Raw genomic sequence first — 111,697 nt, 5'->3', positions numbered from 1 at the left:
CCGACGAGGCCGTCGACCGCGCCGCGACCATCGCGACCGCGGTCCACACGGTTCGGGATCTCGTCAACATGCCGCCGTCGGACCTCTTTCCCGACTCGTTCGCCGACGAGGCGCGGCGGCTCGCGACCGACCTGCCGCTCACCGTCGAGGTGCTCGACGAAGCCGACCTCGCCGCGGGCGGGTTCGGAGGGATCCTCGGGGTCGGCCAGGGGTCGACGCGTGGGCCCCGTCTCGTCAAGGTGAGCTACTCCCCCGACCTCGCACCGGCGCACCTCGCCCTCGTCGGCAAGGGCATCACGTTCGACTCGGGCGGACTGTCGCTCAAGCCCGCGGCATCGATGGTCGGGATGAAATACGACATGACGGGAGCGGCGACCGCCCTCGCCGTCATCGTCGCGGCCGCCGAGCTCGCTCTTCCCGTGCGCCTCACGGCGTGGCTGTGCCTCGCCGAGAACATGCCGTCCGGCTCGGCGATCCGTCCGAACGATGTGCTCCGCATCCGTGGCGGCAAGACCGTCGAGGTGCTCAACACCGACGCCGAGGGTCGACTCGTGCTCGCCGACGGTCTCGTCGCGGCGCTCGAGGAGCAGCCAGACGCCGTCATCGATATCGCGACCCTCACGGGTGCGGCAATCGTCGCGATGGGAAACCGCACGATCCCCGTCATGGGCGATTCCGACCTCGTGGGCCGCGTCGTCGCCGCGGGAGAGCGAGTCGACGAGACGATGTGGGCGATGCCGATCCCCGAGGAGCTCCGGCCTCTCCTCGACTCCGACGTGGCCGACATCGCCAACGCGAAGATCGGGAACACCGCGGGAGGAATGCTGCTCGCGGCGGCGTTCCTGCGCGAGTTCGCGCCGGCACCCACTCCGGAGGGGGGTTCGGGTGTTCCCTGGGCCCACATCGACATCGCGGGAGCGGCGAGCAACGCGGGTGCGGGTTACGGCTTCATCGGCAAGGGGCCGACGGGCGCGACCGTGCGCGCACTCATCGAACTGGCAGGGGAGTTTTCGCGAGGGTAGTAGGGTTTTTGTTGGCCTGAAAGAACAGCCCCGGCCTGCAGCCCAGAAGGCGAGCAGGCCTCCGCACGAGTCGTGAACACAAGGAGCCGCCGAATGTCCGAGAACGATTTCGACATTGTCATCCTCGGAGCGGGAAGCGGCGGATACGCAGCCGCGCTCCGCGCCACCCAGCTCGGCATGACGGTGGGACTCATCGAGAAGAACAAGCTCGGCGGGACCTGCCTCCACGTCGGGTGCATTCCGACGAAAGCGCTCCTGCACTCCGGCGAGGTCGCCGACGTCACGCGCGAGTCTGCGAAGTACGGCGTGAACGCCGACTTCCAGGGAGTCGACATCGCCGCGGTCACGAAGTACCGCGAGGACATCGTCACGAGCAAGTTCAAGGGACTCACGGGCCTCATCAAGCAGCGCGGCATCACCGTCATCGAGGGCGAGGGAAAGCTCACCTCCTCCACAACGGTGCAGGTCGGTGACCGCACCATCACGGGCAAGAACATCGTCCTCGCCTCGGGTTCGTACTCGCGCTCGCTCCCCGGCCTCGAGATCGGTGGACGGGTCATCACCTCCGAGCAGGCGCTCGAGCTCGACTTCATCCCCAAGAAGGTCGCGATCCTCGGCGGCGGGGTCATCGGTGTCGAGTTCGCGAGCGTCTGGAAGTCGTTCGGGGCCGACGTGTCGATCATCGAGGCGCTCCCCCACCTCGTGCCCAACGAAGACGAGTCGATCAGCAAGCAGTTCGAGCGCGCATACCGCAAGCGGGGAATCGAGTTCTCGCTCGGTGTGCGTTTCCAGGGCGTCGAGCAGAACGACCAGGGCGTCGTCGTGACGCTCGAAGACGGCAAGACCATCGAGGCGGACATCCTCCTTGTCGCGGTCGGACGCGGACCGTCGACGACGGGGCTCGGGTACGACGAGGTCGGCGTGACGATGGACCGCGGTTTCGTCATCACCGACGAGCGCCTCGCCACCAACATCCCCGGTGTCTACGCTGTCGGAGACATCGTGCCGGGTCTCCAGCTCGCGCACCGCGGCTTCCAGCACGGCATCTTCGTCGCCGAGGAGATCGCGGGCCTCAAGCCCGTCGTCATCGACGACGTCAATGTGCCGAAGGTCACCTACTCGCACCCCGAGGTCGCGTCGGTCGGCTACAGCGAGGCGAAGGCGAAAGAGAAGTTCGGCGACGACAAGGTCAGCACCTACGACTACAACCTCGCAGGCAACGGCAAGAGCCACATCATCGGCACCGCCGGATCGGTCAAGGTCGTGCGTGTCAACGACGGCCCCGTCGTCGGCGTGCACATGATCGGCGATCGCGTCGGCGAGCTCATCGGTGAAGCACAGCTCGCGGTCAACTGGGAGGCCTACCCCGAGGACATCGCGCCGCTCGTGCACGCGCACCCCACGCAAGACGAGGCGCTGGGCGAGGCCTTCCTCGCTCTCGCGGGCAAGCCGCTCCACGCCATCTGATCGATCCGGCACCCGCCGAACTAAGCTGACTGAACAATCTGTCTAAGGAGCACCACCCATGAGCGAATCCGTCAACCTCCCGGCACTCGGAGAGAGTGTCACCGAGGGCACGGTCACCCGCTGGCTGAAGAACGTCGGGGACACCGTCGAGGTAGACGAACCGCTCCTCGAGGTCTCGACCGACAAGGTCGACACCGAGATCCCGTCGCCCGTCGCGGGTGTCGTCGAGGAGATCCTCGTCGCCGAGGACGAGACCGTCGAGGTGGGAACCCCTCTCGTGCGCATCGGTGACGGTTCCGGCGGTGGCGACGCTCCCGCAGCGGATGCTCCGGCCGAGGCCGAGCCTGAGGCCGAGTCGAACGACTCCGCACCCGTCGAGGCGCAGGAGGGTTCGTCGAGCGACGACCCCGCCGTGTCGACCGACGACGCTCCCGTCGACGAGGTCCCCTCGACCGACGCCGAAGCCGCGCCCGCTTCGTCGGAGGACAACAGTGCCCCCGCTCCCGCCGAGGCAGCCGACCCCGCACCCGCGCAGAAGGATGAGCCGGCACCCGCCCCGGCCGCCGCAGCGGAGCCCGTGACTGCTCAGCCCGTCGCGTCGTCGTCGCCCGCTCCGGCCACCCCGGGAACGTCGGCAGAGGACGCGCCTGCGGCCTCCGCCCCGGCAGCCCAGCCCGCCGCGCCTGCGCCGGCAGCGCCCGCACCCGCGACGCCCGCGGGATCCAACGCCGGGTACGTCACTCCCCTCGTGCGCAAGCTCGCGAACGAACTCGGTGTCGACCTCGCGTCGGTCTCGGGAACCGGCGTCGGTGGCCGCATCCGCAAAGAAGACGTCGTCGCAGCGTCGACCCCGGCCGAGGCGCCTACGGCAGCTCCCGCCGCAGCGTCCGCAGCCCCGCTCGAGACCTCACCCCTGCGCGGCACCACCGTGCCGATGTCGCGGTTGCGCAAAGTCATCGCCGAGCGTGCCGTCGCCTCGATGGGCGCCTCCGCGCAGCTCACCTCGGTCGTCGAGGTCGATGTCACGAAGGTCGCGGCGTTCCGCGACCGCGTGAAGGGCTCGTTCCAAGAGAAGGCGGGCGTCAAGCTCTCGTTCCTCCCCTTCTTCGCCCTCGCCGCGTCAGAAGCGCTCAAAGCGTTCCCGGTCATCAATGCGACCATCGAAGACGGCTCGATCGTCTACCCGCCCCACGAGAACCTGAGCATCGCGGTCGACACCGAGCGCGGCCTGCTCACTCCGGTCATCCGCGACGCGTCGTCGTTGAGCCTCGCCGAGTTCGCCCAGCAGATCGCAGACCTCGCAACCCGCACGCGCGACAACAAGCTCAAGCCCGACGAGCTCGCGGGGGGCACGTTCACGCTCACGAACACGGGATCGCGCGGCGCACTGTTCGACACCCCCATCGTGTTCCTGCCGCAATCGGCGATCCTCGGCACGGGAATCGTCGCGAAGAAGGCCGTGGTCGTGAGCCAGGACGGCACCGACGCCATTGCGATCCGCTCGATGGTCTACCTCGCGCTCTCCTACGACCACCGCATCGTCGACGGCGCCGACGCCGCCCGGTTCCTCGTCGCGGTCAAGAACCGCCTCGAGGCCGGCGACTTCGAGGGCAACCTCGGCGTCTGACCGTCGTCGGGGTGAGCCTCGACGCGAGATCGCTGGACATCTCGTCTGAATCCGCCCGCCGCTTCCCCAGCGGCGGGCGGATTTCTGTACTCCGTCTAGAATCGGAGTGTGGTCGACATCGTCGTCACGGGGCTAAGCGCCAACTCCGTGCCGTATCTCGACGCTCTCACGCTGCAGCGGACTATTCACGCCGATGTCGCCTCGGGGCGGGCGCCTGACACCGTCCTGCTCCTCGAGCACCCGGCGGTCTACACGGCGGGCAAGCGCACGCTCGACTCGGAGCGCCCCGCCGACGGGACGCCCGTGATCGATGTCGACCGGGGCGGCAAGATCACCTGGCACGGACCGGGGCAACTCGTCGGATACCCGATCCTCCGCCTCCCCGACCCTCTCGACGTCGTGGCCTACGTGCGCCGACTCGAGGGTGTGCTCATCGAGGTCCTCGCCGAGCTCGGCGTCGCGGGCGATCGCGTCGACGGGCGCTCGGGTGTCTGGCTGCGAGGTCGCGACAAGATCGCGGCGATCGGCATCCGGGTCTCCGAGGGCGTGACCATGCACGGATTCAGCCTCAACTGTTCGAACACGTTCGAGGCGTACGACCGGATCGTCGCGTGCGGACTCGCCGACGCCGGTGTCACGAGCGTCTCGCGCGAACTCGGGCGCACGGTGACCCCGACCGACCTCGTTCCCCTCATCTCCCACCGATTCTCCCGACTATTCGAGGTAGCCCGATGACCCACCATTCCGACGGCCGCAAACTCCTCCGACTCGAGGTGCGCAACGCCGAGACACCGATCGAGCGCAAGCCCGAGTGGATCAAGACGAAGGCCCGCATGGGCCCGGAGTACCTGCAGCTGCAGGCGCTCGTGAAGGATGAGAGCCTCCACACGGTGTGCCAGGAGGCCGCGTGCCCCAACATCTTCGAGTGCTGGGAGGACCGCGAGGCGACATTCCTCATCGGCGGTTCGCAGTGCACGCGACGCTGCGACTTCTGCCAGATCGACACGGGCAAGCCCGCGGACTACGACACCGACGAGCCGCGTCGGGTCGCCGAGTCGGTGCGCGCGATGAACCTGAGGTACGCGACCGTCACGGGGGTCGCACGAGACGACCTCCCCGACGAGGGGGCCTGGTTGCACGCTGAGACGGTGCGTCGCATTCATGCCGAGAACCCCGGAACAGGAGTCGAGATCCTCGCGACCGACTTCTCGGGCAACCCCGATCTGCTCGCGGTCGTCTTCGAATCGCGGCCCGAGGTGTTCGCCCACAACGTCGAGACGGTGCCGCGCATCTTCCGACGCATCCGGCCCGCGTTCGAGTACGGCAGGTCGCTCGGAGTGCTCACTCTCGCGAGAGACGCGGGGCTCATCACGAAGTCGAACCTCATCCTCGGAATGGGTGAGACCCGCGGAGAGGTGACCCAGGCGCTCCGTGACCTGCACGAGGCGGGAACCGACATCATCACGGTGACGCAGTACCTGCGCCCGACCCCACGCCACCTCCCGGTCGCGCGGTGGGTGCGCCCCGAGGAGTTCGTGGAGATCAAAGCGGAGGCCGAGGAGATCGGATTCCTCGGGGTGCTCGCCGGTCCTCTCGTGCGGTCGAGCTACCGGGCCGGCCGGCTCTGGGCTCAGTCGATGGTGGCGAAGGGGCGGGACATCCCCGAGAACCTGCGACCGCTCGCCGACGCGGGGCTCGGATTCGCTCAAGCCGTGTGACTCGCGCTCGGCGCGTGTCGCCCGGCCTGTCACCCGACGATGATGTCGCGCAAGCGCCAACCCGCGGCCGTCTCGATGAGGTGCACGCTCACGGCGGCACTCCCCTCGGGCCAGGATCGGTCGGTCACGCTCACGAGAGCCGACGCGCCGGTTCGATCGACGAGTGACGGGTCGGCGTCGCTCAGGTCGGGCAGACCGGTCGCGACTCCCCCGCTGCGGCCGTCGCGCACGAGATGAGCGTCGGCGGCGGCGAGAGCCGACCCCGCGTGCACGACCCGTTCGACGCACGACAGCGAACCCTCGGCGAGACAGGACTCGCGCAGCACGAGAAGCGCTCGGGCGGCGGCGACCGGATCGTCACCGCCGATGGCGTCGGCTCCGCCTGCTGGCCCGCCTGCTGGCCCGCCTGCTGGCTCGCTCAGCCGCGCCGACGGCTCGGTGCCGCCCGACGGGGCGGGCGGCTCGGCACTGCCCGAGGGGCGACTCGACGGCCCGACGGCCGCGGGCCGCTCGGCCGCGTCGCTCGCCGATTCGACGGCGGGCAACGCCGCGAAGCACACGGTCACGATCGTCGCGGCGGCGGCCCCGGCGATCCACACTCGCCGGCGCACCCGACCGAGCTCGAATCGCACGCGATCCCGTGCTGTCGCGATCCGCTCGAGCGCGGTGCTCACGACCGGTTCGAGCCACTCGGGAACGTGCAGCGAACGGATGACGATGAGGGCGCGCTCCGCAGTCTCGTCCAGTTCGCGCGCGTCGTCGGCAAACTCGATTCCGGCAGCGACGAGCCGCGCGTGCGCCTCGATCGTGAACCGCACCGGGGTGGGGCTCGCGAGGTCGAAAAGGGCGCTCTCGAGGGCGTGGAGCGAGGTCGAGGGTGCCGCGGCATCCGTGGCTTCCCGCCACTGTGCGGCCGAAAGGGAGTCGGCGAGCGTGGAGCTCCGGATGACAGCCGCGACGAGGGTGTCGAGAGCCGCGAGGTCGGCGACGACTTCCGCCGAGTCGGCGAGTGCCGCTTCGGTCGGAGGGGTGGCGCCGTCGGTGATGACCGTCGATGCGGCGAACCCCGTCAGCACGGGGGCTCCCGACGCGTCGAAGAGCACGGAGGAGCACGCGAGCCCGCCGTGGCTGATGCCCCTCGAGTGCAGGTGGCGCACCGCCGAGACAACGGGAGCGCACAGCGTCACGACCTCCCCCGCGCTCAACGGCTCCCCCCGCTCGAACAGCCGGTGCAGAGGCGCGGGTCGGAGTCTCTGCAGAACGGCCACGGGGTGGACGCCCTCGTGTGATGCGAGGTCGAGCACGCGCACGACGTGCCGGTGGTCGACGCGCGTGAGCGTGTCGATCTCGCTCTCGACCCGTTCTGCCGGGGCTGTGGACCGATAGACCTTGAGTGCGACACCGTCGGGGTGAGCGCCGACCAGGGACGTGCCCAGGTAGACATCGGCGTCATCGCTCGCGCCGAGCAATCGGATGACGCGGAAGCCGGCGACGTTCTGCACTCGCACAGCGTGCTCGCGCGCGGGAGTGTCGGGAGCCCGCCGAGGAAGCCCGTCGAGCGGCCCGTGTTCGCTGAGGGCGGGGAGGAGAGGTTCCTCGCGCCCTCGATACCCGGCTGCGGCAAGTATCCTGGTGCCATGGCACGCGACAAAGCACCGAAAGCACCGAAGCCCCCGAAGGAACCCGGTCGGCTGAAGCAGATGTACCAGGTCTTCAAGATGACCAAGCGGTACGACCCGAGCTCCGTGTGGTGGATGCTGCTGGCCTTCCTGCTCCCCATCGTCATCAGTGTCGTGCTCGCGCTGCTGCTCTCCGGCAACGTCTTCGGTAGCATCCTCTACGTCGTCGCGGGTGTCATGGCGGGAATGCTCGCCTTCCTCATCGTGTTGGGGCGCCGCGCCGAGCGCGCCGCCTACGGGCAGATCGAGGGCCAGCCGGGAGCTGTCGGCGCCGTGCTCAAGAGTTCACTGCGTCGCGGGTGGATCGCGAGCGAGATGCCCGTCACGGTCAGCCCCAAGACGCAGGATGCCGTCTACCGCGCGGTGGGGCGCGGGGGTGTCGTGCTCATCGGCGAGGGTCCCAAGTCGCGCACGACCAAGATGCTCGAAGACGAGCGCCGCAAGATCGCCCGCGTGCTCCCGAGCGTGCCGATCAACTTCGTGAACGTCGGACCGGATTCCGATTCCGTCGCGCTGCACAACATCCCGAGGCGACTCAACAAGTTCCCCCGCTCGCTCAACAAGGCGGAGATCTACGCCGTGAGCAACCGCGTGAGCTCGCTCGGCAAGAACGGCCTGCCGATTCCCAAGGGAGTCGACCCGATGCGGGTGCGCGCTGGCCGACCGCGCTGATCTTCCGTCGCTCGCGGTTCCCGTCAGCGACGGACGAGCACGGTTCCGGCGATCCTGTCGTGGAGTCCGCGCTGATTGCTGTCGAAGATGACGGCGGGGATGACGATCGCGAGGAGCAGGGACCTCACGACCGGTCGCCAGAAGCCGATCCACCCGCCGCTCATCGGCACGACCCTCATGCCGAGGAAGAGGTGGCCCGGTGCGCCCGCTGCCGTGATGAGGAACACGATCTGCAGAGCGACGAAGATCGCGGAGATCGAGAAGCCGTCGACTATCCCCTGGTCGTCCTGGAAGAACGACCAGGCGAGGAAGTAGGCGATGCCCCAGTCGATCGTGACTCCCGCGAGTCGGCGCCCGAGGCGCGCGATCGATCTCGGCCCCGATTCGGGGAGTCCGAGTCGCTCGCCCGGGTATCGTGGCCCGTCGTCCGGAGTTGCTGACGGTGTTGTTCCGGGCGCAGGCATGATCTGATTGTAGGTGGGACACGCGGACGTAACCTCGGCGAAACATTAGTGACACCGAAGTGAAATCGCCCGCCCCTAGCGTCATCTGAGGGTGCATCCCTGCACTCGTACCAACCACGCCCATAGGAGTTGTTCACATGTTCAGTGATTCTTCCGAGGTGCTCAAGTTCATCAAGGACACCGACGTCAAGTTCCTTGATATTCGTTTCACCGACCTCCCCGGTGTTCAGCAGCATTTCAACATTCCCGCATCGACTGTCGACGAGGAGTTCTTCTCCGTCGGGCAGCTGTTCGACGGTTCCTCCATCCGAGGGTTCGCGTCGATCCACGAATCCGACATGCAGCTCATCCCCGACGTGACGACGGCGTACGTCGACCCCTTCCGCGTCGAGCGCACGCTCATCATGGTCTTCGACATCTACAACCCGCGTAACGGCGAGATCTACCACCGCGACCCCCGCCAGGTCGCCAAGAAGGCCGAGAAGTACCTCGCCTCGACCGGCATCGCCGACACCGCGTTCTTCGCCCCCGAGGCCGAGTTCTACATCTTCGACGACGTGCGCTACGACGTGAAGCAGAACTCGAGCTTCTACTCGGTCGACTCCGACGAGGGTGCCTGGAACACGGGCCGCGTCGAAGAGGGCGGCAACCTCGGAAACAAGACGCCGTTCAAGGGCGGCTACTTCCCCGTGAGCCCCGTCGACAAGCAGGCCGACCTGCGTGACGACATCTCGCTCAAGCTCATCGACGCCGGCCTCATCCTCGAGCGCGCACACCACGAGGTGGGCTCGGGAGGACAAGCGGAGATCAACTACCGCTTCGACACGATGGTGCACGCGGCCGACGACATCCTCAAGTTCAAGTACATCGTCAAGAACACGGCGCAGGAGTGGGGCAAGACGGCCACGTTCATGCCGAAGCCCCTCTTCGGCGACAACGGGTCGGGCATGCACACCCACCAGTCGCTCTGGAACGACGGCGAGCCGCTGTTCTATGACGAGAGCGGCTACGGCGGGCTCAGCGACGTCGCGCGCTGGTACATCGGTGGTCTGCTCAAGCACGCTCCCGCGGTGCTCGCGTTCACGAACCCGACGCTCAACTCGTACCGCCGGCTCATCCCCGGTTTCGAGGCGCCCGTCAACCTCGTGTACTCGGCCGGCAACCGTTCGGCGTCGATCCGCATCCCCATCACGGGAACCAACCCGAAGGCGAAGCGCATCGAGTTCCGCGCTCCGGATGCGTCGGGCAACCCGTACCTCGCCTTCGCGGCACAGCTCATGGCGGGCATCGACGGCATCAAGAACCGCATCGAGCCGCACGAGCCCGTCGACAAGGACCTCTACGAGCTGCCCCCGGAGGAAGCCAAGAGCATCCCCCAGGTTCCCGGTTCACTCGCCGAGGCCCTCGACGCCCTCGAGGCCGACCACGACTTCTTGACCGCGGGCAACGTCTTCACGCCCGACCTCATCGAGAACTGGATCGCCTACAAGCGCGAGAAGGAGATCATCCCGGCCGCGCAGCGTCCGCACCCCTTCGAGTACGAGCTGTACTTCGGAGTCTGATCGGTTCGTTCGAACCACGAAGGCCGCGCCCCTCGGGGCGCGGCCTTCGTCGTTCCGGGGCTCAGCCGGCTTCCGTCAGCCCGCTACTGTCAGCAGTTCGCGACGGTCGATCGATGCACCGGTCTCCGAGGGGAACACGGATGCCGCGGGCGTCGTGCCGAGGCCCGACACCGTCCAGCCCGCTTCGCGCCAGGCCGCGGCGTCGATGCAATTGCGTGCGTCGATGATGACCGGCCGCGCGACGAGGTCGCGGAGCACAACCGGGTCGGCGTTCTGGAACTCGGTCCACTCGGTGAGGAGGAGCACCGCGTCGGAACCGGAGATCGCCTCGGCCGTCGACTCCGCGTATGTCAGGGTCGGGAACATCCGCTGCGCCGTGCCGGATGCCTCGGGATCGTAGACGACGACCTGGGCGCCGCGGAGGTGCAGGGCAGCGGCGACATTGAGGGCGGGCGAATCGCGCACATCGTCGGTGAGCGGCTTGAACGCCGCCCCGAGGATGCCGATGCGCCGGTTGAGCACCGAGCCGCCGCACGCGCTGATCGCCATGTCGATGACGCGCTGCCGCTGAGCCATGTTGATCTCGTCGACCTGCTGCAGGAGCGACGCCGCGCGCACGGCCCCGAGCTCGCTCGACCGGTGCATGAGGGCGCGGATGTCTTTCGGGAGGCACCCGCCCCCGAAGCCCAGTCCGGCACCGAGGAACTGGCGCCCGATGCGGACGTCGTGCCCGAGGGCGTCGGCCAGGACGGTGACGTCCGCCCCGGCCAACTCGCACACCTCGGCGATCGCGTTGATGAACGAGATCTTGGTCGCGAGGAAGGCGTTCGCGCTCACCTTCACGAGTTCGGCCGTCGGCAGATCGCACACGATCACCGGGGTGCCCGTCGCGATCGGCGCGGCGTACACGGTGCGCAAGAGGGCTTCGGCGTGCGCGCTCGTGCCACCCATGACGATTCGATCGGGAGTGAGCGTGTCGGCGACGGCCTTGCCCTCGCGCAAGAACTCGGGGTTCCAGACGAGCTCGGCACTCACTCCCGCGGGCACCTCGGCTTCGACGATCGCGCGGAGGCGGGCCCCCGTGCCGACGGGCACGGTCGACTTGCCGACGATGAGACCGTCGTGGGTGAGGCTCGCGGCGACCTGCCTCGTCGCATTCTCGACGTAGTCGAGATTGGCTGCGTTGCTGCCGCGCTGCTGCGGGGTCCCGACGCAGATGAAGTGCACGTCGGAGAGCGCGGTCGCCTCGGAGAGGTCGGTCGTGAATCGCAAGCGCCCGCTCGCGACGTGCTTCGTGATGAGCTCGGGCAGTCCGGGTTCGAAGAACGGAACCCTCCCGTCGCTCAGCGCGGCCGCTTTGGCGGGATCGTTGTCGACGCCGATGACCTCGAAGCCCATCTCGGCCATGGCTGCGGCATGGGTGGCGCCGAGATACCCGGTTCCCACGACGCTGATGCGGGGGCGGGGGTCGGTCGACGATTCGTCGGTCGTCGTGTCGCTCGTCTTGTCGGTCATGCTCGTCTCCCTGAGATGTAGGTCGTCATCAATCGGTGAATTTGTCTGTAGCGCGGGCGAAACCCTCGCGGAAGGCCGTGAGCGACTCGGGGCGGGAGTCCACGCGCCAGTCGTTGGTCGCGAGCTCACCCTGCACATACGTCGTCACGGCCAGGTTGAACCAGGCGACGCCGAGGATGTCGTCGTTCTCCGGCTTGACGAGGTTGTCGAACAGACTCGAGATCCAGTCAGCCTTGTGCCCTCCGACTTCGCTCGCGCCGATCTCGGCGAGGAAGATCGGTTTGTCCGACACCCGGCGCAACTCGCCGAGTGTCGCCGAGAACGTCTCGTCGAAGTCGTAGCCGTCCGGATTGTCGAACGGGGGGCGGAGGTAGGCCGACATCGCCACCCAGTCGACGTAGTCGTCGCCGGGGTAGAGCGAGTCGAGGTGCTCGCTGTCGCGGAGCGATGCTGGCAGCCGGTCGATGCGGTTGGGAGACCAGATCCAGAACACGAGATCGTTGGCGCCCTCGGCTTCGAAGATGTCGTGCACGTGCTGCCACGTCTTGACGTAGTCTCCCGGGCGATTCCCGTTGATGGAATTGCCGCTGCTGTCCGACTCCGACCAGGGGTACCAGGTGCCGTTCATCTCGTGGTTGAGGCGGATCCCCATCGGTAGTCCCGTCGCCACGATGTCTTGCGCGTACTGTCGCAGATAGTCGTCGAATGCTCCCGGAACCCCGGCGTCAGGGTCTCCGAGAATTCTGGGGAGTGAGTACTCGGGCTCGATCGTGACGCTGTTCGGCGAGCCGATAGGTCGCGATTCCCACGTGAGGATCGGCAGACGGTCCTGCTCCCAGGCCCGGGTGACCGCGTTGGCGCGGAAGTCCTCATCCCATCCGCCGAAGTATCCGACGACGTCGGGTTCGGCCCCGATCCTGTCGGCCGCCCGGTCGAACGTCGCCCAGTTGAACGGCGCCTGCTCGGTGTACAGACCGAGGTAGGCCGAACTCGGGTCGACGAGTTGCGCTTTCGTGAGGTTGGTGAGGGGCGCGGTGGGGATCTGTGGCGAACCCGGAGTCGTGGGAGACGGCGTCGGAGTCGCGGGATCAGAGGGCGATGGCGATGGGGAGGGTGAAGGGTTCGCGAAGGGTGGCCGGGTCGAGGGGGGCGACTGACCCGACTCGGGGTCTGTCGACCTCGACCGTTCCATGGCGGCGATCAGTCCCTCTGCAGACCAGAGTTCCTGCTGAATCTCGTCGAAACGGTCTTCTGCCGCCGCGAGGTCTTCGTCGCTGCGCGCGAGATCCATGTTGAGCGTCGCGACCTCGGCGAGCAGTTCCTCGCGCTCCGTCTCGAGGCGGTCGACGACACTGACACCGGAGATGGTCGCAGTGATGACGTCGGCGACCGGGTTCGACGGGGAGTTCCAGACGATGACACTCGTGGTCACGAGCCCCCCGACGAGGATGATGGCGCCGACCGTGGTGAGTCTCGCGCGCGTGCTCGTGGGCGCCCACCAGTGGGCTGCTTTCTCAGAAGTTGACAATGAGGATCGCCTCCAGTGCGAAGATCGTGAAGCCGATGACGTAGGGCCAGGCTGCTTTGGGGTTGAGTCGTCTGCGGGGTGCCGGCTGAGGTGCGGCGACTCGCGTCTGTGCGGCGCGTCGGGGTGACGCTTCGAGGAGGGCTCCCGCGTGCGGTGTCGACCGGCGATCGGAGAAGCCGAGATCGGTCAGGATGTCGTCGGCCGAGGTGTCGCCCGCCGGAGCATCGTCGACACTCCGGAGCGAGTCGCTCGCGTGCTCCGACACCGCGGAGTCGTTGGCGGCGCCTCCACCGTATGCACCGGCTCGCGTGCCCCAGCCGCTCGCGTGGCCCATGCGGAAGAAGCCGATGAGACGGATCGGCATGAGGAACGCCGTCGAGACGATGATGAAGATCGGCAAGCGGAAGAAGTCGGTGGGCTTCTCGGAGAGATGCCGCAATTGGCGGATCGCCATGCTCAGCACCGACGACACGATCATGAGGCCGAGCACGAGGAGCACTCCGCTACTGACGCCGTATTCGGTGAGGATGCCGCTGTAGAAGTTGTATCCCTGGCCTGTCGCCGCGCGGTAGACCCACCCGGCGATGACTCCCGCGAGGAGGAACGGCAAGACGATGTCCATGATGAAGAAGATCGCGAGCACGGGAGCGTGGCCGAGCATCCACGGCAGCATCCGGAGCGTGTTGTACTGGCTCCCCCGCGCCCACCGGAGTTGCTGCTTGTAGAGCTTCTTGAGCTGCAGGGGCGCGTCGGTGAACACGAGCGAGGTGTGCTGGTACACCGTGCGGAAGCCCTCCTTGAGTGTGAGGTTCGTCAGGGTGCGGTCGTCGCTCACCTCGAGGAAGACGCCCATGAAGCGCTCGGTCATGAAGCGGTCCATGACGCGCATCATGATCGATCTGCGGAAGGCGATGGTTCGCCCGGGAAGGCATCCGACCTGGCCGACGACGCTCTGAGCGGGCATCGAGTAGAGGGCCCGCGAGTTCTCGAGCCAATCGGCCCACCGGGTGATCCAGCTGCGCTCGGGCTCGAGGATGCGCTGTCTCGTCGTGACCCCGCCGACACTCGGGTCGGCGAACGGCCGCACGAGCTCACTCAGGGTGTCGTCGGTCCACACGGTGTCGGAGTCGACGAGCACGGTGATCTCGCCGTTCGAGAGCTCGGTGCCGATCATGACGGCGTTGCGCTTGCCGGGAATGGGCGTGTGCACCCAGCGCACGAGGGGGGCGAACTCGTCGCACACCTCTTGCAGGGTCGTATTGACGGCTCCGTTGATGACGACGATGATCTCGCCCGGTTTCTGCTCGACCATGCGCTGGATGACGTCTCGGAACAGGTCGACGGGCTCGTCGACCACGGGGACGATGACGCTCGTCGTGCCGGAGAACTCCCCGGTGAAGGGACGGTAGCGCGCCGAGAGGAACATCTTGAGCAGCCAGAGCGCCCAGATGAGAGCCGAGTACACCGCGAACATGTAGATCTCGGGGTGACCCTCGATCATGTGCCTGAGTTGGAGGATGAAGATGAACATGTGCCCCTCGGTGGTTGCGGTGGTGACCAATCCGCGACGCTGGGGAAGGTGCTCGTGCTGTGAGTCGAGTGATTATGAGCACGCCGACGAGCCCGGCGCAACGAGGCGGCCGACCGGTCTGTTCACCCCCGCACGAGGGTCATGACGAATGCTCGTTACAACGGGGCTTCGCGCGTCCACCCTTCAGTGGACAGCGGGCGAGTCGGCCGTTTGGGGGGCACGGACGGGCGAGGAGAATCGACTGCTCGAATAGACGGATGCGCGGCCTCTCCGACACGGATTGCCCGATGAGAGGTGCTATTGACCACCCGTGAGAGATCTGGTCACTGCCGCGGGATGCCCGGAGCGGCAGGCTCGCCGCCCGCGCCGGACCGCCGGGGCGATGAGCCGACCGGGGTACACGATTGATCGAACGGGGGACGGATTCCGGCCGTTCTCCGCGAGCCATGGAACGGCGAAAGTTCATCCGATAGAAACATCGGAACGGCCCACAGCTCGGCGCTCGAGCGGATCCGACTAGCCGTAGAAGCGCTTCTCGAACACGGCGCGAGCGAGTCGAGTCGTGCGCAGATAGTCGTCTTCGAGTGTCGAGGCCGACCCGGGGGGATACTCCATGAGCCGCGCGATGCCCTCGAGCTGCGGCCGGTCGACGGGGAGCACGTCGGTCGTCCGCACCATCCACAGGGTCATCGCCGACCGCGCTCTCGAGGCGAACAACCACGCGGCCTTGAGCTTCTCCGCTTCGGGCGGGGTCAGGAATCCCTCGGCCGTCGCGACCTCGAGGGCGTCGAGAGTGGATGTCGTGCGCAAAGCGGGGATCCGCACCGCGTGTTGCAGCTGGACGAGTTGCACGAGCCACTCGACGTCGCTCAGCGAGCCGCGCCCGAGCTTGAGGTGGCGAGCGGGGTCTGCCGCTTGGGGCAGCCGCTCGGACTCGACCCTGGCCTTGATGCGCTTGACCTCGCGCACATCGTGGTCGGCGATCTGCTCGGGGTAGCGCACGCCGTCGGCGAGGGTCTCGAAGTCCTGCAGGAGCGCATCGTCTCCGACCGCGCCGCGGGCCCGGAGGAGAGCCTGGGCCTCCCACGTGAGCGACCACCGCTCGTAGTACGAGCGATAGGACTCGAGCGAGCGCACGAGAGGCCCGTTCTTCCCCTCGGGGCGCAGATCCGTGTCGAGATCGAGAGGCAACCGCAGGTCTTCGGTGAGAGCCGAGATGCGGGAGACGATCGTCGTGGCGGTCGACCTCGCGGCGTCGGGTGTCGCCGTCGTCGCGCGATAGACGTAGAGGATGTCGGCGTCTGAACCGAACCCGACTTCGCGGCCGCCGTAGCGCCCCATCGCGATGATGCCGAACTCGATGCCGTCGTCGCTCGAGTGCACGAGCGCCAGGACGGCGGTGAGGAGCGTGGTCGTGACGTCGGACAGCGCTCTTCCGAGAGACTCGACGTCGATGAGGCCGAGGATGGCGGCGATCGCGAGCCTGAGCACTTCGCGCCGTCGCGCCGTGCGCAAGACCGCGGCGGCGGCCTCGGGATCGGTGTGACGCGCGATCGTGGCCCGCGCCTCCTCGAGGAGGGAGTCGAGCGACCTCGGGGCGAGCTCGCCGTCGTTCTCGAACCACGCGGCGGCCTCGGGGATGCGCTCGAGGAGCACACCGATGTATCTGGCAGACGACAGCGCGATCGTGAGCCTCTCGGCGGCGCCCGACGAGTCGCGGAGCATGCGCAGAAACCAGTACGACTCCCCCAGGTCTTCGCTCAGCCGGCGGAATGCGAGCAGTCCGTAGTCGGGGTCTGCCCCGTCGGCGAACCACTGCAGCATGACCGGGAGAAGGTGTCGCTGGATCGCGGACCTCCTCGACACCCCGGCCGTGAGGGCCGCGATGTGCTTGAGCGCCCCTTTCGGGTCGGTGAAGCCGATGGCCGCGAGTCGCGCGGCCGCCTGGTCGCTGCTGAGCGAGATCTCGTCATCGCGGAGAGCCGCGACAGCGCTCAGCAGCGGGCGGTAGAACAAGCGCTCGTGCAGGGTCCGCACGGCGACCTTCGTCGTCGACCAGAGATCACGCAACTGGGTCGCGCTCGAGGCGAGACCCGTCGCCCTCGCGAGCGTGCGCATCGACTCGTCGTCGGCCGGCATGAGGTGCGTCCTGCGCAGCCGCGACAGCTGCAAGCGGTGTTCGAGGAGACGGAGGAACCGGTAGTCCCGCGAGAACTCGGCCGACTCGACTCGGCCGATGTACCCGCGATCTGCGAGAGCCGCGAGAGCGAGGAGGGTGCCCTGCTGCCTCACGGATTCGTCGGACTGACCGTGCACGAGCTCGAGCAGCTGAACGGTGAACTCGATGTCGCGCAGACCGCCGGGACCGAGTTTGAGCTGGTAGTCGAGTTCGGCAGCGGGGATGTTCGCGGTCACGCGCTCGCGCATCCTCTGCACCGACTCGACGAAGTTCGCCCTCGACGCGCTGCTCCACACGAGGGGGGCGACGACGCCGACGTAGCGGGCGCCGAGCTCGACGTCTCCCGCGAGAGGCCGAGCCTTGAGCAGTGCCTGGAACTCCCAGCTCTTCGCCCACCGCTCGTAATAGGCGCGATGCGAGTCGAGAGTGCGCACGATCGCGCCGTCTTTGCCCTCGGGGCGCAGATTGGCGTCGACCTCCCACAGTGGCGGTTCGATGCCGTAGTCGTGGATGACGCGCATGAGGTCCATCGAGAGCGCTGTCGCGACATCGATTGCGCGCGCGTTCGAGGTCTCCCCCGCGCCCTCGGCCACGAAGATGACGTCGACGTCGCTCACGTAGTTGAGCTCGCGGGCACCGGCCTTGCCCATGCCGATGACGGCGAACCGGGTGCCTTCGACGTCGTCGCGCGAGAATCGGCTCTCCGCTCGGGCGACCGCGAGAGCAGCCTCAAGTGCAGCCCCCGCGAGGTCGGCGAGGGCTTCCGACACCACCTCGACGGCGGCGAGGGGATCGGGGTGCAGGAGGTCCCACGCGGCGAGCCGCACGAGGTGGCGCCGATATCGCACCCGCAACGCGTTCCGGCCGGCATCACCGGCTGCTGCCGCGAATCCCCCGGTCGCGCCGACGACGTCGAGCAGGTCGGCTGTGTACTCCTCGGCCGAGAGCGGAACGCGATATGTCTCGGCGAGCTGGGTCACCTCGTCGATCTCGCGCTCGAAGAAGTCGGCGAAACCGGATGACGCACCGAGCACGGCGATGAGACGCCGTGTGCTCGTCTCGTCGTCGAGGAGCGCGTCGATGTGGCCCGGAGCCCTCTCGATGAGGCTCGTCAGCCGCGCGAGGGCGAGGTCGGGGTCGGCGCTCGACGCGAACATCCCGAGCAGGTGCTCGACCGTGCGACGGCGCTCGAGCGCACCGAGCGTCTCGTGGGCGAGCTGGAGATCGGTGAACCCGAGCCTCGCGAGGTCGGTGAGGGTGTTGCGATGCCGGGTCATCGGGTGACGCGCCCCCGGTCAGAGCATTTCGAGGTTGCTCTTCAACTCGAACGGCGTCACCTGCGCGCGATACTCGCGCCACTCCTGACGCTTGTTGAGGAGGACGTAGTTGAAGACCTGCTCGCCGAGGGTCTCGGCGACGAGCTCCGAGCCCTCCATGATCGAGACGGCGTGATCGAGGCTCGCGGGGAGCTGGTTGTAGCCGAGGGCGCGGCGTTCGGAGTCGGAGAGACTCCAGACGTTGTCTTCGGCCTCTGCCGGAAGCTCGTAGCCGTTCTCGATGCCCTTGAGCCCGGCGGCGAGCATGAGGGAGAAGGCCAGATAGGGGTTCGCCGCCGAATCGATCGCGCGGTACTCGACGCGGGCGCTCTGACCTTTGTTGGGCTTGTAGAGCGGAACCCGCACGAGCGCCGACCGGTTGTTGTGACCCCACGTGACGAAGCTCGGAGCCTCATCGCCTCCCCAGAGCCGCTTGTAGGAGTTGACGAACTGGTTGGTCACGGCGGTGATCTCGGGCGCGTGGCGGAGGAGCCCCGCGATGAACTGACGACCGATCGTGGAGAGCTGGTACTGCCCACCCGACTCGTAGAACGCGTTCGAGTCGCCCTCGAAGAGCGACATGTGGGTGTGCATGCCCGACCCGGGCTCGCCCGCGAGGGGCTTGGGCATGAACGTCGCGTAGACGCCCTGCTCGATCGCGACCTCTTTGATCACGGTGCGGAACGTCATGATGTTGTCGGCGGTCGTAAGCGCGTCGGCGTATCGCAAGTCGATCTCGTTCTGGCCCGGACCCGCCTCGTGGTGGCTGAACTCCACCGAGATCCCGAGGTCTTCGAGCATGCGGACGGAGCGCCGACGGAAGTCGTGGGCCGTGCCGCCGGGAACGTTGTCGAAGTAGCCCGCGCGGTCGACGGGTTCGGGGCCCTCGGGCCCGTACTGCGAATTCTTGAGCAGGTAGAACTCGACCTCGGGGTGCGTGTAGAACGTGAACCCGCGGTCGGCAGCCTTGGCGAGAGTGCGCTTGAGCACGTTGCGCGGGTCGGCGACGGCCGGCTGGCCGTCGGGAGTCGTGATGTCGCAGAACATCCGCGCTGTCGGGTCGATCTCGCCTCGCCACGGGAGGATCTGGAACGTCGTGGGGTCGGGGTGCGCGAGGACGTCGGCTTCGTAGGAGCGCGTGAGGCCCTCGATCGCCGAGCCATCGAACCCGAGTCCCTCGGCGAAAGCTCCTTCGACCTCGGCGGGAGCGATCGCGACCGATTTGAGTGTTCCGACGACGTCGGTGAACCACAGGCGAACGAACTTGATGCCCCGTTCTTCGATAGTGCGAAGAACGAAGTCACGCTGCTTGTCCATGGGCTCCTCATCGGTGGTGCTGGCAGGGTCGCCCGCCCTCCCAGGCTAGCGGGTCGACTCCTCCCCCGCGCCTAGACTCGGGGGATGGCCGACGACACGCCCAAGAGGGTCCGCACGCGACATTTCGCCCGAGCGAAGCAGTCGGGGATCAAGATCACCGGACTGACGAGCTACGACCAGCTGACCGCATCCATCTTCGACGGGGCCGGTATCGACTTCCTGCTCGTCGGCGACTCGGCCGGCAACACGGTTTTCGGGTATGACACGACGCTCCCCGTGACGGTCGACCACCTCATCCCCCTCACTCGCGCCGTCGCCGGTGCGGTGAAGCGCGCGCTCGTGGTCGCGGACATGCCGTTCGGGTCGTACGAGATCGGGCCGGACGACGCGCTCCGCACGGCCTTCCGATTCATGAAGGAGGCCGGCGCCCACGCCGTCAAACTCGAGGGCGGTGTGCGCAGCGCCCCGCAGATCGAACGCATCGTCTCGGCGGGCATCCCCGTGATGGGCCACATCGGGTTCACCCCGCAGAGCGAGCACGGCCTCGGCGGACACATCATCCAGGGCCGCGGCGAGGGCGCGCAGGCCCTCGTCGACGACGCCCTCGCCGTACAACAGGCGGGCGCGTTCGCGGTCGTTCTCGAGATGGTGCCGTCGGCGATCGCCGAGCGCGTGACGGCGGCACTCGACATCCCGACCATCGGCATCGGCGCGGGCCCCCACGTCGACGGCCAGATTCTCGTGTGGACCGACTGGGCGGGGCTCACGACCGGGCGCATCCCGAAGTTCGTCAAGAAGTACGCCGACCTGCACTCGACACTGACGAGCGCGGCGACGGAGTACATCGCCGACATCGGTTCGGGAAGCTACCCGGCTCCCGAGCACGAGTACGGCGACTGACCCGCATCTCGGAGCCCGCATCGAGTCATCGGCGGGCCGAAGCGGCAGCGAGTGACGGCGGTCAGCGCTCGTTCTCGGCGTCCTCCTCGGCCCACGCCTTCGCTCGTGCGGCGACGATCTCGGGGGCGCGGGCCGCCTCGTCGCGCGAATCGAACGGGCCGTAACGTTCCGTCGCGATGGACTGCGGGCCCTCTTCGACCTCACCCGTGCTGCGGTTGTAGTACCACTCGGTCATGGTTTGCTCCCTTGCTCGACTTAGAATCGAGCCTATGCCTCGCGATTCCCACGGTCATCTGATCCCGGGGCGTATCGGGCCCCACCGCGCGGTGCCCTCGTCGATCGAGCGGCCAGAATATGTCGGCAAGCTTGAACCCGCCGAGTTCACGGGATCGGATGTCTACGAGCCCGCCGCGATCGACCGCATCCGCGCCGCGGGCCTCATCGCCGCCGACGCGATCGCCCTCGTCGGAGAGAGCATCCGGCCCGGTGTCACGACCGACGAGCTCGACCGGATCGCCCACGACTTCGTCGTGTCGAAGGGGGCCTACCCCTCGACGCTCGACTACCGAGGCTTTCCGAAGTCGATCTGCAGCTCGATCAACGAGGTGGTGTGCCACGGCATCCCCGACGACACCGAGCTCGTCGACGGCGACATCGTCAACATCGACATCACCGCGTTCCTCGACGGTGTGCACGGCGACACCAACCGCACCTTCGTCGTCGGCACGCCTCACCCGGCAGTGGCCGACCTCGTGACGCGCACCGAGGAGGCTCTGCGTCGCGGCATCAAGGCTGTCGCGCCCGGGCGTCAGGTCAACGTGATCGGTCGCGCCATCGAGTCGTACGCCAAGCGTTTCGGCTACGGGGTGGTGCGCGACTTCACGGGGCACGGCGTCGGGACCGCGTTCCACTCCGGGCTCATCATCCCGCACTACGACACCGACGACTTCTCGACCGTCATGGAGCCCGGGATGGTCTTCACTATCGAACCGATGCTCACGCTCGGGTCGATCGAGTGGGATCTGTGGCGAGACGACTGGACGGTGACGACGCGGGACAAGAGCATGACAGCACAGTTCGAGCACACGCTCGTGGTGACCGAGCGTGGCGCCGAGGTGCTGACACTCCCCACGGCGTGAGCCGCGGCATCCGTCAGCGCAACTGACCGAAAGCCTCGACCTTGGCCATGTTGCCCGCGATGAGGATGACGTCGCCGTCGGCGAGCACGGTGTCGAGCGTCGTGTAGCTCCATCCCGCACCGGGGCGGAAGAACGCGGTGACGGTGACCCCGTAGACACCTCGGACCTTCGACTGCCCGAGCGGCACGCCGATGAGGGCTTGCGGCGGAGCCATCTTGACGAGGGCGAAGTCGTCACCGACCTCGAGGTAGTCCTGCATGGCTCCGCGCACGAGGTGGGCGACGCGCCTGCCCATGTCTTTCTCCGGGTAGATCACGTGCCCGATCCCGAGCTGCTCGAGGATGGCACCGTGCTGATCGCTCACGGCCTTGGCCCAGATGTTGGGGATCTCGAGTTTGAGCAGAAGTGAAGCGGTCAGGATACTCGCCGTCACGTCGCCGCCGATCGCCAGCACGACGCGGTCGAAATCGGGCACCGAGAGTTGCCGCAGGGTCGCCTCCTTCGTCGAGTCGGCACGCACCACGTGGGTGAGGAGCCCGTTGTGGTTCTGCACGATCTCCTCGTTGCCGTCGATGCCGAGGACCTCGGTGCCGTTGGCCATGAGTTCGACCGCGAGCGAGCTGCCGAACCGGCCGAGCCCGATGACGACGACCGAGTCGGCTTCGGCGATGCGGTTCGGCTGTTCGTGGCCGAAGAGCGAGAATTTAGCCAAGGATGGGCCTCTCTTTAGGGAACTCGTATGGCACGGGGCGCTCGCGGAGCGCGAGAGCGGATGCGAGCGTGATGGGGCCGAGCCGGCCGATGAACATGAGCAGGATGAGGATGATCTGTCCGGCGATCGGCAATTGCGCGGTGATACCTGTCGAGAGGCCCACGGTCGCGAAGGCCGAGACGACCTCGAAGAGGAGTCTGTCCATTGAGATGTCGGTCATGAGCATGAGGGCGACGGTCGAGATCGTGACGACCCCGACGGCGAGGAGGATGATCGTGATCGCCTGGCGGTGCACCGCGCGGGAGAGTCGCTTGCCGAAGACGTTGACGGCGACTTCGCCGCGGATCTCGGTCACGAGAATGAAGAACAGCACCGCGAACGTCGTGATCTTGATGCCCCCGGCTGTGCCGGCCGGGCCCCCGCCGATGAACATGAGCACGTCGGTGCCGAGCCAGCTCGCGGGGTCCATCATGCTCGTGTCGATGCTGTTGAACCCGGCGGTGCGCGCTTGAACCGATTGCGTGAAACCCGCGAGCAGTTTGGCCGGCCACGTGAGTGCGCCGAGGGTCGCGGGGTTGTTCCACTCGACGGCGGTCAGGTAGACCGTGCCCGAGACGAGGAGGGTGATCGTGCCGACCACGACGATGCGCGTGTTCATCGACCACGAGATCGGGGAGGTGAAGTGTTTGCGCAACTGCATGATGACCGGGAATCCGAGCCCACCGAGGATCGTGGCGGCACAGATCGGCAGGCAGATGAAGGGGTCGTCGACGAACGGGATGAGGCTGTTGCTGAACAGCGCGAACCCCGCGTTGTTGAACGACGACACCGAGTGGAACACTCCGAGCCAGATGGCGCGAGCGAGCGGCTCTTCGTAGCCGAGAGCGAATCGTGCGGCGAGGAGCACGGCGACGACGAGTTCGACGACGAGTGAGATGCGCACGACCCCGAGCACGAGTCCCTTGACGTCGGACAGACCCATGCTCTTGATCTCGGCTGCCGCGGTGAGCTTGGAACGAAGAGACATCTTGCGCACGACCGCGAGCCCGATGACCGAGGCGAACGTCATGATGCCGAACCCGCCGATCTGGATGAGCAGGAGGATGACGATCTGGCCGAAGAGCGACCAGTATTCGGGGGTGTCGACGATGATGAGCCCCGTGACGCACACGGCCGACGTCGCGGTGAAGAGAGCCTCGAAGAACGACGCTCCCCCGGGCCCGAGCCTCGCGTTCGGGAGCATGAGCACGGCCGTGCCGATGAGGATGGTGCCGGCGAACCCGGCTACGACGATCTGCGCCGGGTGAAGTCGTGATCCCCGGCGGACGACTCCGCCGACGCGACGAGACCCTTGCTGCACGACATCACTGTACGCGCCGCGGAGCGCGCGGCGAGGCCGCGGGCCCACGGCGATTAGATTGGACGGATGACGACGACAGCAGTGGGCATCGACATCGGCGGAACCGGCATCAAGGGTGCGGTGGTCGACGCGAAGTCCGGCGAGTTGTTGACCGACCGTATCAAGGTGCCGACTCCCGAGGGCGGCGAGCCCGACGCGATCGTCGAGACGGTCGTGCAGCTCGTCGACAAGCTCGGCGGACTCGAGAAGGACACCCCCGTCGGCGTGTGCTTCCCCGCGGCGATCGTCGGCGGCGTGACGATGTCGGCGGCGAACGTCTCGAACTCGTGGATCGGGCTCGAGGCGGAGCGGTTGTTCGAGCGGGCGCTCTCTCGCGACATCCACTTCATCAACGACGCCGACGCCGCGGGTGTCGCCGAACAGAAGTTCGGAGCGGCGAAGAAGGTCAAGGGTCTCGTCATCCTCACGACTCTCGGCACCGGCATCGGCACGGCTCTCGTGCACCGCGGCCACCTCGTGCCGAACGCCGAGCTCGGACACCTCGAGATCGACGGCATCGACTGGGAGACCCGCGCCGCCTACTCGGCGAAGGAGCGCGAAGACCTCTCGTGGGCGGACTGGGCTGCCCGACTGCAGCGCTACTACGAGCGGCTCGAGGCGTATCTCTACCCCGAGCTCTTCATCGTCGGCGGCGGAGTGTCGAAGCACGCCGAGAAGTTCCTGCCTCTGCTGCGGCTCCGAACACCCATCGTTCCCGCGGAACTGCGCAACAATGCGGGCATCATGGGGGCGGCCGCGCTCGCTGCCGGCAAATAGGCCGCGAGGGCCGGCGAGCCGACGTCGAGGAGATCATCGGGCGAGAAGGCGAATGGGCCGACTGTTACGCCGGGTTCTGTCCCCGCCCCGACCAATCGGTCGATGCGGGTGACGGCCATCTATCTCGGAGCTACGTTGCCGCAGCTCTCTAGCGGTCTACCCGAAGACTCGGCGAGCAGCCTCGGCGTCTTCTGTATGACCTTGCTCCGGGCGAGGTTTACCTAGCCGACCCGATCACGCGGGCCGCTGGTGGTCTCTTACACCACCGTTTCACCCTTACCTCGGCACGGATGCCGCGGCGGTCTGCTTTCTGTTGCACTTTCTCGCGGGTTACCCCGGGTGGGTGTTACCCACCGCCCTGCTCTGTGGAGCCCGGACGTTCCTCGGCACCGGTTTGCCCTCGAGAGGGAATCGCGGCGACGCGACCGTCTTGTCGACCCATTCGCAGAGTCAGCCTAGCGCGCGGCTCACAGGCCTGATTCGCCCGTGCGCACGAGGATGGCCTGGCTGTCGGGGCAGATGAGCACGGCGTCGGGGGCTGCGGCACGCACTTCGGCGAGCTCGTTCTCGAGCAGGCGCACACCGCTCGCGCCCGAGACTCCGCCCTGGAGGTGCGACGCGCCGAAGCCGTAGCGGGAGCGCTGACGCTCGTAGAGGGCCATGAGGTCGGCGGGCAATCGCTGCACGAGGGTGGAGCGATTGGCCTGCGCGTGCTGCTGCTCGGACTCGAGTGCCGCGAGGGCGGCGTCGCGCTCAGCTGTGACCGTCGTCACTCTCGAGAGACCATCGGCGTGCTCCGCCGTCGTGAGTTCGAGGGACTTCTCGAGCTGTTCGACCCTCTCCATGACCTGCAGTTCGATGTCCTCGAGCTCTCCGCGTCGCCGCTCGAGCCCCTCGATCTCGTGTTCGAGCCCGGCGACGTCCTTGACCGACGACGACGTCGCGAGGCGCTCCCGGTCTCGCGTGATCCTCGCGGCGACGACGGCCACGTCGGATTCGATGCGGGCGAGCTCGGTGCGTGCATCCTCGAGGTTTCCGGCTTCGTTCCCCCGCTGCTGACGCAGTGTCTCGGCTTCGGCCGCGAGTCGTGCCAGTTCGGCGATCTCGGGGAGGTTCTTCGCTCGGTGTCCGAGCTGCTGCAGTTTCGTGTCGATCGCTTGCACGGTCAACAGCTGCGCTTGGTCGTCGGGGCTCGCGGTGAGGGCCATGGTGTCTCGTTCTTTCGCTAGGGGGTCGAGGAGCGTGCGCCGGAGGCTGTGCGGCTATTGCACGACGACGAAGTCCCACGGGTCGGTGCGGATGTCGCTCACGGTCACTTCGAGCTCGGGGAGGGCCTCGCGCAGTTCGCGAGCCGCGGCCGTGAGCCACAGCCACTCGCTCGCCCAGTGCGAGATGTCGATGAGGGCGGGGCCCTCGGACAGCAGCGCGGTCTCGACGAACTCGGAGGCCGGGTGGTGCCGCAGGTCGGAGGTGATGTAGACGTCCGACGACAGCACATCAGGGTTGCTCAGGAGCGAGTCTCCGGCACCCCCGCACAGGCTCACGGTCTCGACGGCGCGATCGAAAGAGCCTGCCACGCGCACACCCGACGCCGTCGCGGGAAGGATGTCGGCGAGCCGACGCGCGAGCGCGCCCAGCGTGAGGGGGGTCTCGAGCCTGCCGACCCGGCCGAGCCCGCGACTGGCCGGTTCCCCGGCGACGAGGGGGCGGGCGTCGAGGAGCCCGAGGAGCGCGGCGAGCGTCGCCGAGGTGCCGGTCTCGACGACATCCGCGTTCGTGTGGGCCGCGACGACGGCGCACTCCGCCCGGATGAGTCGACTGAGCAACGCACCCTTGTAGGTGTCGCTTGCGACGGTCGTGACGCCGCGGAGCAGGAGGGGATGGTGCACGAGGAGGAGGTCGGCACCCGCATCGATGGCTTCGTCGACGGTCGCGGCGGTCGCGTCGACCGCGAGGTGCACGGTCGAGACCGGCGAGTCGGCGTCACCCGTGACGAGGCCCGGATTGTCCCAGGATTCCGCGCCGGACAGGGGCCAGAGCGACTCGATGACGGCGTTGACGGAAGCGACGGTCGAGGGCATCCGGCGAGTCTATCGAGGGCGCGCGGAGGTCGTGTCCGACGAGGACGGTCGTCGCGCCGCGACGGTGGCGATGCCCGTGACGATCGCGAGCCCGGCCGCGGCGATGCTCGTCGCGATCGCACGAGCCTGACGCTCCCCCCTCCACTCGGGCGGGATCGACGCGGCGACGCGGTCACGGGCGTCTCTCGCGCGCGAGGGCACGTCGAGGTCGTACTTGACCTTGGCGACGGTCGCGACGAGTTCGGCGCGCGTGACCTCGACCGAGCGCCGGATCTCCTCCGGGGTGCGCGTGTCTTTCTGCTTCGGTTCGGGCTCGGGGGTCTCGACCCCGTCGAGCTCGCGGGCCTTGTTGAGGGATCGCTGCCTCGCGACACTCCGCGCGACCGTCGTCACGAGTCCGGTCACCGAGAGACGGTCTTTCTTGCGCTTTGCCATGGGTCCATTCTCCGGGGTCGTGGCGCCCTCTCGCGCCGGGTCGATCGGGGTTCAGAGGGGATTGATGAGCGAAGGGTCGTTGCCGCTGCCGAGTGGCGCGATCCGCCGGATCTCGAGCTCGTCGAGCGCGTCGGCCGACGCCGCGACGACTCCGTCGACGAAGGGCTGGTCTCCGACGATCGTCGGGTCGAGCCAGTCGTCCCAGAGCTCGCGATCGAGTACGACCGGGGTGCGGTCGTGGATGTCGGCGAGCGCGCCGGTCGCCGCGGTCGTGAGGATCGTGGCCGTGAGAACCCAGCGAGCGGGGTCGTCGTCGGCTCGCGAGCGGTCCCGCCACCACGAGTAGAGGCCCGCGAACGCGAGGGGTCCGGTGGGGTCGGAGATGTAGTGAGGGGTCTTGACGGTTCCGACCGTCTTCCACTCGTAGTACCCCGACGCGGGCAGGATCGCGCGCCGTGACACGACGGAAGGGGCGAAGACGCGCTTCTCGGCGACGGTCTCCGAGCGCGCGTTGAAGGTCGGGTACGGCAGCTTGAGGCTGTCGGAGAACGACGGGACGAGAGACCAGCGCGCGCCCTCGAGGCGCCGTGTCGGCATCCCTCCGTCGGCGAGCGACTCGACGACGATGGGAACGCGGTCGGTCGGTCGCACGTTCCACGACGGCTCAGGCAGGTCGTTCCCTTCGATCTCGATCTCGAAGAGCCCGAGAAGGTCGCGGTGCTCTCCCGCGACGACGAATCGACCGCACACGGTGACTCAGCTCTCCGCAGACGCGTCGAGCGCGACATCGTCGGGGTGGGAGACGATCGCGACCGGGCACGGGAGACTGATGAGCAGGTCGTGTCCGACCGACCCGAGGATGAGCCCCGGGAGCATGCCGCGCCGGTGGGTGCCGACGACGAGGAGGTCAGCTCCCCGCGCGGCGTCGGTGAGGACGGCGGCCGCGGGTCCTTCCCGCGTGACCGCCGACACCTCGACGTTGGGTCGATGCTCCGTGATCTTCGCGACCGCGCGGTCGATCACCTCGCTCTCGGCGGCCTCGAACCCCGTGATGACGTCGGTGCCGGTGCCGGCGAACTCCGCCGCCACGAGGGGCGGGATGTGCCACGCGTGCACGGCGTGGAGCGTGCGACCGAGACGCTCGGCTTCGGCCGCGGCGAACTCGAGAGCGACATCCGACGTGTCGTCGTCGTCGACGCCGACCACCACGTGCCCGCCGCTCGGTGTCCAATCGGCGGGGATGACGATCACGGGGCAGTGCGCGCCCACCGCGACCTGTTGGCGCAGTGTTCCGGAGAAGTAGCCGGTCGACTCGCGGGTTCCGATGACGAAGAGGTCGACCCCCGCCGACGCGAGGATGAGCTGGTGTCGCGTCGACCCGCGACGGAGCGTCGTCTGCACTTTCGTGCCCGGAGAGTTCTCGCTCACGAGCGCCGCGGCGGTCGCGAGCATCCGCTCGTAGGCCGGGATCTCTCGCTCCTCGGTGAACGACGACGTCCACGGGCCCGTCTCGACCACGGTCGTGATCTCGAGCGACATCGGCACCTCGTGGGAGCGGGCGATCACCCACTCGAGGGCGGCCCGACTGCCCGGACCGCCGTTGACCGCGACGACGACTTTCTCGACCATGATGTGCTCCCGCTCGTTCTCTCGGCGACGTTCCCCTCCGAGACTGTCACGTCCGCGGTCCGCGCGTCACCTCCGCCGCACGGCCGGACATCGCCTAGCGTCGTGGTGTCGCCGACGGCGGCGAACTCCACCTCGACGAGGAGGCCCCGTGGCTGCATCCTTCCCCCCTTTCGACGACTCCGTCCGGCATCGCGTCGTCGACGCGACCGTCACCGTCGTCTCCCCCGACGGCACACCGCTCGCCGACACGGATGTCGTCGTCGAGCAGTCGGGCCACGCGTTCGCCTTCGGCAACATCGCGTTCGATTTCATCCCGCTCGCGAACGGCGAAACCGAGCCCGTGCCCGGCCGCGTGATCGACGCCGACATCGCTCTTCTCCCGAGGCTCGCCGACCTGTGGCTCGACGTGTTCAACACCGCGACGCTGCCGTTCTACTGGGGCCGTTTCGAGCCCGACCGCGGAAAGCCCGACACCGCGAGGCTCCTCGCGACGGCGCAGTGGTTCGCCGACCGCGGTGTCGCGCTCAAGGGGCACCCTCTCGTGTGGCACACCGTGACGGCTCCCTGGTTGCTCGAGCTCGAACCCGACGAGATCGAGCGAGTGCAGCGCGAGCGCATCCGTCGTGAGGTCGGCGATTTCCGCGGTCTCGTCGACACGTGGGACGCCATCAACGAGGTCGTGATCATGCCCGTCTTCGAGGCTGAGGACAACGGCATCACGAAGCTCGCGAAGCACCTGGGCCGCATCCCGATGATCCGCCTGGCATTCGAGGAGGCGCGGGCGGCGAACCCCTCGGTGACGCTCCTGCTCAACGATTTCGATCTCTCGGAGCGCTACGAGGACCTCCTCGACGAGGTGCTCGGCGCCGGCATCCAGATCGACGCGATCGGCCTCCAGACGCACATGCACCAGGGCTACTGGGGCGAAGACACGATGCTCGCGACCGTCGACAAATTCGCTCGCTTCGGGCTCCCGTTGCACATGACCGAGTCGACGATCCTCTCGGGCGACCTCATGCCTCCCGAGATCGTCGACCTCAACGACTACCAGGTCGACCACTGGCCCTCCACTCCGGAGGGTGAGGAGCGCCAGGCCGACGAGATCGTGCGCCACTACCGCTCACTCATGACGCACCCCGCGGTCGAGGCGATCACCTACTGGGGCTTGAGCGACAGCGGGTCGTGGCTCGGCGCTCCCGTCGGCTTCGTGCGGGCGGACGGCTCGACGAAGCCCTCGTACGACGCCCTCCGCTCGCTCGTCAAGGAGGAGTGGTGGATGCCGCAGACGACCCTGCGAACGGATGCCGACGGTCGCGTCCCCGTGCGCGGTTTCGCCGGCGACTATCGGGTGAGCGCGCGCGGCGCCGAGACGACGGTGCCGCTCTCCGGCGGTGTGGACGCGAGGGTGACGGCGACGCTCGGGCGCGCATCGTGACCCGCGTGAGAGTGGGCCCTACCGGGCTCGAACCGATGACATCCACGGTGTAAACGTGGCGCTCTACCAACTGAGCTAAAGGCCCGTGACTGCGGCGGCGGAGCGCTGCGGTGACGTTGGCGAAACAATACCAGTCGGGGCAACGCCCCTCGCGACAGACCGCTGACAGCGGAACGGGGATGGCGCTCAGACTCGTGCAACTAGAATCGACGAGGCTTTGACGCGCGACCGGACAATCCCGGCGGTCGTCGAAGTGCTCCAACAATCACGAAGAACACGCGAACAGAGCGAGGTCAAGGGTGACGGTCAACGACCAGGATCCGTATTCGGTCAACAACATCGATTCCGATCCGGAAGAGACTGCCGAGTGGCAGGAATCCTTGGACGCCCTCGTGGCGGTTCAGGGGCACGAGCGCGGACGCGAGATCATGCTGTCGCTGCTCAAGCGGTCGAAGGAGCTGCACCTCGGTGTTCCGATGGTGCCGACGACCGACTACCTCAACACGATCGCGGCCGACGACGAGCCCGACTTCCCCGGTGACGAGGATGTCGAACGGCGCTACCGCGCGTGGATCCGCTGGAACGCGGCGATCACGGTGCACCGCGCGCAGCGCCCCGGCATCGGTGTCGGTGGCCACATCTCGACGTACGCGTCGTCTGCCGCCCTCTACGAGGTCGGCCACAACCACTTCTTCCGCGGCCAGCACCACGCCGGCGGTGGAGACCAGATTTTCTACCAGGGTCACGCCTCCCCCGGCATGTACGCCCGCGCGTTCCTCGAGGGACGCCTGAGCACCGACCAGCTCGACGGCTTCCGCCAGGAGAAGTCGCACGACGCCGGTGGGCTGTCGTCGTACCCGCACCCGCGCCTCATGAAGGACTTCTGGCAGTTTCCGACGGTGTCGATGGGTCTCGGCCCGATCAACGCGATCTACCAGGCGCAGTCGAACAAGTACCTCACCGACCGCGGCATCGCCGACGCGAGCGACCAGCAGGTCTGGGCGTTCCTCGGCGACGGCGAGATGGACGAGGTCGAGAGCCGCGGTGCGCTCCAGCTCGCGGCGAACGACAGTCTCGACAACCTCAACTTCGTCATCAACTGCAACCTCCAGCGCCTCGACGGCCCGGTTCGCGGTAACGGCAAGATCATCCAGGAGCTCGAGAGCTTCTTCCGCGGCGCCGGCTGGAACGTCATCAAGGTCATCTGGGGCCGCGAGTGGGACGACCTGCTCGCTCGCGACAGCGAGGGTGCACTGCGCGACCTCATGAACCGCACCCCCGATGGCGACTACCAGACCTACAAGGCCGAGAGCGGCGCCTACGTGCGCGAGAACTTCTTCGGTCGTGACCCGCGCGCGCTCGAGCTCGTCAAGGACTACTCCGACGACGACGTGTGGAACCTCAAGCGCGGAGGACACGACTACCGCAAGGTCTACGCGGCGTTCAAGGCCGCCCAGGAGCACAAGGGCCAGCCGACCGTGATCCTCGCGAAGACGGTCAAGGGGTACGGCCTCGGACCGTCGTTCGAGGGACGCAACGCGACCCACCAGATGAAGAAGCTCACTCTCGACAACCTCAAGCAGTTCCGCGACGAGATGCGCATCCCCATCACCGACGCGAAGCTCGAAGAAGACCCGTACCTGCCTCCGTACTACCACCCGGGCAACGACGACGAAGCGATCCAGTACCTCCACGAGCGCCGCCAGGCCCTCGGTGGCTACGTGCCGGAGCGACGCTCGAAGTACACGCAGGTCAACCTCCCCGAGCACTCGACGTACGACGTCGTCAAGAAGGGTTCCGGCAAGCAGGAGATCGCCACGACGATGGCGTTCGCCCGACTGCTCAAAGACCTGCTGCGATCGAAGGACTTCGGACACCGCATCGTGCCGATCATCCCCGACGAGGCGCGCACCTTCGGTATGGACGCGTACTTCCCGACGTCGAAGATCTACAACCCGCAGGGACAGCAGTACACCTCGGTCGACCGTCAGCAGTTGCTCGCCTACAAGGAGAGCCCGCAGGGTCAGATCCTCCACGTGGGCATCAACGAGGCGGGCGCCTTCGCGGCGTTCACCGCGGCCGGCACGTCGTACTCGACCCACGGCGAAGCGCTCGTGCCCGTCTACGTCTTCTACTCGATGTTCGGCTTCCAGCGCACGGGCGACGCCATGTGGGCTGCGGGCGATCAGATGGCGCGCGGTTTCATCATCGGCGCGACCGCGGGCCGCACGACCCTCACGGGTGAAGGCCTGCAGCACGCCGACGGGCACTCTCTCGTGCTCGCCGCGACGAACCCCGCGGTCGTCTCGTACGACCCCGCATACGGCTACGAAATCGGCCACATCATGAAGGCCGGGCTCGAGCGGATGTACGGCGGCGAGCACGCCGATCCGAACGTCATGTACTACCTCACGGTGTACAACGAGCCGATCGTGCAGCCGGCGGAACCCGAGAACCTCGATGTCGAAGGCGTGCTCGGCGGCATCTACCGCCTCAAGACGTCCGACCGCGAGGGCACGAAGGCCCAGTTGCTCGCATCCGGTGTCGCCGTTCCGTGGGCTCTCGAGGCGCAGCAGCTGCTCGCCGACGACTGGGGCATCTCGGCGGATGTCTGGTCGGTCACCTCGTGGACCGAGCTGCGTCGCGACGGCATCGCCGCCAACGAGCACAACTTCTTGAACCCCGACGAGGAGAAGCACGTTCCGTTCGTCACGCGCAAGCTCGCCGACGCGCACGGTCCGTTCGTCGCCGTGACGGACTTCATGCACGCCGTTCCCGACATGATCCGCGAGTTCGTTCCGGGTGACTACGCGACGCTCGGAGCCGACAACTTCGGCTTCTCCGACACGCGTGCCGCCGCCCGGCGCTATTTCAAGATCGACGGTCCGTCGCTCGTCGTCCGCACCCTCGAGTCGCTCGTCGCCCGCGGCGAGATGGACCCGAGCGTGCCGCAGCAGGCGATCGACAAGTACCGCCTCCACGATGTGAAGGCGGGCACGTCGGGTAACACCGGCGGCGAGAGCTGACACCCGACCGAGGTCTCGGCGCGTGACGACGGCGAAGAAGGCTCCCTCCAAGGAGCAGACACTCGCGTGGCTCAAGACGATCTCGGGTGAGCTCGCGAGCGCGACACTCAAACGACTCGACGACACGCTTCCCTGGTATGGCGACATGCCGCCAGGGAGGCGGTCGGCGGTCGGGCTCGTGGCGCAAGCCGGTATCACGTCGTTCATCCACTGGTTCGACGACCCCACGTCGACCCCGTGGATCGCCGCGGACGTCTTCGGCGCCGCGCCACGCGAGCTGCTGCGGTCGGTGAGCCTCACCCAGACCCTGCAGCTCATCAAAGTCACGGTCGAGGTCGTCGAAGACCGGATCAAGGCGAGGGACGAGTCGCTTCGCGAGGCGATCCTTCTCTACTCACGGGAGATCGCCTTCGCCGCCGCGGACGTCTACGCCCGGGCGGCCGAAGCGCGGGGCCTGTGGGATGCGCGGCTCGAAGCGCTCGTCGTCGACTCGATCCTCTCGGGCGAATACGACGACGAGTTGCCGTCGAGGATCGCCGCCCTCGGGTGGCACGGCCACGGCGAGGTCTCGGTGCTCGTCGGCACGGCACCGGTCATGCTCGACGTCGACATGCTGAGGCGGACCGCGCGTCACCTCGACGCCGACGTGCTCATCGGAGTGCAGGGCAACAGGCTCGTTCTCGTGATCGGCCGAGCACACCCGACCCCCGGCGAGGGGGAAGTGTCGACCGAGACGCCCCTCGTGCCCTTCGTCGACATCGCGAAAGCGCTCGAGCCCGGCTTCGGCGAAGGTCACCTCGTGCTCGGCCACGAGGTGTCGAGCCTCGTCGACGCGTCCCGCAGCGCCAAGGCTGCTCTTGCGGGGTTCGCCGTCGCCCGGTCGTGGCGCAACGCACCGCGACCCGCCCTCGCCGACGACTTGCTGCCCGAACGGGCACTCGCGGGCGACGCGCTCGCGCGGTCGACCCTCATCAACAAGATCTACCGGCCCCTGCAGGCACACTCGACCGAATTGCTCGCGACGCTGTGGTGCTATCTCGACAATGGTCGCTCGCTGGAAGCGACGGCGCGCGAGATGTTCGTGCACCCGAACACGGTGCGCTATCGCCTCAAGCGTGTCTCGGAGGTGATCGGGTGGGATGCCACGGGCGCGCGCGAGTCGCTCATCCTGCAAGCCGCACTCATCCTGGGCTCCATAGCGGAACCCGACACCGCACCGCGACGGCGTCGCCGGTGACCGTGTCGATGCGGGCTCCGCTGCGGATTCAGACAACGCTTCTCGAGGTTTCTGGTGGAGTCGCTACAGGCCTCGAGCGACGATCCTTGCGAGGATAGTCGGATGATCGTCGTTCTCTGCCCCGGCCAAGGCTCGCAGACCCCCGGGTTTCTGAGCCCCTGGCTCACCGAAACCGTCTTCCGTGATCAGCTCGAGGGGATGTCCGACGCGATCGGGGTCGACCTCGTGGCCCATGGCACGGTGTCCGACGCCGACACCATCCGCGACACGGCAGTCGCTCAGCCCCTCATCGTCGCGGCGGGGCTGCTCGCCTCAAGCGTCCTCCTCGCCGACGGACGGCGCGAGCGCGTGTCGGGTGCCGCCGGTCACTCGGTCGGAGAAGTGACCGCTGCGGCCGTGTCGGGTGTGCTCAGCCTCACCGATGCCATGACGCTCGTGCACACCCGTGGCACGGCGATGGCCGACGCGGCCGCTGTCACGTCGACCGGCATGAGCGCGGTCGTCGGAGCAGACGAAGGCGAGTTGCTCGCCGCGCTCGACCGCCACGGGCTCCACCCCGCCAACTTCAATGGCGGGGGCCAGATCGTGGTCGCGGGCGCGACCGACGCCCTCGAGGCGTTGCGCTCCGAGCCGCCCACGGGAGCGCGAGTGATTCCCCTGCAGGTCGCAGGAGCGTTCCACACCGACTACATGCTCCCTGCTGTCGACCGACTCGCCGCCGTCGCGTCGACGCTCGACGCTCATGATCCGATCATGACCCTCTGGTCGAACAGCGACGGGTCCGCCGTCTCGAGTGGAGCTCGCTTCGTCGACCTCCTCGTCGGTCAGGTGAGCTCGCCCGTGCGGTGGGACCGCACCATGGAATCGCTCTCGGCGGCGGGCGTGACCGGGCTCATCGAACTCGCCCCGGCCGGCGCGCTCACGGGACTCGCGAAGCGCGGTCTGCGCGGAGTCCCCGCGGTCGCGGTCAAGACGCCGGACGATCTCCCCGCAGCATTCGACCTCATCGACAGGAACTCGTGATCATGGCGACTCTCACCCAGTCCTCCGGGGCGCAATTCACCCGTATCTACAGCTACGGCGCCGCGCGCGGCGACGTCGTCGTCGACAACGCGGCCCTCATCGGCCCGATCGATTCGAGCGACGAGTGGATCCAGCAGCGCACGGGGATCATCACGCGCACGCGTGCCTCAGCCGAGGTGAGCGCGACCGACCTCGCGACCGACGCGGCCCTCGAAGCGATCGAGAAATCGGGCATCGAGGCGAGTGCGATCGACCTCGTCATCGTCGCGACCATCAGCAACGTGCGACAGACCCCGTCGATGGCCGCGGTCGTGGCCGATCGGGTCGGGGCGAACCCGGCCGCGGCCTACGACACGAATGCCGCGTGCGCCGGGTTCAGCTACGCCGTGACCCAAGCAGACGCGCTCATCCGCTCCGGCGCGGCACACAATGCTCTCGTCATCGGTGCCGAGAAGCTCTCCGACATCGTCGATCCCACCGACAGGTCGATCTCGTTCCTGCTCGCCGACGGCGCGGGAGCCGTCGTCATCGGCCCGAGCGACAGCCCGGGGATCGCGGCGCCCGTGTGGGGTTCCGACGGCTCGAAAGCGGACGCCGTCGGCATGAACGCGACGCTCACCGAGTTCCGAGACGGCGAGGCCGAGTGGCCCACCCTGCGTCAAGAGGGTCAGACGGTCTTCCGCTGGGCGGTCTGGGACATGGCGAAAGTCGCTGCCCGCGCGCTCGAGGCCGCGGGCATCACCGCCGACGACCTCGCCGCGTTCATCCCCCACCAGGCGAACATGCGCATCATCGACGAGTTCGCCAAGCAGCTCGGCCTGCCCGAGAGCGTCATGATCGCGCGCGACATCGCGACGACCGGAAACACCTCGGCCGCGTCGATCCCCCTCGCGACCCACCGGCTCCTCGACGAGCACCCCGAGCTCAGCGGCGGCCTCGCCCTGCAGATCGGTTTCGGCGCGGGCCTCGTCTTCGGCGCCCAGGTGATCGTTCTTCCCTAGACTTGACCCCGGTCACACGACACCCCACCAAGGAGATAACACAATGGCACTGTCCACCGAAGAAGTTCTGTCCGGCCTCGCCGAGCTCATCAACGACGAAACCGGCATTGCGACGGACTCGGTCGAACTCGACAAGTCGTTCACCGACGACCTCGACATCGACTCGATCTCGATGATGACCATTGTCGTCAACGCCGAAGAGAAGTTCGACGTCAAGATCCCCGACGAAGAGGTCAAGAACCTCAAGACCGTCGGCGATGCCGTGACGTTCATCACCAACGCCCAGGGCTGACACCTCCGCGCACAGGACCACCGCCTGTGTGGCCGGGGAGGGAACATCCGCTCACCTCGGCCGCACGAGCACAGCACCACCGAAGGAAACCAGACATGAGCCCCAAGAAGATCGTCGTCACCGGCCTCGGCACGACCTCCCCCCTCGGTGGCTCGGTCGCCGACACTTGGACCGCCCTTCTCGCGGGCGAGTCGGGTGCACGCCCGCTCGAGCAGGAGTGGGTGTCGAAGTACGACCTCCCCATCACCTTCGCGGCGCAAGCGAAGGTGCCGGCCGCAGACATCCTGACGCGGCAGGAGACCAAGAGGCTCGATCCCGGCAGCCAGTTCGCCGTGATCGCGGCTCGCGAGGCGTGGGCCGACGCGGGGGCCCCGGATGTCGACCCCGAACGCATCGCCGTCGACTATGCGACCGGTATCGGTGGCATCTGGACTCTCGTCGACGCGTGGGACACCCTGCGTGAGCGCGGCGCCCGCCGTGTTCTGCCGATGACGGTCCCCATGCTCATGCCCAACGGGCCAGCCGCAGCCATCAGCATGAGCCTGTCGGCTCGCGGTGGGGCACGCACCGTCGTGTCGGCGTGCGCTTCGAGCACCGAGTCGATCGCCAACGCCTACGCGCACCTGCAGGCCGGGCTCGCCGACGTCGTCATCGCGGGCGGAACGGAGGCGGCCATTCATCCGCTTCCGATCGCCTCGTTCGCGGCTATGCAGGCCCTGTCGAAGCGCAACGACTCCCCCGCGACCGCGTCACGCCCCTACGACGTCGACCGCGACGGCTTCGTGCTCGGCGAGGGTGCCGGAGCGATCGTGCTCGAGACCGAGGAGCACGCGCTCGCTCGAGGGGCACGCATCTACGCCGAGCTCGCGGGTGGATCGGTGACGAGCGACTCGTACCACATCACCGCTCCCGACCCCGAGGGTTCGGGCGCCGCCCGGGCGATGCTCGCGGCGCTCGATCAAGCGGATGCCTCGATCACCGACGTTCTCCACGTCAACGCGCACGCGACGAGCACCCCCGTCGGCGACATCGCCGAATACAACGCGATGAAGAGGGTCTTCGGAGACCACCTCGACTCCGTCGCAGTCTCCGCGACCAAGGGAGCGACGGGCCACCTCCTCGGGGGAACCGGCGCCCTCGAAGCCATCTTCACTATCCTCGCGCTCCACCACCGCACGGCTCCGCCGACGATCAACCTCGACAACCAGGATCCCGAGATCCCGCTCGACGTCGTGACGACGCCACGCGACCTCGGCACCGACCCCATCCTCGCGATCAGCAACTCGTTCGGTTTCGGCGGGCACAACGCGGTAGCGGCGTTCCGCAGCGTGTGACGCCCGCTCCCACGGCGATCAGGATCGCCATCGTCTGCGACTACTTCCTCGACTTCGTCGGCGGGGCGCAGACGTCGATGCGCCAGCAGGAGCTCGCGCTCACCGCGGCGGGCCACGAGGTCGTCATGATCTCGGCGTCGAGGTTCTCCCGGCCGCGGGTGAGCCACGCGCTCCACGAGGTGAGGCTCGCTCCGGTCGCGACACTCCCGGGTCTCGAACTCCCCGTCATCGTCAACAGCTCGCGGACGCGAGCGACCCTGCGCGCCGCCTTTCGCGAGCACGCTGTCGACGTCGTGCACGTGCAGACCGAATTCGGTCTCGCCCACGCAGCCGTCGACGTCGCGCGGGAGCTCGGGATCCCGGTCATCCACACGGTGCACACGTTCTACTGGGCGAGCGACGGTCCCTGGTGGCACCGGCTCGTCGAGCCGCTGCTCCGGCGGTCGCTCGAGCGCATCACTCGAGCAGAGATCCCGGCGTCCGCGCTGTCCCCGCGCCCGATCGACAACCTCCTGAGAAACCTCACCCTCGGGATGGCGCGTCGAGTCGACGCGGTGATCTCGCCGTCGGCACACCAGGCGCGAGACCTCGCGGATGCGCGCGTCGAGACCGCGATCGACGTCGTGCCGAACCCGATCGCCTCACCAACCACCCCCGTGGATGCGATCGGAGCAGATCGTGAACCGCGCTTTCTCTGGGTCGCGCGATGCGAACCGATCAAGAGGCCATTGCCGTTCGCCGAAGCAGCCGTGCGCGCCCTCGAGATCACAGGGGGCGGCTTCAGCGTGGACTTCGCCGGAGACGGAAGCGACCGCGCCGCGCTCGAGAAGCTCGTCGAGGGTCACCCGCTCGTGCACGTGCACGGAGCACTCGACCACGAGAGGGTGCTCGAGCTCATGAACACCACGTCGATCGTCGTGCTCACGTCGGTCGGCTTCGACAATCAGCCGATGACCATCGCGGAGGCCGTGAGCCGACAGCGAGGCATCCTCTACTGCGACCCGAAGTTGCGCGAGGGGCTGCTGCACGCGGGACACCTCGCGCCGTCACCGGATGTCGCGGGGCTCACGGCCGCGATCGTCGACCTCGTGCAGACCCCGGGCCTCATCGAGCAACTCTCCCGCGGGGCAGCGCAAGACGGTGAGCAGTTCCTGCCCGAGAGCTATGCGGAGTCCTTCGCATCTCTCGCGACCCGGGTGCGGAACGGCCACCGTCCGGTCTGACGACGTGCGGTGATCCGGGCGCCTCGATCCGGTCCGACGGGAGAAAGGGTGAGCCTCAGCCGACCTTGTGCAGCCAGACCACCTGGCTCGAGTCGCTCGCGTGACGGAAGGCCTCGAGTTCGTCGTCCCAGGCCTGGCCGAGGGCGAGTCGCAGCTCCCTGTGCAGTTCGAGCGCATTCGAGCCGGCGATCTCCATCGCGTAGCGGACGCGATCCTCGGGGATGACGACGTTGCCGACCGTGTCGGTCTGCGCGAAGAAGATGCCCAGGTCGGGCGTGTGCAGCCAGCGGCCACCGTCGGAACCGAAGCCGGCATCTTCCGTCACCTCGAAGCGCAAGTGCTCCCAGCCGCGGAGGGCCGACGCGAGGACCGCCCCGGTGCCCGGCGCACCCTCCCAGTAGAATTCCGCGCGAAGGGCACCCTTGAGCACGGGCTGATCGGTCCACTCGAAGTTGACGGCTCGATCAAGAGCGCGACCGGCAGCCCACTCGATGTGGGGTGCGAGCGCGCGAGGAGCAGAGTGCACGAAAAGCACTCCACGAGCAGTTGCAGCAGCCACGATGACTCCGTTCGGTTAGGTGCGACTTCCCCATCGACCTGGTGAACGAATCTCGGTGCGTTATTCAATTGAGACGGCGTGCCGTTGGTCTCATTATGAGGGATGGTCCCGGCGAATCACAACACTGTGATTAGGCCGGGAAATCGGCACCACCCGGAGGCGTTCTATACTGAGTATAGATTTGACAGTGGGGAGCACAGTGTCGGTTCGAGACGGGCTCCTCGCGATCCTCACCCTCGGTCCAGCGTACGGACTGCAGTTGCACGCCGAACTCGCCGCGCGGAGCCCGCACCGCGGAACCGTGAATCCCGGCCAGATCTACGCGACACTCGAACGCTTGGGCCGAGCCGGACTCATCGAGTCGGGCGGTCGCACGCACGACGGGCTGCCTCTGCATCGGCTCACCCCCGAGGGGCGTTCGACTGCCGACCGGTGGCTCCGCACTCCCCTCGCGGGCGGAGTGCCCGAGTGGTCGGAGATGCTCGATCAGATTCTCGTGGGCGCGACGGTCGACCCTGTCGCCACGGAGCGACTCACTCGCGACTACCGGGTGCGTTGGTCGGCCGAGCTCGACGCCGCGCGCGAGGACGCGGTCGACAGTGGTCGCGAGACGACGATCGCCGGCTGGGCATCCGACGCGCGGGCGGCGCACGCCCGGGCCGCGCTCGAGTGGCTCGCGGCCGTCTCCGATCGGCTCACGGCGGGCACGACCGCGCGACCGCTCTCGACGGTCAAGCCTCGCCGGGGGCGCCGGCCGCACGACGAGCCGGGCGCGTCCTAGCGCCGATCACTTCGCCTTCGCATAATCGTCGACGGCGGCGACGGTCACGGGGAACGTGACCGGAAGATCGCCGAACAGCAACCGCCCGGCATCCGCCGCAGCCTCGCGGATAGCCCGTTCGACCTCGTCAGCGAGGTCGCGAGGGCAGTGCACGACGACCTCGTCGTGCAGGAAGAACGCGAGGTGAGGTTCGCGCTCGAGGTCGGTGTCGCCCCCGAGGGCTCGCAGACGGGTTCTCAGACCCGCCATCCAGCACAGCGCCCATTCGGCCGCGGTGCCCTGAACGACGAAGTTGCGCGTGAACCGGCCCCACGCTTTGGCGCGGGAACGTGCTCGCTCGGCATCCGCCGGTGTCGCGGTCTCGTCGTAGCCGACACCGTCACCGGGCGGGGACGTGCGGCCCAAGTGCGTCGACACGACCTCCCCGCGCTCACCGGCCCTCGCCGCGGCTTCGACGAAGCCGATCGCGCGCGGGTATCGCTCCGCGAGCCTCGGCAGGAGGCGCCCGGCATCGCCCGAGGTTGCGCCGTACATCGCCCCGAGCATCGCGACCTTCGCGTGTTCCCGCGACGCCACGGCACCGCTCGCGACGATCCCCGCGTAGAGGTCGCCGCTCGATCCGGCCTCGACCATCCCGCGGTCCGACGCGAGCGCCGCGAGAATCCGCGGCTCGAGTTGCGCCGCATCCGCGACCACGAGGGTCCACCCCGGGTCGGCCACGACGGCGCTGCGCACCGCCTTCGGCAATTGCAACGCTCCCCCGCCGCCCTTGCTCGACCACCGGCCCGTCACGACACCACCGGGAACATACTCGGGGTGGAAGCGCCCGTCGACGACGTTGGTGTCGAGCCAGGCCCACCCGCTCGCCGTCCACAGCCGAGCGAGCCTCTTGTACTCGAGGATGGGCCCGATGGCGGGGTGGGTGAGCTTCTCGAGCTCCCACGATCTCGTCGACCCCGCGGTGATACCGACACGACCGAGTGCGGCGAGGAGGTCGACGGGGGAATCGACGTTGAGGCCGGGAGCATCCAGGGCCGCGCGCACGTCGGCAGCGACAGCGTGCATGGCGCTCGGGCGATCGCCCTCGCGCGCGGGGCGGGATCCCAGGTTCTCGACGAGCAGCCGATCGTGCACTTCGACACTCCACGGCAGTCCCACGTGGTGGATCTCGGCCGCAACGAGGGCCCCAGCCGATTCCGCGGCGAGGAGCAGCCCGAGTCTCGCGGGCTCGGAAGACGTCGCGACGGCGTCGCGCTGGCGCAGAAACTCCTCGAGGGTGTCGAGTTCTCCGCGCTGAGAGGCACCGCGCCGCGGCACGTGCTCGAGGTCGTCGAGTGCGAAGAGGCCCTCGGCGGCCACAGGGATGTCGCGCACGGTTTCATCCCAGACGCCCTCGGGTGCCGTCGCGACGGGCGACGACGAGGTCAGTCGGGAGCGACGGATGATCGCGTGCGAGAGCCGCACGTCGACGCAGCGCTCGACGCGCACACCCGCCCTCAGGAGCGGCGGGTACCACACGGCCGTATCGGACCAGACCCAGCGCGGACGGTCGGGTGCGAGGCGCCGCACCTCCGCCGGCAGATCGTCGACGACGCGCGCGGCACCGCGCACCGCACCGGTGTCGTCGAGCTCCTGGATCGTCGTCTCGCCGCCCTGGCGTGTGAGAACGGCGTACATGCTCTCATTCTCGTCGTCACCACCGACCCCGGGCACCACTGCCCTCGGCCACCGCCGGCCCCGAGCACCGGGGCCTCGACCGTGGACTAGTGGAGGAGAGCCCCCGCGGTGTTGAGCACGTTCTTCTCGCCCGCTTCGATCGGCACCGAGAATCGATTCTGCTTCGGCGGAAGCGGGCAGTTGAAGTTGTAGCTGAAGGCGCACGGCGGCAGGTATGCACGGTTGAAGTCGAGAGCGATCGACCCGTCGGGTGAGGGCGCGACCATGAGAAAGCGCCCGACGCTGTAGGTCGAGTCACCGTTGGTCGAGTCGGCGAAGACGAGCAGGAGCGCGCGACCCTCTTTGAACGCGGCGAGGTTGTAGTCGACGCCGTCCTTCGTGAAACGGATCTCGCCTGGCACGACCTTGTCGCGAGGCTTGCCCTCGTCTTTCAGATGCTCGATGCCGACGGTGGATCCCCCCTCGATCTCGATCCACGACGCCGTGATCACCCACTCGGGGTTGTAGGGGAACGCGTCGATCGAGCCGAAGTCGCGAATGCCCTCCGAGGCCGCATCCCACACGCGGAGCGCATAGGCACCGTCCTCGCCGGCGATGACGAAACCCGTGACGGTGTCACTGAAGACGATCTCGCCGGGCGACACCGAGTCTTTGCCCGCCACGACGGCCTCACCGTCGACGAGTGCGCCGTCGACGCGGATGCCGTCGCTCGCGTTCGCGACGACGCGGAGACCCGATTCGCCGGCCGGGAGCGGCGACCAGACGCCGGGCACTCCGTAGACGGGCTGCTCGGCGTCGACCCACTGCGTGTTCACGAGGGCGAGATTGCCTTTCGGCTGCACGACGGACTCCTCGCGGCGACGGCGGTAGAGCGCGAGCTGGTCTTCGGGAGACGTTGTTTCGGTCATGGGTCCATCCTTCTCGGTTTCGTCGTGGTCAACGACCACGGACACGCTTTTATTGCCGATGCGCCGGGCCGAGCCCTCGCGTCATCACCGGGGTACATCTTCGCGAGCTGCTAGACATCCGGAAAATGTCGTGATTATCGTTGAAGCAGGCACACATTACCGGGGGGTGATAGCAGTGGCCGGATCGATGGGGTACTCGATCTCCAGGCTCCTGCGCGTGTGCCTGCTGGCGACGCTCGTCGCCCTCGGATGGATCGCATTCGGGTCGACCCTCTCCGCTTCGGCGGCCGAGGGCGACGAACGCTCGTTGATCGGGGGCCTCGCCTCCGTCGTGGACGACACCGTGAGCGGCACGGTGGCCGGCACCGTCGGTTCGGTCGGCGCACCCGTGAAGACCGTGACCGAGACCGTGGATCGCACGGTGGACCGGACCGTCCACGCGGTCGTCACGAAGGTCGCTCCGCCGGCTCCCGCACCCGCCGCCCCGCCGGCGCCTACCGCTCCCGTGCCTGTCCCTCCTGCACCCGTCGCGTCCGCACCCGTGGTTGCGGCCCCCACTGCTCCCGCCCCGGTGCACGCCGAGCCCGCACACGCTCGACCCGCGGTAACCGAGTCGGCTGCGACCGGCGGGGAGCCGGCGGGGGTCGTCTCGCCCATCGTGGCGGAGGTCACGGATGCTGTAGACGTCGCTGGAGACGTCGCCGGGGACGTCGTCGCTGAAGACGTACTCTCCGCTGGCCTCGTCGGATCGACCGGCGACGCGGTCACAGGGCTGCCGCTCGTGGCGCCGACCCAACTCGACACCGTCGTCTCTCCGCTCACCGGAGCCGTCGACTGGGCGCTCGGGTCGACCGGGAGGATCGTCGACGGCACGGTCGGGGCTACGCTCGACGCCACTCTCCCGGGGCTCGACTCCCTCGGCGTCGGTGTGGATGCGGCGATCGAGCCGATCGTGCGCCCCATCGTCGACAGCGTCGTCGATCCTGTTGTCGGCCCCATCGTCGGTCCCGTCGTCGACCCGGTTGTCGGATCACCACCGTCTGCGCCACCGCTATCCCCGGTCGTGGCCAGAAATCCTCCGCCCGTGAGTGACAGCTCCGGAGGATCGGTGAACGCCGCCGCCTTCGAGGCGGGCGCGCCCGCGCGCGGAGAACCCGTGTCGTCCCGGGAACGCGCGGATACGCTCGGGGCCGGCTCGCCCGGATCACCCGTCACGGCGGCCCACACGAGGTCCGAGACATCCGTCGTCGTCTACACCGACCGGGTCGTCGTAAACCCTGTCGGCACCGTCGGGCACGACGTTCCCGGGGCACCGACCGGCGGTGCCTCGACGACGTCCGCGGCGTCCGTGAACGCGACTGCGACCGTGATCGGAGCTCTCGACCCCTTCGCTGTCGAAACCCACCTTCTCTCGAGTGCGGCGACGGCGTCGGACGACGCCGTTCCCGCCTCGCTCTCGCCCGACCCCGGTTCCTCGCCTGATTGATGGGGGTTCTCGTCACCATTCGGTGGCAGACGAACCCCGGCGCCTCCACTCCGGACGGCGCACCATCACTCATACGAAGGATCAGGACAATGAAGAATGCAGTGACCAAAGGGCTCTATTGCGCCCTCTTCGTCGGAGGTCTCTCCCTGCTGGGAGCGACCGCGGCCAACGCCGCCGACACGTCGGGAGAAGACGGGATCCTTTCCGGAACCCAGGTAGACGCCGCCATCTCGGCTCCCTTGTCGATCGTCGGCTCGGCCGTGAGCGTGATCGGCGACGCCACATCCGAGACCCCGGCACCGGCAGCTTCCGAGCCCGCCGTGACTCCCGCACCCGCGGGGGCCACCACGTCCGGCGCAGACGGCGTCGGCTCCGGCACCCAGGTGGTCGCGGATGTGGTCGCGCCCGTCGAGGCGACAGGCAACGCGATCAGTGTCGTCGGCGACGCCACCTCGAGTGCGGCGCCAGCGGCGACCCCGGCACCCGTGGAGGCACCCGCCTCCGCACCGGTGACGGACGGTGTGGATTCGGTGCTCGGCGGAACCCAGGCCGTGACGAGCATCGACATCCCGCTCGAGGCGAGCGGCAATGCCGTCAGTGTGCTCGGCGACGCGACGTCCACGCGCAGCGCGGACGCCGGCGGGGTTCCGGCGGAGGCCCCCGCTGCGGAGGACGCGGCAGCGGGCGGCACGACCGATGGGAGCGACAGCATCGCCGGGGGCACCCAGGTGATCCCCGACGTGTCTGCTCCGATCGATCTCGGTGGCAACGCGATCACGGTCATCGGTGACGCGAGCTCGACCTCGGGTTCGGCGACCGCGCCGGGCACGGATGGCGGAGCTACTGACGGCGGCACCGCGACGGGCACGACCGACGGAAGCGACAGCATCGCGGGGGGAACGCAGATCGTTCCGAGCATCGACCTTCCGATCACCCTCGGTGGCAATGCCGTGACGATCATCGGCGACAGCTCGACGGTGCCGGTCACCCCGGGAAGCCCCACCGACCCGATCGACCCCACGGACCCCACGGTTCCGACGGACCCCACGGACCCCACGGTTCCGACGGACCCCATCGACCCCACGGACCCGACGGTTCCGACGGACCCCACCGACCCCACGGACCCGACGGTTCCGACGGACCCGACGGTTCCGACCGACCCGATCACCCCGCCCGGTGACTCGATCGACACGGTCGACGGGAGCGGTGACAGCAGTGTCGCCGGGATCTCGACGACCGCCCGGGCCGACGGTTCGATCGCGACGACGTCGTCCGCGGCATCCGTGGCGTCCGCCTCGGCGGCAGCAGGAGCCGAGACCCTCGCCGTCACCGGTGGGAGCGCCGGAGGATCGCTCGCCGGTCTCGCGCTCGCGCTCGTGCTCGCGGGGGCGGTGAGCCTCCTCGCCCACCGCCGCTGGACGGCGGCGATCGGTCGACGCGCGATCTGAGAGCACGCGACAGCGCGACCGAACATCCGGTCGGGTGACGAGCGGGTGCCGCGGGGTCGTGCCCGCGGCATCCGTCCCGTCGCGCAATCCCCCCGAGCCCGCGCGGGCACTGCGAGCCCCGCAGGTCTCACCCGTGAGCGCAACCCCCTGCCACTATGCCGTGGTCGCGCGTAGACAGGGACGATGAAAGCTCTCACCTGGCAATCGACCAACACCGTGCAGGTCGACGAGGTCACCGACCCGTTCATCCAGCACCCCAAAGACGTCATCATCAAGGTCACCTCGACGGCGATCTGCGGGTCCGACCTGCACCTCTACGGCGTTCTCGGCCCGTTCCTGAACAAGGGCGACATCCTCGGTCACGAGCCGATGGGTGTCGTCGTCGAGGTCGGGAGCGAGGTCTCGAAGCTCGCCGTCGGCGACCGCGTCGTCATCCCCTTCGTCATCGCGTGCGGTCACTGCTTCATGTGCAAGCGCGGCCTCACCACGCAGTGTGAGACCACCCAGAACCGCGACACCGAGACCGGCGCCTCGCTCTACGGTTTCACCGAGCTCTACGGCTCCGTTCCCGGGGGTCAAGCCGAGTTCCTGCGTGTTCCGCTCGCCGACTTCAATGCCGTGAAGGTGCAGTCCGACCTCCCGGACGACCGCTACCTCTTCTTGAGCGACATCCTCCCCACCGCGTGGCAGGGCGTTCAGTACGCCAACCTCCAGCCCGGCAACACGCTCGGTGTGATGGGTCTCGGGCCCGTCGGTCAGTTCGTGAGCCGCATCGGCGCCTACCTCGGGCACCGCGTCATCGCGGTCGACCCCGTTCCCGAGCGCCGCGCCATGGCCGAGCGCCACGGTGTCGAGACGATGGACCTCACCGACGAGACACTCGCCCAGCTGCGCGACCTCACCGATGGTCGCGGACCCGACTCGGTCGTCGACGCCGTCGGTCTCGAGGCGCACGGCAACCACGCGGCATCCTTCGCCCAGAAAGCCGTCGGCCTGTTGCCCGATGCGATCGCCAAGAAGGCCATGGACACCGCGGGAATCGATCGCCTCTCGGCCCTCATGATGTCGATCGAGGCTGTGAGCCGCGGCGGAACCGTGTCGATGAGCGGTGTCTACGCCGGAACGGCAGACCCCATGCCGCTCAAGACGATGTTCGACAAGCAGCTCACGATGAAGATGGGTCAGTGCAACGTGCACGACTGGATCGACACGCTCCTGCCGATCGTCGAGAACCCCGACGACCCGCTGGGTGTCGAAGACCTCGTGACTCACCATGTCGGCCTCGACGAGGCGCCCGGGATGTACGACACGTTCCGCGACAAGGAAGACGGCTGCATCAAGGTCGTCATCACCCCGTAGTCACGACCGAGACGGGAGGGCGGCCGGGCGAGAGCCCGGCCGCCCTTCTTCGTCAGGAGACCAGATCACATGGCGGATAGCATCGGTCGGATGTCCGAGTCCCGAACGCCAGCCCGCCCAGCCGAGCCGAGCGGCTTCATCAGCGTCCGCGGCGCGCGGGAGAACAACCTGCGCGACGTCGACGTCGACGTTCCTCGCGACAGCATCGTGGCCTTCACGGGCGTCTCCGGTTCGGGCAAGTCGTCGCTCGCCTTCGGCACGATCTTCGCTGAGGCGCAGCGCCGCTTTCTCGAATCGGTCGCCCCGTATGCGCGTCGCCTCATCGCCCAGGGGTCGACGCCGCACGTCGACTCCATCACCGGGCTGCCTCCCGCGGTCGCGCTGCAGCAGCGCCGCGGAGCACCGAGTTCGCGATCGACCGTCGGCACTCTCACGACCCTGTCGAACTCGCTCCGGATGCTCTTCTCCCGCGCCGGGCACTATCCCGCCGGGGCTCCCCGTCTGGAGTCCGACTCGTTCTCACCCAACACGGTCGCCGGAGCGTGCCCGCGGTGCCACGGGCTCGGGGTCGCCCACGAGGTGACCGAGGCGTCCGCGGTGCGCGACGACTCGCTCTCGATCCGCGACGGGGCCATCACCGCGTGGCCCGGTGCGTGGCAGGGCAAGAATCTGCGCGACGTCACCGCCGTTCTCGGCTACGACATCGACATCCCGTGGCGTGACCTGTCGCGTCGCGACCGCGACTGGCTCCTCTTCACCGAAGAGCAACCGGTCGTCGAGGTGCAACCCCAGCGCGATCGCGTCGCGAAGCCCTACAAGGGGCGGTTCTGGAGCGCTCGGCAGTTCGTGATGCACACTCTCGCCGATTCGAAGAGCGAAACCCAGCGAGACAAGATGCTTCAGTACGTCAACTCCGGAAGGTGCTCGCTGTGCGACGGTCGCGGGTTGACCCGCGCGGCGCTCGACGTCACGGTCGCCGGTCGCACCATCGCCGAGATGAACGGGTTGCCCCTCGGCGGACTCGCCGACGCGCTTCGCCCCATCGCGGGGCTTGAGAACGCCACAGCCGCGACGTCGCGTGCGTCGTCGGGCGAAGGCACGGAGGTCGCGGTCACGATCAGTCGCGATCTGCTCGCGCGCGTCGACGTGCTCACGGGGCTCGGGCTCGGATACCTGAGTCTCGACCGCGCGACGCCGACCCTCTCCCCCGGCGAGATGCAGAGACTCCGCATCGCAACACAGTTGCGGTCGGGTCTCTTCGGAGTCGTCTACGTGCTCGACGAGCCGAGCGCCGGACTGCACCCCGCCGACACCGAGCCCCTCATCGAGGTGCTCGAGGGGTTGCGCGCGAGTGGCAACAGCGTGTTCGTCGTCGAACACAACATGGACATCGTGCGCCACGCCGACTGGATCGTCGACGTGGGCCCCGGCGCGGGAGCCGGTGGAGGAGACGTGCTCTACAGCGGGCCGGTGGACGGACTCGGCTCGGTCGAGGCATCCGTCACCCGGCGATTCGTGAACGCGGCGATCTCCGAGAGCAGCAGAGCGCGGCGCGACCCCGCCGCGTGGCTCGAGCTGCGAGACGTCTCCCGGCACAACCTCGACCGTCTCGACGTCGATGTGCCTCTCGGCGTGCTCACGGCCGTGACCGGAGTGTCGGGCTCGGGCAAGTCGACACTCGTCGGGAGGGTTCTCGCGGAACGCGCCGCGGAACACCCGCTCGTCACACGCGTGGTGCAAGTCGACCAGAAGGCGATCGGACGAACCCCGCGATCGAACCTCGCGACCTACACGGGACTCTTCGATGCCGTGCGAGCGACCTTCGCCGACACCGACGAGGCGCGGGCCCGCGGGTGGACCGCCGGGCGGTTCTCGTTCAACGTCGTGGGCGGTCGCTGCGACGTCTGCCAGGGTGAGGGTTCGGTGTCTGTCGAGCTCCTCTTCCTCCCGGGCAGTTGGTCACCGTGCCCGGAGTGCGGGGGATCCCGCTACACCGCCGAGACGCTCGAGGTCACGTGGAACGGGGCATCCATCGCGGATATCCTCGCGATGACCGTCGACGAGGCCGCGACCTTCCTCGCCGCCGTGCCCGCCGCATCACGCGGTCTCACGACACTGCAGCAGGTCGGGCTCGGATATCTCCGGCTCGGCCAACCCGCACCGCAACTGTCGGGCGGTGAGGCGCAGCGCATCAAGCTCGCGACCGAGCTGCAGCGGGCTCGCTCGGGGCACACGCTCTACCTCCTCGACGAGCCCACGACGGGACTCCACCCCGCCGACGTCGAGCTGCTCGTCGAACAGCTCGCGACGCTCGTCGACGCGGGCAACACGGTCGTGCTCGTCGAACACTCGATGGCGGTCGTCGCTCACGCCGACCACGTGATCGACATGGGGCCGGCGGGGGGCGACGGGGGCGGTCGAGTCGTCGCCGCCGGCACTCCAGCAGACGTCGCGGCCACGACCGGGAGTCGCACGGCGCCCTACCTCCGCGCCCACCTCAAGTCAGACTCCCGCTAGTTCGGCCCCGGCTAGCCTGCCTGAGAGCGGCGCGAGCACCGTGAGCCACGCGAAGAGCGACACCGCGGCGAACGACGTCACCGCGAAAGCGCTGTCGGCGCCGGGTCGGGCGCCGACCGCCGCGCGCTTCGCTTCACGCCACTGCAGGGTCCACGTCACGAGAACCGCCGCGAGCATCGCGAGCGTGACGACTCGGAGCCCGAGGCTCGGTTCCTGGCCGACGAGGCCCGCCCCGATCTGGTGGAACGCGATGATGCCCCACGGCACGATGCCGACCATCGTGCCGAACGAGAACGGCCACAGGCTCGCGCGGAGAGCTCGATCCTGGAGACAGGCGAAGAGCGCGACGGCACTCGAGAGAGCGTAGATCGCGACGAGTGCGCCGATATCGCTGATGCCGTTGAGCTGCGCAACGAGGAACACGAGGATCGGCCACACGAAGGCCGCCTCCCCCCAGCGATACCCGTGAGTGCCGTGGTCGGCAGCGGATGCGCGCCAGCGCCGCAGCGCGGGGACCGCTGCGGCGAGCCGCACGATCGCGACGAGACCGAGCAGAACGACGGATGCGGCGGGCACGTCGATCGTCGCGACCGCGAGTGCACCGTCGGCGCCGCCATCCGCATCCCCGGCCCCGGGCAGGCGCGCGACGACGGGGCGCCGGAGCTCGGGCGCACCCGCCGACACGACGGCGACGACGATCGCCTGCGCGAGAGCGAGAGCGCCGAGACTGACCTCGAGGCCCGTCGCGCTGCGCTTCGCCATGATCACTCCGCTCGGTTCCGGGAGACGGTTCGGTGGGGCGGACGGGACTTGAACCCGTGACCGACGGATTATGAGTCCGCTGCTCTAACCAGCTGAGCTACCGCCCCGTGCGGCGCGACCGCCGACTCAGGCCGGGTTGTCGAGCGACACTTCGGTGACCGGATCGGTCACCTTTTCCCCACGATACAGGCTCTCGAAAGTGGCGAGAGTGCGACCGATGTCGTGCGGATCGATGTAGGCGAGGCTCGTGCGCTTGAGTCGCTGGAGCTCGGCGTCAGGGGCGGTGAGCACCCTTGTGAGCTTGGCCGCGAGGTCGTCGACGTCTCCCGGAGTGAAGAGGTAGCCGTTCTCGTCGTCGTGCACGAGGTGCGGGAGGGCCATCGCGTCGGCCGCGACGACGGGCAGGGCCGATGCCATCGCTTCGAGAGTCGCGATGCTCTGGAGCTCGGCGATCGAGGGCATGGCGAAGACGGTGGCACGGCCGTAGGCCTCGAGCAGTTCCTCGTCGGTCACGTAGCCCGTGAAAGTGACTCGAGAGCGGATGCCGAGACCGTTGGCCAGTTGCTGGAGCGGTGCGAGGAGGTCTCCCCCGCCGACGATGTCGAGCTTGACGTCGAGCGCCGGGTCGAGTTTGGCGACAGCCTTGAGCAGAACGTCGATGCTCTTCTCGCCGGTGACCCGGCCGACGAAGAGGATGCGATTCTCGGCGCGTCGCTCGAAGGTCGGAGTGTATTTCGTGGCGTCGATTCCGCAGGAGATCGCGTGCACGTTGGGGATCCCCGTCGCCTCCTCGAGGAACTTCGCCGCTTTGCGCGTCGGGCTCGTGACCGATTCGGCGAGGCGGAACGTTTTGGCCGCATCGGCCCACGCGAGGGAGATCGCGGTCTTGTGCAGGAACCCGGGCAGAAGGGTGTGGTCGATCATGTTCTCGGGCATGAAATGGTTCGTGCCGACGATGCGGATGCCCCGCTTGACCGCTTGGCGCGCGAGACCGCGACCCACGACGATGTGCGACTGGAAGTGAACGACATCGGGTTTGACCTCGTCGAGCACGCGAGCCGCGTTGCGCTGCATCGTCCACGGGAGGGCGTAGCGGAGCCAGTCGTGCGGATACCAGCGCCACGACCGCAGACGGTGGACGGTGAACGAGCCGCCGTCGTGACTCTCGACCCCCGTGCCGTGCTTGCGGCTCGGGGCCGGGGCGATGACATGGACGTCGTGGCCCCGGCCGACGAGGCCCGCGGCCAGTCGCGATGCGAAATTCGCCGCACCGTTGACGTCAGGGGGAAAGGTGTCTGCGCCGATGAGGATGCGCAGCGGTCTACCGCGGTTCTCGTCAGTAGAGCCGGGGAGCGGATCGGGCAAAGTCTTCGATGTCCTTGAAGTGTCGTCGAACAGGGAGTGAACGCCGAGCGGCGCGGGCTCGGGTGTCTGCCAGCCTAGCGGCGGGCCTGGGGGTGGTGTTTCGCGAGCTCGAAGACACCGTAGATGGCGATGGCTCCGGCGACGATGAAGGCGATGACCGCGAAGAGCGGCGCGCCGTCTGCCTCGCCGAGCACGACGATTCCGATGGCGACCGCCACGAGGGGGTCGATGACCGTGAGGCCCGCGATCACGAGGTCGGGCGGCCCCGACGCGTAGGCGGTCTGCACGAAGTAGGCCCCGAGCGCCGTACCGGCGAGGAGGGCCACGATGCACACGATCGTGAGGGCGTCGAAGTTGTCCGACACGATGCGGTTGATCACGACCTTGGCGAGCGTCGCGACGAAGCCGTAGAGCACACCCGCGGCGATGATGTAGATGATCGCCCGGATTCTCGACCTCAAGAACGCGAACAGGACCGCGGCGATCGCGAGCACGACGGCGAGCACGACGAGCACGGTGATGAGTTGCGCATCGGTGATGGGCCGCTCCCGGGCGACGAACGCCGCGAACGTCACGAAGACGGCGACACCCCCGACACACAGCGCGATCGAGCGCACGGTCAACCTGTCGAGCTTCACCTTGCTGACCCGCGCGTTGACGAGAGCCGTGATCACGAGGGCGACCGCGCCGAGCGGTTGAACGACGATGAGCGGCGCGAGGTAGAGCGCGATGAGCTGAAGCGTCACCGCGAGACCGAGCATCGCGGTGCCGATGATCCACGACGGGCGGGTGACGAGGGCGCGCAACTGGGTGAGGCTCAGCCCGCTCGAGGCACCCCCGAGCTGCGCTTCGACCTTGCCGACGCCCCGGTGCTGAAACTGGGCACCGAGTGCGAGGAAGACGGCCCCGCACAGGGCGACGGGGATACCGAGTCCCTGCATCGGGGTAAGGGTCAGCACCTCACCGGTCAGGTCACTCAGGTCGAACACCACGCGACGACCCTACTGGCTGGCTCACCGATAATCTTGACGAATGGCCGTCCTCCCGATTCTCATCACGGGAGACCCCGTTCTCCATTCGCGCGCGAACGACGTCACGGTTTTCGACGCCGAGCTGCGCCGCCTCGTCGCCGACATGTTCGAGACGATGGATGTCGCCCCGGGCGTCGGTCTCGCCGCCCCGCAGGTCGGTCGAGACATCCGCGTGTTCGTCTACGGGTGGACAGACGACGACGGCACGGAGTGGCGCGGCACGGCGGTCAACCCCGAACTCTGGATCACGCCGAGCGTTCCCGCGGAACCCGACGAAGACGACGACTCCGAGGGGTGTCTCTCGGTGCCCGGCGAACGGTTTCCGCTGCAGAGGTCTCCGCGCGCCATCCTGCGCGCTCTCGATGTCGACGGTGCCCCGTTCGAGATCGAGGCCGACGGATGGCTCGCCCGCATCTTCCAGCACGAATACGACCATCTCGACGGCGTGCTCTACGTCGACAGGCTCGAGCAGCGTTTTGCGAAGCCCGCCGCGAAAGCGATCCGCAAGTCGGGATGGGGTGAGCCCGGGCTCTCCTGGCTCCCCGGTGAAGACGACCTCGACGCGTAGCTCGGCGGCTATGCCCGCGGCGCCGGACCGTCGTGACGGAGCCGAGGAAAGATCGCCGAGACCGAGAACCCGACACCCGGCACCGGGTAGGCACTGAACACACCGTCGAACGCGGTCGCGCGCTCGCGCATCTCGGTGACGCCCGGACCCGACACGACCTCGGTCAGGGCTGCAGCGTCGTCGTCGATCGAATAGCGCCGTCGTTGCGACACCGAGTAGGGGTCGAGCCCGTCGCGCCGGGCCGCCGAGTGGACGCCGTCGTCGTCGACGAGCAGCTGCACGCCCTCGGCCGTCCAGGTGACGGTCACCGACACCGCGGTGCCCGCTCCCCCGTGGGTGAGGGCGTTCGAAAGCGCCTCCTCGAGAATGCGGCAGACGGCGGCATCCGCCCCCGACCGCAACGGGAACGACTCGCCCGATTCGACGAACGTGATGTCGAGGCCCGCGTGCCTCATCGAATCGATGAGGTCGGCCATCGACGTGACCGTCGGGCGCTCCGGCTGCGCATCCGGCCCGGAGATGGCCACGATGCGGCGGAGGTCGCTGAGCGACGACGACGCCTCGTCGACGATCTGGCCGAGGGCCCGCACCGCGGCCCCGTCGTCGGCAGCCGCGCTGTAGCGTGCTCCGTCGGCAGTGCGCACGATCGACGCCACCGAGTGCACCGCCACCTCGTGCAGTTCGAGCACGATGCGCGACCTCGCGCTGTGCTCGGCCACGACCGTTCGCAGCCGCGCGAGTTCGGCGTCTTGCTCGTCGAGCTCACGTGAGAGCAGTCGCGCGTTGCGCAGGGAGAGAGCCCAGGCGATCGCGAGAGCGAGAGCCACGACGGCGAGACCGGCCGCGACCGAGGCGACGAGCGTCGAGTTCTCAGCGGCCCACTGGTTCATGTCGTCTCCTGATGACGAAGGCCGCAGGGGGTGGAGCCCCGTGCGGCCTTCGAGCTCCCCGACTTGGACTCGAACCAAGAACCTGCCGGTATCTCTTTTGGCCTGGTAACACTACTCGAGGACCACCGCAGCGCCAAAGAAGAGGCGCACTCCTCGGTGTTCACCGACCGTGACGCGACAGTCACACCGATCCTGAGCAGGGTCGGATGATGGAGCTCACCGCGGCGATCGCGATCGGCATCGCCGTGCTGTCTGTGAAGCTCGAGGAAGCGGTGTCGACACGCCGCGAGTCTCGACGCATCCAACACCATTGAGGTGTGAGCGGTGCCAGACAGCCTCCCTATGGTCAGGGACCCAGCACTGTTGCTGACCAATATGGGGGGACCAACCATGAAGGAATACAGCAATCACCTGTTGTCTGCTGGTCGGGGGACCAGCACCGCGGCGATGTACGTCGGCCGCATAAGGCTGCTCGCAAGAACACATCCGAGCCTCTTGGATGTGACGACCGTCGACCTCGAGGAGTACCTCGCGGATCGGCGCACCTCGCTGGCGGCGGAGTCGAGGAAGGCGCTGCGGAGTGCGTTCCGCTCCTTCTATGGGTGGGCCCACGCGACCGGGCGGATCAGCACGAATCCGGCGGCCGCTCTCCGATCGGTGCGGGTGCCGGCGACCGTGCCGAGGATCGCGAAGGACGACGTCGTGCAGTTGGCGCTCCTGACGGCGCCGGTCGACGAGCAAGCAATGATCCTCCTCGGGCGGCTTGCATGCCTCCGCCTGTCCGAGATCACTCACCTGCACACGAAGCACCGTGAGGGTGACACTCTCCGCGTCACCGGCAAGGGCGAGAAGCAGCGACTCGTCCCGATCAACGACCACCTCATGGGCGTGCTGCTCACGCTCGAACGGCAGCAAGGTGTCGGCTACTACTTCCCCGGCCGCTACGGCGGTGCACAGCACGTATCGACTATCGGCCGGAAGATCACCACGAGGACCGGGACGAACCCACACTCGCTGCGGCACGCCGGCGCGACCGCGGCCTACCGGTCGACCAACGACCTCCGCGCGGTTCAGCTGCTCCTGGGGCACTCGTCACTGGCGACCACGCAGCGCTACCTCCACGTCGGGATGGATGCCGTGAGGCGTGCAGCGGAGGGCACCGCGTTCGTGAGTGCGATCGCGAACCCGCACGACGTCGACCGCATCTTCCGGCCAGGGAACGAGCCGTCCTACGACGGCCGCTTCGCCGCATGACGCGCATCTATGGTCAACCCATGAGACGCACTGCACTCACTGTCGTCGCCAGCGTGGCTGTGCTGGCTGGCTGCAGCACCTCCTCGACGGCGGCACCCGACGCCAACGCTGAGACGTGCGCGTTCCTCGAGGGCGGCGCCTACGAAGACGCGGTCGATCTGTTCTTCGACTTCACCGATGATCCAACCTCGGTCGCCACCGAGGACGTCGATCCCGTGGTCGACCGATTCACCAACGCCGCGGACACCGCCAACGGTGAGCTTGCGGCGGCCCTCGCCCGTGCCGCGGGCGAGCTCGCTGCGGTGCGCGATCGCGTCGACGGTGGCGGGTCCGAGATCGATATCGACTACGAGGCGCTCAACGACTCCCTCCAGGTCGTCGGAGACACGTGCACAGATGACTGAGGACGGCATCGAGACACCCAACTGCGAGCGCTGCCTCACCCGTCTCGACCTGATCGGCAACACCGAGCACCCCTATTACTGGTGCCCCAGCTGCAAGGTCGCACACCTCACGTAGCATCATCCGTGCAGGGCCGGCTGCTTCGTCCACACGAGGAGCAACCAATGCAGATCACCCGATGGCAGCCACCATGGCCGCCTCTCCAGATCTCGGAGTGCGAGTGGGTCATCATCCGAGACTCGCAACGCCAACCCGCGGCGATCATCCGCCGGTTCGAGTTCGGGGAGCACCGAGAGGTGTGGTGGCGCATCGGCCGGTGGGCACCGCGGTCGGAGGATCGTGAGCTCATCGGGTGGGTGCGGACGCTCGAGCTCGCAGACATGGCCGTGAAGTTCAGTCCGAAGACGACTGTGGATCTGCAGCAGTTCTCGCCGGCACGCACCGCTGAAGAGTGGACCCGCTATCAGGAGGATCGACCAAGGTACCTCGGGAGTTAAACGCAGAGAAGCCCCCGCGGACGCCTCGAGGTGAGGGGCCGCGGGGGCTTCGTGCGTCTAACTAGAAGAATGCGGAGCCGACGATGCCGCCCCAGAACCATGCCCCGAATGCGAGGCACCCGGCGAGGAGAACTGCGATTCCACCGTAGGCAAGAAGCAGCCGTGTGCTGTCGCTCATCCTGCCCGATCTCGGGGTGTCAGCCATGGTTCCATGGTAGGCGCCGCTGGGCGGGGTGTCCTCTTTCCAGTCGCCCCACCACATCACGTGGTCGCCCGCGTCGTAGTGCGATCGACGATGCGTGACGTGTTCTGTGCAGTGAGCACCGTACGCGCCAGGCTCGGCGCACGTGTTCGGCCGCGGCGCGCTCACTGGCATGCCTCGCAGTTGAGCTCGTCCGACGGGTCGACGGGCACCTCGTACTCGAGGTCGTCGTCGCCCATCATCGGCCGATCAGAGGAGTGCCACCACCAGGGGTCGAGTGGTCGGGGTTCGCGGGCGAGTCAGCCGTGTATACCGCGGGCGTCTTCGCGAGACCGAGGAGCCACCCGAGCTTGGGTGCGACGTAGGTCTCGAGCAGACGGACAGCGATGTAGTAGATCGCGGCGAAGCCGACGTTGAGGAGCGTCGTGAACGCGACCTCGAACTCGGAGTCGAGCGTGATGCCGCGGCCGACGAAGAACGCGATGACCGCACCGACGATCGTGGGAACGATGGTGCGGACGATGGATGCCCAGAGGGCGGATGCTGCGGTGCTCATGGTTTCTCCTTGGGGGTATGACGAAGGCCCACCCGCGGGGTTGCGGGTGGGCCTGATGGGACTATCTGGGATCGTTACGACCGGTTCGGTGGTCCCCGAAAGGGGGGGACGTGGCGTGTCGCCCGAACGGATACGCTCGCAGAGTGAACCTCAAGACGCTGCTGCTCGGCAAGATGGCGACACACTGCGCTGAGTGCGGCGTGAAGGTGATCGCCGCAACCGAGTTTCGGGTGCCCCCCATTCAGGTCTACTGCTCCGAGGCTCACGCTGCCGAGTATCAGCAAAACAACCCGATCTGAGCTACGGCGTTACCGGGTATAGCTTCCCCGCTGGACCGACAAAGTACATGGCGCTTACCTCGTAGGCGAAGGGATTGGGCACGTCGAGGGTGTCGAGTGAGTGCAGCGCCCAGTTGGCGATCCTCGTCCCGTCGTGAACGCTCGTTGTGGTTGTGCTGTCGCAGAGGTTACCTAGGCCCACTGAGGTGTTGTCATAGGCGACCCCGTACCCGACCTGCGCGACCGGTTCGGTGATTGGCTGTGACAGGGCGAGGCGCACCGTGTCGGTGTTGATGATCGACACGGCTGTGATGTTCGCCTCGGTGTTCGCGAGGGAGAAGCCCATGTCGGGCTGTGCCGACACAATGGTGGTGTCGAACTCGAGCGACCCTGTCGGCACGTCGTAGCGAACGTCGATGTAGCTGGGGGTCACCGTGTACTCGACGGGCGCGAACGTCGGCCAGTCGCCCGTGTCGATGACGCGCTGCTGCGCGCGGGCGTGGAGCTCACCCAGTCGGTAGTAGCCGACGTTCGTGAGGTGCAGCCGGTCGGCGTAGGGGAACTGGTATTGCCCGCCGACAAGGTAGACACCAGGGAGGGTGCGTGCGGCCTCAAGTTGCGCGAGGCCGATGCGGGCGGGCTGGTTGTAGTACGCCCACGTCGCCGTCTGCGAGCCGATGAACGGGATGATCGACTGCCCGGTGATCGCACCGATGTCGGCGATGTAGTCGCCGACCAGAGCCGTCAGCCCTGCGAGGTACGCCGCGGTCGACACGTCGAATGTCTGGTCGGCCTCGCCCTGAATCCAGTGGATCGCCTCGACCGCGTAGGTGCGGGATGCTGCGACCTCAACGTCGTGGGCGGCTTGCACCGCGGCGATGGACTGTTCGTATCTGCCGGATGCGCCGCCCTTCGCGAGTTGCTGCAAGCTCTGCCCGCCGAGGCCGTGAGTGGAGAACCCCTGGCGCTGCGCGGGTCGTGATGCTCCGAGCCTGTAGCCCATCGACAGGTGGGGGGCTTGCTGCGTGGACGACTTGAGCGGCACTGCGGTGGTGCCGTCTGCGGCGACAAGCCAGGCATTGTCGATCTCGGAGACCGTCGAGAGCGAGGGTGTGCCCTGAGACCCGAGGGACAGTGATTGCCCCGCTGTAATCGTGTGCAGGAGGTCGGTCACTAGATCACCGTCGTTGACGAGAGGTCGTCGTAGGCCATTTCCGCAACGGCGGCAGACGCGCCGCAGAACACGCCGCGTGCGGTCGCGGTCGCGTACTCGGGTATGTTGCCGGAGTACACCTCAGCTCCGTTGAGATTCACGATGAATGTCCCGTCAGCGAGGGTGGTGATCTCGAACGTGTCACCGTCTGCCATGAGATGCCCGGTGAGCGTCGCAACGGTGGTGTAGGTGTTCGCGATGCGCTTGACGATGCGGTAGGTGCCATCCGTGGACGACACTCGGTTGATCGCGACGTGATTGGAGAAGTCGACGAACCGGGCGACTATGCCCGCCTGGTTGCTTGCGCCCTTTGTGGTGATCTTCGCTCGGTAGACGACGTTCGCCTGGCCGTCGTTGACGTAAATGATGCCGACCGACGAGGTGCCCGACGCGAACTTGATGGTGCCGCCGGTCTTCGTGCCGGTATACCCGGTGCCAACGACGTTCCATGCGAGCCCGCCAGTCTCGGTTGACCCGAGCGCACCGTCTATGGGAACGGTTTCGGACCACACGAGGACCGCTACTGGCGCGGATGTGGCGGTGAAGTAGAAGTCTCCCGGCGCACGGTTGCCGGGGGCGACAGTGCCGACCCACAGGGCGGGGGCGGTGAAGGTTTCGCCAGTACTGTCGAGGCGCGGCTCCGAGGCGTTCGCCCCGTGCTCGATGATGACCAACCCGCCACCCGAGAAGCCCTCAAGAGCGGTCTCCACGATGGCGTCAATGGTGGTCGATAGTTCGCCCGCGGTGGGCACTGTTTGCAGGTTCTCGAGGGCCGCGACGATCAACGGCGCGGCCGCACCGAGCGTGCTGCCAACTACGGGAATCTCGAAATCGCGCGGCATGGTGAACTCCTAGCTGGTCGGGCGAGCAGGCTTGATGCGCCACGGATGGTCAAGCGGAATGGTGTCCTCGTCGAGCTCGGCAAGGTCCGACGGGTCGAGACGAGGCACGTCACCGGTCGGCCACTGCCGGACAAGCTGGCGGATTATGCGCCCCTTGGTGGCGTCCCGACGTTCGGACGCCTCCATCCGGACGATGAGACCGACCTTCTTCTCGTCGTCCGGGTCGCCGTAGATCTCCTTCGTCAGCTTCTCCAGCCGAGCGAAGAGGGCCTCCTCCGATGTGAGAGGCCGGAGCTTCTTCGTGAAGTAGATCCCCACGAGACCGAGGAGTCCGGTGATTGTCGCGACGACGATCGCCTGTATCGCTGTGTCGTTCAAGCGCCACCCCGTTTCGGTATCTTCCCCGCCAATCGCCGAACACGTGAGTACGGCACGGGGCAGGCGGCCACTGTGATCCACGCGTAGGGGAGCCTTGAGATCTCGCCGTCGTCGAGCGTGCGAATGATGATGACGATCGGATAGGCAACCAGGAAGAGATAGAAGAGGTAGGTGGACACGATCTCGAGCATTGGCTTCTGCGGATTCCGTCTCGTCCGCAGTACCCCGGCGATGGCGACGAAACCGAGCGCCGCGATGATCGAGGAGATGACAGACACCAGGGTCGACGAGAACACCTGCTCGAGCGAGGGCAGCGACACAACAGCCGCCGTGACCGCGTAGCCGATGAGGAACACGTAGGTCGTGATGAGCGAGGTGTAGGACACCTCGACGGATGGACGCGGGATCCCCCGATCCCGCATCACTCGTCGACGATCGAGCTGTCTCGGATCTCGCGGATCAGTTCGTCGAGATCACGGTTGATGTCGTCGAAGTTCGCGTCGACCTCGCGGCCGGTCGCGCGCGCCTGAGCTTTGTACCAGCGGGTGCGGCGACGCTTGACGCCCTCGATGATCTGGATCCCGAGAGATGGGCTGATCTTGCGGAAGACGTCGGTGCCGTCCTTGTACTTCGGCTTCCCGGTCCCCGACGCGGCGCGCGCGATCGCGGTCGCCTCGGACTGAGTGATGCCCTCGGCGTCGTTGATTCCGGCGATGTAGAAGCCGCTCCCGCCCCTCGACTTTCCGATGTTGAATAGAAGCATGTCGTCCTCCTGGTGCTTGTAAACGCGCTTGGGTTTGGGCTTGAAGATGTTCGAGACTGCGGCGATGATCGACGCGATCGTCGTGGTCGGTCCGATGTATTTCTTGTGCCAGTCCTCGCCGAAGTTGTCGCCGTCGTTGGTCCACTGGTAGCGCCAGCAATTCGCGCGGAACCACGTGCGGGCGGCGGCGGTGTCGAAGCTGATGTCGGCGGCGATGCCTCGTTGATGGTCGGAAGCGCCGGGCGTGGCGACGACGACGCCCCACGAGTACTTGGTCCACCACGTCCCGTCCCACCAGACAGTCCCGTACTTCGAGCGGAAGTAGTTCGCCTCCAGGAGCGCAACCTGAGTCGCGACCGAGCGAACGAAGTCTTGCCACGGGTTGATGTAGAACGTCGACCCGACCGCGGCGAGGCAGTCAGCTTGCGCGCGCTTGAGCGACCGCACGGCGTCGACCTGGCCGGACTTACCGGGCGAGAACTCTTCGAGCTGCAGCATGGCGATCAGATCCTCACTCGGATGATGGCCGCCTCAAGCTTCTTGAGACGGTCCTCGTGGTTGGTGTGCTGCCGGGCGACTTCGACTTGTTGCCAGCGGGCGAGCTCGAGCAGGGCGACGACCAGGCGGTCGTAGTTGATGCCCTGCACTTCGCCGTCTCGGAAGAAGACGAACTCGGGGAAGCCGGCGTCGACGAGTTCCTCGGCGATGAACCCGACTTCCATCGGGGCGGCGGGGTCGATCTCCTGGTTGGGGAACTTCTCCGGGTCGTATCGGAACATCACCGCGCGGAGGCTCAGGAGGCGGTCGATGTCGGTCGGCGCCCAGGTGTCGATGTCCGTCTTGAATCGTCGCGACGACGGCGCGATACCGAGCTGGCCGTCGCCTTGCAGCCAGGCGCCGGCACGGTCGGTGCCGGCGACGAAGTTGCGTGCGCCGATCGACTTGATGCCGGAGGTGAAGGCGCCCTCTCCTGGTGCCGTCACGTTCCCGCCGGACGTCACGTTCCCGCCTGCAGAGACGTTGCCGTCCGCGATCATGCTCGCGTCCGACCTGATCGTGCCGGCGGAGTCGATGCCACCGAACACGGTGAGGTCGTCCTCGACGGCGAGCTGGCCGTTGACGTCGACCGACCCCGGTGTGGAGGCGATGCGCGCGTTGATCTCGGCCTTGGTGTAGGACAGCTCGCTGATCGCGGCGATCACCGTGGTGGTGATGTTCGCGAGCGCATTCTTGACCTGGTCGACGAGTGACCTGACTGAGGTTCCGGTAGGCGACTCGAGTGTGGAGAGGCGCCTGCCGTGGTCTGCGACGAGTTTCAGGAGCTTGGCGAGCCCGTCGCCTTCTGGTGTGCGGCTACCCATCGAACGCCTCCGAAGTGGTGATGGTGACCCACGGGCCTTGATCGCCAGACATCGCGGCGATCTCGCGCAGGTAGCCCTTGTGGCCGCTGTCGGGGATGTAGGGGTCGTCCTTCACCAGGAGCTGGCAGAGGTCGCCGATCTGGTATTCACCGAATCGGGGGTTGCCGTCCTTCCGGACCTGGAAGGACCAGAACCGCGAGGCGACTCGGCCGAGCTTGACCGCCTCGTTCGCGTGCGCGCGAAGTGTCGCCCGCTTCTCGACGGTGCTGTGGCTGCTGTCGACCATGATGCGTCGGGGGTAGCCGAGGTCGGTGAGGTAGGGGTCGTTGGCTCGTTCGACGAGGGCGACGTCTGCGGAGCGGCCGCCTGTGAAGAACGCGGTCGACGCCATCGAAGCGGCGTTCGACTCCACTTTCAAGGCGCGCACCGACTCCTGCGAGACGGTCAAGTCCCACCGGTGGATGGTCTCCGACCGGAAGCGGGGTTGCTCGTTGGTTCCGGTTCGGAGCACCCACTCGACGCCGAGACGGTCAGCGACACGACGAGGGATCAGGGCGACGTCGATGCCGTCATCCTGTTTCGTGATATCGGCGATCGCGTCCCAGATCTCCTTGAAGTCGATGCCCTCGATCGTGAGCTCGTGCGTTCCCGGCACGACGTCGGGCAGCACGATCGGAAGCTCTCCCCCGGGCCATGCCATCCACTGCGCGATGAGGCCGCGGACGATGGAGCCGAACGACAGATCGGTGAACGACGTCGCGAGCGCCGGGTTCGGGATGGTCGCTGAGCTGTCGGTGGGATCCGGCACGACGAACTGCGCCGGGTTGATGGTGTCGGCGAGCGGCGGGAGCACGGGGAGTCCGTTGAACCAGGAGCCCATGCCGACTGCGGTGAGGGTCAGGAGACCTCGGTCGCGGTCGTAGCTCGGCTCGAGCATGGGGCCGGCGGCGGGGAAGGTGTCGTCGGCCTCGATGATGCCGAGGTAGGACTTCCCCTCCGTCGCGGTGTTTCGCATGTCGAGCCGCTGAACGACGGGCTCGCGTATCGGGATGACCGCGGAGAGGGTCTCGGGCTGGTTGCGGCGCTGAGCCCACCGGCAGGTGACGTGGGGAACTGTCTGCCATCGTCGGCCGGTTCGGAGGTCGCCGACGACGACCTCCGTCATCGGGTCGGAACCACGTGATTGTGGTGGAGCATCAGCCGCGTCCCTTCCAGAACACTCGAATGTCGGTGGACTCCGGCTCGAGACCGATCGTGCCGCCGGATGTTTGCGCCGCCCCGAGCGTGATCCTCTGGCCTTCGTTCAGCGTCACCGTCTCGGCGACGTGGTCGTAGTGCCCGACCGCGAGGGCTGCACGATGTGCGCTGCGGACGCCAGGTGCGACCTCGACACCGTCGATGAAGAAGGAGCAGAGTCGCGAACCGTCACCGTTCGATTGCCAGTTCCATCGGCCGACGACTTCGTACTCGCCGGTGTACGGCACGATGAGCCCGTCAGTTCCCGTGGCCGTCACTCCGCCGCGGCTGAAGCCTGCGTCGAGTGCGAGGGGCACGGCTGCGCGTGCTGAGCCGTCGCTTTTGTCCCAGCGGAGAGTGCGGCGGGCGCGGCCGCGGATGAGGGATCCGGGGATCGGATACCACCCGGCGGGCGAGCCGGTGAGCGCGGCACCGTACTCGTAGGTCATCTGGGTGTCGATGACGTAGGCGCGCTGTGATGGTGCGGCGTCCTCCCACGCATCCATCTCGGCGCGGGTTCGGAAGTGCACCGGGGACCCCTGCATTGCTGCGTACTGAAACAGCGGGGTGATGGTCACGCCGGCCGACTGGGTCGTGAGTGCCCCGGCGGGGAGGAGCACGGCTGCGAGGGGCAGCCCGCCGGCGGGGACGAGGGCGATCGCTGCGGCGAGGTTGGGTGTCGCGGAAGCGGCGCCTGCCACGAAGGTGCAGACCGGCTCGTCGTTCGTGTCGGTGAAGGGAGACTGCGTCTCGTTCTGCTTGACGTAGACGATGTGGTAGCGGAAGTTCGCGCCGGGTGCTGCTCCGATGGGGACGACGATGGTGCCGTCGTTGGTGAACGCGGCCGGGAGTCCTGCCCTGACGAGCAGAGCGTCGAACGAGGCGACGTTGACACCCATCGATGCCCGAGCGGTGACGATCGCTCCAGCGGGCGGGAACAGACCCGCGCGGGGCACCCCGTCGACGTCGCGGGCGAACAGTCCCGACAGTGCCGCGCGTGAGTCGGCGGAGCTGATGCCGACACCGGTGGGTGCGGGGAAGCTCAGTTTGAGTGCCATCGTGGTCCTTTCACCAGAACGCGGGTGCGGTGCGTGCTGTGAGTGTTGGTGTTCCGGTTACGGTCCCGAGGGGGAAGAACTGGATGACAGAGGTGCCGCCGGGCGGGATGGAGAACCAGTCCGCCCGGGTGAGGTAGCCGGAGACGTCGTTGCCGGGTTCGTCGATGTACGCCGCGCCCGTGCGCGGGTTGAGGTAGACGGTGGAGGCTGAGTCGATGAACCGTTCGAAGCGGATCTCGCGGCCGGTGCCGACCTCGACAGCGGAGAAGCCGTCCTCGAGGCCACCTGTGATCTCGAGGAGCGAGTAGGTGTCCGCGTTGCCGTCGTTCTCGACCGTGATGCGGCCGTCGGAACCTCCGGACTCCCAGGTGATCGGCCACACCAGACCGGCGGACCCGGTGTCTGACCCACCGAAGATGGTGTCGCCACCGAAGAACCCGGATCCGCCGAAGGTGCCCGACGATCCGACCTGCCACTGCAACCCGCCGCCGGCCACCGGAATACCTGTGGACTCGGGGACCTCGGGTCCGTAGCGTCGCGGGTCCTTGGCGAACATGTCGACAGAGATCTCGAACCGGAACCCGAAGATGTCGCCCAGAGTCACCCGTCGGACCGACACGTCACGGCTCGTCGGGCCGAGCTCGTCCGTCACCGTGATGCGGCGGTCCTGCCCCTGCAAGGCGCCGAGAATCTGCCGGCGGGCGAGGAGCGCCTCTTCGCGGTCCTCGCCCTGGAACCACCCCTCGATCGATGTAGTCGCGCCGCGGCGGAAGTCTTCCCCGCCGCCGAAGCTGCCGTGATCGTTGGGCCGGTCCTCTTCCTGGTTCTTCGACTCCGGGAGGCTGTCCCAGTCGATGATGCGACGGAAGTGCAACCCGTTCGGTTGCCTCGTCCCCTGGAAGGTCAGCCCTCCGATCTCGGCGGTGGTCACGAGCAGATCACCTCCACGGCAGTTGTTCTGCTACTTCACGTCCGAAGTAGCGGGCGAAGACACGAAGGTCTTCGTCGGGCGGTGCAGTGATGTTGTTGACCATCGACACCGTGGTGCGCGGCCCGTTGTCGGTGCGAGTGATTCCTCCCTCCGACATCGGCGTCACACCCATGCGGCGCATCGTCTCGAGCAGGATCGCCATCGAGCGCGCGGAGCCGTCGAGCGGGATGTAGGACTCGGGAACATCGCCCCGGTCCCCCACCACCCGCCACGTCGACGCCGGCACAACCTGAGCGACCGGGGCCATCGGCGTCAGGCCGCGCATGCCACCGTTGGCGTAGAACTCCATCACGCCACCCAGGGCCTGGTACGCCGACGCGACCGCCCCGCGGGCTGCGCCAGTCTGCTGCACCACCTGGTTGATGATGACGTCGCGGCGACCCGGGATGTTGTTCAGATCCCGCACAAACTGAGCGAGCCTCGCGCTGGCATCCGCGGTGTTCGCGTTGATGTACACCGAACCGTCGGGAAGGGTCACGATGCGGTCTGCGAGAGCCTGCACCTTGCCCCGCTCCCCCGGAGCGTTCGACGAGAACTCGGTCGACGCATCCGACGGGGTGTCCAGCACCGTCTCGATGAGGGAGCGTGCCTGCTTCTCCGTCAGCCCCATCTGCACGAGCTGCGCGACCAGAGCCTGGGTGCCGGCGTCGTACCGCTCAGCGAGGGCCGCCTGCCCTTCCCCAGCCGCGGATGCGGCGTTGAGCTCCTCACCGAGGGCGCCAACGGACGCGCGAATCTGCGCCTCGAGGATCCGGCCGGATTCCGATGAGCGCAGATTCGCGGTGTCGACACCGTCAAGGGAGATCGCTGCACCCTCGGCGTCGACCCCCACCTGGGCGAGGGACTCCGCGAGACGCAGTGACGCATCGTTGAGGAAGGCGACGGCCACTGCTCCGTCGCCGAACTCGTTGAGCCGCTCGCGGGCGGACTCGATGCCGGACCCGAGATCGTCACGCATGCGCTCGGCGGCGCCAGCTGTAGTGTCGTCGAACTCGCGCATCTCGGCGATCATGTCGTCGAGCTCGCTGGTGTCGGCGAACGGGTTCACGTACTTCTGGAGGTTCGCGACGAGCTGCAGCATGTCGGCTCCTGGCCCGGCGATGAACTCGCCGAGCGCGATCGCTCCGTCCGCGGCCGCGTCGACCATGGTGACCCCGAAGTCGAGAGCACCGTTGGCCATGTCGAGCAGGAACTGCAGGACAGGTCCACGGTTCTGTGACACGAAGTCGGCAGCCTCCTGCAGCGGCTCCGAGAACGCGGCGGCAAGGGCACCCTTGATGCCGTCGGCCGCGATCTCGATGTTCCGCTGAGCGCCCTGGATCTTGGTGGCGTCGTTGTCTGCGAGGGTGTCGAACATCCGACGGGCGGAGCCCTCGAGGTCGTTGAACTGGCCGGCCGCGGTGGTGAGGTCGAGAGCGAAGAGCGCGTCTCCGAGGTCCTCGGCTTTTGTTCCGAAGAGCTCGACGGCGGCCGCGTTGCGTTGCACCGGATCGTCGAGGTTCCGCAGCCCGTCGAGGACCTGCTGCAGTCCCTCGCGGGCGCCCTCGCCTCCGGCGGCGATCTTGGCGGTCATCTCCTCGGCGTTCAATCCGATGCGCTCGTAGCCGGCGGCGCTGGCTTCGGACGCGTCGGTTGAGCGGATCTGGAACTCTTTGAGCGAGTCGGCGACGACGTCGGTGTTCCGGGCGCCGGCCTCGAGCCCCTGGTTGAGGAGACCGAGGGTGTCCTTGCTGCTGAGGCCGAGGCGCTCGAGCACGACCGGATACTCCGTGAGGGTGTCGAGGAGGTCCTCGTTGCGGTTCAGTCCCTCGCGAGCACCGGACGCGAGGATGTCGTATGCCTCCTCGGCGCTGCGGGCGAGGCCCGTGCGCATGAGAATCGTGACGGCCGTTGCGGCGCGAGAGACGTCCTCACCGAGGACGTCGGCGATACCGCCCAGTCCCTCTACGACGCGCTGCGCGTCGCGAGTGGTGCTGTCCGCGTCGATGATGTCGAACTGCAGCGCGAGCCGGGTGATGTCCATGTTGGACTCAATCGACGAGCCGAAGTTGTTCGCATACGCTTCGCCGGCGGCGCGGCCAAGGCGCAGTGCGTCGGCTTCGCTGATCCCGGTGAGTCCCTGTAGGCGGTCGAAGCCGACCTCCTGCGAGAGCCCGTCCTGGATGGCGCCGGTGATGGCCTTGCCGATCGCGACACCACCGAGGATGATTCCGCCAGCGATCGGGATCGCCGTGAGGGCCGCGATGAGGGAGCCCTCGATGTCGCCACCGACGACGTCGCCGACCTTCTCCCCTGCACCACGGGTAGCGGAGTCCAGCCCTTCCGAGAACGATCGTCCGCCGGCGTCGCCCGCCGCCGTGGCGTCGCTGCGAAACCGGGAGAAGAACCGGCTGAGCCGTGACTCGGCCTGGGTCGGGTCGGCGTCAACCTCGATCTGTGTGCGGGCAGACTGCAGGCCGGCGAGGGTCCGGTCGATCCTGGACAGGTTCGCTTCCGCCCGGCGCACGTCAGCGGTGACGTCGATGCCACCGAGCGCACGAACCTCGAGGTCCGCGAGACGCTGAGTGGCGCGCTCGAGGTTCTTCTCGGCGCGGCTGATGTCAGCATCGAGCTTGAGGGCGGTGTTCTCCGAAACCAGCTTGCGTGCTGCGGCCTCGACGCGCTCCATTCCCGCGATCGCGTCGACCGTGTCGACGTCGACCTCAACCTGCACGTCGGTCGACGAGAGCTTCTTCGCGGCCGCGGTGATCTCGGCGAAGTTGGTCTTCGATGCGGCGGCGAGCTCGGCCGCGGCCTTCTGTCCAACGCCGTAGGACTTTACGAGGACGGACTCGATCTCCGCCGCGCTCTGCTTCGTCGCTCGCTCGGACTCGAGGAAGTCGCGAGCGAGTTGGCTGATCGGCTTCTTCGCGGCTGCGGAGACCCGGTCGAAGACCTGCCCGAATGACTTCGCACCATCCTCGATCCGGGCCATGCCGGCGAGGGCGTCCTTGGAGTCAACCGCGACGGTCGCCTTGATCGGCTTCTTTTCGATGCGCTCGGCCGTGCTCTTGACGTACTTGTCGGCCTTCTCGACCTGGTCGATGTTGGCCGTGAAAAGCATCTCGAGTTCGGCGGTCCGGAGTGCCATGAGTTACCTCCGGGTCAGCGCGGCGCGCAATCGAGTCGAGTCGTCGTACAGGCTGAAGATCACCGTCCTGATGCCGGGCCAGGGGCGGGCGAGGATGACCGGGTCGTACAGGTCGATGCCCCGCTGCGCGAGCTCGGCGACGACGAGTCGCCAGTTGCTCACGAGCGCGAGCAGGGACCCGTCGAGCTGGACATCGCCCGCACCTGCCGGTGTCTGGGTCGGCGCGGCGGGCTTCAGATGCTGCGGGACGGGCCGGTAGTCCGGATACCATCCGTCTGCGTCAGGCTCACCGATTCCGTAGGGCGCCCAGTCCTCCGCGGTGATCAGACTTTTGGGTCGGCATCGCCACCCTCTTCTGCGTCCGTGGGTAGCTCGCGGGGCGCGAACAGGATGACAGCGAGTCGGTCGGCGTACTCGCGGCCGCGCGCCCAGAAGAACGTCGCGTAGTACGCCATCCGGTCGATCGTCACCGCCGGCACCCCGTCGTCGGCCATCTGCTGGTACGCGCGACCGAGTGCGGGGTGCTCGCCCGGTTTGATCGTGGCGAGGATCGCTTCGACCTCGGGCGGGACTTCTCCTGCCACGAGGCCGAGCTTCACCTCCCCACGGACCGCCGCGGCGAGCACCTTCTTCGCACCCTCCACGGTCGGGGGCTGCACCCTGTAGATGCGTCCCTCGAAAGGAAGCTCGAGGGCGGGCGCCGCCCACTCCGAGAAATCGACGGCGCCCACCGTCTCAGGCCCCGCGAGTGTAGGTGAAGGCGGACGACGTGCCGCCCGGCGTGGTCACGACGACGGGCACGGCGCCGGCATCGCCGACGGGCAGCTGCGCCACGAGGGACGCGCCGTTGAAGACGAGGAACTCCGGGACCTCGGCGCCGTCGATCGTCACCGAGGTGGCTCCGAGGAGCCCGCTTCCGCTGACCGTGATGAGGGCACCGTCGTTCGCACCCTCCGGGGTGACCGAGGACACGACCGGGGCTGTGACGTCCCACCCGGTGAACGGGTTCGGGATCTTGGAGTAGCTGCCCTTGCCGGTGAGGGTGATCGAGAGCTGCTCGATCTCGCCCGCGGGGCCGGTGTTCTGGCGGGTCGTGGCGACGGTGAAGAGACCCTGGCCGGCGTCCGTGGGGTTCGGGGTGCCGAGTTCGGGCTTGTGATACCAACGGGCCTCGATGACGGCGAGCTCGCCCTTCGAGTCTGGGCCTGTGCGCGCGAGGATCGCTTCGACCTCGGGCAGGTACAGCCCGGTCGAGAGGATGCGGTTGACCTGTGCGATGAACGCGAGGTTCATGCTCCACCCGGTGACGTCGCTGTTGGGCGCGCCGCGGTCGTCGTAGGTCTGCGCGTCCTGCGTCTGCGGGGTCGGGGTCGGCTGGAAGCCGCTGATGCGGCGGAAGGACTGCCAGATCGGATCGGCGAAAGTGCCGAGGTTGATGTCGCAGCCGTATTCGAAACTCTTTCCGAGCGTCGAGCCGGCGGGAAGTGGAACTGCTTGGTTCATTGCTGAGCCTCCTGGTTGTCGAGGATTACGAGGTAGTTCTCCGTGCGCTCTTCGCGACGGTTTTCGTCGGCACCCAAGGGGGCGCTTGACTGCCGGCTGGCGTCGCTGATGCCAGGCAGACGATTGAGGAGGGACACCATCACTTGGAAGGAGATGTCCGCGAGACGATCGGCGCCGGCGGGATCGCCTTCACCGCCGCGGAGGCGGAGTTGCACACGCCGCCACCCGAGGTGCTGGATCTTGTCGTCGGTGGTGCCGTACACACGGACCCCAACCGCGCGATGCGGCGTGGTGTCGATCGGGCCGTAGAAGACACCGACCGACGTCGAAGCGTAAGGCGCAGCCGTCTCGTGCCACTCCCATCCAGGGATGCGGCCGAGTAGCGTGCAGATTGTCTTGGTGAGCTGCTCGTCATCCAAGGGCCGACCGCACCTTCGCGGCGATGATCGCGGTGACGTCGATCTCGGCGGCGGCGGTCTCGAGGAACTTCGGCTGACCGCCGTTGGGATGCTGGTACTCGAGGTTCTCGTGCTGCAGGCGAGACACGAGCGACCGGAACCCGACCTGCATGGTGAGGTCGTCCACGAGCGAGAAGCCGGAACGGTCGGAGTCTCCCGAATCAGATGGGCTGAGCTCGCGCGCACGCTTCAGCGTCTGCTTCCCTCCCTCGCGGAGCCCCTCCTTGGTGGCCTGCTCGATGAGTGCTGCGATCGGCGTGTGCTGCATCGCGTATCCCTTCGATCAGGTGAGAGAGAGCACGAGGAAGGAGTCGAGGTCGATGTCGTCTCCGTTGTCGTCCGTGCCGACGGCGAGCACTTGCGCGGTGCGTTCCCGAGCAGTCCCGGGCCACACGGTGACCTTCGACTGAAGCGGCACCGTCTCCGTGATGGGGACCGTGACCTGAGTGGAGGACACGACCTCCTTGCCGTCCGCGTTCCGGACGAGCCGTTGCTCGTCGCGCACCTCAGCGGCGACGTCGCGGGGGTCGTCGAACCCTGACCCCATGCCGCCACCGCGGCGGTAGTTCTGGATGCTGACGGTGTGCGGGTAGAAGAACCTGTCCCACTTCATCATTAGTCCTCTTCGGGCCAGACGCGCTTGAAAGCGCGAGCCTTTGGGAAGCTCCCCAGTGGAAGCCCCGCCGGCGCCGCGCCACAGAGCGACCGGAGGCCAGTGATGTCGTCGGCTGTGAAGGCGGAGTTGATGGTGTCGAGCCTGACCGAGGTGCCATTTCGGCTCTTCGATCGAACTCGCCGCGATCCCGCTGCGGGGATCTCGGCGACGACACCTTTGAGGATGGCGATTGCGTTCTTGGTGCCGTCCTCGTCGAGCGTGTCGATACAGGGGGCGATGACGCGTGCTCGCACCATCACACGGCGAGCGAGGTCTTCGTCCTCGCTGATGTCTGAATAGTCGATCACTTCATCGCCCCCTGTTCGATCACTTGGTGGTGGGTTTGGCGGCGGCAGGTTTGGCCGGCGTTGCGGGTGCCGGCGTCGTGCCTCCGCTGGTGCGCGCGGCCTCGAGCTTCTGTGCCTCTTCGAGCACGCGCTGGTCGAAATGCGGCGCGAGCTGCTCGGTCACGAGCTTCTCGGCCGCGGCTTGCACCGTGGCGTCGAACTCGGCCTGGCGAGCGGCCGCGAGTGCGTCCTCGTCGACGGGCTCGGGTTCAGGGAGGACCTCGATGAGACCGCGGCTCAGGAGGTTCTTGAGCACCTTCTCGTCGACGCCTTCCGGGACGATGCCGCCGCGGCGCACGATGTTGGCGACGCGGTTCGCCGGCGGCGCTCCTACGCTGACTTTGACGACCGCGGCCGTCACGATGTGAAGCGTCATGGTCAGATCCCCGTTCCGGTGAGGACCCAGCCGGCGCCCGGATTGCGGACGACGGGCACGTGCGGGTTGCGGGCCTGGATGCGGGTCTTGTCCGCCTTCGGCTCGCGAATGGAGGCGATCTCCACCCCGGTGTCGCCACCGACCTGCACGTACTCGGGCGACGGGATGCTCTCGCGAGCGATGCCTCCGAAGACGCGGCGATCGAGGAACACCGGGTCGTTGAAGTCCTCGTCATCGGACGACACCCAGGTGATGCCGCCGATAGTCGGGAACGAGCCGGTCATCGCGCTGGTGTCGTTGTCGGGGAGCACGTCGAGGAGCTCGGGCATGATCTCCGCGTAGGCGAGCCCGTTGAGCACGACGGTGTCGATCGAGTAGCCGAGCTTCAGCGCACGCGAGGAGGCCTGGATGCGGAGCGCGTCCCGGAGGATCTGCTTCCCGTTCGTCCAGGGCGCGCTTGCCTCGAGCTCGTTGGTGATGGACGACTGGATGACACCGAGCGCGATCTCGTTGGCGTCGAACACCAGCTCCGTCTGGAGGTAGGTGAACGCGTCGTCGAGGGGCTGGCGCAGGCTGCGACCGATCTCCTCGTCCGTGATCTCCGTCGCGATGCCCTGCTTCTGCGACGTGTAGATCTCGTACTGCTCACGGTCCATGGCGGTGAGCTTGTACTCGGCACCGGGCGCGACGGTCTCTGCACCACGACGCGTGCGGACGACTTCGTTCGACGGAACCGCGATCGCACCACCCTGGATGACGTAGCGACCCGAGAGCAGGAACAGCCCGATGAACTGCTGCGCCTCGAGGATCTCGGCCATGCGTCCGGCCACGAGAGTCGGAGACTGGATGAACGCGAGCAGGTCCGCCGCCGAAGCGTCGGACACCTGGCTCGGGGTGAATGGATAGGTCTTCATCAGACTCCCTTTCTCAGAGCTGAATGACCTGGACGGGTGCACCGTCCGCGGCCGAGGAGATGGCGATACCGAAGGCGGCGCCCGCGGCAAGGGTGCGAACAGCGCCGGCAGCGGCGGCTTCGACGCGGGTTCCGCGAACGATGTCGCCGACCGCGGTCAGCTCGTGGACGGCTTTGTTGACCTCGACGGTCACCTTGTCGCCGATGGCAGCGTCGTGGCCGGCCACACCGACCACACTCACGGATGCCGCGGCCGCGGGTGCGACGGAGCGATCGGCGGCGCCGACCTGGACGAGCTGTCCACCGACGACTGCGGCTGTGACGACGAAGGTGACGGTGGTGCCGGGGCGGAAGAGAGGCAGGTAGTCAGACATGGATCAGGACTCCTTCTTGGCTGCGGGGTAGACGTTGGAGTACAGCGCGGTGTCTGCGTCGCCGATCTCGTCGGACCGACCGATCTCGCCGAGGAGCGTCGCGTTCTTCGCGAGGGTGGCGATCTGGGCGGTGGTGCCCGTCTCGTCCTTGTCCAGCTGCGCGCGCCAGATCTCCTGGTTTGCGGGGCTGATGCGGCCCTCCTCGATCGCTGCGCGGATGATGCCGTCGCGGCGAGTGGACTCCTGCTCAGCGCGCGCGGCGGCGCCAAGCTGTGCCTTCGCCTGGACGTCCTCCCAGACGGCAGCGTCGACGAGGACCGTGCCCTCGGGTGCGGCTGGGATGGTGGGTTCGGCCCGCTCGGCGAGAGTCTCGTCGAGGGCCTCGAGCAGTTCGTCGTCGGTGACAGCGGCGTTGTTCACGCCGAGCCGCTCACGAAGTCCCGCCGTCAGATCGCTGTAAGCCACAGCGTTCTCCTTTCGGTTGGGTTCATCCGGCTCGGTCGAGCTCGGAAGGTTGGTGGCCGCGGCTGCTGCCTTGGCCCTGATCGGGGCGACCCGGGCCGCGGCTACTGCCTCGGCGGAGTCTTCGACCTCGATCGGGAGGATGAGGATCGGGTCCTCTTCGCCGACGGTCGTCGATTCGCCGGCATCGGGGATAACCGCAATGCGGTCTGCGATGCCAAGCTCGACGGACTCGGCTGCCGTGAGCCAGGTCTCGGCGGCGAGGAGCGCCGTCCATCCCTGGTCGCCGGCCTTCTCGGTATAGATCTCGACGATGGACGCCTCGATGCTGTCGAGCACGTCGGCATCCTTGCGAAGCTCGGCCGCGTTCCCCCAGGTGAATCCGGACGGCGAGTGGATCATCATCTGCGTGCCGGGCGACATCACGGTGTCATCGCAGCCAGCGGCGATGAACGATGCGGCTGAAGCAGCGAGACCATCGACCACGGCGGTGATCGTGGCCTTGTGAGCGCGCAGCATGTTGAGGATCGAGACGCCCTCGAACACCTCACCACCCGGGGAGTTGATGCGAAGGATGATCTGCGTGACCGAATCCGGCAAAGCGTCCAGCACCTCGCCGATGTCTTTCGTCGAGATCCCCCAGTAGCCGCCCCAGGAATCGATCGGGCCATACATCCGGATGGTCGCGATCGTCCCTTCCCCACCGGGGAGCGGGGTCGTCACGGCGTTGAAGAACTCCGCCTTGGTCTTCGGTAGGGCGTTGTTTCCCCAGTACCGGTTGGTCGGGTTCGGTGTGGTTCTCATGCGCTCTCCTGTGTCGGCGGAGTGGGTGGTGCGGGAAGGGAGCCGGTGAGGTCAGCGCCGGCGCGGCGTACGAGCTCTCGTGCTTCGTCTTGAGTGAGGACGATTCCGACGCCGAGGTAGACCTTCTGGACTGCGTTCACGGCAGCGAGAGCTCGCTCCGAGTCATCGAGAACGGTGCTCGGATCGTCCTCCGTCTGCTCCTTGATGGGGAGCGCGTACAGTCCGCGGATGTGCGCCTCGAGCTTCGGGTCAGGTGTGATCGCCTTGGAGTCGATCAGTGACTTGATTGCCTCCGCTGTAGCGGGGTGCTCGGCGCCGATGATTGACGGGACGATGCGCGGGGCTGGCTCCGTCGGTCCCCAGTTGCGGTCGACGATGTCCTCGATCACGTGCTGCTGCGTGACGTCTGCAATGTGCTGCGCGACGGCGTTGAGCGAGTTCGTGAAGAAGTTCGCGAACGTCGATCCCAGTGCCCACGACCCTGTCTCGGTTCCGAGGTTGAGGAAGTGTGCGAGGACGGCTCGAGCGATCTGCTCGTCGTGATAGCGGATGGGTGCGTCGGTGTCGGGCAGATTGCCCTGCACGCCGGCGAAGCTGAGCGTCGCGCCGTTCGGAAGCGATGCGCCGGCAGTGTCTCCGGCGCGTGACTCTTGCGCGATCTTCAGTCCGGCGGCGAGCTCGGACTTTACCCAGGCGTCCCATTGCTCGGGACCAGCGTCTTTGTGCGGAGGAGCCGCGGTGTAGATCGCGACGCCGAGCCCGTTGCGCTCGGCGGTCAGTGCCTGGATACGGAGGAGTCGATCCTTGAGCAGCCAGTTTTTGTAGGCCGTGCGGAGCAACGACCGGCCTAGCCAGTTGGCCCCTTCACGCTCGTTCACGTAGACGACGAGGCGATCGACCGGGATCGGCTTCTCGACGCCGTGCTGCTTGACGCCGATGAGGCCGCCATCACGCGCAACATCGAAGGAGGCGATGGTTCGGGGCGGTCGCCATGCGAGCTTCACAAGGCGAAATCTGTTGGCCTCGTCGAGCCTGTAGACCTGCTCGAATACCGAGTGGCCGAAGACCAGTTCCAGGAGCGCGAGGCGCAGGTGCTCTTCCCAGGAGAATCGCCCACGTGTTCGGAGGGGGGCCTGGAAGTCGCGTCCCTTGATCTGAAGTCCGAGATCGGCGGCGATCTGCTCCACGACCTCGTCCCGTGCGCCCGCCGGATCGATGACCCAGTCGGCCTGCTGGATCGGTGATGTCACAGCCCTGAGAACCGAGCCGACTTGCGAGTCTTCGCTGCGCATCCGGTCGTAGAGGTTGAGCGACTTCGGCCACTGAAGGTCCGGGTTCGGCTCGTGTGTTTCGCCTCCGAACTTGCCCCACGGTGTCAGCCCTCCGGTCACATATCCGATCTCTTCGGGCAAGGGGTTCCTCCTTTCAGAACGCGGCCGAGGCCAGGTTCACCTCGGTGTGTTCGGTGTGGCCTCGAGTGACGAGCTCCGCCGGCGGCGGCGGCGGCGGGATGTATCCGGCTGGTGGCGGCATGAGGACCTCGAGGCCGTAGAGTGCGACGGTCATCGCAATGAGCCCCGCGATGTCGACGGGGAGAGATCGCCGCCGCGACCAGGCTTGGTTCTCGGCGTAGTCGATGGTCACGCCGCCCTCGACGGCGACGTCGACGTCGGGTTGCTCGACGATGACGATCGTTTCGTCGCGCACGTGGTCCCGTAGTCGCGCTGTGGCGAAGGCGAACTGCGCACCTTCGAGCTCGTGGACGGTCATGCCTGCCTCTTTGAGTGGCCCGATGAACTCGACTGATGGTGAACCTTTGGCCTGCAGTGCGATCTCGCGTGGCCCATCGTTGGCGATGATGTCGTCGAAGAACGGTTTCACCCATGCCCATCCGGCACGCTTCACTCGGACAGTCGCGAAGGGCAAGCCGTCCGAGGTCATGACTGCGGCCGCGATCCAGGTGACTGTGCGGTCGTGGCTCATGTCGATGCCCCAGACGGTGCGCGATCCTTTCTCGATGCGCTGCTGCACGGCTTTCACTGCGCGGTGCAGATCCTTCCAGTCGTTGACTTCGATGTAGGAGTTGACGACTGCGGTGACCCACTGGCACAGCACCTCGGTGCGGTAGCCGGCGTCGGTCATTCCGCGGATGTCGGCGAGGGCTGAGGCCACGGTCATGGGCCCGTGCCCGATGGATGGGTTGGCCTGGAGAATCCCGTCGACGTCGTCCTTGTCGCAGCCGTCGGGGGCTGACCACTCGAACAAGCCGAGTGAGACGTCGTGAGTGTTTGCGAACTCCTCGGCGGAGGAGATTCCGTCCGCGATGTAGCCGTCGAAGTCGGCCATATCGGCGATCGCGGCGTCGCGCTGCTGTCGCAGCACGACCGCGTCGGCGGCACCGGCGTTCGAGAACCCGACGAGCATCCCGTTCCAGAACGACTTCGAGGTCTGCGAGACGGCGTTCCAGACCGCCCAGTCTTTCTGCTCGCGCATCTCGTCCATGAGGACGCGAGCTGCGGGCTTGCCTCGAGCGTTCTTGCCGGCGCGGATCTCGTAATGTGCGCGCGATCGCGCGACGATCGCTTCCTTGCCGTTGGTGTCTGACACCTTCGCGGTCGCGTCCTGCAGCGCGGAGATCGCGAGCTCGGCCTCCTCGGCGGTGTCCGGGTCGGGGTCGCACCACATCTTCACGGCCTGCCAGGGCTCGCGGGCGATGTCGAGGTTCTGGGCGACGCCGACAACCTTGAACTTGAGGGGAGGTGTCTTGTCGGGGTGGCGTGCTGAGTCGACGTAGAGCCACCAGGTGGCGAGCACCGAGGCGAGTGTGGTCTTCCCCTGCTGCCTCGCGACGAGGACGATCACCCTGCGGAAGCGATACTGCCCATCCGGGAGCAGCTCGAGCGCGTGAATGAGCAGCCACTTCTGCCACGGATACAGCACGACGCCCAGCACGACGGCCGCGAAGTCGATCACTTCGAAGCCGAGGGACGTCTCGGGAGTGAGCTCGCGCAGCGGCTTGGTCCACAAGCGGGGCTCTGTGCGGCCGAACTGCTTCGCCAATCGACCCTCCTAGGCTCCAATTCCGTGCGCTGTCCGGAAGGCAGCGAGGCTGCTCACCGTCGCTTCGACTTCTTCGGGGTCGACGGGTTCCTCCGGCGCTGCCTTCGGCTTCGTTTCCGGAGACGATTGAGGGCGGCCGGGCGCATACTTCAGCACTGCGCGGACGTCTTTCAACGTGCCGCGGTACTGGGTAGTGAGGCGGGGGCTCGGGTTGCGATCCATCTCGTCGGCGAGATCGCGCAGCAGCTCGATCAACGGCGCCTCTTCGGGCACATGGGCAAGGCCGGTCGACTTCAGCATCCGCGTCACAGCCTTGCGGTGAGGGCCCGGAGGTGGCCTCTTGAAATCAGTGGGCGGTGGTAACACGTTCTCGGCCTGTTTCGGCGGCGTCGGCTCGGCGGCCTCGCGACGCTTCCTCGCCCGGTATTCCCGCATGTACGCGCGGCGCTTCTCCTTGTTCGTCGCCACGGTGTTCACCTACTCGAAGAGTTACGCCAGGTGTTACGCCTGCGCAGAAAAAAGTGGTCCAGACCCCGGGGAGGGAGGACCACTCCTCCGGGCGCTTGTCCGGTTCCTAGGGTGAGGCTGGATTTTTGGCTGATCTGCGGTGCCACCGAGCCCGATCGTGCTCTCTGCGGCACCTGAGGCACTCTCTCCACCCGTTGGGACGGACTCGGGTGTTCTCTGGGCTGAGCTCGTGCCCGAGGGGGCAGACGGTGCGGCGAGCCTGCGGGTGGCGGCCGTGTCGCACTGCGTCGAACGCGTTGGCTGAAGCGGTGTCCCATCGCAGGTTCGAGACTCGGTTGTTCGTCGGGTCGCCGTCGCGATGACAACCCTGATGAGCTGGCGAAGGACGAGGGCCGACGTGCGCCTCGAGCACGAGGGTGTGGACGAAGCACATCGTCTTGACGCCGTGAGCGCAGAGGCCGAGCTGAAGGTGGCCGTCGCGGTGCGTCTGTGTCTTCCGGATTAGACCAGATCGAACAGATCGGACCAAGCCACCCGACGACACCTCATAGCTGCCCTCGTAGCCGACGACCGGCAACCACATGGTCACGAGCCGGTCGGCTTCCCATCGATCGTGATCTTGCCGAATGTGGGCAAGAGCGTCGGTGCGTACTCAGCGAGCAGCTCTTCGGTCACAGCGTCGGGGTGGATGTCGACGGCGTCGTAGACGTGACCTCGGGCGCCTCGGCCTTGGGTGAGTGCCGAGATGGGTCGGATCAGTCCGCCGGACGGGAAGGATGCGAGGTAGGCGCCGTTCGTGCGAGCGATCTTGGCGTCGGGTGCGAGCTCAGCAACGCGCTCGAGGTCCTCACGTGCGGCCTCCCATGTGGCCGAGACGAGGGCGACCTTGGCTCCGGCGCGGGCCTGAGTGATGTGCGTGGTGCTGACGGTCATGAGTGCGTCTCCTTTGACGGTGTCACCACCAGTCATTGATGTGCTCGCCGAGCCCCCCGCCACCGGGGGTCTTGGCCCCTCGCGATTGGTTACAGAGCATGTGAGCGTGCCGGAAGTTGGTCGGGTCCTGCTGGAGGTCCGGGTGGGTCGACACCGGGAAGTAGTGGTCGAGGTTGTGGCTGTCGGGCGTCGTGTTAGGCGTCGCCTCGTAGTCGATGCGTTCCTTGCAGATGTGGCAGTTGGCCAGTTGTCTGGTCTGTGGATCGGCATCGAGCTGCTTGCCTTCGAGGAAGAAGGCGTCGCGTAGGGCGTGGTCGCGGCGAGTGTTCGTCCGCGCCATCGTGGTCTCCGTCGAATGGGGTGGTGGGCCGCGCAGGTGTCCGTCCGCCGGCGGATTGGTTCCGACGGTTGCGAGGAGCTCGGATCCTTCACCGGATAGGTGCGGTGTTGACGCAGCCCACCGAGATCGAGGCGGGTTACGGGAGCGTGCTGGGCGATCGCCGCTGGAGACGTCCATCGTCAGTGTGTCGGCCGAGCCAGTCACGCTCCCGAGCGTGAGGGGTGGCCGTGTCTGCCCGGCACTCACCGGTGGGAGCAGGCACGGCCACGAGACAGCGCACCCGTAGCGCCGTCATCACTCGAGCACCAGCCACCCGAAGGTGATGCTCGAGGAGTGTTAACGACGAAAGCCCCGCCGAGGCGAGGCTTCGTCTGGGTGCAGGAGACCCATTCAACGTGTTGATAGTGCGAGTAATGGATGCTCAGTGTTGGGAGGTTGACGGCGTGTCGCGATTATTCGTGTCGGGTTTGCGGTGTTCGTAGGTGCGCCGGATGTCGGCGAAGAGGTACTGCGTCGGGCGTTGACCTGGGGCTGTGCGCCACTCCTCTGACTTCGCGAGCTCACGTGCACGGCGGACGCTGACCTGCATCGCCGCGGCCGCGACGTCGATGAGCACCCAGTAGTTGTGCTGCCCGTCCTGCCTGAGCTCAGCCACTATGCACGCGCTCTTCGGTCTGCGCGCCACTGTGCACGCTTGCGCGCGAGCTCAAGCATGCCGAGCTCGATCGCACCCGCGGCGACCGCGGCCGCACGTCTAGGCCGGGTGACGTCGTAGTGTCGCTTCACATCGTCATCGGGGTACTGGATCCAGGAGCGGCGTAGGCCGATCAAGTCCGCCATCGCGTCGAGCTCCTCGCGGGTGTCGGCTTGCATGTGGCACCACTCCCCCGAAACCTTGCGAGCCCCGTTCGGCACTGTCGCCTTCTTGAACATGTCATCCACGTACACGGGCATCAGACACCGAGTCCGGCGTATTCGATCCAACGGTCACGCGGGAGCTGCACGTGCGACGGGTTGAGGGTGCAGAGGATCTGCGAGGGGCGTGCGTCTTCCTCCGGCCGCAGCGTTGCGACGAGTTGCCCCATGCAGTAGGTCGCGCCGTACTCGGTGTCTTCCAGGTGCTCACGGCAGAAGGCATTGCGGATCCCGACCCGGCGCACTGGCGAGACCTGCAAGGCTCGGAGCGCTTCGTGGCGGTGGTCCTGTGCCGCGGCAAGGAGGTCGCCGCCGAGACCGGGGTATCCGGAGAACCAGCGCCCGTACCACCGGGCGACGGTCGCGAGGACCACTCGGGGATCGGAGTCGGGGGCGATGACCACGCGGTCCGGGTGCTGGGTGACGAGGGTGCGGGCGAGGTAGCCGGCCCAGTCCGCGATGTCGGCCAGGGCGGCGGATGCGGCCGGGTTCCAGAGTGACCCGACGTCGGAGTGTCCCGAGGTCTGAACGGGGCTGTTGCTGTCTCCTGCGCTGCCCTTGATGTACGCCTTCTGCTCGAGCTCGCTCATCAGCGTCACCAGGTCGCCGAGGACCATCGGGAAACGGGAGTGATGCCAGTTGCACAGGTCAGTGCCGCGCACGGTGAAGCGAGGGCCCGGGGCTTCGGCGAGCGCAGGGAGTTGAGTCTTTGGGTGGTGGATGCAGCCTGGGGCTGTGCAGTGGGTGTTGGTGGCTGGTTCGACGAAGGGCGGGTAGTTGGTCATTCGGTTCCCTTCAGGGTGGGGTTTTCTGCGGACATCTCGGCGAGCGCGCGATGGATCTGTCGTTGCATGAATGGGCGCTGCCACTCCTGCGGTAGCGAGTCGATGAAGTCAGCGGGCCGCGCGGGGTAGTTCGGGTCGAGGCCGGCGGTGATCTTGGCTTGCCGGATGGCGTCGTCGAGCGGGCGGTCGCACGCGGGGCAGATACCGGGGCTCTTGATGTCTCGGGTGAAGTGGTTGTGGCGGACGAGTTCAGGCATCGTTGGTCTCCTCGTGCACGGTGTCTGGGTGGGTGGAGCCTGCAGGTCCGTAGTCGTCGAGGTCGAGTTCCCACCACTCGTCGGTGCGGATGTCCCAGACTTCGTCGGTGGGGCAGGTGGGGCAGCGGAACGCGGCGAGGTCGTAGACAGGCCAGGCGGGCACTTCAGTGGGGATGTGGACGGTGCGGCCGAACCGGCCGGTCTTCGCGCGGGTGCTGTCGAACGTCTCGCCGTCCAGCGGGTGGCGGAGGCCACGGACCATCAACGGTGGGAAGAACGACCCGCAGTTGCCGCAGTACCGCGGCTCGGGTGGTGGGCAGATGAACGAGACGGTCGGGACAGGCATCGTCTCCCACGTGACCTCGTGCCCATCCCACCGCGGCGGCAGAGCGAAAGTGGCGATCGGTGTCGGCCTCACGACTCGTCGCCCCGCTTCTCGGCGATCGGTATCTCAAGCACGGCCACGTCGGAGTCGCTGGCATTCACGTCAGGACTCGCGAGCCGCGCTGCTTCTGCGCCCTCACGGGTCAGGTGAACGGACTCCAACTGGATGTCGGCGAAGCCGTCGCCGTTGCACTCAATGCACCCGGCGGACACCAGAGCGAACACGCTCACGATCCGCTCCCGTCTGTGCGGAGGTCGAGCATGTAGGTCGGGATGCCCTTGAACGTCGCCTCTGCGGCGAGCGCGAGCATGTGACTGTTGGCCTCGTCGGGTGTCATGCGCAATGCTTCGGGGTCGATGCCGAGCGTCTGTGCGCGTGCGACCTGTGCGGCGTACAAAGCGACCTTCCGCATCCCGTAGGCGGGGAGCCCTTTCTCGGGGTCGACACCGAGGTTCTCGGCGAGCTCGTTGATGACGTCCTCCACGAGCGGGTGGTCGAGGGCCTTGGCTGCCTCGTTGGCGTGGTGGTCTTTCCAGTCGGCGTGCATCAGATGGTCCTCTCGGGTGTGCGGCGGGTGGCGCGGTCTGCGTGGAGCGCGTCGAGGGCTGCCCCGTCGATGCGGGCGAGCAGGGAACGGGTGTCGGCGGACAGGACGGTGCTGATGTCGGCGCGGGTGATGAGCTCCTGGATGGAGGACGCGAGCAGCAAGACTTCGTCGGGGTCGAGGGTGAGAGAGTGCGGGGTGAGGAGGTGCTCGGCGAGGGACTGCTCCGCTGCTCGAGCGCGACCGTCGGCGATCGTCAACTGCCCCTCGAGGCGGATGCACTCCGCCCGTGCGGACTCGAGCATCTCGCGGTCATCGTTGTTACCCATGGGTAGTCGCTCCTTCATTGGTGGTGTGTGAGTCGGGCGTGATGCCGAGGATCTGCTCGGCGAGACGGCGGGCCCGGTGAGGGTCGGTCGTGGAGTTGGTCAGGAGCTTCCCGTCGGGCGACACGATCGGTTCGGCCTGCTGCCGTTTGATCTGCAGGACGTCCATGAGTGCCGGGTCGGAGCCCTCGTCGGAAGTGAGGAAGTAGACGACGGCGGGGTCTTCGCCCATGCCGTCGCGGCGGAGTCGGCCGATGGCTTGCTCGTGCACCTGTGGTGACCAGTCGAGCTCACCGAACACACCGACGCGGGACACCATCTGGAGGCCGTCGATGCCGGCGCCGGAGCGGAGCGACATGATGAGGATGCGGCAGTCAGTGCCGTCGCCCTTGAGCGGTGCGGTGAACGCGTCCTCAGCGTCGGCCTTCTGCTTCGGCGACTCAGTGCCGGTGTAGAGGCGCGGGTGGAAGTCAGCGAGGGCCTCCATGAGGATGTCGTAGACCTCGCGGTGCCACCCCCAAACGACGACACGATCCTCACTGCTGAGAAGCATGCGAACGAACTCGGCCACGAACGGTGCCTTCGCGACACCGGTCGCCTGCCGGATCTTCCAGTCGATCTCCCCCGACGCCTCGAACTTCTCCTTCCGCGTGGCCGTCGACGAGAGGATCAGCTCGGCGAGACGGCGAGCATCCTTCGCGACCTCCTCGAGCGCCGTCGGGTCGACGTCGATCGTGTGCACGTTCTTGACCGTCTTCGGCAGCTCCCGGCCGACCTGCTTGCGGGTGCGACCGATCATCAGCCCCGTGTCGCGGAGGTGAGCGCCGAGCGCTGCAGGGTCCTTCACCCTCATGCGGCCGTTCGAGAACTCCGCACCCCACTCGCGGGTGAACTCCTCCCGGGTGCCAAGCTCGCCCTTGCGGAGGATGTCGACGATGTTGAACAATTCGCCGCCGTAGTTGTAGACCGGGGTCGCCGTCGCGCCGGTGACAAATGCGGCATGCTCGGTGACCTGCGCGGCCGCTTTGCCCTTGTCGGTGTTCTCGCCGTGGCGGAGCTCCTGCGCTTCGTCGAACACCACGGTGCGCATATGGCCGGCGAGGTACGGCGCCCATCCGGCGAGCTTCGAATAGCTGATGATCGTGACATCACGGAACTCCCCGGCCGCGACACGTGCCGAGGGGCTGGTCTTCTTCCCGATCTCGTACGTCAGCCAGGGGAACGCATCCTCGAGCTCCTTCGCCCACCGGCGGGGAAGGTGTGTGGGCGCAACGACGAGGGCCGGCGATGCTTCGGGGTCGGTCAGGTTCAGCAGCCCGGTGAAGGTCTTGCCGAGTCCGACCTCGTCGGTGAGCAGCTGCACGCCCCGCGCGCGGAGAAGTTCGACTGCGGTCAGCTGGTAGTCGCGCGGGATCTTCGCTGGGGTGTGCCCTGTCGTAGGTCGCCGCCAGTCCCCCGCGAGGATCAGTTGGACGTTCTCTTCCTGCTCCCGGTGATCCGCAGCGTCGGCACCGAGACGCTGACGCGACGCCTCGTCCTCGGGGTCGAGCGGCCACCGCTCCATCAGCCACACGATGTCGCGAGCGGACTCTCGCGTCGCCGACACGATGATGCGTGACGAGCGGGTGGGTTGAACACGTGTGAACAGACGGCGGACACGGGCACGCACGGCAGGCTCGATCTCCATCGACCATCGCGCCGGCATCAGACGGCCATCCGGAAGGCGGTTCGACTCGTGGAACACATAGCTGCCGTACGTGCGCATCAGAGACCGTTCTCCACCAACGACACCAGATGAACCGGGATACGGCGAGCGCCGATGATCCTGGGGACGTGGTGATGCTTCGCCCTGGTCGTGACGAGGATGAGTTCGCCGATCTCATCGCATGCCGCGTAGCGGTCGAGTTGGCGGATGACGGAGGAGAGTGACCCGTCGATCTTGACCTCGATGCCGACGTTGGGGAGGAGAATGCCGGTGACCATGAGGTCGATGCGTGACTTGCCGTCTGAGAGGCGGACTTCGCGGGCGACTCGGTAGCTGGCGACTACCGCGGTGTTGACTGCCGCCTGCAGGTCGTCTTCGGTCGTGTATGTGACGTTTGCGAGTCGATCGCGGAGCCGCCCCGCGAGTAGTGAGCCGACGCTTATGTCGGTCATGCTGCGGGGGTCTCTTCGGTCGGCTTCGGGGTGAGCTCGTCGAGGTCGGTCTTCTCAATGTCGGAGAGCGTGTAGCCCCAAGCGCGGAGCTGGGTGAGGTGGCGGGCGGCGCCTGCGCGGGCGTTGGGCTGGTATCCGTTGTCGAGGAACCTCTCGCCGGTGGCGAATGCGTCGGCGAGGAGGAAGGTGATTGCGAGCTTGGGGCGGGTGGTGAGGTGCTGCTGCACGGTGTCGCAGGTGTCGTTCACGTTGGGAGCGGGTTCTCCGAGGAACGGGAGGATGCGGCCGTCGAGGCCGCCCTGGTAGGTGGGTGACTCGTCGGCGTGGGTGCGCATCCAGGCGATGTGCATGATGGCGTCGGAAGGCAGGGTGGGACGCGTGAGGAAGTCGACGATGAAGGTGTGGCGGACTTCGCGGGCGGTGTCGCGTGTCGCTTCGATCGCTTGCTGCGCTGCTCGCGCTTCGGCTCGGACACGGTCGGCTTCGATTTGCTCCGGGGTGGTCGAGGGGCTGCCGTAGGTGAGGGGCACGAAGCCGTGGTCGGTGGGGTTCTTCACGAAGTAGGCGATCTCGGCCCAGTCGCGGTAGGTGCCGACCTCGTATGTCTGCTTGATGGCTGCCGCGACGTCCTCTTCGGTCCTGAGCGAGAGAACCGCTTCCGGCGTGAGTCGTTCAGTGGGTGTGTCGGCGGGTGCGAGCTCGGCGATCGCCACCCATCCCTCGGGTGCGCGGTCCCAGCTGCGAAGATCTTCGAGCCTCGTGATTCCCATGCCTTCGATCTCGGCCACGAGCGATGCTCGTTGCTGCGCGAGCTCGCGCTTCTTGGTGAGGTCCGCGATGACGTGGTCGAACTGGCCCGGCTGGGTGGCGAGGGTCTCGGTGATGCGCTTCACGGCCTTCTTGTCGTCCGCGAACACGGCGACCTTCGCTGCTTGCTCGAGCGAGATCGGGTACTCGGAGAGAACCTTCGACGCGGCCTCGTTGTTCGCTACCGTGATCGCATCCCCGACCCGGGCGATCGGGGTGGAGGTGCGCTTAGCGATCTGCGTGGCCGGGAGACCGAACAGCGCCAGCTGTTTGTAGGCGTGGGTGTGCTCGGCATCCGAGAGCGCGGCGCGCTGGTCGTTGAGGACGAGCTGATCCACCACCCGATCGGAGTCAGTTGCCGGGCGGTCGCGGATCAGGACCGGGACGGTCGCGAGGCCGGCCTGCACGGCGGCGAGGGTGCGGCGTTGCCCGTCGGTGACGTCGTATCCGCCGTCGTCGTTCGGGACCACATGGATCGGGACATCAACACCGCGGTCCTTGACCGAGGCGAGGAAGTGCTTGTCGAGCTTCGTGTCCGTGCGGACGTTGCCGTCGAGCGGGAGGACCAAGGTGGACGGGTCGAGGTAGTCGAGCTTGAGCATGGTGAGTGCCTTTCCTGTGTGGGGTTATCGGGTGGTGCGGGTGCGGCGAGCGGCGGTCCGTTCGTCGCGGTATTGGCGGATGCGGGTGATGGTGTGCGGGTCGATCGAGAACGCTTCGGGATCGGTGAGGAGTTGGTTGATGGCCTGGTAGTAGCGGATGACCGAGTACCCGGTCGCGGCGATTGCGGTCTGCTTCGCCGGCGTGCGTGCCGGGTGCTTCTGCTCGAGCGCGAGGAGCTCGACGACTGTCGGCTTCGGGTGATGGTGAGAGGTGTGCTTCAGCGGGTGCATGCAGTACCGACCGTCCTCGAACCGGTGCGCACACAGCGCGATCTCGGCGGTCATCGGGTCGACCCCTGGGCGAGGATCTCGTCGATCGTGCGGTCGAACCACTGAATCGGACGCCAGATGCCCGCGTTCGCACCGACCAGGGTCAGCGCGTGTATCCAGTCGAGCTGCTCCCTCGTCGGTTTCCCCTTCATCGTCTTGAGCTCACGGAAGATCAGCCCATGCTCCGGGTGCACGAGCACCAGATCGGGGAAGCCCTTCTGCGAGCGCCGTGAATCGTGGGTGTGGTAGGTCAGCCATCCGGCACGTTCCGCGGCGGCAGTGACGACGTCCTGGAACTGCCTCTCGGACATCTGGTTCGCGACGATGAGGTTGTAGTCGGCGAGAGAGGTCATGCGGTCACCTCGAACAGGAAGTTGCCGATGGGTCGGTTGGACCAGATGAGTTCTCGGCGGGGTGTGTTGCGGGCGTCACGGGATCCGGTGAGCTCGTGGAGGTTCCAGTGCGCGAGGTGGTCACGGTAGAGGGTGGAGTCGTATCCGGAGAGGATTACGGAGGCGAGGAGGGTGCTGTGTGCTGTCTCGCCGTCCATCTCGTTCTCGTATCCCCGGGAGGCTCGGGTGCCTGAGAGGTAGGGCGGGTCGACGTAGAGCAGGACGCCGGGGTGTTGTCCGTACTCGGCGATGATCTGCAGGGCGTCGCGGTTCTCGATCGACACGTTGAGAAGGCGTTCGGCGATACCTTGAAAGCGTCCGGTCATGGTGGCTATGTAGCGCGGTCGCGAGCCGGAGTTACTCATGGATCCGGGGTTCTGGAAGTGCGCCCATCCGGTCTTGCGCAGTGATGCGTTGCGCCCTTGGCTCAGGTTCACGAATACTCGGCGGGCACGCTCGAGGTCATCGACGTCGTCGCGGATGAAGGACTGCGCGTGCTCGGCTCGCGAGTGGGGTGTGAGGGCACACACGCGCTCGAGCTCGTCGGGATGATCGCGAAGGATGCGGAAGAAGTGGACGATGTCGCCATTGAGATCGTTCACCGTTTCCATGACGGTCGGCTTCTTTGCCAGCAGCACTGACCCTGCACCGAAGAACGGCTCGACGTAGTGCCCGTGCGAAGGCATGAGCGCGACGATCTCCTCGGCGACTCGAGTCTTTCCTCCGTAGTAGGGAAACGGGGCTTTGAGGGTGGTCATGCGAGGCGCTCCTTGATGGTGGCGATGGTGGTGTCGTCGAGGGTGCGGAGGCCGAGGGCGCCCTTGTATGGGAGCGGGACGGTGAGGGGCCGGGGGTTGGTGAGCTCGAGGTGCCATGTGTTCGACTCGGCCCAGGGCGAGCAGGGTCCGAACTCTTTGTTGGGGCGGAAGCAGCTGTCGACAGTGGTCATCCGGTCATGGGTGGGAGCCAGGCCGCGGTGCGAGCCGACCAACGTGACGACGCCGATGATGTGACCCTGATCAATCCAGCGGCGGAAAACGGTGTCGTCGCACCAGGTGCAGGTGTAGGTGTTGTGGTGCAGGTCGCGGCCGAGTGGGCAGGGCGGGAAGATGAGCCCGGACATGGGGTGCTCGTACTCGGTGACGGTGTCGTCGTTGGTGCGGGAGACGTGGATGGCGACGTGCCCGCGGTAGTCGCCGGCGATGTTGCGGGTCCGGTTCTCGACGTCTTTGCCGGCGTGGATGATGGCCCATGCCCAGGGTTGGCGGACGGTGAGGATGCGCATCTCGGTCATGCGGTTTTCCGTTCGATGAGTTGGCGGTCGAGGCCGACGTTCGCGGGGAGGTTGAGTTCTTGGCGGATGCGGAGGACGGTGCGGACGTTGAGGTGGAGGCATTCGGCGATCTCGGGGTCGGAGAGGCGTTGTGCGTGCACGAGGGTGAGCGCTGCGCGGCGTTCCGCTGGGGTGAGGGTGACGGGTTCGCCGGCACATGCGAGAGCGATCGCGATGTCGTCGAGCTGCTCGAGCTCGTCGGCGTGGTCGACCATGTTCGGGTGGGGGTCGTTGTCGATGTCGTCCCAGGCGAGGGGCGGAACCCACCCGTTGGTGCTGGCGTGGCGCAGTGATCGGCGGTAGGCGCCGAGTTCGGCTGGGGTGCTTCGAGGGGGTTCGGCGTTCCAGAGGAGCTCGTAGACGCCGACGAACGTGCGGTGGGTAGCGGCGCGGAGTGTGGGGTAGGCCATGACGCGGGACAGGTTGCCGGGGTGCATGTCTGCGGCTGCGGCGATGCGTGCCATCGACCAGCCGCGGGCGACGAGCGCTTGCACCCGGCGGTGGGTGCCTTGGGCGGGGACGAGTGCACCGTCGGCGAGGTGGGAGGCGTCGGGTTGGATGGCGAGGATCTTCTCGGCGGTGTCTCGGCGGACGGTTCGTTGGGTGTCGCCGGCGCGGGCGGGGTTCTTGCCCCAGATCAGTGCTCGGAGTGGGTGGAGGCTGATGCCGGCGAGGTCAGCGATGCGCCGATACCCGAGGCCGCTGCGTGTGAGGGTGAGGACGTGTTCGCGGATCGGTGCGGCGTTGACCATGCCGCTGTCGTAGCGGCCGTACGCTTTCGCTTTCGCCCGGTCGATGTCGACCTGGGACCGGCGTGCGCGGCATGGTTCGCACCGGCACTTGTGGTGGCTGTAGCAGGTGGACGATTCCGCGTGCCGGTGCTCCGCCGGGCAGGTGATCGGGTTGACGCTGCGTGATTCGATCGGAACGCCGGCGAAGGCGCCGGCCTTCCATGCGGCCTGATAGTGCCGGCGGCACAGACCGCGAACGGTGCCCTCGTCGGTGCAGTCCGAGCGGGTGCAGGTCGCGGTCATGCTGTCCGCCCGGTGCTGGCGACGAGCTCGCCGATGGAGAGCATCGCGGGCCGCTCCCCGGTGGCGAGGAAGTGTGGGCGGTCTTCGGGGTAGCGGGTGCACATGTGGCACTTGCCGTCTGCTTCGAGGATGTAGCCCTCGTGCACGTCGCAGTGGTCGATGGCGGGCGGGATCGGGACGGAGGTGCGACCGGCGGTCTGGACGATCGCGGCGAGGTGTGCGGGGACCAGATACTCGGTCGACGTGCGGCGGTGCAGGGTGAGCGCGGCGACGAGCTGCTCGTAGTCGAACGGCTCGAGGATCTCGTGCCAAGCGAGGACGGTCTCTTGCTCGACGCGGCGGTTGTCGACGCTAGAGGCTCGGGCCAGCAATTGCGCGGTCTGTTTGAGGTCCACGGGTGTCTCCTTCCGGGATGGAGTTCGCGAGGGCGATCGCCTTCTGCGCGTTCGTGAGGGGCTGGGTGGCCGGGGTTCCGCTGCGGTCGGCGCGGGCGCGGAGTTTGTCGAACTGCTCGCGGAACTTCGGGAGTGAGTGGATGTTGGCCTGCCAGAACTCGTCCTGCTGCGACCAGGTGAGGACGCGGAGGGCCTCGTCGAAACTGATGCCGTCGACGGTCAGGAGTCGGCGGGCGGCGTCGTGCCAGCGCTTGCCGATCGTGGGTCGTCGGTTGCCGTTGCGGATCATCCACTCGACGAGGGCGTCGCAGAGGCGTTGAGCGTCGGTGATGATCTGCGTCGACGCGTCCGGACCGGAGGTTCGGACAAGAGATGTCTCTACGTCAGTAGAGACTGTCTGGAGGTAAGGAACATTTGGGGTTTTCGCCCGCTCGATCGGGCGAATATGCCCGGTCGACTGGGCAGCCCCATCGGGCGTATTCGCCCGGTCGACTGGGCGGCCCTCGATGATGGGTCGGTAGGACTTCGTGCGGTCGTAGTTGCCCCCTCGGCGGTGCTCGGTCGAGGCGAGGAATCCCGCGTCGACGAGGTGCTCGAGGGAGCGGCGGACCTGGTCGGATGTGAGGCCGGTCTCGACGGCGAGTTCGTCGCGCGAGACGGGCCACCACAGGGTGCCGTCCGGGTCGGTGTAGATGCCGTCGTTGTTCGGGGCGCAGCGGTATTCGATGCGTGTCCAGACGAGGGCGTTGTTGGCGCCGCCGACGGTGCGCACGAGCTCGGCGCGGACCATGATGAAGTCGCGCGCGGTGACTTGGTCGATCGGTACGCCGCTCACTTGCCGTACACCCTTCTCATGACATAGTCGATGGCTTCCTGCCAGTCGGTGAAGAAGATCCACCGGCGGCCCGTGCGGAGGTCCGCGAAGACGGAGTCACCGATCGGCCCGACGGCCCACCCGAGAGCCGCCTGTCCCTTGAACACGCGCCACCGGTCCGTGCGCTGCGCGTCGCGACGCGGGGGCATCCCGTCGTCCTGTCGCTTGTTGCGTCGTTTCCCTCGCGTCATCGCTTGCGACCCCACAGGACCGCGACTGCGGCGAGCGCGGCGGTGACGACGAGGGCGATGCGGGTGCGGTTCAGTTCGGTGGTGAGGGTGTCGATCGCGTCGCTCCCGGCTTGTCCGATCTCAGTGATGGCTGTCTGTGCTGCCTCGTTGACAGTGGTGAGTGCGTCGGCGTAGTTGGAGGCGATCGCCTTCTCGAGGTCGAGAAGGCGCTGCGTGTCTTGGAGCTGCTCGAGCGCGACGTCGCGGGCGTTACTGGCGCGGGTGACTTCGATGCGGAGGTCTGAGGCGAGGCGCTTCTGTGTGGTGAGCTCGACGAGGAGGGCGACGTCGCGGGTCTCCTCGAGGTCGCCGGTTTCCGTGGTCTCTTCCGGGTCACTCTCGACTGGAGGCGCTGCGGGTTCGAAAGGTGGAGTGGCGGCGGGTGCTTCCGCGGTGCTCTCGGTTGCGGGAGCGTCTGGTATGGCGGCGGGGGTGGCCGTTTCCGGGGTGGCGCCGTCGGGCTTCTTGGTCTTGCGGTCGCGGATGTGGTCGTTCACGGCTTGGTTGCAGGACTTGCCGACGGTCTTGATGCCGGGGCAGCGTTCTTTGAGACGGCAGCCGGCCCAGTACCCGCGTGCTGTGCCGTGCTTGTCTTCGATGATCTTGGGGGTGGGCGCGGGGGTTTCGGCCTGGTCGTCAACCTCGGCGTCGACGTCGGTGTCGATCGGTTCGTGGCTGTTGTCGACGGTGAAGGTGGGGATGATGTTGGCGTGCTCGCGACTGTCGGCCGGGGTGCTGCTGTCGCTGGCGAGGTAGGCGATCTGTTCGTCGATCGTGGCGCCGCGGTCGACGAGGCGTGCGTAGTGGCGGTCGCCGGCGTAGCGGATGTTGGCTTGGGCGCAAGAGACGCCGGTCTCGACTTTCGCGGGGCATGCTCCCCCGGACTTGCATCCGGCGAGGTAGCCGGCGTGGGTTCCGTGGGGGAATCCGTCTTCGAAGAGGTCTGCGGTGGACATCGGTGTCTCCTAGGTGAGTCGGAGGTAGAGGGCGGTGGCGATCGACAGAGCGATCAGGAGGAGGCCGGCACGCACGGCGAGGAGTCTCACGAGGCGGTTGCTTCAGTGATTGCGGTGGGGAGCGCGGCGGTGATGAGTGTGGTCAGGGTTGCGCTGACGGTCGCGATGATGGGTGCGCAGCGAGGGCAGATGGTGCGGTCTTCGGTGACGTCCCACTGGCCGACGATGAAGTACTCCATCGCCGGCATCGACCCGGTGCCGTGCGTGTGCGTGGAGGTGGTGCCGCACGCGTCGCAGGTGAGGATCGTGACGGTCAGGGACACTACGGGGCTCATCGTGCGTCCTTGCGGATGAGGGCGGTCGCGACGAACAGCAGCACGGCGGCGGCGGTGAGGCCGAGGAGCGGCCATCCTGTGGTCTGCGCTTCGACCGCGGTCATCGCGGCGAGGACGTACACGGCGAGGAGGATCGCGAGGGTGGTGCGGGTGACGGTGCGGAGGGTCATGAGAGGGCTCCTGCGGTCGGGGTGAGGGTGAAGTCGGAGGTGCCGCCGAGGAAGTGGTGCAGCTTCTCGAGGCCTTTCGGGGTGATGCAGATTTGCGGGTACAGGTGGTCGAACTTGTGGACGCGGACGTCGTTGATGACGAGGAAGCCGACGAGGACGAGGTCCTTCGTGGGCTGCCAGGTGTCGTCCTGGCGGAAGATCCAGCCGCGGTCGGACATGAAGTGGAAGAGGCCGCGGCGGGTGAGTGCGGTGATGCCCTCGTGCGCGGCGAGGATGCGTGCTGCGTCGTCGACGGAGTACCAGGTGGGTGCAGCAGGAACGGCCGGTGCGTCGATGGTGACGGGCTGTGTGCGGGTGGCGAGATCGGCGACACGGTTCGGGGTGAACACGGCAATGTCGCGGACGAGGGTGTCGATCCAGACGAGGAACTCGCGGATTAGCGGCGACAGTTGGTTGGCCATGTGCGGCGGGGCGAGGGCGAGGTGGATATCGTCGCGTGACCAGGTCGTCGCGGTCGCGTGGACCTCGAGGCGGTGCTCGCCACCGTGGGGCGGGTCGATCGCGAGCTGCTCGAGTGGCTCCTGCCCGACAGCGAGGACGACGTCGCGGGCGATGAACCGTGGCTCACCGTGGAGGATGACCATGCAGACGTCGACGCGGTGCCCTGCCCAGCGGTAGGGAATCACAGCGGCACGAGTTTCCACGGCGATCACCGGTGGTCCCTGAGCCAGCGGAAGCCCACCATGTAGGTGATGGTCCCGACAAGGGCACACACCCCCAGAGCGATGGACACCGCGACAACGTCGGACATTACGCTGCAACCTCCTGCAGGTCACGGCCGCCGGCGAGCACGAACCGAGGGTCAGTGTCGAGTTGCTGCTTCGACAGCACCCGACCGTCCGCTGTCACGAACAGACCAGGCATCGGGTAGGGCTTCACCGGGATCGGTGCGGCGGCGGCGGTCATCGGTTCGCCTTGCGGGCACGAGCGGACACGGCGACAGCGAGAGCACCGAGGACGGCGAGGAGGCCAGCGAGAGGTGCGTAGCGTGTTGCAGCGTCGGTGCCGGTGAAGGCGAGCTCACCGGTCGCCGCAGCCGTGTCGTCCGCTACGTCATCGGTCGCGCTGATGGTGATGCCGGCGACACCGACGTTCACCCGCTCGTCGGTGTTGGCGTCGGAGGTGGTGTCCTGGGGCTTGTCGGTGGGGGTCTCGTCGACAGGTGCGGGGCAAAGCTCGGCGAGCTCACCTTCGTCGAGCGCGCGGGTTGAGGAGGTCGACTGAGTGACCGGCTCGCCCTCGACCCAGGCGCCGTCGACGAGGACGAACTCAGTCGTCGTCGTGTGCGTCAACTCGACGTACTGTCCGGTGTCGCAGTCCTGAGTGCGGTCGGTGACGACAGTGACGATCGCGTCGGGCTGTGCGGGGATCTCGGGGTCGTCGACGGGCGGGGTCACGTCGGTGGGGCACTCTTCCTCGATCTCGAAGTCAGCGAGCGGCACGACGACGAGCTCACCGAGGGTCTCGACGGGTTCGCCCTTCACCCACACGTTGTCCACAAGGGTCCAGTCGGCGGTGAAGATGAGGAGCTGGTTGATGCGGGTCAGTGCTTCGCAGTCGACCGACTGCCGGACACCGCCAGTGACGACTGGTTCGGGTTTCTCGGGGGCGACGACCTCGGGCTCTTCGGGTTCTTGGATGACCTCGGGTGCGCAGTCGCCCGGGAGGGTGACCGTGCCGACGGGGTCCTCGGAGGGGCCGCCCTTCCAGTCGGTCTGCACCAGCGTGGTGGCCTGGGTGGAGTCACCCGGGATGCCGGTCTGCGCGAACGACGCCGACCAGTTGCCGGTCTTCACCGGTGCGCCGGGGACGTTGACCTGGTGCTCGGCCCAGACGGACAGGAAAACCTGCCCGCCTTTCTCGACACCATCGATCGGGGCGAGATGGCCGGCGTTGGCGGTCATCGCCTTGGTTTCCGCTTCGACGCCGGCGGGGACGTTGGTCGCGTTGTAGGTCCAGACGACCTCGTAGGTGCCGTCGGCCTGACATGTCGGAACACCGACGACGGCGGAGGTGTGAGCGGAGGCCGGCGCTGCGGCGAGCGCGAGTAGGCCGAGGGTGAGCCCTGCGGTGGTGAGTGTCTTTTTCACGAGCGGTGTCCTTTGCGGAGCTGGGTGAGTTGGAAGGCCGAGAGGTTGGCCTCGGGTTCGTGCGGGAACTCGGCGAGCCAGTGGCGGCGGAGCCAGTTCTTGATGCGGGCGAGGGGGGTGAGCACGTGGGTTGCTCCTTGTCGGGCGGGTGTTAGGCGACGTCGGGGGACGACGAAAAAGCCCCCGCATCGTCGACCCGGGGGAAGGGTGACGGTGCGGGGGCAGTAGGTGTGAGCAGTGCTTTGATGGCGCTGCGGGGAATGCGCACGAGTCGTGCACCGGGGAGCTTGGTGATGGTGAGAATGCCGTCGGCGATGTAGCGATCGACGGTGCGCACTGAGACCTGGAGCTCGTCTGCTGCTTGGGCTCGGGTTAGATACGCTTCGTCGGGGTCTATACGGTCCGTCAACATGGTGAGGACGCTATACGCACCGACAAGTTGTGTCAACTCTGGTCGTGTCGTTACGGCGCGTCGCGGATTGACCCCAGAACGTGGGGACTTGTCACTGTGTCTACTTCTGTCCTATTCTGACAACATGACAAACGCAGCACTGGAACCGGCGGAAGCGCCGAGCGTCGACGCCGTCATCGGTCGGAACGTGGATTACCTCGTATGGCGGACGCGCGAGACACGCGCTTCACTCGCTAATCACCTCGGCATGACTGCCGGCGCCCTCAGCCACAAGCTGCGAGGACGGCGACCCTGGACCGCGACGGAGATTGAACTCGTCGCACGCCGGTACAGGGTCACCATCGACTCGCTATTCAAAGTGCTCCCCGACTTGGACTCGAACCAAGAACCTGCCGGTTAACAGCCGGCTGCTCTGCCAATTGAGCTATCGAGGAATGCTGAAACAGCTTGATTACCTTACCAAAGGTGCGACGGTCGCCAAATCGAGCCGTCGCGCCCCCGGGATCGCGCGGAATCCGCGCCCCGTCGCTCGGGGTCTCAGTATCCGGCGGTCGTGTCGACGATGCCGATGAAACGACCGTCGTCGAGAAACGCCTCCGTGTTGGCCGTGATGCGCTCCGCGAGCAGCGGGGCGGTCATGTCGGGGGTGTCGGCACTGTGCGGCGTGATGATGAGGTTGGGGGCGTTCCACAGCCGGTGGCCGTCGGGGAGCGGTTCCGGGTCGGTCACGTCGACGCCAGCACCCGCGATCGTGCCGCGCTCGAGGGCGTCGGCGAGAGCGTCGGTGTCGACGAGGCCGCCACGGGCGATATTGACGAGCACCGCGTCATCCTTCATGAGGTCGAACTGCTCGGCTCCGAACAAGTGTCGCGTGCCCTCCGTGAGAGCCGCGGCGATCACGACGACGTCGGCGCGCGGCAGAACCGTGTGCAAGCGGTCGGCGGTGATGGTGCGGTCGGCACCCTCGAGGTGGTCGCTGCTGCGGCGCACGACCGTGACGGTCGCGCCGAAGGGTTCGAGCAGCCTCAGGAACTCGATCGCGATGCCGCCGGCGCCCACGACGACCACCGAGAGTCCGTAGAGCGATCGCCCCTCGGGGATCGTCGACCACGAGGTGGCCCGCACCCGGGTGGGGAAGACCCGCAGCAGACCGAGGGTCAACGCGAGAGCGTGCTCCGCGACCGGTTGGGCGTACGCTCCCTTCGCGCTCGTCCACAGCGGGAGGTCGGTGCCCGCGAAGGGTCGCAAGACCTCGGCGAAACCGTCGACTCCGGCCCACGGCAGCTGCACCCACTCGATCTGCGGGTAGCGCGCGAGGATGTCGGTGAGATCCTGGGCGCCCGAGAGCGACAACCACACGACGCCGCGGGTCTCGGCGGAGAGCTCGGCGACCTCACCGCCGCCGGCCTCGACGGCGTCGACGAAGACCGGATTCGCGCGAGGGAGCACGGCGATCGGCCCGGGGGTCGGTCGTGAGGCATCCGGCACCACGTCGGCGTCGCGGGCGGTCACCGAGCGGTGTTGGGGAGGGTTCGAGGGCATCGTCATCTTTCGTCGTTCGCGTCGTCGAGCGTGTCGTCGGCCTGTCCGACGGCCCGCGGCACCGGAGTTTCCGCTCTCGTGTCGATGAACTCGCGCGCGAGGGCTTTCACGTAGGGGTGGTCGGGGGTCGCCGCGAGAGCTTCGGGCGAACCGATGCCGATGACGACACCGTCGTGCATCACGGCGATGCGTTCGGCGACCTCGGTGATCACGCTCAAGTCACTGCTGACGACGATCGCCGAGAATCCGCGCTCCGCTTGCAACTCGGGGATGACCGCGAGCACGTCGTGACGCACCATGATGTCGACCCCGCGAATGGGCTCGTCGGCGACGAGGAGTCCGGGTTCGAGGATGAGGGCGCGTGCGAGGGCGACCCGCTGTCGCTGCCCGCTGCTGAGCTCGAACGGGCGGCGCTCGAGAATCGACAGCGGCAGGTGCACCGCGTCGATGAGCGTCGCGGCCGCTTGACCTGCCTCGCGAGCGTCGAAGCGGCGGTCGCGGAGGAAGATGGGCTCGGCCACGTTCTCGGCGATCGTGAGACTCGAGTTCAGCCGCTGCGCCCCGTCTTGCGCGAGATAACCGATGCGCAGGGTCAGCTCGCGACGGGCGCGACCGCCGATGCCGCGGAGCTCGGTGTCGAAGACCGACAACCCTCCCCCGCAGATGCGCGGGGACGCCTCATCGTTGCTGCCGCGGTCGGCGAGCCCGGCGATCGTCGCCGCGAGCGTCGACTTTCCCGACCCCGACTCCCCGACGACACCGAGCACCTCGCCGTAGCCGAGGTCGAAACTGACGCCTTTGACCGCGAGATGGCGTGCCGACGCCGTGCTCGAGCGGTACTCGATGGAGAGGTCGCGTGACGACACGACGGTCCCGTAACCCTGACGCCCTCGTCCACCGATCCGCACGCGCACATCCCCTCATCACCCCGCAGTCCCGTTGACCCGGGCGGGGCACCGAACCCGTTCACGCTACCCCGAGACGCGTCACTCTTCTCGCAGGATGCGGCGATCGCGCTCGATCTGTACGAGCTCCTGCTGCAACTCGCGCGACTTGGCCGGCTCGGCGATCCCGTCGACACGCTGGAGTCGCCCGAGGACCTCCGCTTTGCGACGCTTGAGGTCACGGTCGATGAGAGCCGACGCGACGCTCGAACTGTACGCCGGCAGTTCGGCGGTGTCCTTGATGGGAATGGGTGCGACGCCGAGCTCTTTCACGAGACTCGAGAAGGGCGGAGGGGTCGCCTCGATCACGCGGTCGAGCCAATCGCGAGCGGCCCAGTGATCGAGGCTCGAGACGATCCCGTCACGCACCATGGCGAGCGACCCGTTGGCGTACGGCACCCGCATGGCCCGTTCCGCGAGAGACCGGTCGACCGACTCCGGGTGCTGCAGGATCGCCATGAGAGCGTCGCGTTCGAGCCTCGTGCCGAGGTCTCCCGGGAGGTCGGAGATCGACATCCCCCGTTCAGCCGCGTCGGGATCGGACGCGAAGCCCGAGTTCGAGTCGAGGGGTCGCGAGTCGCCCGGCCTCGAGTCGCGCGCGCCTGCATCGCTGGGCCGCGAGTCGCCGTACCGCCCCGGCGCGCCGCTTCGAGCGCGATCCGGTTCGCGAGTGTCGCGCGAGGCCCCCGTACCCGAGGTAGACCGCCCGGCGTCCTCGCCCGCGGCCCTCGCCGCGCGCACGGCGCGCCCCACCTCGTCGGGATCCATCCCGAGCCAGCGCGCGAGAGTGCGCACGTAGCCGATGCTGAGCGCCTGGTCACGGATTCCGCCGATCACCGGGGCGCTCGCCCTCAGCGCGGCGACGCGACCCTCGACGGTGTCGAGATCGTGCGCGTCGAGAACCCGACGCACCATGAACTCGAACATGGGCTTCTTCGAGAGAATGAGTCGTCTCACGGCGTCGTCGCCGCGAGCGAGTCGCAGGTCGCACGGGTCGAGCCCGTCCGGTGCCACGGCCACGAAAGTCTGAGCGGCGAACCGCTGCTCCTCGGAGAACGCGCGTGACGCGGCCTTCTGGCCGGCGTCATCCGGATCGAACGTGAACACCACTTCGCCGAGCCCTCGGGTGTCGGCGTTCGCAACGTCGCCGAGCACGCGGCGCACGACCTTGATGTGGTCGACGCCGAACGACGTTCCACACGTCGCGACGGCCGTCGTGACGCCCGCGAGGTGACACGCCATGACATCGGTGTACCCCTCGACGACGACGACCTGCTTGCCGCGCGAGATGTCACGCTTGGCGAGATCGAGGCCGTAGAGCACCGACGACTTGTGGTAGACCGGCGTCTCCGGAGTGTTGAGGTACTTGGGCCCCTGATCGTCGTCGAGGAGCTTGCGCGCGCCGAACCCGAGAGTCTGGCCGGTGACGTCGCGGATGGGCCACACGAGCCTCCCCCGGAACCGGTCGTACGCGCCCCGATCACCCTGGCTCAGCAGACCGGCGGTCACGAGTTCGGTCTCCGAGAAGCCGAGCGACTTCAAGTGGGTGCCGAGCGCCGAGAACGACTTCGGAGCGAAGCCGACCCCGAACCTCTGGGCCGCAGACGGATCGAAGCCCCGCTCGCCGAGAAACCGCCGCCCCGGTTCGGCCTCGGGCGCCCCGAGCTGAGCGACGAAGAAGTCGGCGGCCGCCTGATTGGCCGCGAGGATGCGCGCGCGGTTGCCGTGATCGGCATTCGCCTGGCCCCCGTCTTCGTAGTGCAGCTCGAGCCCGATCTTCGCCGCCATGCGCTCGACGGCCTCCGAGAACGACATGTGGTCCATGCGCTGAAGAAACGTGAAGACGTCGCCATCCTCGCCGCACCCGAAGCAGTGGTAGCGGCCCACCTGCGGTCGCACGTGAAAACTCGGGCTGCGCTCGTCGTGGAACGGGCACAGGCCCTTGAGCGACCCGACTCCGGCACCCTTGAGGGTGACGTAATCCCCCACGACGTCGGCGATGTTGACCCTCGCTCGAACCTCGTCGATATCGTTTCGTCTGATCAGACCGGGCACGCGACGAGTCTACTTTCGCGTCGACGACGGGGCCGGGGCGCCCGCCGCGCCGCCCGCCGCATCGAGGGCGTCGTCGCCCCCGCGAACGACACGCTTGTGCCACGTCCACGCCGACTGATCGGTGAGCGACGCCACCTGGTCGACGACGGCACGACGGCGCGCGACATCCGAGTCCGCGGCCTCGAAATCAGCGGCGAACCCGTCGTCGAGCAGCGACGGCCCGCCCTGCCACAGAGCGTCGGCGAGCTCGGCGAGAACCTCGCGCTGCAGCGAGTAGAGCGGACGCCTCGTGTTGTGCGACATCACGAAAGTCGCGACGATGCCCTTGAGCACGGCGATCTCGGCCTGCACCTCGCGGGGAACGACGACGCTCGCGCCGAACCTGATGATGCGATCAGCGTGCGGGGCCGCCTCGAGGGTCGCCGCAGTGGCGGCGCCGGCGAAACGACCGATGAGCGTGCTCGTGAGATTCTTGAGCTTCGCGTGGGCGAACCTGCTGCCGTCCCACGAGTCGATCCAGACATCGAGCGAATCGAGGCGGTCGAACGCCGCGATGAGCTCGTCGTGGGAGAGCTCGCCGCCGATCCAGTCGAACATCGAGTCGACGAGGTCGTCGTGGTCGACGCGCGCGCCGAGGGCCGCGACATCGATGAACCCGCCGACGATCGCATCCTCGAAATCGTGCACCGAGTAGGCGATGTCGTCGGAGAGATCCATGACCTGCGCTTCGATGCACAAGCGGCGGTCGGGGGCGCCGTCGCGCAACCAGTCGAAGGCGTCGAGATCGTTCGCGTAGAAACCGAACTTCGCGCGCCCGCTCGGGTCGCTCACCGAACCGCTCGCGGGCCACGGATACTTGCAGCTCGCGTCGAGACTCGCGCGCGTGAGATTGAGACCGAACGAGCGGCCGTCGGGGCCGAACACTTTGGGCTCGATGCGCGTGAGCAGACGCAGGGTCTGCGCGTTGCCCTCGAAACCGCCGATGTCGGCCGCCCAGTCGTTGAGCGCACGCTCGCCGTTGTGACCGAACGGCGGGTGGCCGAGGTCGTGCGCGAGACACGCGGTGTCGACGACATCCGGGTCGAGGCCGAGGCTCGTGGCGAGTTCACGGCCGACCTGGGCGACCTCGAGGGAGTGGGTCAGGCGGTTGCGGGCGAAGTCGAGGCCGGCAGCGGGACTGAGCACCTGGGTCTTCGCCGCGAGACGCCGCAGCGCACTCGAGTGGAGGAGGCGAGCGCGATCCCTCGCGAAATCGCTGCGCCTGCTCGAGTGCTCCTCGGGAAACCAGCGTGCCGTATCGAAATCGGTGTACCCGCCGCGCTCAACCACCACTGTTCGACACCTCCCCCGCGATCATCTCGTCGCGGTGTGCCGCATCGAGCTCGCGACTCTCGAGCCAGCGGTCGGGAAACGACGGCTTCTTCGGAGACCCGGCCCGACCGCGCGGCCCCTCCGCGGCCTCGCCGGGGTAGGGCTGGTCGGCGTCGAGCTGGCCGAGGAGGTCGTCCATCTGCTGCAGGTTGTCGACGAGCGCGAGGCTCGAGCGGAGATCACTGCCCACGGGATATCCCTTGAAGTACCAGGCCACGTGCTTGCGGATGTCACGGCACGCCCACTGCTCGTCACCGCCGAGGAACTCCATGAGCAACTCGGTGTGCCTGCGGAGCGCCGCGCCGACCTCGCCGAGCGAGGGGTGCGCGGTGTCGTAGCGGGGTGGGGCTGTGCTCATGCTCGGGCTGGTGCTCGGGCTGGACTGTGCTGCGGCACGGGACTCGAAGGCGCGCACGAGGTCGCCGAAGAGCCACGGTCGGCCGAGGCATCCGCGGCCCACGACGACGCCGTCGCAGCCCGTCTCGTCCATCATGCGCAGCGCGTCTTCGCCCGACCAGATGTCGCCGTTGCCGAGAACCGGCACGCTCGAGATCGTCTCTTTGAGCTTCGTGATGGCCGACCAGTCGGCGGTGCCGCTGTAGTAGTCGGCGGCGGTTCGCGCATGCAGCGCGATGCTCGCGACCCCGGCGCCCTCGGCGGTGCGGCCGGCCTCGAGATAGGTGAGGTGGTCGTCGTCGATGCCCTTGCGCATCTTGACCGTGACCGGGATGTCGCCTGCAGCCCGCACGGCGCCCTCGACGATGTCGCGGAAGAGGTCGCGCTTCCACGGGAGGGCCGCACCGCCGCCCTTGCGCATGACCTTCGGCACGGGGCACCCGAAATTCAGATCGATGTGGTCGGCGCGGTCCTCGGCGGCGAGCATCGTCACCGCCTCGATGACCGTCTTCGGATCGACGCCGTAGAGCTGGATGCTGCGGGTCGACTCGGATTCGTGGTGCTGGATGAGGCGCATGCTCGTGGGGGTGCGCTCGACGAGGGCGCGGCTCGTGATCATCTCGCTCACATAGAGGCCCGCACCGAACTCGCGGCAGAGTCTGCGGAACGCGGTATTGGTGATCCCGGCCATCGGAGCGAGCACCACGGGCACATCGAGTTCGATGGGGCCGATGCGCAACGCAGGCGGGGCGGGGGCGAGAGTCGTCACGGAGCGATTCTTTCAGACGGAGGTGGGAGCGGCCGACGGTGCGCCCGGGGTGTGGGGGGCGAGTCGGAGGCGGGCGTTCTGCGGTGACGTGATGTGCGGAGGTCGTGGTGCGGGGTGTCGTGTGCTGTGCCACACCGGCATCCGCCCGGGAGCCCCGTGCGGCAGACTGGCATCCCCACGGAAGGATCGACATGACCGACACGACCGACGGACGAGCAAGGGTCGTCGCCGACGCCGAGGCGAGAGGCGTGAAGCTCGAGATCGTGGCGAGGCCGCCGGCCGAGAGCCTCGACGACGCAGCCCGTCAGCTCGGCGTCGAGCCGCACTCGATCGTCAAAACGCTCGTCGTCAAGAGGCACGACGGCGACTACCTCTTCGCGCTCGTTCCCGGAGACCGGCAGATCTCGTGGCCCAAGCTCCGTGCCGTCGTCGGTGTCAACAAGCTGCGGATGCCGGAGCCCACCCTCGCCCTGGAGGCGACCGGCTTCGAGCGAGGCACCATCACGGTGTTCGGAAGCACGACCGCGTGGCCCGTCTACGCCGACGCGAGCATCGTCGGCGAGCGCATCGGGGTGGGTGCCGGCGATCACGACCACCAGGCGTTCGTCGAGGCCGACGACGTCATCGCGGCGTACGGCGCGACGGTCGCCGACATCACCGAACCGCTGAGCGCGCGCGGGGGGTCGTAGGAGCGAGAGTGTGCCCGCCGGTGCGTGAGTGAGTGCCGAGGGACGAGTGGTGTCCCTGTCGCTCGTCGCTGTGTCCGGCACCCACAGCGCGAGCCGATGCCCCGTCAGATGTCGCCATCGTCGAGACGTCGGACGACGATCGCGGTAGCGAGCAGTAGATCGCCCGTGATCGCGGGGGCACCCCCCGAGGGTGCCGCTGGCACTGCGTGAGTCGAGTTCGCGTCGCCGTTCACCACGCTGTCGGTGCTGCTGTCGTCCGGCGACACGAGGCACGCGTCACCCTCACAGGCCGCGGCGTCGGCACGCCCCACCATGAAGAGAGGACCCGTGGTCGTCATCGCGCGCCGTCCGTCGCCGAAGCTGCGCCCGCGGCATCCGTCTGCGCACCATCCGTCACCGCGACGGCATCGTCCGCGACGTCGTCGGCGGCGCGCTCGAGGACTTGCGCGAAAGCCTGAGGATCTTGAGCGCCGGAGACCCCGTACTTTCCGTCGATGACGAAGAACGGCACCCCGGTGATGCCGTACCCCTGGGCGACCGCGACGTCGGCCTTCACCGCCGCCGTGAACGTGCCCGCCTCGAGGGCGGTGCGCGCGTCGGTCGCGTCGAGTCCGACCTCGGCGGCGAGCTCGACCAGGTCGTCGACCCGGCCGACATGGCGGCCCTCCACGAAGTAGGCGCTCAGGAGGCGCTCCTTCATCTCCAGCTGCTTGTCGTGCGCCTTCGCGAAGTGCAGCAGCTCGTGCGCCTTGATGGTGTTCGTCTGCTTGACCGACTCGTAGTGGTAGTCGAGGCCCACACTCGCGGCGATCGACGTGACGTTGTCGAGCATCTGCTCGACCTGAGCCAGCGGCAGGCCCTTGCGCTCACTGAGATAGTCGACCGGCGAGCCGTCGAAGTCGACGGGGGTGTCGGGGGCGAGCTCGAACGAGTGATATTCGACGACGACGTCGGGTGCGGCATCCACCCCTCGCTCGCTCGTGAACCGGGCGAGTCCCGCCTCGAATTTGCGCTTGCCGATGTAGCACCAGGGGCACTGCACGTCTGACCAGATGTCGACCTTGATGGTGTGAGTCACCCGGTGGTCAACGGCCGGCGGCGCGAAGCTATTCCCGGGCCCGCCGCACGTCGCTGCGCCTCATACGGCGCCACCCCACCTCGCGTCACCTCGCACCCGTGTTGCTTCACGTCGCCCCACCCCATGTCGCCTCACGTCACCCCACGTCACCCCCCCTTGTTGCTTCGCGTCACCCCACCCGTGTTGCTTCACGTCACCCCACCCCTGCCTCCCCGGGTTGCAAATTCAGGAGCCTGGCGCGCGGAGGCCCCGTAGTCTTGCGCGATCGCGGGCCAGGACGTCGCCGGGCGACGCGCGCTCCTGAGTTCTCGACGGGAGAGGGTGCCGAGACGCCCCTCGCCGAGAGCGCGCAGAGCACCGCCGCCACGACGACGTCCCACTCGCTGAAGACCATTCGCGCGCTCGGCCGCAGCGCGTGCCGCTGGCTGAGGGTGATCGTCAGATCCTTGCGGCGGTCACGTTCGAAGCGATCCCAGTGCCAGCGTTCGCCGTCGACTTCGAGAGCGATCTCACCGTCGACGACGAGATCGATCGGCTCCCCCGTGCCGAGCAGCACCTGCGACTGAACCAGGTGCCCCGCGGCACGGAGTCGAGTGCGGGCCAGGCTCTCGGGCAAGCTGTCGCAGCGGTCGTCGACCCAATCGGCGATCCAGCGCACCGATCCGGGCAGCCGCAGAATGAGTGTCTCGAAGTCGACGCGGTCGAGTGCCGCCGTGCACAGGGCCCAGTCGAGACACGCAACCGCGACCTCCAGCGGTTCGTCGAGCACGACTCTCTCGAGGGCGTCGAGCACGGGCACGTGACACGCGTCACCTCTGTCACCGGCGTGATCGCTCCAGTGGACGACGACGCCCGCCCGCACCGACGGCGCAAGACGCCGGAACCTGTTGTGCTGCGACCGCAGTCGAGCAGCGTTCGGCGGCGCCGCGACATGCAGAACGGGGGCCGCGGTGACCCAGCCGCCCCGCTCGGCGATGGACGACACACCCGTGAGACGCCCGCCGACCCGAACCGCGCGGAGCCGGGCATCCGTCTCGGGAAGCGTCGAGTACCAGCCGTTGCGTGCTCGCACGACGTCGCCTGCGCGAACCGCCCTGGTGAGGTCGCGGTCACGGAAACCCCGTTTCACGAGTTGCTGCTTTTGCGCCATTCCGCCGAGCTGGATGACGGTGTCCGCCAGATCATTCATGCGACGACTGTGCCGCGGGGGCCAGCGGACCGCTGCGGCGTGCCAGGAATGGAGGCTCAGGTCAGCCGAGCTGCACCTGTGCAGGAGCGCCCAGGCCGGCTCCCGGTTGCGAATTCAGGAGATCGGCGCGCGTCAGCGGGGCGGCGGCCGCTGACGTGTCCGCCGCTCGAGCCGGTGCGCGCAGTACTCCTGAATTCGCAACAGGGGTGAGCGGCGGAGCGTGCCGCGCAGAAGCTCGAGCGCGGAGGCTCGAGCGCACGCGCCTTGGCCGCCACCGGCACCGCTGCCGCGATGCGTCGCCCCCGCTCAACGCGCAGCGCCGCTTACTGCGCTGCTTACTGCGCGGAGCTGCGCCGCTTACCGCGCCGCGTCGCCCCCGCTTAATGCGCAGCGCCGCCCCGCCTTACGCGCCGACGAGCTGTTCGGCGAGGTAGCCGCGCAAGCGGTCGAGCGACACGCGCTCCTGAGCCATACTGTCGCGCTCGCGCACGGTCACCGCGTTGTCGTCGAGGGTGTCGAAGTCGATGGTGACGCAGAACGGCGTGCCGATCTCGTCTTGCCTGCGATAGCGTCGGCCGATCGCGCCGGCGTCGTCGAAGTCGATGTTCCAGAGCTTGCGCAGGTCGGCCGCGAGCTCACGGGCCACCGGCGACAGACGCTCGTTGCGCGACAGCGGCAGCACGGCGACCTTCACGGGCGCGAGGCGGCGGTCCAATCTGAGCACCGTGCGCTTGTCGACGCCCCCCTTCGTGTTGGGAGCCTCGTCTTCGGTGTACGCGTCGATGAGGAATGCCATGAGGGCGCGCGTGAGCCCGAACGCGGGCTCGATTACATACGGGATCCAGCGCTCGTTCTTGGCCTGGTCGAAGTACGAGAGGTCGGTTCCGGATGCCGCGGAGTGCGTCTTGAGGTCGAAATCGGTGCGGTTCGCGATTCCCATGAGCTCACCCCACTGGCTGCCCTGGAACCCGAAGCGGTACTCGAGGTCGACCGTGCGGGTCGAGTAGTGCGAGAGCTTCTCGGGCGCGTGCTCGTCGAGGCGGATGTTCGCGGGGTCGATGCCGAGGTCGGTGAACCACGCGAGGCACGCGTCGATCCAGTACTGGTGCCATTCGGCGTCGGTTCCGGGCTCGACGAAGAACTCCATCTCCATCTGCTCGAATTCGCGCGTGCGGAAGATGAAGTTTCCGGGGGTGATCTCGTTGCGGAAGCTCTTGCCGATCTGCGCGATTCCGAACGGCGGCTTCTGGCGCGAGGTGGCGAGCACGTTGGCGAAGTTCACGAAGATGCCCTGCGCGGTTTCGGGCCGGAGGTAGGCCATGCCCTCCTCGTTGTCGACGGGGCCGAGAAACGTCTTGAGGAGTCCCGAGAAGTTCTGCGGTTCGGTCCAGGAGCCGGGCTGGCCGGTGTCGGGGTCGCGGATGTCGGCGAGACCGTTGACCGGAGGGTGCCCGTGCTTCTCCTCGTAGGCCTCGAGGAGGTGGTCGGCGCGGTAGCGCTTGTGCGTGTGGAGGGATTCGACGAGCGGGTCGCTGAAGACCTCGACGTGACCGGACGCCTCCCACACCTGCCGGGGCAGGATGACCGAGGAGTCGAGCCCCACGATGTCGTCGCGCCCCTGCACCATGAACTGCCACCACTGGCGTTTGATGTTCTCTTTGAGCGCGACTCCGAGGGGCCCGTAGTCCCATGCGGAGCGTGACCCCCCGTAGATCTCCCCCGCTTGGAACACGAATCCGCGGCGTTTCGCGAGGTTGATGACGGGGTCGAGGGGGGAGGCGTTGGCCACAGGAACTCCAGTTGTCCAGCCGCGCTGGGTGCGCGGTCGAGCGGGTCGGCGGAAAACTCCAGCCTAGCGAGCGCGCCGGGCGTCTCGGCTCGCGCCGGGGTGGGCGATATCGCCGAGCGTCTGCGACTGCGACAGCGACAGCGACTGCGGCCCGGCCCGGCCTCTATGCGGGCGGAAGCGGTGCCAGCAGCTCGGCGGCCGACCCCGCCGACCCCGCCGACCCCGCCGCCGACGTCGACAGCGCTCGCGCGAGAGCCTCGACGTCGGACTCGTCGTTCCACAGGTGGAACGCGAGCCGCACGCGCCCCGCCCTGCCCGACGCCCGGATGCCCGCCGCCGCGAGTATCGCGAGGGCCGAACCGTCGGGGTCGGCCATCGTGACGATCGCCTGGTGCTGCCGAGGGATCCCGAGCGCATCGCACGCGAGGTCGCCGAGCCGGGACGTGTAAGCCCACACTTCCGCGATGTCGAGGTCGGCGAACATCCGGATGGCCGGTTCCGCCCCCACCCACACGGGCCACGCGGGTGACACGTCGAACGCTCGGGCGTCGGCGGCGAGGGTCATCGTGGGTCCGTAACACGAGCGCCAGACGTCGTCACCCGCGTACCAGCCGGCGTGCACCGGCACGAGGCGCGATTGCAGCTCGGCCGTGAGCGTGAGGAACGCTGCGCCGCGCGGTGCGCACAACCACTTGTAGGAGTGGCACACGGTCGCGTCGAATAGCGACGCGTCGACGGGGTGCACGCCCGCCGACTGGGTCGTGTCGCACAGCGTGACGACGTCGTGCTCGGCTGCCGCGGCCACGATCGCGGGGATATCGGCGACCACACCCGTCGACGACTGGATGTGCGAGAACGCGACGAGCCACGTGTCGTCGGTGAGCGACTCGGCGAGGTCGGCGATCGCGACGTGCCTGACCCGCACTCCGGGCCCCTGCATGAAGGGGAACACGATCGAGCTGAAGTCGCCGTCGACGCACACGACCTCGGCACCCTCGGGAACCGCCTGAGCGAGGATGCTCGCGAGCACCGAGGTCTGCGAGCCGATCGCGACGCGGTCCGCGCCGATGCCCACGAGCCGCGCGTAGTGGGCACGCGTGCGTTCGACGATGTCGCCGTACCGCGCCGCGTCGTGCATCGCGGCGCCCCACAGGTCGAGGTCGGCACGCAAGGCGTCCACGGTGTCACTCGACGGGATGCCCATCGAGGCTGCGGCGAGATAGCCGGGCGACGCCGTGAACGATGCGCGTGCGGCACGGAGTTCTCGCGACCACGAGGGAGTCTGTTCGAACGTCTCGGAGGTCGCAGAGGGTCGACGGCTTGTGGCCGCGGGGGGCTCTGTCATCCCCCCATTGTGGCGCGCGACGGCAGCCGGCGAAACCTGTGCGGCGCACGCCCCAGCGTTGTCAGCCCGTCGCACCCCAACCCGTGAGCGGCGCCCGTCCCTACGCCGTCGGCGCGTCGATCGCCCCGCCGAACCGCCGGTTGCGCGACGCGTAGACGCCGATCGCCTCCCACAGCTGTTCGCGCCTGAAATCGGGCCACAGCGTGTCGAGGAACACCATTTCGGCGTAGGCGCTCTGCCACAGCATGAAGTTGCTCGTGCGCTGCTCCCCCGAGCTCCTCACGAACAGGTCGACGTCGGGAAGCTCGGGTGCATACAGCGCTTTCTGGATCGTCTTCTCGCTGATGCCCGAGGGCGACATCCTGCCGGCCGCGACCTCCGTCGCGATCGCGCGCACGGCATCCGCTATCTCGGTGCGTCCCCCGTAGTTGACGCACATCGTGAGGGTCAGGGTCGAATTGTTCTCGGTGAGCTTCTCGGCGAACTCGAGCTCGGAGATCACCGAGCGCCACAGCCGCGGCTTGCGCCCCGCCCAGCGGATGCGCACACCCCAGTCGTTGAGCTGGTCTCGGCGACGGTGCAGCACCGACCTGTTGAAGCCCATGAGGAACTTGACCTCGGCGGGCGAGCGCTTCCAGTTCTCGGTCGAGAACGCGTAGACGCTCAAGTGGGTGACGCCGATCTGCAGTGCTCCGGCCACGACGTCGAGGAGCGACGCCTCCCCCGCCTTGTGGCCCTCCACCCGCGTGAGTCCCTTGCCGTTGGCCCAGCGGCCGTTGCCGTCCATCACGATCGCGACGTGCTTCGGCACCGCGGCTCGCGGCAGCTCGGGCGGGTAGATGCCTGTCCAGTCGACGGGGCGGAACTCGACGGCATCCTTGTGGGTCTTCGCGGTCACGGGCGGATCCTCGCTGCAGTGTCTTCGACGGTCGGGGACGGTTCGATGGATGCGGGCACCTCGCCGGTCGCGAACAGGGCGCCGATCGGCTGCCGCGAGTCCGGCGCGCGCGAATCGGGCTCGCGGTCCACGTGTTGCAGTGACCGCAGGCTGCGCTCGAGATGGAACTGGGTGTACGCCGCGACGACACCGCTCGCCATCGACCGGGTGCCCTCGGACGCGGCATCCACGGTCGGCCAGTCCCCCGTGAGGAGGGCGGAGAGGAGGCCGATCGTCGCGGTGTCGAGCCGGGGGGCGCCGGGCGGCGCGACCTCGTCGGCGACGACCCCACCGAGCTGCACGACGAACGCCGAGTGCGGCCCCGGCACGCCCGTCATGGCGCAGTCGTTGAAGCTCGGCGCCCAACCGGCGACGCTCAGCGCTCGCAACAGGTAGGAGTCGAGCGTCGAGCCCGCGCCGTGCTCGCGGCGCGACAGCGATCGCAGAGCGCCGACCAAAAGGAGGTACTGCTGCAGGCTTCCGTCGTCTTCGGTGACCTTGTCAGCCGTCTCGACCATCACGCTCGCGGCGGTGTAGCTCGCATAGTCGCCGATGATGTCGGCGCCGTACGACCCGAGCGACACGGCCTGGGTGATGATGTCGAGGCTGCGGCCCTCGAAGAGCTGCACGTCGGCGACCATGAACGGCTCGAGGCGCGCCCCGAACTTCGAGGCGGTGCGGCGCACGCCCTTCGCGACCGCCCGGATCTTGCCGTGCTCGCGACTGAGCATCGTGACGATGCGGTCGGCTTCGCCCAGCTTGTGGGTTCGCAGCACGACGGCTTCATCACGGTAGAGGGGCACCAGACGATTATCGGCGCTCGAGCCGGGAGGGCCGCATCCGCCCCGCCGTGGCGGCGGAGGGTCGGGGCGCGCGTGTCTGCGACCGGGTTTCGCTCGGTTGCGTCGGGCCGCATGCATCCGCTGGTCTCCGTCGCCTCTCGTGGTACGAATGGACTCGTGATCCCCGACCAGTTCGTCATCCCGCTGTGGGCGGACCTCCTGGCCATCGGCATCGGGGCACTGCAAGGCGCTGTCGTCGCGGCGCAGTTCCGCGACCGGCGCCTCGACCTCCTCGGGGTCGCCATCATCGGCATCGCAACGGGGTTCGGGGGCGGGCTCATCCGAGACGTGCTCCTCGCCGAAGTGCCCGTCGCCCTCGAATCGAACTGGTACCTCGTCGTCGCGACGGGCGCAGCCCTCTTCGGGATGTTGCTCGAGCGCATCTTCGAACGGCTCAACAAGGTGATCACCGTGCTCGACGCCCTCACGATCGGCATCTTCTGCGCGATCGGCACGACCAAAGCGCTCGCCTTCGGCCTGCCGGAAGTCCCCGCCGTGTTCGTCGGCACCCTCGCGGCGGTTGGCGGGTCGATCCTGCGCGACCTACTGCTCAACATGCCCATCGCGCTCATGCACGTCGGGTCGCTCTACGCGGTCGCTGCCGTCGGCGGTTCGGCGACCCTCGTCGTGCTGCTCGAGTTCGGCGTGCCCGTCGCGATCTCCGCGGCCATCTGTGTCGGGGTGACCTTCGGCATCCGCGTGCTGTCGGTGCTGTTCGGGTGGAGCCTGCCCGAACAGCGGCGCATCGAGCGCTTGCCGCGCATCCGCCGCATCCGCGGCTTGCGGCGCCCGCGCTAGACGCCCGTCGGCCGCCGCGGTTGCCTGCCGCCCCGTCGCCCCGTCGCCCCCATCGCCCCATCTACCCCCGTCGCACCGTGGGAAATTCAGGAGAAGCCTGGCGCACCGCGGCGGCGCACCTCTGTCAGCGACCGAATGGCGCCCATCTCCTGAATTTCCACCGGGGCGAGCGGATGGGGCCACCGACGTGCGGTTGGGCGCCAACGCTCCGCGTCTGCCACTGCCAGCGACACTGCCAGCGACACTGCCAAGCGCCACCGCGATCGGCTCACCCCGTTGAGAATTCAGGAGTCGCGCGCACCGGCGCGCGCGCACCCACGAGCGGCACGGGTGTCTCATACGCGAGGTGCCGCGAACTCCTGAATTTGCAACAAAGGGTGCCGGCCGAGGCGAGTGGGGGTGAGGCGAGGGCGGGCTACGCGGTGACGAGCTCGCGGTCGTCCGCGGGCGTGCGCACGGCACGGTTCACCGCGGAGACGATCGCCTTGAGAGACGCGGTCGCGATGTCGGCGTCGATACCGACACCCCACAGGCGGATGTCTCCGACGGCACACTCGACGTACGACGCCGCGAGGGCGTCCCCACCCGAACTGAGCGCGTGCTCGACGTAGTCGTAGACCTTGACGTCGACGCCCTGCTCGGCGAGCACGCGCACGAACGCGTCGATCGGCCCGTTGCCGGTCGCGGTCGTCGCCAGGGTGTCGTCGCCGACCCGCATCTGCGTCTCGAGGGTGACGACTCCGGACATGTCGCTCGTCGTGCCGGTGCGGGTGAGTTCGAATCGCCCCCACTTCTCGTCGGCGTCGTCGGAGGGCAGGTATTCGTCTCGGAAGACCGCCCAGATCTGGTCGCTCGTGACTTCGCCACCCTCGGCGTCGGTCTTGGCCTGCACGACACCGCTGAACTCGATCTGCAGTTTGCGCGGGAGGTCGAGCGCGTGGTCGGTCTTGAGCAGGTAGGCGACGCCGCCCTTGCCCGATTGGGAGTTGACGCGGATGACGGCCTCGTAGCTGCGCCCGAGATCTTTGGGGTCGACGGGCAGGTACGGCACCGCCCACTCGAGCTCATCGACCGTGACGCCGCGACGCTCGGCCTCGACGGCCATAGCCTCGAAGCCCT

The 111,697-nt window shown here is 67.6% G+C and carries 122 protein-coding genes, 3 tRNA genes and 1 other RNA gene (2 of these 126 only partly in view); 32 read left to right on the top strand and 94 right to left on the bottom strand.

The features are described from left to right. From ACLHIH_RS03610 to lipA, 5 genes are all read left to right on the top strand, one after another. Positions 1-1,022: the 3' portion of a leucyl aminopeptidase gene (locus tag ACLHIH_RS03610; protein ID WP_411315339.1), read on the top strand. Its footprint begins 502 nt before the window's first position; only the last 1,022 of its 1,524 coding nucleotides appear in the window; its start codon lies beyond the left edge, outside the window; it ends in the stop codon at positions 1,020-1,022. 93 nt (positions 1,023-1,115) lie between these two features. Next, on the top strand, positions 1,116-2,489 hold the full coding sequence (gene lpdA, locus ACLHIH_RS03605) for a dihydrolipoyl dehydrogenase (RefSeq protein WP_411315338.1): 1,374 nt from the start codon (positions 1,116-1,118) through the stop codon (positions 2,487-2,489). 58 nt (positions 2,490-2,547) lie between these two features. Further along, positions 2,548-4,116, top strand: a complete 1,569-nt coding sequence (gene sucB / locus ACLHIH_RS03600; protein ID WP_411315337.1) for a 2-oxoglutarate dehydrogenase, E2 component, dihydrolipoamide succinyltransferase — start codon at positions 2,548-2,550, stop codon at positions 4,114-4,116. 108 nt (positions 4,117-4,224) lie between these two features. After that, positions 4,225-4,851 carry a lipoyl(octanoyl) transferase LipB gene (gene lipB, locus ACLHIH_RS03595; protein ID WP_411315336.1) on the top strand — a complete coding sequence of 209 codons (627 nt, stop codon included), beginning with the start codon at positions 4,225-4,227 and terminating at the stop codon, positions 4,849-4,851. Continuing rightward, positions 4,848-5,834, top strand: a complete 987-nt coding sequence (gene lipA / locus ACLHIH_RS03590; protein WP_411315335.1) for a lipoyl synthase — start codon at positions 4,848-4,850, stop codon at positions 5,832-5,834. The genes lipB and lipA overlap by 4 nt, the downstream gene beginning before the upstream one ends. 29 nt (positions 5,835-5,863) lie before the next feature. On the opposite strand, the gene ACLHIH_RS03585 is transcribed toward lipA, so the two are convergent. After that, positions 5,864-7,336, bottom strand: coding sequence for a protein kinase domain-containing protein (locus ACLHIH_RS03585; RefSeq protein WP_411315334.1), 1,473 nt, complete (start codon positions 7,334-7,336; stop codon positions 5,864-5,866). A 135-nt stretch (positions 7,337-7,471) separates the two neighbouring features. On the opposite strand from ACLHIH_RS03585, the gene ACLHIH_RS03580 reads away from it, so the two are divergent. After that, the gene (locus tag ACLHIH_RS03580; protein WP_411315333.1) at positions 7,472-8,185 is read left to right on the top strand and encodes a DUF4191 domain-containing protein; all 714 of its coding nucleotides are present in this window, start codon (positions 7,472-7,474) and stop codon (positions 8,183-8,185) included. Positions 8,186-8,208: 23 nt separating this feature from the next. Here ACLHIH_RS03580 and ACLHIH_RS03575 read toward each other — a convergent pair whose 3' ends face one another. Next, complete coding sequence (locus tag ACLHIH_RS03575) at positions 8,209-8,649, bottom strand: RDD family protein (protein WP_411315332.1); 441 nt, start codon at positions 8,647-8,649, stop codon at positions 8,209-8,211. A gap of 137 nt (positions 8,650-8,786) precedes the next feature. Here ACLHIH_RS03575 and glnA point away from each other — a divergent pair, with 137 nt between their 5' ends. Continuing rightward, positions 8,787-10,211, top strand: a complete 1,425-nt coding sequence (gene glnA / locus ACLHIH_RS03570) for a type I glutamate--ammonia ligase (protein ID WP_411315331.1) — start codon at positions 8,787-8,789, stop codon at positions 10,209-10,211. A gap of 75 nt (positions 10,212-10,286) precedes the next feature. Here the strand turns inward: glnA and ACLHIH_RS03565 are convergent, their stop codons facing one another. The 5 genes from ACLHIH_RS03565 to ACLHIH_RS03545 form a co-directional block, all read right to left on the bottom strand. Continuing rightward, positions 10,287-11,726, bottom strand: a complete 1,440-nt coding sequence (locus ACLHIH_RS03565; RefSeq protein WP_411315330.1) for a UDP-glucose dehydrogenase family protein — start codon at positions 11,724-11,726, stop codon at positions 10,287-10,289. 28 nt (positions 11,727-11,754) lie between these two features. Beyond that, positions 11,755-13,254, bottom strand: a complete 1,500-nt coding sequence (locus ACLHIH_RS03560; protein ID WP_411315329.1) for a glycosyl hydrolase — start codon at positions 13,252-13,254, stop codon at positions 11,755-11,757. Continuing rightward, positions 13,241-14,785, bottom strand: coding sequence for a glycosyltransferase (locus tag ACLHIH_RS03555; protein WP_411316302.1), 1,545 nt, complete (start codon positions 14,783-14,785; stop codon positions 13,241-13,243). Before ACLHIH_RS03555 ends, ACLHIH_RS03560 begins: the two co-directional genes overlap by 14 nt. A 516-nt stretch (positions 14,786-15,301) precedes the next feature. Continuing rightward, on the bottom strand, positions 15,302-18,241 hold the full coding sequence (locus ACLHIH_RS03550) for a bifunctional [glutamine synthetase] adenylyltransferase/[glutamine synthetase]-adenylyl-L-tyrosine phosphorylase (protein ID WP_411315328.1): 2,940 nt from the start codon (positions 18,239-18,241) through the stop codon (positions 15,302-15,304). An 18-nt stretch (positions 18,242-18,259) separates the two neighbouring features. Next, positions 18,260-19,597: a glutamine synthetase family protein gene (locus ACLHIH_RS03545; RefSeq protein WP_411315327.1), complete on the bottom strand. Its 1,338-nt coding sequence runs from the start codon at positions 19,595-19,597 to the stop codon at positions 18,260-18,262. Positions 19,598-19,681: 84 nt separating this feature from the next. On the opposite strand from ACLHIH_RS03545, the gene panB reads away from it, so the two are divergent. Beyond that, on the top strand, positions 19,682-20,497 hold the full coding sequence (gene panB, locus ACLHIH_RS03540) for a 3-methyl-2-oxobutanoate hydroxymethyltransferase (protein ID WP_411315326.1): 816 nt from the start codon (positions 19,682-19,684) through the stop codon (positions 20,495-20,497). Between the two features lie 61 nt (positions 20,498-20,558). Here panB and ACLHIH_RS03535 read toward each other — a convergent pair whose 3' ends face one another. Then, positions 20,559-20,732, bottom strand: a complete 174-nt coding sequence (locus tag ACLHIH_RS03535; RefSeq protein WP_411315325.1) for a methionine aminopeptidase — start codon at positions 20,730-20,732, stop codon at positions 20,559-20,561. 34 nt (positions 20,733-20,766) lie between these two features. Between ACLHIH_RS03535 and map the strand changes: the two genes are divergently transcribed. Beyond that, positions 20,767-21,636, top strand: coding sequence for a type I methionyl aminopeptidase (gene map, locus ACLHIH_RS03530; protein WP_411315324.1), 870 nt, complete (start codon positions 20,767-20,769; stop codon positions 21,634-21,636). Between the two features lie 13 nt (positions 21,637-21,649). Here the strand turns inward: map and ACLHIH_RS03525 are convergent, their stop codons facing one another. After that, positions 21,650-22,348: a potassium channel family protein gene (locus tag ACLHIH_RS03525; protein ID WP_411315323.1), complete on the bottom strand. Its 699-nt coding sequence runs from the start codon at positions 22,346-22,348 to the stop codon at positions 21,650-21,652. Next, complete coding sequence (locus tag ACLHIH_RS03520) at positions 22,341-23,708, bottom strand: TrkH family potassium uptake protein (protein WP_411315322.1); 1,368 nt, start codon at positions 23,706-23,708, stop codon at positions 22,341-22,343. The genes ACLHIH_RS03525 and ACLHIH_RS03520 overlap by 8 nt, the downstream gene beginning before the upstream one ends. A 66-nt stretch (positions 23,709-23,774) precedes the next feature. Between ACLHIH_RS03520 and ppgK the strand changes: the two genes are divergently transcribed. Further along, entirely contained in the window at positions 23,775-24,524 is a 750-nt protein-coding gene (gene ppgK, locus ACLHIH_RS03515) for a polyphosphate--glucose phosphotransferase (RefSeq protein ID WP_411315321.1), read from the top strand. Positions 24,525-24,573: 49 nt separating this feature from the next. On the opposite strand, the gene rnpB is transcribed toward ppgK, so the two are convergent. The 6 genes from rnpB to ACLHIH_RS03485 form a co-directional block, all read right to left on the bottom strand. Further along, positions 24,574-24,965: RNase P RNA component class A (rnpB, locus tag ACLHIH_RS03510), an RNA gene on the bottom strand. A gap of 26 nt (positions 24,966-24,991) precedes the next feature. Beyond that, the gene (locus tag ACLHIH_RS03505; protein WP_411315320.1) at positions 24,992-25,732 is read right to left on the bottom strand and encodes a zinc ribbon domain-containing protein; all 741 of its coding nucleotides are present in this window, start codon (positions 25,730-25,732) and stop codon (positions 24,992-24,994) included. Positions 25,733-25,786: 54 nt separating this feature from the next. Continuing rightward, positions 25,787-26,605, bottom strand: a complete 819-nt coding sequence (locus ACLHIH_RS03500) for a Nif3-like dinuclear metal center hexameric protein (protein WP_411315319.1) — start codon at positions 26,603-26,605, stop codon at positions 25,787-25,789. A 9-nt stretch (positions 26,606-26,614) separates the two neighbouring features. Next, complete coding sequence (locus ACLHIH_RS03495; protein ID WP_411315318.1) at positions 26,615-27,040, bottom strand: DUF3618 domain-containing protein; 426 nt, start codon at positions 27,038-27,040, stop codon at positions 26,615-26,617. Between the two features lie 51 nt (positions 27,041-27,091). Then, complete coding sequence (locus tag ACLHIH_RS03490) at positions 27,092-27,790, bottom strand: SOS response-associated peptidase (RefSeq protein WP_411315317.1); 699 nt, start codon at positions 27,788-27,790, stop codon at positions 27,092-27,094. A 6-nt stretch (positions 27,791-27,796) separates the two neighbouring features. Then, a complete protein-coding gene (locus ACLHIH_RS03485) occupies positions 27,797-28,669 on the bottom strand; it encodes a universal stress protein (protein WP_411315316.1) in 873 nt (290 codons plus the stop codon). A 148-nt stretch (positions 28,670-28,817) separates the two neighbouring features. Between ACLHIH_RS03485 and ACLHIH_RS03480 the strand changes: the two genes are divergently transcribed. Continuing rightward, a complete protein-coding gene (locus ACLHIH_RS03480; RefSeq protein WP_411315315.1) occupies positions 28,818-30,104 on the top strand; it encodes an endo-1,4-beta-xylanase in 1,287 nt (428 codons plus the stop codon). 12 nt (positions 30,105-30,116) lie between these two features. On the opposite strand, the gene ACLHIH_RS03475 is transcribed toward ACLHIH_RS03480, so the two are convergent. Next, positions 30,117-30,189: transfer RNA gene (locus ACLHIH_RS03475), tRNA-Val, on the bottom strand. 214 nt (positions 30,190-30,403) lie between these two features. Between ACLHIH_RS03475 and aceE the strand changes: the two genes are divergently transcribed. The 7 genes from aceE (at position 30,404) to ACLHIH_RS03440 (ending at position 39,240) form a co-directional block, all read left to right on the top strand. Beyond that, the gene (gene aceE, locus ACLHIH_RS03470; protein ID WP_411315314.1) at positions 30,404-33,130 is read left to right on the top strand and encodes a pyruvate dehydrogenase (acetyl-transferring), homodimeric type; all 2,727 of its coding nucleotides are present in this window, start codon (positions 30,404-30,406) and stop codon (positions 33,128-33,130) included. A gap of 22 nt (positions 33,131-33,152) precedes the next feature. Then, entirely contained in the window at positions 33,153-34,367 is a 1,215-nt protein-coding gene (locus tag ACLHIH_RS03465) for a PucR family transcriptional regulator (protein WP_411315313.1), read from the top strand. Positions 34,368-34,469: 102 nt separating this feature from the next. Further along, positions 34,470-35,390: an ACP S-malonyltransferase gene (locus tag ACLHIH_RS03460; protein WP_411315312.1), complete on the top strand. Its 921-nt coding sequence runs from the start codon at positions 34,470-34,472 to the stop codon at positions 35,388-35,390. Between the two features lie 2 nt (positions 35,391-35,392). Then, complete coding sequence (locus ACLHIH_RS03455) at positions 35,393-36,391, top strand: beta-ketoacyl-ACP synthase III (RefSeq protein ID WP_411315311.1); 999 nt, start codon at positions 35,393-35,395, stop codon at positions 36,389-36,391. A 43-nt stretch (positions 36,392-36,434) separates the two neighbouring features. Then, positions 36,435-36,683, top strand: a complete 249-nt coding sequence (locus ACLHIH_RS03450; protein ID WP_411315310.1) for an acyl carrier protein — start codon at positions 36,435-36,437, stop codon at positions 36,681-36,683. Between the two features lie 95 nt (positions 36,684-36,778). Next, on the top strand, positions 36,779-38,017 hold the full coding sequence (locus tag ACLHIH_RS03445) for a beta-ketoacyl-[acyl-carrier-protein] synthase family protein (RefSeq protein ID WP_411315309.1): 1,239 nt from the start codon (positions 36,779-36,781) through the stop codon (positions 38,015-38,017). After that, entirely contained in the window at positions 38,014-39,240 is a 1,227-nt protein-coding gene (locus tag ACLHIH_RS03440) for a glycosyltransferase family 4 protein (RefSeq protein ID WP_411315308.1), read from the top strand. Before ACLHIH_RS03445 ends, ACLHIH_RS03440 begins: the two co-directional genes overlap by 4 nt. 55 nt (positions 39,241-39,295) lie before the next feature. Here ACLHIH_RS03440 and ACLHIH_RS03435 read toward each other — a convergent pair whose 3' ends face one another. Further along, on the bottom strand, positions 39,296-39,799 hold the full coding sequence (locus ACLHIH_RS03435) for a DUF3145 domain-containing protein (RefSeq protein WP_411315307.1): 504 nt from the start codon (positions 39,797-39,799) through the stop codon (positions 39,296-39,298). Positions 39,800-39,986: 187 nt separating this feature from the next. Here ACLHIH_RS03435 and ACLHIH_RS03430 point away from each other — a divergent pair, with 187 nt between their 5' ends. Continuing rightward, positions 39,987-40,580 (top strand): PadR family transcriptional regulator, encoded by a 594-nt coding sequence (locus ACLHIH_RS03430; RefSeq protein WP_411315306.1) that lies wholly within the window; start codon positions 39,987-39,989, stop codon positions 40,578-40,580. 6 nt (positions 40,581-40,586) lie between these two features. Here ACLHIH_RS03430 and ACLHIH_RS03425 read toward each other — a convergent pair whose 3' ends face one another. Continuing rightward, the gene (locus tag ACLHIH_RS03425; RefSeq protein WP_411315305.1) at positions 40,587-42,257 is read right to left on the bottom strand and encodes a bifunctional 3'-5' exonuclease/DNA polymerase; all 1,671 of its coding nucleotides are present in this window, start codon (positions 42,255-42,257) and stop codon (positions 40,587-40,589) included. A gap of 86 nt (positions 42,258-42,343) precedes the next feature. Further along, positions 42,344-43,165: a DUF1684 domain-containing protein gene (locus tag ACLHIH_RS03420; protein ID WP_411315304.1), complete on the bottom strand. Its 822-nt coding sequence runs from the start codon at positions 43,163-43,165 to the stop codon at positions 42,344-42,346. Between the two features lie 175 nt (positions 43,166-43,340). Between ACLHIH_RS03420 and ACLHIH_RS03415 the strand changes: the two genes are divergently transcribed. From ACLHIH_RS03415 to ACLHIH_RS03400, 4 genes are all read left to right on the top strand, one after another. Then, complete coding sequence (locus ACLHIH_RS03415; RefSeq protein ID WP_411315303.1) at positions 43,341-44,651, top strand: hypothetical protein; 1,311 nt, start codon at positions 43,341-43,343, stop codon at positions 44,649-44,651. Between the two features lie 89 nt (positions 44,652-44,740). Continuing rightward, positions 44,741-46,099, top strand: coding sequence for a chaplin family protein (locus tag ACLHIH_RS03410; protein ID WP_411315302.1), 1,359 nt, complete (start codon positions 44,741-44,743; stop codon positions 46,097-46,099). Positions 46,100-46,282: 183 nt separating this feature from the next. Further along, the gene (locus ACLHIH_RS03405; RefSeq protein WP_411315301.1) at positions 46,283-47,458 is read left to right on the top strand and encodes an alcohol dehydrogenase catalytic domain-containing protein; all 1,176 of its coding nucleotides are present in this window, start codon (positions 46,283-46,285) and stop codon (positions 47,456-47,458) included. Between the two features lie 90 nt (positions 47,459-47,548). Continuing rightward, positions 47,549-49,975: an ABC transporter gene (locus ACLHIH_RS03400; RefSeq protein ID WP_411315300.1), complete on the top strand. Its 2,427-nt coding sequence runs from the start codon at positions 47,549-47,551 to the stop codon at positions 49,973-49,975. On the opposite strand, the gene ACLHIH_RS03395 is transcribed toward ACLHIH_RS03400, so the two are convergent. From ACLHIH_RS03395 to ACLHIH_RS03380, 4 genes are all read right to left on the bottom strand, one after another. Continuing rightward, positions 49,961-50,737 (bottom strand): hypothetical protein, encoded by a 777-nt coding sequence (locus tag ACLHIH_RS03395; protein ID WP_411315299.1) that lies wholly within the window; start codon positions 50,735-50,737, stop codon positions 49,961-49,963. The genes ACLHIH_RS03400 and ACLHIH_RS03395 overlap by 15 nt on opposite strands. A gap of 33 nt (positions 50,738-50,770) precedes the next feature. Further along, a tRNA-Ile gene (locus ACLHIH_RS03390) sits at positions 50,771-50,844 on the bottom strand. Positions 50,845-50,863: 19 nt separating this feature from the next. Further along, a complete protein-coding gene (locus ACLHIH_RS03385; protein ID WP_411315298.1) occupies positions 50,864-52,102 on the bottom strand; it encodes a glycosyltransferase in 1,239 nt (412 codons plus the stop codon). Positions 52,103-52,176: 74 nt separating this feature from the next. Continuing rightward, positions 52,177-53,094, bottom strand: a complete 918-nt coding sequence (locus tag ACLHIH_RS03380; protein WP_411315297.1) for a DMT family transporter — start codon at positions 53,092-53,094, stop codon at positions 52,177-52,179. Between the two features lie 40 nt (positions 53,095-53,134). On the opposite strand from ACLHIH_RS03380, the gene def reads away from it, so the two are divergent. After that, positions 53,135-53,701, top strand: coding sequence for a peptide deformylase (gene def, locus ACLHIH_RS03375; protein ID WP_411315296.1), 567 nt, complete (start codon positions 53,135-53,137; stop codon positions 53,699-53,701). Between the two features lie 8 nt (positions 53,702-53,709). Here the strand turns inward: def and ACLHIH_RS03370 are convergent, their stop codons facing one another. Continuing rightward, a complete protein-coding gene (locus ACLHIH_RS03370; RefSeq protein WP_411315295.1) occupies positions 53,710-54,591 on the bottom strand; it encodes a sensor histidine kinase in 882 nt (293 codons plus the stop codon). Between the two features lie 390 nt (positions 54,592-54,981). Between ACLHIH_RS03370 and ACLHIH_RS03365 the strand changes: the two genes are divergently transcribed. From ACLHIH_RS03365 to ACLHIH_RS03350, 4 genes are read left to right on the top strand one after another with little or no spacing between them, the layout of a single operon-like run. Continuing rightward, positions 54,982-55,845 (top strand): tyrosine-type recombinase/integrase, encoded by an 864-nt coding sequence (locus ACLHIH_RS03365; protein WP_411315294.1) that lies wholly within the window; start codon positions 54,982-54,984, stop codon positions 55,843-55,845. Between the two features lie 20 nt (positions 55,846-55,865). After that, positions 55,866-56,249 carry a hypothetical protein gene (locus ACLHIH_RS03360; protein ID WP_411315293.1) on the top strand — a complete coding sequence of 128 codons (384 nt, stop codon included), beginning with the start codon at positions 55,866-55,868 and terminating at the stop codon, positions 56,247-56,249. Continuing rightward, entirely contained in the window at positions 56,242-56,364 is a 123-nt protein-coding gene (locus ACLHIH_RS03355) for a hypothetical protein (protein ID WP_411315292.1), read from the top strand. Before ACLHIH_RS03360 ends, ACLHIH_RS03355 begins: the two co-directional genes overlap by 8 nt. Positions 56,365-56,411: 47 nt before the next feature. Then, positions 56,412-56,744 (top strand): hypothetical protein, encoded by a 333-nt coding sequence (locus ACLHIH_RS03350; protein WP_411315291.1) that lies wholly within the window; start codon positions 56,412-56,414, stop codon positions 56,742-56,744. 61 nt (positions 56,745-56,805) lie between these two features. Here the strand turns inward: ACLHIH_RS03350 and ACLHIH_RS03345 are convergent, their stop codons facing one another. Both ACLHIH_RS03345 and ACLHIH_RS03340 read right to left on the bottom strand, forming a co-directional pair. Further along, a complete protein-coding gene (locus ACLHIH_RS03345) occupies positions 56,806-56,949 on the bottom strand; it encodes a hypothetical protein (RefSeq protein WP_411315290.1) in 144 nt (47 codons plus the stop codon). Between the two features lie 235 nt (positions 56,950-57,184). After that, positions 57,185-57,502: a hypothetical protein gene (locus ACLHIH_RS03340; RefSeq protein WP_411315289.1), complete on the bottom strand. Its 318-nt coding sequence runs from the start codon at positions 57,500-57,502 to the stop codon at positions 57,185-57,187. Between the two features lie 143 nt (positions 57,503-57,645). Here ACLHIH_RS03340 and ACLHIH_RS03335 point away from each other — a divergent pair, with 143 nt between their 5' ends. Continuing rightward, positions 57,646-57,801: a hypothetical protein gene (locus ACLHIH_RS03335; protein WP_411315288.1), complete on the top strand. Its 156-nt coding sequence runs from the start codon at positions 57,646-57,648 to the stop codon at positions 57,799-57,801. Between the two features lies 1 nt (position 57,802). On the opposite strand, the gene ACLHIH_RS03330 is transcribed toward ACLHIH_RS03335, so the two are convergent. The 54 genes from ACLHIH_RS03330 to ACLHIH_RS03065 form a co-directional block, all read right to left on the bottom strand. After that, entirely contained in the window at positions 57,803-58,954 is a 1,152-nt protein-coding gene (locus ACLHIH_RS03330) for a sialate O-acetylesterase (RefSeq protein ID WP_411315287.1), read from the bottom strand. Next, complete coding sequence (locus ACLHIH_RS03325) at positions 58,954-59,835, bottom strand: hypothetical protein (protein WP_411315286.1); 882 nt, start codon at positions 59,833-59,835, stop codon at positions 58,954-58,956. The genes ACLHIH_RS03330 and ACLHIH_RS03325 overlap by 1 nt, the downstream gene beginning before the upstream one ends. A gap of 9 nt (positions 59,836-59,844) precedes the next feature. Continuing rightward, positions 59,845-60,213 carry a hypothetical protein gene (locus tag ACLHIH_RS03320; RefSeq protein WP_411315285.1) on the bottom strand — a complete coding sequence of 123 codons (369 nt, stop codon included), beginning with the start codon at positions 60,211-60,213 and terminating at the stop codon, positions 59,845-59,847. After that, positions 60,210-60,638, bottom strand: coding sequence for a hypothetical protein (locus ACLHIH_RS03315; RefSeq protein WP_411315284.1), 429 nt, complete (start codon positions 60,636-60,638; stop codon positions 60,210-60,212). The genes ACLHIH_RS03320 and ACLHIH_RS03315 overlap by 4 nt, the downstream gene beginning before the upstream one ends. Beyond that, on the bottom strand, positions 60,635-61,474 hold the full coding sequence (locus ACLHIH_RS03310) for a hypothetical protein (RefSeq protein WP_411315283.1): 840 nt from the start codon (positions 61,472-61,474) through the stop codon (positions 60,635-60,637). The genes ACLHIH_RS03315 and ACLHIH_RS03310 overlap by 4 nt, the downstream gene beginning before the upstream one ends. Positions 61,475-61,479: 5 nt before the next feature. Beyond that, the gene (locus ACLHIH_RS03305; RefSeq protein WP_411315282.1) at positions 61,480-62,337 is read right to left on the bottom strand and encodes a tail fiber domain-containing protein; all 858 of its coding nucleotides are present in this window, start codon (positions 62,335-62,337) and stop codon (positions 61,480-61,482) included. After that, positions 62,330-63,502 (bottom strand): hypothetical protein, encoded by a 1,173-nt coding sequence (locus ACLHIH_RS03300; RefSeq protein WP_411315281.1) that lies wholly within the window; start codon positions 63,500-63,502, stop codon positions 62,330-62,332. The genes ACLHIH_RS03305 and ACLHIH_RS03300 overlap by 8 nt, the downstream gene beginning before the upstream one ends. 31 nt (positions 63,503-63,533) lie before the next feature. Next, positions 63,534-64,631, bottom strand: coding sequence for a hypothetical protein (locus ACLHIH_RS03295; protein WP_411315280.1), 1,098 nt, complete (start codon positions 64,629-64,631; stop codon positions 63,534-63,536). Positions 64,632-64,641: 10 nt separating this feature from the next. Then, the gene (locus tag ACLHIH_RS03290) at positions 64,642-65,562 is read right to left on the bottom strand and encodes a hypothetical protein (protein ID WP_411315279.1); all 921 of its coding nucleotides are present in this window, start codon (positions 65,560-65,562) and stop codon (positions 64,642-64,644) included. A gap of 7 nt (positions 65,563-65,569) precedes the next feature. Next, on the bottom strand, positions 65,570-68,752 hold the full coding sequence (locus ACLHIH_RS03285) for a phage tail tape measure protein (protein WP_411315278.1): 3,183 nt from the start codon (positions 68,750-68,752) through the stop codon (positions 65,570-65,572). A gap of 3 nt (positions 68,753-68,755) precedes the next feature. Next, positions 68,756-68,914, bottom strand: a complete 159-nt coding sequence (locus ACLHIH_RS03280) for a hypothetical protein (protein ID WP_411315277.1) — start codon at positions 68,912-68,914, stop codon at positions 68,756-68,758. Between the two features lie 161 nt (positions 68,915-69,075). Then, complete coding sequence (locus ACLHIH_RS03275; RefSeq protein WP_411315276.1) at positions 69,076-69,483, bottom strand: hypothetical protein; 408 nt, start codon at positions 69,481-69,483, stop codon at positions 69,076-69,078. A gap of 4 nt (positions 69,484-69,487) precedes the next feature. After that, a complete protein-coding gene (locus tag ACLHIH_RS03270; RefSeq protein ID WP_411315275.1) occupies positions 69,488-70,255 on the bottom strand; it encodes a phage tail tube protein in 768 nt (255 codons plus the stop codon). Then, positions 70,252-70,674: a minor capsid protein gene (locus tag ACLHIH_RS03265; protein WP_411315274.1), complete on the bottom strand. Its 423-nt coding sequence runs from the start codon at positions 70,672-70,674 to the stop codon at positions 70,252-70,254. The genes ACLHIH_RS03270 and ACLHIH_RS03265 overlap by 4 nt, the downstream gene beginning before the upstream one ends. Next, positions 70,667-70,981, bottom strand: coding sequence for a hypothetical protein (locus ACLHIH_RS03260; RefSeq protein WP_411315273.1), 315 nt, complete (start codon positions 70,979-70,981; stop codon positions 70,667-70,669). The genes ACLHIH_RS03265 and ACLHIH_RS03260 overlap by 8 nt, the downstream gene beginning before the upstream one ends. A 15-nt stretch (positions 70,982-70,996) precedes the next feature. Continuing rightward, positions 70,997-71,329 carry a hypothetical protein gene (locus tag ACLHIH_RS03255; protein WP_411315272.1) on the bottom strand — a complete coding sequence of 111 codons (333 nt, stop codon included), beginning with the start codon at positions 71,327-71,329 and terminating at the stop codon, positions 70,997-70,999. After that, positions 71,329-71,676, bottom strand: coding sequence for a hypothetical protein (locus ACLHIH_RS03250; RefSeq protein ID WP_411315271.1), 348 nt, complete (start codon positions 71,674-71,676; stop codon positions 71,329-71,331). The genes ACLHIH_RS03255 and ACLHIH_RS03250 overlap by 1 nt, the downstream gene beginning before the upstream one ends. Positions 71,677-71,695: 19 nt before the next feature. Next, complete coding sequence (locus ACLHIH_RS03245) at positions 71,696-72,091, bottom strand: hypothetical protein (RefSeq protein ID WP_411315270.1); 396 nt, start codon at positions 72,089-72,091, stop codon at positions 71,696-71,698. 2 nt (positions 72,092-72,093) lie between these two features. Continuing rightward, on the bottom strand, positions 72,094-73,005 hold the full coding sequence (locus ACLHIH_RS03240) for a hypothetical protein (RefSeq protein WP_411315269.1): 912 nt from the start codon (positions 73,003-73,005) through the stop codon (positions 72,094-72,096). A gap of 13 nt (positions 73,006-73,018) precedes the next feature. Beyond that, positions 73,019-73,378 (bottom strand): capsid cement protein, encoded by a 360-nt coding sequence (locus tag ACLHIH_RS03235; protein ID WP_411315268.1) that lies wholly within the window; start codon positions 73,376-73,378, stop codon positions 73,019-73,021. Between the two features lie 3 nt (positions 73,379-73,381). After that, a complete protein-coding gene (locus tag ACLHIH_RS03230; protein WP_411315267.1) occupies positions 73,382-74,644 on the bottom strand; it encodes a head maturation protease, ClpP-related in 1,263 nt (420 codons plus the stop codon). After that, positions 74,641-76,056 (bottom strand): hypothetical protein, encoded by a 1,416-nt coding sequence (locus ACLHIH_RS03225; RefSeq protein WP_411315266.1) that lies wholly within the window; start codon positions 76,054-76,056, stop codon positions 74,641-74,643. The genes ACLHIH_RS03230 and ACLHIH_RS03225 overlap by 4 nt, the downstream gene beginning before the upstream one ends. Positions 76,057-76,069: 13 nt before the next feature. Next, positions 76,070-77,704, bottom strand: coding sequence for a hypothetical protein (locus ACLHIH_RS03220; RefSeq protein ID WP_411315265.1), 1,635 nt, complete (start codon positions 77,702-77,704; stop codon positions 76,070-76,072). Between the two features lie 9 nt (positions 77,705-77,713). Then, the gene (locus ACLHIH_RS03215; protein ID WP_411315264.1) at positions 77,714-78,172 is read right to left on the bottom strand and encodes a hypothetical protein; all 459 of its coding nucleotides are present in this window, start codon (positions 78,170-78,172) and stop codon (positions 77,714-77,716) included. A 106-nt stretch (positions 78,173-78,278) separates the two neighbouring features. Next, positions 78,279-78,755 carry an NUMOD4 motif-containing HNH endonuclease gene (locus ACLHIH_RS03210; protein ID WP_411316301.1) on the bottom strand — a complete coding sequence of 159 codons (477 nt, stop codon included), beginning with the start codon at positions 78,753-78,755 and terminating at the stop codon, positions 78,279-78,281. A gap of 2 nt (positions 78,756-78,757) precedes the next feature. Then, positions 78,758-79,105, bottom strand: coding sequence for a hypothetical protein (locus ACLHIH_RS03205; protein ID WP_411315263.1), 348 nt, complete (start codon positions 79,103-79,105; stop codon positions 78,758-78,760). 22 nt (positions 79,106-79,127) lie between these two features. After that, the gene (locus tag ACLHIH_RS03200) at positions 79,128-79,445 is read right to left on the bottom strand and encodes a hypothetical protein (protein WP_411315262.1); all 318 of its coding nucleotides are present in this window, start codon (positions 79,443-79,445) and stop codon (positions 79,128-79,130) included. Between the two features lie 421 nt (positions 79,446-79,866). Next, the gene (locus tag ACLHIH_RS03195; protein WP_411315261.1) at positions 79,867-80,100 is read right to left on the bottom strand and encodes a hypothetical protein; all 234 of its coding nucleotides are present in this window, start codon (positions 80,098-80,100) and stop codon (positions 79,867-79,869) included. After that, on the bottom strand, positions 80,100-80,399 hold the full coding sequence (locus tag ACLHIH_RS03190; protein WP_411315260.1) for a DUF4031 domain-containing protein: 300 nt from the start codon (positions 80,397-80,399) through the stop codon (positions 80,100-80,102). The genes ACLHIH_RS03195 and ACLHIH_RS03190 overlap by 1 nt, the downstream gene beginning before the upstream one ends. After that, a complete protein-coding gene (locus ACLHIH_RS03185; RefSeq protein WP_411315259.1) occupies positions 80,399-80,977 on the bottom strand; it encodes a hypothetical protein in 579 nt (192 codons plus the stop codon). Before ACLHIH_RS03185 ends, ACLHIH_RS03190 begins: the two co-directional genes overlap by 1 nt. 164 nt (positions 80,978-81,141) lie before the next feature. Further along, positions 81,142-81,402, bottom strand: a complete 261-nt coding sequence (locus ACLHIH_RS03180) for a hypothetical protein (protein WP_411315258.1) — start codon at positions 81,400-81,402, stop codon at positions 81,142-81,144. Continuing rightward, entirely contained in the window at positions 81,395-81,820 is a 426-nt protein-coding gene (locus tag ACLHIH_RS03175) for a hypothetical protein (RefSeq protein WP_411315257.1), read from the bottom strand. The genes ACLHIH_RS03180 and ACLHIH_RS03175 overlap by 8 nt, the downstream gene beginning before the upstream one ends. Beyond that, the gene (locus ACLHIH_RS03170) at positions 81,817-82,017 is read right to left on the bottom strand and encodes a hypothetical protein (protein ID WP_411315256.1); all 201 of its coding nucleotides are present in this window, start codon (positions 82,015-82,017) and stop codon (positions 81,817-81,819) included. Before ACLHIH_RS03170 ends, ACLHIH_RS03175 begins: the two co-directional genes overlap by 4 nt. Continuing rightward, positions 82,014-82,334: a hypothetical protein gene (locus ACLHIH_RS03165; RefSeq protein WP_411315255.1), complete on the bottom strand. Its 321-nt coding sequence runs from the start codon at positions 82,332-82,334 to the stop codon at positions 82,014-82,016. Before ACLHIH_RS03165 ends, ACLHIH_RS03170 begins: the two co-directional genes overlap by 4 nt. Then, complete coding sequence (locus ACLHIH_RS03160) at positions 82,334-82,660, bottom strand: hypothetical protein (protein WP_411315254.1); 327 nt, start codon at positions 82,658-82,660, stop codon at positions 82,334-82,336. Before ACLHIH_RS03160 ends, ACLHIH_RS03165 begins: the two co-directional genes overlap by 1 nt. Next, positions 82,653-84,263: an SNF2-related protein gene (locus ACLHIH_RS03155; RefSeq protein ID WP_411315253.1), complete on the bottom strand. Its 1,611-nt coding sequence runs from the start codon at positions 84,261-84,263 to the stop codon at positions 82,653-82,655. The genes ACLHIH_RS03160 and ACLHIH_RS03155 overlap by 8 nt, the downstream gene beginning before the upstream one ends. Before the next feature lie 158 nt (positions 84,264-84,421). Beyond that, on the bottom strand, positions 84,422-84,814 hold the full coding sequence (locus ACLHIH_RS03150; RefSeq protein WP_411315252.1) for a hypothetical protein: 393 nt from the start codon (positions 84,812-84,814) through the stop codon (positions 84,422-84,424). Then, a complete protein-coding gene (locus tag ACLHIH_RS03145) occupies positions 84,811-86,223 on the bottom strand; it encodes a ParB/RepB/Spo0J family partition protein (protein ID WP_411315251.1) in 1,413 nt (470 codons plus the stop codon). The genes ACLHIH_RS03150 and ACLHIH_RS03145 overlap by 4 nt, the downstream gene beginning before the upstream one ends. A gap of 24 nt (positions 86,224-86,247) precedes the next feature. Next, positions 86,248-86,568, bottom strand: coding sequence for a DUF3263 domain-containing protein (locus tag ACLHIH_RS03140; RefSeq protein ID WP_411315250.1), 321 nt, complete (start codon positions 86,566-86,568; stop codon positions 86,248-86,250). Continuing rightward, positions 86,565-86,906 carry a VRR-NUC domain-containing protein gene (locus ACLHIH_RS03135; protein WP_411315249.1) on the bottom strand — a complete coding sequence of 114 codons (342 nt, stop codon included), beginning with the start codon at positions 86,904-86,906 and terminating at the stop codon, positions 86,565-86,567. Before ACLHIH_RS03135 ends, ACLHIH_RS03140 begins: the two co-directional genes overlap by 4 nt. Next, positions 86,903-87,703 (bottom strand): DNA adenine methylase, encoded by an 801-nt coding sequence (locus ACLHIH_RS03130; protein ID WP_411315248.1) that lies wholly within the window; start codon positions 87,701-87,703, stop codon positions 86,903-86,905. The genes ACLHIH_RS03135 and ACLHIH_RS03130 overlap by 4 nt, the downstream gene beginning before the upstream one ends. After that, positions 87,700-88,239 carry a hypothetical protein gene (locus tag ACLHIH_RS03125; RefSeq protein WP_411315247.1) on the bottom strand — a complete coding sequence of 180 codons (540 nt, stop codon included), beginning with the start codon at positions 88,237-88,239 and terminating at the stop codon, positions 87,700-87,702. Before ACLHIH_RS03125 ends, ACLHIH_RS03130 begins: the two co-directional genes overlap by 4 nt. Then, a complete protein-coding gene (locus tag ACLHIH_RS03120) occupies positions 88,236-89,030 on the bottom strand; it encodes a hypothetical protein (protein ID WP_411315246.1) in 795 nt (264 codons plus the stop codon). The genes ACLHIH_RS03125 and ACLHIH_RS03120 overlap by 4 nt, the downstream gene beginning before the upstream one ends. Before the next feature lie 278 nt (positions 89,031-89,308). Then, positions 89,309-89,707, bottom strand: a complete 399-nt coding sequence (locus ACLHIH_RS03115) for a hypothetical protein (protein WP_411315245.1) — start codon at positions 89,705-89,707, stop codon at positions 89,309-89,311. Continuing rightward, entirely contained in the window at positions 89,664-90,542 is an 879-nt protein-coding gene (locus ACLHIH_RS03110; RefSeq protein WP_411315244.1) for a hypothetical protein, read from the bottom strand. The genes ACLHIH_RS03115 and ACLHIH_RS03110 overlap by 44 nt, the downstream gene beginning before the upstream one ends. Continuing rightward, entirely contained in the window at positions 90,539-90,730 is a 192-nt protein-coding gene (locus tag ACLHIH_RS03105; RefSeq protein WP_411315243.1) for a hypothetical protein, read from the bottom strand. The genes ACLHIH_RS03110 and ACLHIH_RS03105 overlap by 4 nt, the downstream gene beginning before the upstream one ends. Before the next feature lie 38 nt (positions 90,731-90,768). Beyond that, positions 90,769-91,767: a hypothetical protein gene (locus ACLHIH_RS03100; protein WP_411315242.1), complete on the bottom strand. Its 999-nt coding sequence runs from the start codon at positions 91,765-91,767 to the stop codon at positions 90,769-90,771. Positions 91,768-91,853: 86 nt separating this feature from the next. Next, complete coding sequence (locus tag ACLHIH_RS03095) at positions 91,854-92,090, bottom strand: hypothetical protein (protein ID WP_411315241.1); 237 nt, start codon at positions 92,088-92,090, stop codon at positions 91,854-91,856. An 8-nt stretch (positions 92,091-92,098) separates the two neighbouring features. After that, a complete protein-coding gene (locus ACLHIH_RS03090; RefSeq protein WP_411315240.1) occupies positions 92,099-92,272 on the bottom strand; it encodes a hypothetical protein in 174 nt (57 codons plus the stop codon). Further along, positions 92,269-92,958: a phage antirepressor KilAC domain-containing protein gene (locus ACLHIH_RS03085; RefSeq protein WP_411315239.1), complete on the bottom strand. Its 690-nt coding sequence runs from the start codon at positions 92,956-92,958 to the stop codon at positions 92,269-92,271. Before ACLHIH_RS03085 ends, ACLHIH_RS03090 begins: the two co-directional genes overlap by 4 nt. Before the next feature lie 124 nt (positions 92,959-93,082). Continuing rightward, complete coding sequence (locus tag ACLHIH_RS03080) at positions 93,083-93,238, bottom strand: hypothetical protein (protein ID WP_411315238.1); 156 nt, start codon at positions 93,236-93,238, stop codon at positions 93,083-93,085. Beyond that, complete coding sequence (locus tag ACLHIH_RS03075) at positions 93,235-94,422, bottom strand: hypothetical protein (RefSeq protein WP_411315237.1); 1,188 nt, start codon at positions 94,420-94,422, stop codon at positions 93,235-93,237. The genes ACLHIH_RS03080 and ACLHIH_RS03075 overlap by 4 nt, the downstream gene beginning before the upstream one ends. After that, positions 94,419-94,547, bottom strand: a complete 129-nt coding sequence (locus ACLHIH_RS03070) for a hypothetical protein (protein WP_411315236.1) — start codon at positions 94,545-94,547, stop codon at positions 94,419-94,421. Before ACLHIH_RS03070 ends, ACLHIH_RS03075 begins: the two co-directional genes overlap by 4 nt. Before the next feature lie 26 nt (positions 94,548-94,573). Further along, the gene (locus ACLHIH_RS03065; protein ID WP_411315235.1) at positions 94,574-94,834 is read right to left on the bottom strand and encodes a helix-turn-helix domain-containing protein; all 261 of its coding nucleotides are present in this window, start codon (positions 94,832-94,834) and stop codon (positions 94,574-94,576) included. Here ACLHIH_RS03065 and ACLHIH_RS03060 point away from each other — a divergent pair. Next, positions 94,833-95,234, top strand: coding sequence for a helix-turn-helix domain-containing protein (locus tag ACLHIH_RS03060; protein WP_411316300.1), 402 nt, complete (start codon positions 94,833-94,835; stop codon positions 95,232-95,234). The two genes, ACLHIH_RS03065 and ACLHIH_RS03060, sit on opposite strands and share 2 nt — an antisense overlap. On the opposite strand, the gene ACLHIH_RS03055 is transcribed toward ACLHIH_RS03060, so the two are convergent. The 6 genes from ACLHIH_RS03055 to dusB all read right to left on the bottom strand — a co-directional run bounded on the left by ACLHIH_RS03055 (position 95,196) and on the right by dusB (position 101,911). Continuing rightward, positions 95,196-95,268 (bottom strand) — tRNA-Asn (locus ACLHIH_RS03055). The genes ACLHIH_RS03060 and ACLHIH_RS03055 overlap by 39 nt on opposite strands. 103 nt (positions 95,269-95,371) lie before the next feature. Then, entirely contained in the window at positions 95,372-96,382 is a 1,011-nt protein-coding gene (locus ACLHIH_RS03050) for a D-isomer specific 2-hydroxyacid dehydrogenase family protein (RefSeq protein ID WP_411315234.1), read from the bottom strand. Continuing rightward, positions 96,379-97,242: an ATP-binding cassette domain-containing protein gene (locus ACLHIH_RS03045; protein WP_411315233.1), complete on the bottom strand. Its 864-nt coding sequence runs from the start codon at positions 97,240-97,242 to the stop codon at positions 96,379-96,381. Before ACLHIH_RS03045 ends, ACLHIH_RS03050 begins: the two co-directional genes overlap by 4 nt. 120 nt (positions 97,243-97,362) lie before the next feature. Next, positions 97,363-99,375, bottom strand: coding sequence for a DNA primase (gene dnaG / locus ACLHIH_RS03040; RefSeq protein ID WP_411315232.1), 2,013 nt, complete (start codon positions 99,373-99,375; stop codon positions 97,363-97,365). A gap of 9 nt (positions 99,376-99,384) precedes the next feature. Further along, complete coding sequence (locus tag ACLHIH_RS03035) at positions 99,385-100,704, bottom strand: deoxyguanosinetriphosphate triphosphohydrolase (protein WP_411316299.1); 1,320 nt, start codon at positions 100,702-100,704, stop codon at positions 99,385-99,387. Next, a complete protein-coding gene (gene dusB, locus ACLHIH_RS03030; protein WP_411315231.1) occupies positions 100,697-101,911 on the bottom strand; it encodes a tRNA dihydrouridine synthase DusB in 1,215 nt (404 codons plus the stop codon). Before dusB ends, ACLHIH_RS03035 begins: the two co-directional genes overlap by 8 nt. A gap of 191 nt (positions 101,912-102,102) precedes the next feature. Here dusB and ACLHIH_RS03025 point away from each other — a divergent pair, with 191 nt between their 5' ends. Next, complete coding sequence (locus ACLHIH_RS03025; protein ID WP_411315230.1) at positions 102,103-102,600, top strand: aminoacyl-tRNA deacylase; 498 nt, start codon at positions 102,103-102,105, stop codon at positions 102,598-102,600. Positions 102,601-102,934: 334 nt separating this feature from the next. Here ACLHIH_RS03025 and ACLHIH_RS03020 read toward each other — a convergent pair whose 3' ends face one another. The 6 genes from ACLHIH_RS03020 to recO form a co-directional block, all read right to left on the bottom strand. Further along, positions 102,935-103,678, bottom strand: a complete 744-nt coding sequence (locus ACLHIH_RS03020; protein ID WP_411315229.1) for a DsbA family protein — start codon at positions 103,676-103,678, stop codon at positions 102,935-102,937. A gap of 193 nt (positions 103,679-103,871) precedes the next feature. Beyond that, positions 103,872-104,867 (bottom strand): hypothetical protein, encoded by a 996-nt coding sequence (locus tag ACLHIH_RS03015; protein ID WP_411315228.1) that lies wholly within the window; start codon positions 104,865-104,867, stop codon positions 103,872-103,874. Between the two features lie 403 nt (positions 104,868-105,270). Beyond that, positions 105,271-106,656 (bottom strand): glycine--tRNA ligase, encoded by a 1,386-nt coding sequence (locus ACLHIH_RS03010; protein ID WP_411315227.1) that lies wholly within the window; start codon positions 106,654-106,656, stop codon positions 105,271-105,273. A gap of 163 nt (positions 106,657-106,819) precedes the next feature. After that, complete coding sequence (locus ACLHIH_RS03005; protein WP_411316298.1) at positions 106,820-107,860, bottom strand: aminotransferase class V-fold PLP-dependent enzyme; 1,041 nt, start codon at positions 107,858-107,860, stop codon at positions 106,820-106,822. A 241-nt stretch (positions 107,861-108,101) separates the two neighbouring features. After that, positions 108,102-108,899, bottom strand: coding sequence for an isoprenyl transferase (locus tag ACLHIH_RS03000; protein ID WP_411315226.1), 798 nt, complete (start codon positions 108,897-108,899; stop codon positions 108,102-108,104). Then, the gene (gene recO, locus ACLHIH_RS02995; protein WP_411315225.1) at positions 108,896-109,741 is read right to left on the bottom strand and encodes a DNA repair protein RecO; all 846 of its coding nucleotides are present in this window, start codon (positions 109,739-109,741) and stop codon (positions 108,896-108,898) included. The genes ACLHIH_RS03000 and recO overlap by 4 nt, the downstream gene beginning before the upstream one ends. Positions 109,742-109,897: 156 nt before the next feature. On the opposite strand from recO, the gene ACLHIH_RS02990 reads away from it, so the two are divergent. After that, positions 109,898-110,578, top strand: coding sequence for a trimeric intracellular cation channel family protein (locus ACLHIH_RS02990; RefSeq protein ID WP_411315224.1), 681 nt, complete (start codon positions 109,898-109,900; stop codon positions 110,576-110,578). 415 nt (positions 110,579-110,993) lie between these two features. On the opposite strand, the gene leuA is transcribed toward ACLHIH_RS02990, so the two are convergent. Further along, on the bottom strand, positions 110,994-111,697 hold the 3' end of the coding sequence (gene leuA / locus ACLHIH_RS02985; RefSeq protein ID WP_411315223.1) for a 2-isopropylmalate synthase. The gene runs 1,057 nt beyond the window's last position; the window shows 704 of its 1,761 coding nt (coding positions 1,058-1,761); its start codon lies off the right edge, out of view; the stop codon is at positions 110,994-110,996.

This window comes from Marisediminicola sp. LYQ134, from assembly GCF_046599635.1.
Classification (GTDB): domain Bacteria; phylum Actinomycetota; class Actinomycetes; order Actinomycetales; family Microbacteriaceae; genus Marisediminicola.
The sequence above is the reverse complement of the archived record's forward strand: the minus strand, read 5'-3'. Positions and strand labels throughout refer to the sequence as shown.

Excerpts from the sequence above, each read along its gene's own strand:
- ACLHIH_RS03230 (WP_411315267.1), bottom strand. The coding sequence starts at position 74,644 with ATGAGAACCACACCGAACCCGACCAACCGGTACTGGGGAAACAACGCC.
- sucB (WP_411315337.1), top strand. The coding sequence starts at position 2,548 with ATGAGCGAATCCGTCAACCTCCCGGCACTCGGAGAGAGTGTCACCGAG.
- ACLHIH_RS03235 (WP_411315268.1), bottom strand. The coding sequence starts at position 73,378 with ATGTCTGACTACCTGCCTCTCTTCCGCCCCGGCACCACCGTCACCTTC.
- ACLHIH_RS03450 (WP_411315310.1), top strand. The coding sequence starts at position 36,435 with ATGGCACTGTCCACCGAAGAAGTTCTGTCCGGCCTCGCCGAGCTCATC.
- ACLHIH_RS03485 (WP_411315316.1), bottom strand. The coding sequence starts at position 28,669 with ATGGTCGAGAAAGTCGTCGTCGCGGTCAACGGCGGTCCGGGCAGTCGG.
- ACLHIH_RS03200 (WP_411315262.1), bottom strand. The coding sequence starts at position 79,445 with ATGGCGCGGACGAACACTCGCCGCGACCACGCCCTACGCGACGCCTTC.
- ACLHIH_RS03545 (WP_411315327.1), bottom strand. The coding sequence starts at position 19,597 with ATGGACAAGCAGCGTGACTTCGTTCTTCGCACTATCGAAGAACGGGGC.
- ACLHIH_RS03305 (WP_411315282.1), bottom strand. The coding sequence starts at position 62,337 with ATGGGTAGCCGCACACCAGAAGGCGACGGGCTCGCCAAGCTCCTGAAA.
- ACLHIH_RS03005 (WP_411316298.1), bottom strand. The coding sequence starts at position 107,860 with ATGGGCATCCCGTCGAGTGACACCGTGGACGCCTTGCGTGCCGACCTC.
- ACLHIH_RS03425 (WP_411315305.1), bottom strand. The coding sequence starts at position 42,257 with ATGTACGCCGTTCTCACACGCCAGGGCGGCGAGACGACGATCCAGGAG.
- ACLHIH_RS03050 (WP_411315234.1), bottom strand. The coding sequence starts at position 96,382 with ATGACGATGCCCTCGAACCCTCCCCAACACCGCTCGGTGACCGCCCGC.
- ACLHIH_RS03090 (WP_411315240.1), bottom strand. The coding sequence starts at position 92,272 with ATGACCCTCCGCACCGTCACCCGCACCACCCTCGCGATCCTCCTCGCC.
- ACLHIH_RS03180 (WP_411315258.1), bottom strand. The coding sequence starts at position 81,402 with ATGCCTGAACTCGTCCGCCACAACCACTTCACCCGAGACATCAAGAGC.
- ACLHIH_RS03370 (WP_411315295.1), bottom strand. The coding sequence starts at position 54,591 with ATGAACCAGTGGGCCGCTGAGAACTCGACGCTCGTCGCCTCGGTCGCG.
- ACLHIH_RS03505 (WP_411315320.1), bottom strand. The coding sequence starts at position 25,732 with ATGGCCCTCACCGCGAGCCCCGACGACCAAGCGCAGCTGTTGACCGTG.
- ACLHIH_RS03565 (WP_411315330.1), bottom strand. The coding sequence starts at position 11,726 with ATGACCGACAAGACGAGCGACACGACGACCGACGAATCGTCGACCGAC.
- ACLHIH_RS03025 (WP_411315230.1), top strand. The coding sequence starts at position 102,103 with ATGACCGACACGACCGACGGACGAGCAAGGGTCGTCGCCGACGCCGAG.
- ACLHIH_RS03300 (WP_411315281.1), bottom strand. The coding sequence starts at position 63,502 with ATGACGGAGGTCGTCGTCGGCGACCTCCGAACCGGCCGACGATGGCAG.
- ACLHIH_RS03340 (WP_411315289.1), bottom strand. The coding sequence starts at position 57,502 with ATGAGCACCGCAGCATCCGCCCTCTGGGCATCCATCGTCCGCACCATC.
- ACLHIH_RS03135 (WP_411315249.1), bottom strand. The coding sequence starts at position 86,906 with ATGACCTCTCTCGCCGACTACAACCTCATCGTCGCGAACCAGATGTCC.
- ACLHIH_RS03535 (WP_411315325.1), bottom strand. The coding sequence starts at position 20,732 with ATGACCGAGTGGTACTACAACCGCAGCACGGGTGAGGTCGAAGAGGGC.
- ACLHIH_RS03445 (WP_411315309.1), top strand. The coding sequence starts at position 36,779 with ATGAGCCCCAAGAAGATCGTCGTCACCGGCCTCGGCACGACCTCCCCC.
- def (WP_411315296.1), top strand. The coding sequence starts at position 53,135 with ATGGCCGTCCTCCCGATTCTCATCACGGGAGACCCCGTTCTCCATTCG.
- ACLHIH_RS03015 (WP_411315228.1), bottom strand. The coding sequence starts at position 104,867 with ATGAATGATCTGGCGGACACCGTCATCCAGCTCGGCGGAATGGCGCAA.
- ACLHIH_RS03130 (WP_411315248.1), bottom strand. The coding sequence starts at position 87,703 with ATGACCACCCTCAAAGCCCCGTTTCCCTACTACGGAGGAAAGACTCGA.
- ACLHIH_RS03410 (WP_411315302.1), top strand. The coding sequence starts at position 44,741 with ATGAAGAATGCAGTGACCAAAGGGCTCTATTGCGCCCTCTTCGTCGGA.
- ACLHIH_RS03405 (WP_411315301.1), top strand. The coding sequence starts at position 46,283 with ATGAAAGCTCTCACCTGGCAATCGACCAACACCGTGCAGGTCGACGAG.
- ACLHIH_RS03060 (WP_411316300.1), top strand. The coding sequence starts at position 94,833 with ATGGTGAGGACGCTATACGCACCGACAAGTTGTGTCAACTCTGGTCGT.
- panB (WP_411315326.1), top strand. The coding sequence starts at position 19,682 with ATGGCCGACGACACGCCCAAGAGGGTCCGCACGCGACATTTCGCCCGA.
- ACLHIH_RS03295 (WP_411315280.1), bottom strand. The coding sequence starts at position 64,631 with ATGGCACTCAAACTGAGCTTCCCCGCACCCACCGGTGTCGGCATCAGC.
- ACLHIH_RS03080 (WP_411315238.1), bottom strand. The coding sequence starts at position 93,238 with ATGACCGCCGCCGCCGCACCGATCCCGGTGAAGCCCTACCCGATGCCT.
- map (WP_411315324.1), top strand. The coding sequence starts at position 20,767 with ATGCCTCGCGATTCCCACGGTCATCTGATCCCGGGGCGTATCGGGCCC.
- ACLHIH_RS03325 (WP_411315286.1), bottom strand. The coding sequence starts at position 59,835 with ATGCCGCGCGATTTCGAGATTCCCGTAGTTGGCAGCACGCTCGGTGCG.
- ACLHIH_RS03140 (WP_411315250.1), bottom strand. The coding sequence starts at position 86,568 with ATGACCGCCGAGATCGCGCTGTGTGCGCACCGGTTCGAGGACGGTCGG.
- ACLHIH_RS03260 (WP_411315273.1), bottom strand. The coding sequence starts at position 70,981 with ATGCAGCACACGCCGATCGCAGCACTCATCGAGCAGGCCACCAAGGAG.
- ACLHIH_RS03345 (WP_411315290.1), bottom strand. The coding sequence starts at position 56,949 with ATGGCTGACACCCCGAGATCGGGCAGGATGAGCGACAGCACACGGCTG.
- ACLHIH_RS03575 (WP_411315332.1), bottom strand. The coding sequence starts at position 8,649 with ATGCCTGCGCCCGGAACAACACCGTCAGCAACTCCGGACGACGGGCCA.
- ACLHIH_RS03190 (WP_411315260.1), bottom strand. The coding sequence starts at position 80,399 with ATGCCCGTGTACGTGGATGACATGTTCAAGAAGGCGACAGTGCCGAAC.
- ACLHIH_RS03360 (WP_411315293.1), top strand. The coding sequence starts at position 55,866 with ATGAGACGCACTGCACTCACTGTCGTCGCCAGCGTGGCTGTGCTGGCT.
- ACLHIH_RS03160 (WP_411315254.1), bottom strand. The coding sequence starts at position 82,660 with ATGGGTAACAACGATGACCGCGAGATGCTCGAGTCCGCACGGGCGGAG.
- ACLHIH_RS03255 (WP_411315272.1), bottom strand. The coding sequence starts at position 71,329 with ATGATGAAGTGGGACAGGTTCTTCTACCCGCACACCGTCAGCATCCAG.
- ACLHIH_RS03205 (WP_411315263.1), bottom strand. The coding sequence starts at position 79,105 with ATGACCGTCAGCACCACGCACATCACTCAGGCCCGCGCCGGAGCCAAG.
- ACLHIH_RS03185 (WP_411315259.1), bottom strand. The coding sequence starts at position 80,977 with ATGGTCCTCGGCGACCTGGTGACGCTGATGAGCGAGCTCGAGCAGAAG.
- ACLHIH_RS03455 (WP_411315311.1), top strand. The coding sequence starts at position 35,393 with ATGGCGACTCTCACCCAGTCCTCCGGGGCGCAATTCACCCGTATCTAC.
- ACLHIH_RS03460 (WP_411315312.1), top strand. The coding sequence starts at position 34,470 with ATGATCGTCGTTCTCTGCCCCGGCCAAGGCTCGCAGACCCCCGGGTTT.
- ACLHIH_RS03500 (WP_411315319.1), bottom strand. The coding sequence starts at position 26,605 with ATGCCCTCGACCGTCGCTTCCGTCAACGCCGTCATCGAGTCGCTCTGG.
- ACLHIH_RS03310 (WP_411315283.1), bottom strand. The coding sequence starts at position 61,474 with ATGCTGCAGCTCGAAGAGTTCTCGCCCGGTAAGTCCGGCCAGGTCGAC.
- ACLHIH_RS03580 (WP_411315333.1), top strand. The coding sequence starts at position 7,472 with ATGGCACGCGACAAAGCACCGAAAGCACCGAAGCCCCCGAAGGAACCC.
- ACLHIH_RS03245 (WP_411315270.1), bottom strand. The coding sequence starts at position 72,091 with ATGACGCTTCACATCGTGACGGCCGCGGTCGTCAAAGTCAGCGTAGGA.
- ACLHIH_RS03355 (WP_411315292.1), top strand. The coding sequence starts at position 56,242 with ATGACTGAGGACGGCATCGAGACACCCAACTGCGAGCGCTGCCTCACC.
- ACLHIH_RS03350 (WP_411315291.1), top strand. The coding sequence starts at position 56,412 with ATGCAGATCACCCGATGGCAGCCACCATGGCCGCCTCTCCAGATCTCG.
- ACLHIH_RS03285 (WP_411315278.1), bottom strand. The coding sequence starts at position 68,752 with ATGGCACTCCGGACCGCCGAACTCGAGATGCTTTTCACGGCCAACATC.
- lpdA (WP_411315338.1), top strand. The coding sequence starts at position 1,116 with ATGTCCGAGAACGATTTCGACATTGTCATCCTCGGAGCGGGAAGCGGC.
- glnA (WP_411315331.1), top strand. The coding sequence starts at position 8,787 with ATGTTCAGTGATTCTTCCGAGGTGCTCAAGTTCATCAAGGACACCGAC.
- ACLHIH_RS03420 (WP_411315304.1), bottom strand. The coding sequence starts at position 43,165 with ATGACCGAAACAACGTCTCCCGAAGACCAGCTCGCGCTCTACCGCCGT.
- ACLHIH_RS03100 (WP_411315242.1), bottom strand. The coding sequence starts at position 91,767 with ATGTCCACCGCAGACCTCTTCGAAGACGGATTCCCCCACGGAACCCAC.
- ppgK (WP_411315321.1), top strand. The coding sequence starts at position 23,775 with ATGACGACGACAGCAGTGGGCATCGACATCGGCGGAACCGGCATCAAG.
- ACLHIH_RS03395 (WP_411315299.1), bottom strand. The coding sequence starts at position 50,737 with ATGGCGAAGCGCAGCGCGACGGGCCTCGAGGTCAGTCTCGGCGCTCTC.
- ACLHIH_RS03400 (WP_411315300.1), top strand. The coding sequence starts at position 47,549 with ATGTCCGAGTCCCGAACGCCAGCCCGCCCAGCCGAGCCGAGCGGCTTC.
- ACLHIH_RS03125 (WP_411315247.1), bottom strand. The coding sequence starts at position 88,239 with ATGACCGAGATGCGCATCCTCACCGTCCGCCAACCCTGGGCATGGGCC.
- ACLHIH_RS03165 (WP_411315255.1), bottom strand. The coding sequence starts at position 82,334 with ATGCACGCCGACTGGAAAGACCACCACGCCAACGAGGCAGCCAAGGCC.
- ACLHIH_RS03365 (WP_411315294.1), top strand. The coding sequence starts at position 54,982 with ATGAAGGAATACAGCAATCACCTGTTGTCTGCTGGTCGGGGGACCAGC.
- ACLHIH_RS03120 (WP_411315246.1), bottom strand. The coding sequence starts at position 89,030 with ATGGTCAACGCCGCACCGATCCGCGAACACGTCCTCACCCTCACACGC.
- ACLHIH_RS03555 (WP_411316302.1), bottom strand. The coding sequence starts at position 14,785 with ATGTTCATCTTCATCCTCCAACTCAGGCACATGATCGAGGGTCACCCC.
- ACLHIH_RS03150 (WP_411315252.1), bottom strand. The coding sequence starts at position 84,814 with ATGACCGACATAAGCGTCGGCTCACTACTCGCGGGGCGGCTCCGCGAT.
- ACLHIH_RS03210 (WP_411316301.1), bottom strand. The coding sequence starts at position 78,755 with ATGTGGTTGCCGGTCGTCGGCTACGAGGGCAGCTATGAGGTGTCGTCG.
- ACLHIH_RS03270 (WP_411315275.1), bottom strand. The coding sequence starts at position 70,255 with ATGAACCAAGCAGTTCCACTTCCCGCCGGCTCGACGCTCGGAAAGAGT.
- ACLHIH_RS03240 (WP_411315269.1), bottom strand. The coding sequence starts at position 73,005 with ATGAAGACCTATCCATTCACCCCGAGCCAGGTGTCCGACGCTTCGGCG.
- lipA (WP_411315335.1), top strand. The coding sequence starts at position 4,848 with ATGACCCACCATTCCGACGGCCGCAAACTCCTCCGACTCGAGGTGCGC.
- ACLHIH_RS03065 (WP_411315235.1), bottom strand. The coding sequence starts at position 94,834 with ATGTTGACGGACCGTATAGACCCCGACGAAGCGTATCTAACCCGAGCC.
- ACLHIH_RS03145 (WP_411315251.1), bottom strand. The coding sequence starts at position 86,223 with ATGCTCAAGCTCGACTACCTCGACCCGTCCACCTTGGTCCTCCCGCTC.
- ACLHIH_RS03495 (WP_411315318.1), bottom strand. The coding sequence starts at position 27,040 with ATGGCAAAGCGCAAGAAAGACCGTCTCTCGGTGACCGGACTCGTGACG.
- ACLHIH_RS03105 (WP_411315243.1), bottom strand. The coding sequence starts at position 90,730 with ATGCCCCCGCGTCGCGACGCGCAGCGCACGGACCGGTGGCGCGTGTTC.
- ACLHIH_RS03550 (WP_411315328.1), bottom strand. The coding sequence starts at position 18,241 with ATGACCCGGCATCGCAACACCCTCACCGACCTCGCGAGGCTCGGGTTC.